99 protein-coding genes, 1 tRNA gene and 2 pseudogenes (1 of these 102 running past the window's edge) are annotated in these 114467 nt (G+C 72.3%); 59 read left to right on the forward strand and 43 right to left on the reverse strand.

Translation table 11 applies throughout. The features are described 5' to 3' along the window. The 4 genes from ACH5AO_RS16020 to ACH5AO_RS16035 form a co-directional block, all read left to right on the forward strand. Window positions 1-83, forward strand: partial view of an RluA family pseudouridine synthase gene (locus tag ACH5AO_RS16020; protein ID WP_398924901.1) — the end only. 862 nt of this gene lie to the left of the window's left edge; 83 of the gene's 945 nt are visible here — the last part of the coding sequence; the start codon falls outside the window, past its left edge; the stop codon is at window positions 81-83. Next, window positions 80-547: a GNAT family N-acetyltransferase gene (locus ACH5AO_RS16025; RefSeq protein ID WP_398924903.1), complete on the forward strand. Its 468-nt coding sequence runs from the start codon at window positions 80-82 to the stop codon at window positions 545-547. The genes ACH5AO_RS16020 and ACH5AO_RS16025 overlap by 4 nt, the downstream gene beginning before the upstream one ends. Before the next feature lie 87 nt (window positions 548-634). Then, the gene (locus ACH5AO_RS16030; protein WP_398924905.1) at window positions 635-2221 is read left to right on the forward strand and encodes a Na+/H+ antiporter; all 1587 of its coding nucleotides are present in this window, start codon (window positions 635-637) and stop codon (window positions 2219-2221) included. A gap of 110 nt (window positions 2222-2331) precedes the next feature. Beyond that, window positions 2332-3072, forward strand: a complete 741-nt coding sequence (locus tag ACH5AO_RS16035) for an SDR family NAD(P)-dependent oxidoreductase (protein WP_398924907.1) — start codon at window positions 2332-2334, stop codon at window positions 3070-3072. A 7-nt stretch (window positions 3073-3079) separates the two neighbouring features. Here ACH5AO_RS16035 and ACH5AO_RS16040 read toward each other — a convergent pair whose 3' ends face one another. Then, window positions 3080-4195 (reverse strand): mechanosensitive ion channel family protein, encoded by a 1116-nt coding sequence (locus ACH5AO_RS16040; RefSeq protein ID WP_398924909.1) that lies wholly within the window; start codon window positions 4193-4195, stop codon window positions 3080-3082. Window positions 4196-4302: 107 nt separating this feature from the next. Here ACH5AO_RS16040 and ACH5AO_RS16045 point away from each other — a divergent pair, with 107 nt between their 5' ends. Beyond that, window positions 4303-4878 (forward strand): dienelactone hydrolase family protein, encoded by a 576-nt coding sequence (locus tag ACH5AO_RS16045; protein WP_398924911.1) that lies wholly within the window; start codon window positions 4303-4305, stop codon window positions 4876-4878. A 13-nt stretch (window positions 4879-4891) separates the two neighbouring features. On the opposite strand, the gene ACH5AO_RS16050 is transcribed toward ACH5AO_RS16045, so the two are convergent. The 4 genes from ACH5AO_RS16050 to ACH5AO_RS16065 all read right to left on the reverse strand — a co-directional run bounded on the left by ACH5AO_RS16050 (window position 4892) and on the right by ACH5AO_RS16065 (window position 9669). Next, the gene (locus ACH5AO_RS16050) at window positions 4892-6577 is read right to left on the reverse strand and encodes an alkaline phosphatase D family protein (protein ID WP_398924913.1); all 1686 of its coding nucleotides are present in this window, start codon (window positions 6575-6577) and stop codon (window positions 4892-4894) included. Between the two features lie 90 nt (window positions 6578-6667). Then, complete coding sequence (locus tag ACH5AO_RS16055) at window positions 6668-7480, reverse strand: DsbA family protein (RefSeq protein ID WP_398924915.1); 813 nt, start codon at window positions 7478-7480, stop codon at window positions 6668-6670. A 93-nt stretch (window positions 7481-7573) separates the two neighbouring features. After that, window positions 7574-8275, reverse strand: a complete 702-nt coding sequence (locus ACH5AO_RS16060; protein ID WP_398924917.1) for a hypothetical protein — start codon at window positions 8273-8275, stop codon at window positions 7574-7576. Window positions 8276-8343: 68 nt separating this feature from the next. Beyond that, complete coding sequence (locus ACH5AO_RS16065) at window positions 8344-9669, reverse strand: DUF2252 domain-containing protein (RefSeq protein ID WP_398924919.1); 1326 nt, start codon at window positions 9667-9669, stop codon at window positions 8344-8346. A gap of 205 nt (window positions 9670-9874) precedes the next feature. On the opposite strand from ACH5AO_RS16065, the gene dnaE reads away from it, so the two are divergent. Beyond that, entirely contained in the window at window positions 9875-13414 is a 3540-nt protein-coding gene (gene dnaE / locus ACH5AO_RS16070; protein ID WP_398924921.1) for a DNA polymerase III subunit alpha, read from the forward strand. Between the two features lie 91 nt (window positions 13415-13505). Here the strand turns inward: dnaE and ACH5AO_RS16075 are convergent, their stop codons facing one another. After that, window positions 13506-13673, reverse strand: a complete 168-nt coding sequence (locus tag ACH5AO_RS16075) for a hypothetical protein (protein ID WP_398924924.1) — start codon at window positions 13671-13673, stop codon at window positions 13506-13508. Between the two features lie 220 nt (window positions 13674-13893). Between ACH5AO_RS16075 and ACH5AO_RS16080 the strand changes: the two genes are divergently transcribed. The 4 genes from ACH5AO_RS16080 (at window position 13894) to ACH5AO_RS16095 (ending at window position 18306) form a co-directional block, all read left to right on the forward strand. After that, entirely contained in the window at window positions 13894-15102 is a 1209-nt protein-coding gene (locus tag ACH5AO_RS16080) for an NYN domain-containing protein (protein ID WP_398924926.1), read from the forward strand. A gap of 582 nt (window positions 15103-15684) precedes the next feature. Continuing rightward, entirely contained in the window at window positions 15685-16659 is a 975-nt protein-coding gene (locus ACH5AO_RS16085; RefSeq protein ID WP_398925243.1) for an ABC transporter ATP-binding protein, read from the forward strand. Between the two features lie 80 nt (window positions 16660-16739). Then, the gene (locus tag ACH5AO_RS16090) at window positions 16740-17561 is read left to right on the forward strand and encodes an ABC transporter permease (RefSeq protein WP_398924928.1); all 822 of its coding nucleotides are present in this window, start codon (window positions 16740-16742) and stop codon (window positions 17559-17561) included. A gap of 34 nt (window positions 17562-17595) precedes the next feature. Further along, window positions 17596-18306, forward strand: a complete 711-nt coding sequence (locus ACH5AO_RS16095; RefSeq protein WP_398924930.1) for an AAA family ATPase — start codon at window positions 17596-17598, stop codon at window positions 18304-18306. 225 nt (window positions 18307-18531) lie between these two features. Here ACH5AO_RS16095 and ybaK read toward each other — a convergent pair whose 3' ends face one another. The 4 genes from ybaK to ACH5AO_RS16115 form a co-directional block, all read right to left on the reverse strand. After that, entirely contained in the window at window positions 18532-19032 is a 501-nt protein-coding gene (gene ybaK / locus ACH5AO_RS16100) for a Cys-tRNA(Pro) deacylase (RefSeq protein ID WP_398924932.1), read from the reverse strand. A gap of 30 nt (window positions 19033-19062) precedes the next feature. Next, window positions 19063-19803, reverse strand: a complete 741-nt coding sequence (locus ACH5AO_RS16105; protein WP_398924934.1) for an LON peptidase substrate-binding domain-containing protein — start codon at window positions 19801-19803, stop codon at window positions 19063-19065. A 92-nt stretch (window positions 19804-19895) separates the two neighbouring features. Then, complete coding sequence (locus ACH5AO_RS16110; protein WP_398924936.1) at window positions 19896-20879, reverse strand: hypothetical protein; 984 nt, start codon at window positions 20877-20879, stop codon at window positions 19896-19898. A gap of 203 nt (window positions 20880-21082) precedes the next feature. After that, on the reverse strand, window positions 21083-22660 hold the full coding sequence (locus ACH5AO_RS16115; protein WP_398924938.1) for an oxidoreductase: 1578 nt from the start codon (window positions 22658-22660) through the stop codon (window positions 21083-21085). Between the two features lie 194 nt (window positions 22661-22854). Here ACH5AO_RS16115 and hisD point away from each other — a divergent pair, with 194 nt between their 5' ends. Genes hisD through hisF form a run of 8 tightly spaced genes read left to right on the forward strand, consistent with a single transcriptional unit; the run spans window position 22855 to window position 28570 of the window. After that, a complete protein-coding gene (gene hisD, locus ACH5AO_RS16120; RefSeq protein ID WP_398924940.1) occupies window positions 22855-24180 on the forward strand; it encodes a histidinol dehydrogenase in 1326 nt (441 codons plus the stop codon). Continuing rightward, the gene (locus tag ACH5AO_RS16125; RefSeq protein WP_398924942.1) at window positions 24177-25289 is read left to right on the forward strand and encodes a histidinol-phosphate transaminase; all 1113 of its coding nucleotides are present in this window, start codon (window positions 24177-24179) and stop codon (window positions 25287-25289) included. Before hisD ends, ACH5AO_RS16125 begins: the two co-directional genes overlap by 4 nt. After that, window positions 25286-25879, forward strand: coding sequence for an imidazoleglycerol-phosphate dehydratase HisB (hisB, locus tag ACH5AO_RS16130; RefSeq protein ID WP_030858895.1), 594 nt, complete (start codon window positions 25286-25288; stop codon window positions 25877-25879). Before ACH5AO_RS16125 ends, hisB begins: the two co-directional genes overlap by 4 nt. A 3-nt stretch (window positions 25880-25882) precedes the next feature. Next, window positions 25883-26041: a hypothetical protein gene (locus tag ACH5AO_RS16135; protein ID WP_398924944.1), complete on the forward strand. Its 159-nt coding sequence runs from the start codon at window positions 25883-25885 to the stop codon at window positions 26039-26041. A 4-nt stretch (window positions 26042-26045) separates the two neighbouring features. Beyond that, complete coding sequence (hisH, locus tag ACH5AO_RS16140) at window positions 26046-26687, forward strand: imidazole glycerol phosphate synthase subunit HisH (RefSeq protein ID WP_398924946.1); 642 nt, start codon at window positions 26046-26048, stop codon at window positions 26685-26687. Between the two features lie 4 nt (window positions 26688-26691). After that, a complete protein-coding gene (gene priA / locus ACH5AO_RS16145) occupies window positions 26692-27417 on the forward strand; it encodes a bifunctional 1-(5-phosphoribosyl)-5-((5-phosphoribosylamino)methylideneamino)imidazole-4-carboxamide isomerase/phosphoribosylanthranilate isomerase PriA (RefSeq protein ID WP_398924948.1) in 726 nt (241 codons plus the stop codon). Further along, entirely contained in the window at window positions 27414-27818 is a 405-nt protein-coding gene (locus ACH5AO_RS16150) for a Rid family hydrolase (RefSeq protein ID WP_398924950.1), read from the forward strand. The genes priA and ACH5AO_RS16150 overlap by 4 nt, the downstream gene beginning before the upstream one ends. Beyond that, window positions 27815-28570 carry an imidazole glycerol phosphate synthase subunit HisF gene (gene hisF, locus ACH5AO_RS16155; protein WP_398924953.1) on the forward strand — a complete coding sequence of 252 codons (756 nt, stop codon included), beginning with the start codon at window positions 27815-27817 and terminating at the stop codon, window positions 28568-28570. Before ACH5AO_RS16150 ends, hisF begins: the two co-directional genes overlap by 4 nt. Window positions 28571-28572: 2 nt before the next feature. Here the strand turns inward: hisF and ACH5AO_RS16160 are convergent, their stop codons facing one another. After that, window positions 28573-28971, reverse strand: coding sequence for a VOC family protein (locus ACH5AO_RS16160; protein WP_398924954.1), 399 nt, complete (start codon window positions 28969-28971; stop codon window positions 28573-28575). A gap of 23 nt (window positions 28972-28994) precedes the next feature. Continuing rightward, window positions 28995-29630 (reverse strand): TIGR03085 family metal-binding protein, encoded by a 636-nt coding sequence (locus ACH5AO_RS16165; RefSeq protein ID WP_398924956.1) that lies wholly within the window; start codon window positions 29628-29630, stop codon window positions 28995-28997. 120 nt (window positions 29631-29750) lie between these two features. Here ACH5AO_RS16165 and hisI point away from each other — a divergent pair, with 120 nt between their 5' ends. From hisI to lgt, 11 genes are all read left to right on the forward strand, one after another. Further along, the gene (gene hisI, locus ACH5AO_RS16170; RefSeq protein WP_398925245.1) at window positions 29751-30146 is read left to right on the forward strand and encodes a phosphoribosyl-AMP cyclohydrolase; all 396 of its coding nucleotides are present in this window, start codon (window positions 29751-29753) and stop codon (window positions 30144-30146) included. 11 nt (window positions 30147-30157) lie between these two features. Next, on the forward strand, window positions 30158-31651 hold the full coding sequence (locus tag ACH5AO_RS16175; RefSeq protein ID WP_398924958.1) for an anthranilate synthase component I: 1494 nt from the start codon (window positions 30158-30160) through the stop codon (window positions 31649-31651). A gap of 52 nt (window positions 31652-31703) precedes the next feature. Next, window positions 31704-32345, forward strand: coding sequence for a TIGR02234 family membrane protein (locus tag ACH5AO_RS16180; RefSeq protein ID WP_398924960.1), 642 nt, complete (start codon window positions 31704-31706; stop codon window positions 32343-32345). Between the two features lie 353 nt (window positions 32346-32698). Then, window positions 32699-32950 carry an HGxxPAAW family protein gene (locus tag ACH5AO_RS16185; protein WP_398924962.1) on the forward strand — a complete coding sequence of 84 codons (252 nt, stop codon included), beginning with the start codon at window positions 32699-32701 and terminating at the stop codon, window positions 32948-32950. Window positions 32951-33025: 75 nt separating this feature from the next. Beyond that, window positions 33026-33463 (forward strand): DUF2752 domain-containing protein, encoded by a 438-nt coding sequence (locus ACH5AO_RS16190; RefSeq protein ID WP_398924964.1) that lies wholly within the window; start codon window positions 33026-33028, stop codon window positions 33461-33463. Between the two features lie 206 nt (window positions 33464-33669). Next, window positions 33670-34479, forward strand: a complete 810-nt coding sequence (trpC, locus tag ACH5AO_RS16195; protein WP_366812750.1) for an indole-3-glycerol phosphate synthase TrpC — start codon at window positions 33670-33672, stop codon at window positions 34477-34479. A gap of 21 nt (window positions 34480-34500) precedes the next feature. Then, window positions 34501-34671, forward strand: coding sequence for a tryptophan biosynthesis modulator TrpM (trpM, locus tag ACH5AO_RS16200; protein ID WP_398924966.1), 171 nt, complete (start codon window positions 34501-34503; stop codon window positions 34669-34671). A gap of 106 nt (window positions 34672-34777) precedes the next feature. After that, window positions 34778-36061, forward strand: a complete 1284-nt coding sequence (gene trpB / locus ACH5AO_RS16205) for a tryptophan synthase subunit beta (RefSeq protein ID WP_398924968.1) — start codon at window positions 34778-34780, stop codon at window positions 36059-36061. Next, window positions 36058-36873: a tryptophan synthase subunit alpha gene (trpA, locus tag ACH5AO_RS16210; protein ID WP_398924970.1), complete on the forward strand. Its 816-nt coding sequence runs from the start codon at window positions 36058-36060 to the stop codon at window positions 36871-36873. The genes trpB and trpA overlap by 4 nt, the downstream gene beginning before the upstream one ends. 98 nt (window positions 36874-36971) lie before the next feature. Further along, window positions 36972-37751: a DsbA family protein gene (locus ACH5AO_RS16215; RefSeq protein WP_398924972.1), complete on the forward strand. Its 780-nt coding sequence runs from the start codon at window positions 36972-36974 to the stop codon at window positions 37749-37751. Between the two features lie 93 nt (window positions 37752-37844). Beyond that, window positions 37845-38852, forward strand: coding sequence for a prolipoprotein diacylglyceryl transferase (lgt, locus tag ACH5AO_RS16220; RefSeq protein ID WP_398924974.1), 1008 nt, complete (start codon window positions 37845-37847; stop codon window positions 38850-38852). Window positions 38853-39082: 230 nt separating this feature from the next. On the opposite strand, the gene ACH5AO_RS16225 is transcribed toward lgt, so the two are convergent. From ACH5AO_RS16225 to ACH5AO_RS16250, 6 genes are read right to left on the reverse strand one after another with little or no spacing between them, the layout of a single operon-like run. After that, on the reverse strand, window positions 39083-39913 hold the full coding sequence (locus ACH5AO_RS16225) for an HpcH/HpaI aldolase/citrate lyase family protein (protein ID WP_398924976.1): 831 nt from the start codon (window positions 39911-39913) through the stop codon (window positions 39083-39085). Further along, window positions 39910-41115, reverse strand: a complete 1206-nt coding sequence (locus ACH5AO_RS16230) for a CaiB/BaiF CoA transferase family protein (RefSeq protein ID WP_398924978.1) — start codon at window positions 41113-41115, stop codon at window positions 39910-39912. The genes ACH5AO_RS16225 and ACH5AO_RS16230 overlap by 4 nt, the downstream gene beginning before the upstream one ends. Next, window positions 41112-42611 (reverse strand): ADP-ribosylglycohydrolase family protein, encoded by a 1500-nt coding sequence (locus ACH5AO_RS16235; protein WP_398924981.1) that lies wholly within the window; start codon window positions 42609-42611, stop codon window positions 41112-41114. The genes ACH5AO_RS16230 and ACH5AO_RS16235 overlap by 4 nt, the downstream gene beginning before the upstream one ends. Then, a complete protein-coding gene (locus ACH5AO_RS16240; RefSeq protein WP_398924983.1) occupies window positions 42599-43786 on the reverse strand; it encodes an ADP-ribosylglycohydrolase family protein in 1188 nt (395 codons plus the stop codon). The genes ACH5AO_RS16235 and ACH5AO_RS16240 overlap by 13 nt, the downstream gene beginning before the upstream one ends. A gap of 7 nt (window positions 43787-43793) precedes the next feature. After that, window positions 43794-45212, reverse strand: coding sequence for an ADP-ribosylglycohydrolase family protein (locus tag ACH5AO_RS16245; RefSeq protein ID WP_398924985.1), 1419 nt, complete (start codon window positions 45210-45212; stop codon window positions 43794-43796). Next, entirely contained in the window at window positions 45209-46213 is a 1005-nt protein-coding gene (locus ACH5AO_RS16250; RefSeq protein ID WP_398924987.1) for an ADP-ribosylglycohydrolase family protein, read from the reverse strand. Before ACH5AO_RS16250 ends, ACH5AO_RS16245 begins: the two co-directional genes overlap by 4 nt. A gap of 259 nt (window positions 46214-46472) precedes the next feature. On the opposite strand from ACH5AO_RS16250, the gene ACH5AO_RS16255 reads away from it, so the two are divergent. From ACH5AO_RS16255 to ACH5AO_RS16265, 3 genes are all read left to right on the forward strand, one after another. After that, window positions 46473-47204 carry a VIT1/CCC1 transporter family protein gene (locus ACH5AO_RS16255; RefSeq protein ID WP_398924989.1) on the forward strand — a complete coding sequence of 244 codons (732 nt, stop codon included), beginning with the start codon at window positions 46473-46475 and terminating at the stop codon, window positions 47202-47204. Window positions 47205-47575: 371 nt separating this feature from the next. Beyond that, on the forward strand, window positions 47576-52177 hold the full coding sequence (gene gltB, locus ACH5AO_RS16260) for a glutamate synthase large subunit (RefSeq protein ID WP_398924991.1): 4602 nt from the start codon (window positions 47576-47578) through the stop codon (window positions 52175-52177). Next, on the forward strand, window positions 52170-53633 hold the full coding sequence (locus ACH5AO_RS16265; protein ID WP_398924993.1) for a glutamate synthase subunit beta: 1464 nt from the start codon (window positions 52170-52172) through the stop codon (window positions 53631-53633). The genes gltB and ACH5AO_RS16265 overlap by 8 nt, the downstream gene beginning before the upstream one ends. A gap of 124 nt (window positions 53634-53757) precedes the next feature. Here the strand turns inward: ACH5AO_RS16265 and ACH5AO_RS16270 are convergent, their stop codons facing one another. Both ACH5AO_RS16270 and ACH5AO_RS16275 read right to left on the reverse strand, forming a co-directional pair. Next, window positions 53758-54678: a chitosanase gene (locus tag ACH5AO_RS16270; protein ID WP_398924995.1), complete on the reverse strand. Its 921-nt coding sequence runs from the start codon at window positions 54676-54678 to the stop codon at window positions 53758-53760. Continuing rightward, the gene (locus ACH5AO_RS16275) at window positions 54675-55601 is read right to left on the reverse strand and encodes a rhomboid family intramembrane serine protease (RefSeq protein ID WP_398924997.1); all 927 of its coding nucleotides are present in this window, start codon (window positions 55599-55601) and stop codon (window positions 54675-54677) included. Before ACH5AO_RS16275 ends, ACH5AO_RS16270 begins: the two co-directional genes overlap by 4 nt. A 144-nt stretch (window positions 55602-55745) precedes the next feature. Here ACH5AO_RS16275 and ACH5AO_RS16280 point away from each other — a divergent pair, with 144 nt between their 5' ends. After that, complete coding sequence (locus ACH5AO_RS16280) at window positions 55746-56465, forward strand: vWA domain-containing protein (protein ID WP_398924999.1); 720 nt, start codon at window positions 55746-55748, stop codon at window positions 56463-56465. Between the two features lie 100 nt (window positions 56466-56565). Here the strand turns inward: ACH5AO_RS16280 and ACH5AO_RS16285 are convergent, their stop codons facing one another. Continuing rightward, window positions 56566-57462 (reverse strand): hypothetical protein, encoded by an 897-nt coding sequence (locus tag ACH5AO_RS16285; protein WP_398925001.1) that lies wholly within the window; start codon window positions 57460-57462, stop codon window positions 56566-56568. 81 nt (window positions 57463-57543) lie between these two features. Between ACH5AO_RS16285 and ACH5AO_RS16290 the strand changes: the two genes are divergently transcribed. Both ACH5AO_RS16290 and pepN read left to right on the forward strand, forming a co-directional pair. Next, window positions 57544-57921 carry a chorismate mutase gene (locus ACH5AO_RS16290; RefSeq protein WP_398925004.1) on the forward strand — a complete coding sequence of 126 codons (378 nt, stop codon included), beginning with the start codon at window positions 57544-57546 and terminating at the stop codon, window positions 57919-57921. Window positions 57922-58544: 623 nt separating this feature from the next. Continuing rightward, window positions 58545-61139: an aminopeptidase N gene (pepN, locus tag ACH5AO_RS16295; protein ID WP_398925006.1), complete on the forward strand. Its 2595-nt coding sequence runs from the start codon at window positions 58545-58547 to the stop codon at window positions 61137-61139. Between the two features lie 163 nt (window positions 61140-61302). On the opposite strand, the gene ACH5AO_RS16300 is transcribed toward pepN, so the two are convergent. Further along, window positions 61303-61914 carry a TetR/AcrR family transcriptional regulator C-terminal domain-containing protein gene (locus tag ACH5AO_RS16300; RefSeq protein WP_398925008.1) on the reverse strand — a complete coding sequence of 204 codons (612 nt, stop codon included), beginning with the start codon at window positions 61912-61914 and terminating at the stop codon, window positions 61303-61305. A gap of 56 nt (window positions 61915-61970) precedes the next feature. On the opposite strand from ACH5AO_RS16300, the gene ACH5AO_RS16305 reads away from it, so the two are divergent. Further along, a complete protein-coding gene (locus tag ACH5AO_RS16305; protein WP_398925010.1) occupies window positions 61971-63494 on the forward strand; it encodes an FAD-dependent monooxygenase in 1524 nt (507 codons plus the stop codon). 46 nt (window positions 63495-63540) lie between these two features. Here the strand turns inward: ACH5AO_RS16305 and ACH5AO_RS16310 are convergent, their stop codons facing one another. Continuing rightward, window positions 63541-64857, reverse strand: a complete 1317-nt coding sequence (locus ACH5AO_RS16310; protein WP_398925012.1) for a hypothetical protein — start codon at window positions 64855-64857, stop codon at window positions 63541-63543. Between the two features lie 334 nt (window positions 64858-65191). On the opposite strand from ACH5AO_RS16310, the gene ACH5AO_RS16315 reads away from it, so the two are divergent. Then, on the forward strand, window positions 65192-66583 hold the full coding sequence (locus ACH5AO_RS16315) for a lysine N(6)-hydroxylase/L-ornithine N(5)-oxygenase family protein (protein ID WP_398925014.1): 1392 nt from the start codon (window positions 65192-65194) through the stop codon (window positions 66581-66583). A gap of 26 nt (window positions 66584-66609) precedes the next feature. Here ACH5AO_RS16315 and ACH5AO_RS16320 read toward each other — a convergent pair whose 3' ends face one another. Then, on the reverse strand, window positions 66610-68424 hold the full coding sequence (locus ACH5AO_RS16320; RefSeq protein ID WP_398925016.1) for a bifunctional metallophosphatase/5'-nucleotidase: 1815 nt from the start codon (window positions 68422-68424) through the stop codon (window positions 66610-66612). 153 nt (window positions 68425-68577) lie between these two features. Between ACH5AO_RS16320 and ACH5AO_RS16325 the strand changes: the two genes are divergently transcribed. Further along, window positions 68578-69255 carry an SIMPL domain-containing protein gene (locus tag ACH5AO_RS16325; protein WP_398925018.1) on the forward strand — a complete coding sequence of 226 codons (678 nt, stop codon included), beginning with the start codon at window positions 68578-68580 and terminating at the stop codon, window positions 69253-69255. Window positions 69256-69406: 151 nt separating this feature from the next. After that, window positions 69407-70843, forward strand: a complete 1437-nt coding sequence (pyk, locus tag ACH5AO_RS16330) for a pyruvate kinase (protein ID WP_398925020.1) — start codon at window positions 69407-69409, stop codon at window positions 70841-70843. 21 nt (window positions 70844-70864) lie between these two features. Here the strand turns inward: pyk and ACH5AO_RS16335 are convergent, their stop codons facing one another. Together ACH5AO_RS16335 and ACH5AO_RS16340 are read right to left on the reverse strand one after the other, a co-directional pair. Then, complete coding sequence (locus tag ACH5AO_RS16335) at window positions 70865-71638, reverse strand: transcriptional regulator (RefSeq protein WP_398925022.1); 774 nt, start codon at window positions 71636-71638, stop codon at window positions 70865-70867. A 105-nt stretch (window positions 71639-71743) separates the two neighbouring features. Then, window positions 71744-71817 (reverse strand) — tRNA-Leu (locus tag ACH5AO_RS16340). Between the two features lie 104 nt (window positions 71818-71921). Here ACH5AO_RS16340 and ACH5AO_RS16345 point away from each other — a divergent pair. Next, the gene (locus ACH5AO_RS16345; protein ID WP_030858815.1) at window positions 71922-72578 is read left to right on the forward strand and encodes an ANTAR domain-containing response regulator; all 657 of its coding nucleotides are present in this window, start codon (window positions 71922-71924) and stop codon (window positions 72576-72578) included. Window positions 72579-72646: 68 nt separating this feature from the next. Here ACH5AO_RS16345 and ACH5AO_RS16350 read toward each other — a convergent pair whose 3' ends face one another. The 7 genes from ACH5AO_RS16350 to ACH5AO_RS16380 all read right to left on the reverse strand — a co-directional run bounded on the left by ACH5AO_RS16350 (window position 72647) and on the right by ACH5AO_RS16380 (window position 82321). Continuing rightward, entirely contained in the window at window positions 72647-73363 is a 717-nt protein-coding gene (locus tag ACH5AO_RS16350) for an ABC transporter ATP-binding protein (protein WP_398925024.1), read from the reverse strand. Then, window positions 73360-74220: an ABC transporter ATP-binding protein gene (locus ACH5AO_RS16355; protein ID WP_398925026.1), complete on the reverse strand. Its 861-nt coding sequence runs from the start codon at window positions 74218-74220 to the stop codon at window positions 73360-73362. Before ACH5AO_RS16355 ends, ACH5AO_RS16350 begins: the two co-directional genes overlap by 4 nt. 5 nt (window positions 74221-74225) lie before the next feature. Then, window positions 74226-76034 carry a branched-chain amino acid ABC transporter permease gene (locus ACH5AO_RS16360; RefSeq protein ID WP_398925028.1) on the reverse strand — a complete coding sequence of 603 codons (1809 nt, stop codon included), beginning with the start codon at window positions 76032-76034 and terminating at the stop codon, window positions 74226-74228. Window positions 76035-76039: 5 nt separating this feature from the next. Next, window positions 76040-76969 carry a branched-chain amino acid ABC transporter permease gene (locus tag ACH5AO_RS16365; protein ID WP_398925030.1) on the reverse strand — a complete coding sequence of 310 codons (930 nt, stop codon included), beginning with the start codon at window positions 76967-76969 and terminating at the stop codon, window positions 76040-76042. A 226-nt stretch (window positions 76970-77195) separates the two neighbouring features. Then, window positions 77196-78431: a branched-chain amino acid ABC transporter substrate-binding protein gene (locus ACH5AO_RS16370; protein ID WP_398925032.1), complete on the reverse strand. Its 1236-nt coding sequence runs from the start codon at window positions 78429-78431 to the stop codon at window positions 77196-77198. A gap of 1074 nt (window positions 78432-79505) precedes the next feature. Continuing rightward, on the reverse strand, window positions 79506-79988 hold the full coding sequence (locus tag ACH5AO_RS16375) for a PaaI family thioesterase (RefSeq protein WP_398925034.1): 483 nt from the start codon (window positions 79986-79988) through the stop codon (window positions 79506-79508). A gap of 53 nt (window positions 79989-80041) precedes the next feature. Beyond that, a complete protein-coding gene (locus ACH5AO_RS16380; protein WP_398925036.1) occupies window positions 80042-82321 on the reverse strand; it encodes an FdhF/YdeP family oxidoreductase in 2280 nt (759 codons plus the stop codon). Window positions 82322-82613: 292 nt separating this feature from the next. Between ACH5AO_RS16380 and polA the strand changes: the two genes are divergently transcribed. Both polA and ACH5AO_RS16390 read left to right on the forward strand, forming a co-directional pair. Further along, complete coding sequence (gene polA / locus ACH5AO_RS16385) at window positions 82614-85340, forward strand: DNA polymerase I (RefSeq protein WP_398925038.1); 2727 nt, start codon at window positions 82614-82616, stop codon at window positions 85338-85340. Window positions 85341-85724: 384 nt separating this feature from the next. Continuing rightward, complete coding sequence (locus ACH5AO_RS16390) at window positions 85725-86144, forward strand: hypothetical protein (RefSeq protein ID WP_398925040.1); 420 nt, start codon at window positions 85725-85727, stop codon at window positions 86142-86144. On the opposite strand, the gene ACH5AO_RS16395 is transcribed toward ACH5AO_RS16390, so the two are convergent. Further along, entirely contained in the window at window positions 86068-86922 is an 855-nt protein-coding gene (locus ACH5AO_RS16395; protein WP_398925042.1) for a DUF4184 family protein, read from the reverse strand. The genes ACH5AO_RS16390 and ACH5AO_RS16395 overlap by 77 nt on opposite strands. A 287-nt stretch (window positions 86923-87209) precedes the next feature. Here ACH5AO_RS16395 and ACH5AO_RS16400 point away from each other — a divergent pair, with 287 nt between their 5' ends. Continuing rightward, window positions 87210-88967, forward strand: a complete 1758-nt coding sequence (locus ACH5AO_RS16400; RefSeq protein ID WP_398925044.1) for a lytic transglycosylase domain-containing protein — start codon at window positions 87210-87212, stop codon at window positions 88965-88967. 24 nt (window positions 88968-88991) lie between these two features. On the opposite strand, the gene ACH5AO_RS16405 is transcribed toward ACH5AO_RS16400, so the two are convergent. Further along, window positions 88992-91709 (reverse strand): ATP-dependent RNA helicase, encoded by a 2718-nt coding sequence (locus tag ACH5AO_RS16405; protein ID WP_398925046.1) that lies wholly within the window; start codon window positions 91707-91709, stop codon window positions 88992-88994. 4 nt (window positions 91710-91713) lie between these two features. Next, window positions 91714-92592, reverse strand: coding sequence for a class I SAM-dependent methyltransferase (locus ACH5AO_RS16410; protein WP_398925048.1), 879 nt, complete (start codon window positions 92590-92592; stop codon window positions 91714-91716). A 302-nt stretch (window positions 92593-92894) separates the two neighbouring features. On the opposite strand from ACH5AO_RS16410, the gene rpsA reads away from it, so the two are divergent. From rpsA to ACH5AO_RS16430, 4 genes are all read left to right on the forward strand, one after another. Beyond that, on the forward strand, window positions 92895-94388 hold the full coding sequence (rpsA, locus tag ACH5AO_RS16415; RefSeq protein ID WP_217136406.1) for a 30S ribosomal protein S1: 1494 nt from the start codon (window positions 92895-92897) through the stop codon (window positions 94386-94388). A 183-nt stretch (window positions 94389-94571) separates the two neighbouring features. Continuing rightward, window positions 94572-95510, forward strand: a complete 939-nt coding sequence (locus ACH5AO_RS16420; RefSeq protein WP_398925050.1) for a PAC2 family protein — start codon at window positions 94572-94574, stop codon at window positions 95508-95510. Between the two features lie 18 nt (window positions 95511-95528). Further along, complete coding sequence (coaE, locus tag ACH5AO_RS16425) at window positions 95529-96143, forward strand: dephospho-CoA kinase (protein ID WP_398925052.1); 615 nt, start codon at window positions 95529-95531, stop codon at window positions 96141-96143. A gap of 78 nt (window positions 96144-96221) precedes the next feature. Further along, window positions 96222-96602 carry a tetratricopeptide repeat protein gene (locus ACH5AO_RS16430; RefSeq protein ID WP_398925054.1) on the forward strand — a complete coding sequence of 127 codons (381 nt, stop codon included), beginning with the start codon at window positions 96222-96224 and terminating at the stop codon, window positions 96600-96602. A gap of 9 nt (window positions 96603-96611) precedes the next feature. Here ACH5AO_RS16430 and ACH5AO_RS16435 read toward each other — a convergent pair whose 3' ends face one another. After that, window positions 96612-96875, reverse strand: coding sequence for a DUF6343 family protein (locus tag ACH5AO_RS16435; RefSeq protein ID WP_398925056.1), 264 nt, complete (start codon window positions 96873-96875; stop codon window positions 96612-96614). A 146-nt stretch (window positions 96876-97021) separates the two neighbouring features. Here ACH5AO_RS16435 and ACH5AO_RS16440 point away from each other — a divergent pair. Continuing rightward, window positions 97022-97708, forward strand: a pseudogene (locus tag ACH5AO_RS16440) (class I SAM-dependent methyltransferase). 15 nt (window positions 97709-97723) lie between these two features. On the opposite strand, the gene ACH5AO_RS16445 reads toward ACH5AO_RS16440, so the two are convergent. Next, entirely contained in the window at window positions 97724-98377 is a 654-nt protein-coding gene (locus tag ACH5AO_RS16445) for an RNA-binding S4 domain-containing protein (RefSeq protein WP_398925058.1), read from the reverse strand. Between the two features lie 74 nt (window positions 98378-98451). Here ACH5AO_RS16445 and ACH5AO_RS16450 point away from each other — a divergent pair, with 74 nt between their 5' ends. The 5 genes from ACH5AO_RS16450 (at window position 98452) to ACH5AO_RS16470 (ending at window position 102697) form a co-directional block, all read left to right on the forward strand. Then, entirely contained in the window at window positions 98452-99168 is a 717-nt protein-coding gene (locus ACH5AO_RS16450) for a uracil-DNA glycosylase (protein WP_398925060.1), read from the forward strand. 36 nt (window positions 99169-99204) lie between these two features. Beyond that, entirely contained in the window at window positions 99205-100176 is a 972-nt protein-coding gene (pip, locus tag ACH5AO_RS16455; protein ID WP_398925062.1) for a prolyl aminopeptidase, read from the forward strand. Between the two features lie 173 nt (window positions 100177-100349). Next, complete coding sequence (locus ACH5AO_RS16460) at window positions 100350-101183, forward strand: MIP/aquaporin family protein (protein WP_398925247.1); 834 nt, start codon at window positions 100350-100352, stop codon at window positions 101181-101183. A gap of 121 nt (window positions 101184-101304) precedes the next feature. Then, window positions 101305-102141: an alpha/beta fold hydrolase gene (locus tag ACH5AO_RS16465; RefSeq protein ID WP_398925064.1), complete on the forward strand. Its 837-nt coding sequence runs from the start codon at window positions 101305-101307 to the stop codon at window positions 102139-102141. 22 nt (window positions 102142-102163) lie between these two features. Then, complete coding sequence (locus ACH5AO_RS16470) at window positions 102164-102697, forward strand: TetR/AcrR family transcriptional regulator (protein WP_398925249.1); 534 nt, start codon at window positions 102164-102166, stop codon at window positions 102695-102697. A 318-nt stretch (window positions 102698-103015) separates the two neighbouring features. Here ACH5AO_RS16470 and ACH5AO_RS16475 read toward each other — a convergent pair whose 3' ends face one another. Beyond that, complete coding sequence (locus ACH5AO_RS16475; protein ID WP_398925066.1) at window positions 103016-103432, reverse strand: RidA family protein; 417 nt, start codon at window positions 103430-103432, stop codon at window positions 103016-103018. A gap of 113 nt (window positions 103433-103545) precedes the next feature. Between ACH5AO_RS16475 and ACH5AO_RS16480 the strand changes: the two genes are divergently transcribed. Beyond that, on the forward strand, window positions 103546-104349 hold the full coding sequence (locus ACH5AO_RS16480; protein ID WP_398925070.1) for a nucleotidyltransferase domain-containing protein: 804 nt from the start codon (window positions 103546-103548) through the stop codon (window positions 104347-104349). A gap of 121 nt (window positions 104350-104470) precedes the next feature. Here ACH5AO_RS16480 and ACH5AO_RS16485 read toward each other — a convergent pair. Continuing rightward, a pseudogene (locus ACH5AO_RS16485) lies at window positions 104471-104718 on the reverse strand (hypothetical protein); the annotation flags it as partial. A gap of 114 nt (window positions 104719-104832) precedes the next feature. Further along, the gene (locus tag ACH5AO_RS16490) at window positions 104833-107007 is read right to left on the reverse strand and encodes an endonuclease (protein ID WP_398925072.1); all 2175 of its coding nucleotides are present in this window, start codon (window positions 107005-107007) and stop codon (window positions 104833-104835) included. 265 nt (window positions 107008-107272) lie between these two features. On the opposite strand from ACH5AO_RS16490, the gene ACH5AO_RS16495 reads away from it, so the two are divergent. Further along, the gene (locus tag ACH5AO_RS16495) at window positions 107273-108019 is read left to right on the forward strand and encodes a BTAD domain-containing putative transcriptional regulator (protein ID WP_398925074.1); all 747 of its coding nucleotides are present in this window, start codon (window positions 107273-107275) and stop codon (window positions 108017-108019) included. Window positions 108020-108071: 52 nt separating this feature from the next. Here the strand turns inward: ACH5AO_RS16495 and ACH5AO_RS16500 are convergent, their stop codons facing one another. Further along, the gene (locus ACH5AO_RS16500; RefSeq protein ID WP_398925076.1) at window positions 108072-109028 is read right to left on the reverse strand and encodes an expansin EXLX1 family cellulose-binding protein; all 957 of its coding nucleotides are present in this window, start codon (window positions 109026-109028) and stop codon (window positions 108072-108074) included. Window positions 109029-109070: 42 nt separating this feature from the next. Beyond that, entirely contained in the window at window positions 109071-109763 is a 693-nt protein-coding gene (locus ACH5AO_RS16505; RefSeq protein WP_398925078.1) for a DUF6461 domain-containing protein, read from the reverse strand. A 226-nt stretch (window positions 109764-109989) separates the two neighbouring features. Here ACH5AO_RS16505 and ACH5AO_RS16510 point away from each other — a divergent pair, with 226 nt between their 5' ends. The 4 genes from ACH5AO_RS16510 (at window position 109990) to ACH5AO_RS16525 (ending at window position 114372) form a co-directional block, all read left to right on the forward strand. Beyond that, a complete protein-coding gene (locus ACH5AO_RS16510) occupies window positions 109990-110484 on the forward strand; it encodes a MarR family winged helix-turn-helix transcriptional regulator (RefSeq protein ID WP_398925080.1) in 495 nt (164 codons plus the stop codon). Then, window positions 110481-110924 carry a MarR family transcriptional regulator gene (locus ACH5AO_RS16515; RefSeq protein ID WP_398925082.1) on the forward strand — a complete coding sequence of 148 codons (444 nt, stop codon included), beginning with the start codon at window positions 110481-110483 and terminating at the stop codon, window positions 110922-110924. Before ACH5AO_RS16510 ends, ACH5AO_RS16515 begins: the two co-directional genes overlap by 4 nt. A 231-nt stretch (window positions 110925-111155) precedes the next feature. Then, window positions 111156-113003 carry an FUSC family protein gene (locus ACH5AO_RS16520; protein ID WP_398925084.1) on the forward strand — a complete coding sequence of 616 codons (1848 nt, stop codon included), beginning with the start codon at window positions 111156-111158 and terminating at the stop codon, window positions 113001-113003. A 4-nt stretch (window positions 113004-113007) separates the two neighbouring features. Further along, a complete protein-coding gene (locus tag ACH5AO_RS16525; protein ID WP_398925086.1) occupies window positions 113008-114372 on the forward strand; it encodes an amidohydrolase in 1365 nt (454 codons plus the stop codon). Window positions 114373-114467 lie beyond the last annotated feature (95 nt).

Consider the following 114467-nt stretch of genomic DNA (forward strand, 5'->3'; position numbering starts at 1 on the left):
GGCAGTGGGTGGAGTTCTCCTGCGACTACCCGGACGACCTGCAGCAGGCACTGGACCAGGTCCGTGAGGAGACCTACGCGTGAGCGCCGCCTTCGTGGTCCGCGTGGCGGAGGAGTCCGCCGACCGCGAGGCGTGCTTCGCGGTCCGCAAGGAGGTCTTCGTCGCTGAGCAGGGCGTCCCCGAGGACATCGAGTACGACGCCTACGACGCCGGCGCCGTCCACGTGCTGGCGGTCTCCGAGGACGGCACATCGCTGGGCACCGGACGCCTGCTGCACGGCGAGGCCGCCGCGGCGAAGAACGGCGGCGACCCGGCGGTCGGCTCGCTGGGCCGGCTCGCGGTGACGCGCCGGGCGCGGGGCCTCGGCGTCGGCGCGGCGCTGGTGCGTGCCGTCGAGGAGGCGGCCCGCGCACGGGGCCTCACCGCCGTCGACCTGCACGCGCAGACCCACGCCCTCGGTTTCTACGAGCGGCTGGGCTACGAGGCGTACGGGCCCGAGTTCCCGGACGCGGGGATACCGCATCGGGCCATGCGGCGCGTTCTGTAGCCGGGGCCGCGAACGGCTCGGTGAGGGCGTCGGCGTGGCAGGGTGGAGATCCGCCCGCCGATCGTCGATCCGCCCGGAGCCGTGACCGTGGACCAGCTGACCCTGCTGTTCGCCCTGCTGCTCGGGGCCGTGGTGAGTGTCCCGGTCGGGGAGCGGCTGGGGCTGCCGGCACCGGTGCTGATGACGGTCCTCGGGGCCGTGCTGGCACTGCTGGAGTTCGTGCCGAACGTCGACGTCCCGCCCGACCTGATCCTCCCGCTGCTGCTGCCGCCCCTGCTGTACGCCGCCGTACGACGGACCTCCTGGCGCCAGTTCGCGGCGAACGTCAGACCGATCCTGCTGCTCGCGGTGGCGCTGGTCTTCGTCACCACGCTGTGCGTGGCCGTCGTCGCCCACGCGATCGTGCCCGGACTGCCGCTCGCCGCCGCCTTCGCCCTCGGCGCGCTGGTCGCGCCGCCCGACCCGGTCGCGGCGACCGCCGTCGCCGGGAAGCTGGGGCTGCCGCGCCGACTGGTGTCGATCCTGGAGGGCGAGGGGCTCTTCAACGACGTCACGGCGATCGTCCTCTACAACGTGGCGATCGCCGCCGCCGTCAGCGGAAGCTTCTCCGCCTGGGAGGCCGGGCTCGACCTGATGCTGTCGGCCGTGGTGGCGGTGGCGGTCGGGCTCGCGCTGGGCTGGGGCGCGAACAGGCTGATGGATTTCCTCGGGGACGCGACCCTGCAGATCGGGCTGAGCCTGCTCGTGCCGTACGCCTCCTACGTCCTGGCCGAGGAGCTGCACGGCTCGGGCGTGCTCGCCGTGCTCACCACCGCGCTGTTCCTCGTCGAGTACGCCACCGACGCCGACGACGTCATGACCCGGCTCGCCGGACACACCTTCTGGGACATCGTCGACACCCTTGTCACCGGGGTCGCGTTCGGGCTGGTCGGGCTCGAACTGCACAACGCGGTGCGGACCGCGGCCGGCCACTGGGGCGAACTGCTCACCTGGGCGGCGGTGATCGTGGGCGTGGTGGTCCTGGTGCGGCTGCTGTGGCTGCTGCCGGCGACCTGGCTGACGCAACGGCTGCACGCCGCGCGGAACACCGCCGAGGAGATCCCGGTGAGCTGGCGCGAGACCGTGGTGATGTGGTGGTCCGGGATGCGCGGGGTGGCCTCGGTCGCGCTGGCGCTGGCGATTCCGCTGGAGACCGACACCGGAGGTGACTTTCCCGGCCGGGGCGAGATCGTCTTCATCGCGTTCGGCGTGATCATGGCGACCCTGCTGGTGCAGGGGCTGAGCCTGCCGTGGCTGGTGGGACGGCTGGGAGTGCGGGCCGACAGCGGGCGGGAGAAGCGGTTCGAGCACGACCTGGCGGTCCGCGCGGCCAGGGCGGCGAAGCGCAGGCTGCGCGAGATCGAGGAGGCCGAGGAGCTGCCGGAGGAGCTGTCCGAGCAGATGCTGCGCAGCGCCTTCGACATCGGGGTGCGGATCAGCCCCGACCTCGCGGACGACGAGCGGCGGGAGGCGCACCGGCAGCGGGCGCGGCGGCTGAAGCGGGTGCGGGCGATCCAGCGGGAGATGCTGAGCGCGGCGCGACACGAGGTGGTCGCGGCGCGGAGCGAGCCGGGGGCGGATCCGGCGGTCGTGGACCGGGTGCTGCGGCACCTGGACGTGCGCAGCCTGCGCTGACGCCTCAAGAGGCCGCCCACCGTGCACCGCCCGTTTCGGCCGACGGGGACGCGGGCGTTTCCCGCCGGAGCTTGGCACCTTCGGCGGGTTTTCGTTCGTAAAGTGCCGCTATGAACCGGAATGTTGTGATCAGTGGGGGCGGTACCGGGATCGGGCTCGCCGCCGCACGGGTGTTCGCCGCCGACGGGGACCGGGTGCTGCTGCTCGGCCGGCGCCGGGAGGTGCTGGAGCGGGCGAAGGTGCCGGACGCGCTGACGTACGCCGCCGATCTCGCGGACCCCGGAGCGGTACGAGGGGTCGCCGGCTTCGTGAAACGGGAGTTCGGCGCGGTGGACGTGCTGATCCACGGCGCCGGGGGCAACGGGCTCCTCGAGCCCCGGGCCGACGGCGACGACCCGCTCGACGCCGTCGCCCACTCCTGGACGGTCAACTTCCGGCTCAACCTGCTGACCGCCGCCCTGCTCACCGAGGCCCTGCGGTCCCGGCTCGCCGAACCCGGCGGGCGCGTGCTGTTCATCAGCTCCATCGCCGCCTACCGGGGCCACGGACAGGTGGCGTACGCGGCGGCCAAGGCCGGGCTGCACCCGTACGCCCACGACCTGGCCCGGAGACTGGGCCCGCACGGCATCACCGTGAACGTGGTCGCCCCCGGCTACATCGAGGACACCGCCTTCTTCGGCGACGGCATCGACGAGGAACTGCGCACCCGGCTGATCGGGGAGACCCTGGACGGGCGCGCCGGAACGCCCGGGGACGTCGCCGCGACCCTGCACTGGCTCGCCTCCCCGGCCGCCGCGCACATCACCTCGCAGATCGTCCAGGTCAACGGCGGCGCTGAACGCGGCCACTGAGAACGGGTCAGCGCTCCCTCGGGTGATGGTGCGCGCGACGGGCCGCCGGTACGCCGTCGGGGGAGCGGTGGCCGCCGGTCCGGGGCGGCGGCACCGCGTCGGCCGTGTTGACCCGGGGGAGCGCGTAGGGGTGCTCGGCGGTCAGCCAGCGGATCATCTCCTCGCGGACCGTGACCCGTACCGTCCAGATGTCGTCCGCGTCCTTGGCCGTCACCAGGGCGCGCACCTCCATGGTGCTGGGGGTGCTGTCGGTCACGGTCAGGTTGAAGGCGCGGCCGTCCCAGGCCGGGCACTCCCGCAGGACGTCCCGGAGCTTGTCGCGCATCGCCTCCAGCGGCGCCGAGTGGTCGAGGTGCCAGAAGACGGTGCCCGTCATCTGCGGCGTCCCGCGCGACCAGTTCTCGAACGGCTGGGACGTGAAGTACGACACCGGCATGGTGATCCGGCGCTCGTCCCAGGTGCGCACGGTCAGGAAGGTCAGGGTGATCTCCTCGACCGTGCCCCACTCGCCGTCCACGACCACCGTGTCGCCGATGCGCACCATGTCGCCGAAGGCGATCTGCAGCCCGGCGAACATGTTGCCCAGCGTGGACTGGGCGGCCACACCGGCGACGATGCCGAGGATCCCGGCCGAGGCCAGCAGAGAGGCCCCGGCCGCCCGCATCGCGGGGAAGGTCAGCAGCATCGCGGCCACCGCCACCACACCGACGATCGCCGAGACCACCCGCCGGATCAGCGTCACCTGGGTGCGCACCCGGCGGACCCGCGCCGGGTCGCGCTCGCGGTGGGTGCTGGCGTACCGCGTGTACGTGGTCTCGACGACCGCGGCCGCGATCCGGATCGCCAGCCAGGCGGCCGACCCGATCAGCACCAGGGTCAGGGTCCGGCCGATGCCGGTCCCGTGGTCCCGCAACAGCTCCACCTGGTCGTACGACCCTCTCAGCAGGGCCGCGCACAGCAGCAGCTGGTAGGGGATCCGGCCGCGGCGCAGCAGACCCCACAGCGGAGTCTCGGGGTGGCGTTCGTCGGCCTTGCGCAGCAGCAGGTCGGTGGCCCAGCCGAGCAGCAGGGTGAGCACGACCGAGCCGCCGACCACGAGCAATGGGCGGAGCACGTCATCCATGTCCCCGAACCTAACCGGCCCGCGCGGGCATGAACATGTGACTTCCGCGCGATCGCGGGTAGTGCCGCGATCCGGCGCCGTCACACCGGGCTGGCACCATGGACGCCATGAACATCATGCTCTTTCACTCGACCTACGGTCCGCGGCCCGCGGTGCGCCGGGCCGCGGACCGGCTGCGCGCGGCCGGACACGAGGTGTGGACGCCCGACCTCTTCGAGGGCCGTACGTTCGACACGGCCGAGGAGGGCATGGCGTACAAGGAGGAGACCGGAAAGGACGAGCTGCTGAAGCGGGCCGTGCTGGCCGCCGCGCCCTACTCCGAGCGGGGGCTGGTGTACGCGGGGTTCTCCTTCGGCGCCTCCGTCGCCCAGACGCTGGCCCTCGGTGACGACAAGGCCCGCGGACTGCTGCTCCTGCACGGCACGTCGGACATCGCGGAGAACGCCTCGGTGGACGAGCTGCCGGTGCAGCTGCACGTCGCCGAGCCGGACCCGTTCGAGACCGACGACTGGCTCACCGCCTGGTACCTGCGGATGGGCCGGGCCGGGGCCGACGTCGAGGTGTACCGGTACGCGGGCGCCGGTCACCTCTACACCGACCCCGATCTCCCCGACTACGACGAGGAGGCCGCCGAGGCCACCTGGCGGGTGGCGCTCGGCTTCCTCGACTCGCTGGAGGGCTGAGCCGGGCGGGGCATCACACCGGGGCGTGGACGCGCTCGACCTTCTGCGTGCCGCTGCGGGTGCGGTAGGAGCGGGCCCACTCGGACGTGGCGTCCGCCTCCGTACGGCTCGACAGCACGTAGTAGTCCATCTGCGTCCGCTCGGCGGTGACGTCCAGTACGCCGTAGCCGTGCCGGTCGGTGTCCACCCAGTGGACGTGCCGGTTGGCGGCCCGGATCAGCGGTGCGGCGAGCGCGGTGACGGTGCCCTCGGGAACCTTGACGATGTCGTCGAGGTTGTCGGAGGTGACCGAGGTGACGACGAACTCCGTGGCGGCCGAGGCCGACAGCGGATAGGTGCCGGCGTTCACCGGCACGTCGTTGGCCCACGCCATGTGGATGTCGCCGGTGAGGAAGACCGTGTTGCGGATCGCGTTCGCGCGCAGGTGGGCGAGGAGTTCGCGGCGGTCGTCGGTGTAGCCGTCCCACTGGTCGGTGTTGAGGGCGAGCCCCTCCTGCGGCAGGCCCAGCAGCTTCGCCAGCGGCTTCAGCAGGCTCGCGGGGAGGGAACCGACCGAGAACGGCGAGATCATCACCGAGGTGCCGACCAGCCGCCAGGTGGTGTCGGACGCCGTCAGCCCCGCCTTCAGCCAGTCCAGCTGGGCGCGCCCGGTGAGCGTGCGGTCCGGGTCGTCGACCTCGCCGTCACCGAGGGAGACCTGCTGGGAACGGAAGGAGCGCAGGTCGAGGAGCGAGAGGTCGGCCAGCTTGCCGAAGCGCAACCGGCGGTAGGTGGTGCCGGCGACGGCGGGCCGCACCGGCATCCACTCGAAGTAGGCCTGCTTGGCGGCGGCCTGGCGGGCCGCCCAGGTGCCCTCCGCGCCCTCGGTGTGGTTCTCGGCGCCGCCCGACCAGGCGTCGTTGGCGATCTCGTGGTCGTCCCAGATGGCGATGGCCGGCGCCCTGTGGTGCAGGGCCTGGAGGTCGGGGTCGGTCTTGTACTGGCCGTGCCGGGCGCGGTAGTCGGCGAGGGTGAGGATCTCGTGCGCGGGCGTGTGCGGGCGGACGGCCTCGCCGCGGGTTCCGTACTCGCCGGCGGCGTACTCGTAGAGGTAGTCGCCCAGGTGCAGCCAGGCGTCCAGGTCGGACCGGGCGGCGAGGTGGCGGTACGCCGAGAAGTGGCCGGCCTCCCAGTTGGAGCAGGAGACCACGCCGAAGCGCAGGCGGGGCACGGCGGCGTCGGCGGCCGGGGCGGTGCGGGTGCGGGCGACGGGCGAGTCGGCGGTGCCGGCGGAGAAGCGGAACCAGTAGTCGGTGGCCGGCCGCAGGCCGCGGACGTCCGCCTTGACGGTGTGGTCGGAGGCGGCGGTGGCGAGCACCGTACCCTGCGCGACGACGTCGGTGAACGCCCTGTCCCGGGCGACGGTCCAGCTCACCTCGGTGTCCGGGCCGAGCCCGGAGCCGGGTATCGCCTCCGGCGCCGGCGTCACCCGGGTCCACAGCAGGATGCCGTCCGGCAGCGGGTCGCCGGAGGCCACGCCGTGCAGGAAGGCGGGCGCCTGCGCGGTCGCGGCGCGCGCGGGCAGGGCGGCGGTGAGCGGTCCGGCCAGCACCGCCGTGGCGGCGGCCGCCCTGACGACCGTACGACGGCGCGGCGCGAGGGAGTGGGGGTCCGCGGTGGCGGGAACGGCGCTCTCGGATGATCTCTGTCGACTGGTCACAGCCGATCAGGCTACTGACAGGTACACGTGAGAGCGGGCGAACCCGTGAAAGTTCGCCCGCTCTTCAGCGCGCCGTCAGCCGGCCGGGGTTCAGGCCTTGAGGGCCGCGTCGAGAGCCGTGTTGAACTCGTCCACCGTCATGGGCGCGTTCTGGCCGTCGGAGCCGGTGAGCTTCTTGCCGTCCATCATCAGCGTCGGCGTGCCCTGGGCCTCGCTGCTGTCGAACACGTCGGACATCTCCAGCGCCCACTTGTCGTAGGTGCCGTCCTTCACGGCCGACTGGAACTCCTTGTTGTTCTTCAGGGCGTCGACCGTGTTCGCGACCTTGATCAGGTACGCGTCGTCCTTGAACTTGTCGTCCGTCTCCTCGGGGTGGTACTCGGCCGAGTAGAGCGCGCTCTTGTAGGCGAGGAACGCCTCGGGGCTGACGTTCAGCGCGGCTCCCAGGGCGCTCAGGGCGTTCTTGGAGCCCTCGCCGGTCAGGTTGCGGTCGAGGAACGAGGCGCCTATGAAGCGGATCTTGTACTTGCCGTCCTCGACGTCCTTCTCGATGGTCTTGCCGACCGTCTGCTCGAAGGAGGCGCAGACCGGGCAGCGCGGGTCCTCGTACAGCTCGAGGGTCTTCTTCGCGTCGGACTCGCCGATGACGACGGTCGTGCCGTTCTTGCCGCTGGTGTTGGCCGGCTTGACGAGCTTGGCGTCCTTCGCGGACTCCCAGTGGTCGGGCTGGTTGGCCTGGACGACCGCGTAGCCGATGCCGCCGGCCGCGGCCAGCACGCCGACGACCGAGGCGGCGACGACGAGCTGCCGCCTGACCTTCGCCTTCTTGGCCTGGCGCTCGCGCTCCACGCGCAGCCGCTCCCGGGCCGCCGACTTCGCCGACTGGCTGTTCCGCTTGCTCATGGTGATGTCTCCACGGGGGACGCGCACACGGTCGTGTGCGGGATACGTAAGGGGACTGCTGGTGCTCGGGGATTCGCCGGGGCGGAGGCCGCCTCAGGCGAGGACGAGGGAGCACGGCGGTCCGCGCCGCCCCAGGGAGTGCGCGAGGAGCAGGGTCCGGGCCGTGGCGGTACGGCGGACCGGGCGGGCCGGACGGAGGACCTCCGGTGCCCGGCGCACGGCGACCGCGGCGACCGCGAGCAGCAGCGGCCGGAACGTCGTGGCCGCCACCGCGCTCAGCAGCTGGGCCAGCGCCCGCTCGCCGCGGCGCAGCCAGGCGGCGGCCAGCAGGCCGACCCCGACGTGCGCGCCGAGCAGCGCCCAGGCGGTCGCCGGGTCGGCCTGCGCCAGCAGGGCCGCCAGCCGGTCACCGCCCTCGGCGGTGTGCCCGGCGGCCCGGGCGAGCGGCGCGCCCACACCGGTGCCGTCACCGCACAGCACGTCGAAGCCGACGGACCGCAGCGGGCCCGCCACCGGTCCGCCCATCCGGCCGTAGCAGACGTGCTGGCCGGTGGTGAAGACGGTGTCGGCGGCCAGCTCCAGCGGGATCAGCAGGGCGGCGATCCGCCCGAAGGAACGCTCCCGCCCCGCCAGGGCGTACGCCGCCCCGAACACGGCGGCGGCGACCGCGGCCACCGTGTTCAGCGGCAGCGGAACCCCGGACAGCAGCACGTGCGACGCGGTGCTGAGCGTCACGACAACGGCCGTGAACAGCGCCGCGCGTACGGCTCTGAGTCGGGTTCCGGATATGTCCATGGCGGTGAAGAGTGTGTCACGTGCTCCGGTAAAGGGTCCCTAAAGGGTTCCTGTGGATGTGCGGATGGTCACAGCCCCGGGATCCGGCCGTTGCGGAACAGGTCCAGGAAGGTCTGGTGGTCGGCGCGGGCCCGGGCGCCGTAGCCGTGCGCGAAGTCGACCAGGAGGGGGACCAGGGAGTCCTCGTCGGCGGCGATCGCGGCGTCGATGGCGCGCTCGGTGGAGAACGGCACCAGGGACTCGCCGGAGGTGTCGTCCGCCGCCGCGTGCATCGTGGCCGTGGCCCGGCCGAGGTCGGCGACGACCTGGGCGATCTCCTCCGGCTCGTCGATGTCGCTCCAGTCCAGGTCCACGGCGTACGGCGAGACCTCGGCGACCAGCTGGCCCGCGCCGTCCAGCTCGGTCCAGCCCAGCCACGGGTCGGCGTGCGCCTGGAGGGCGCGCTGGGAGATCACCGTGCGGTGCCCCTCGTGCTGGAAGTAGTCCCGGATGGCCTGGTCGGGGATGTGCCGGGAGACGGCCGGGGTCTGGGCCTGCTTGATGTAGATCACCACGTCGTTCTCCAGGGCGTCGCTGTGACCCTCCAGGAGGATGTTGTACGACGGCAGCCCGGCGGAGCCGATGCCGATGCCGCGGCGGCCCACGACGTCCTTCACCCGGTAGGAGTCCGGGCGGGCCAGGGAGGAGTCCGGCAGCGTCTCCAGATAGCCGTCGAAGGCGGCGAGCACCTTGTAGCGGGTGGCGGCGTCCAGCTCGACCGCGCCGCCACCGCCCGCGAAGCGGCGCTCGAAGTCGCGGATCTCGGTCATCGAGTCCAGCAGTCCGAACCGGGTCAGCGAGCGGGCGTCGCGCAGCGCGTCGAGCAGCGGGCCCTGGGCGGTGTCCAGGGTGAACGGCGGCACCTCGTCGCTCTTCGCGCCGGTGGCCAGCGCGCGGATCCGCTCCCGGTAGGCGGTCGCGTAGACGGTGACCAGCTCGGTGATCTGCTCGTCGCTGAGCGCCTTCGCGTAGCCGATCAGCGCCACGGAGGCGGCGAAGCGCTTGAGGTCCCAGGTGAAGGGGCCGACGTAGGCCTCGTCGAAGTCGTTGACGTTGAAGACCAGGCGGCCGTTCGAATCCATGTACGTGCCGAAGTTCTCCGCGTGCAGATCGCCGTGGATCCACACCCGGGACGTCCGGTCGTCCAGGTACGGGCCGCTCCGCTTCTCCGCGTCCAGATCGTGGTAGAAGAGGCACGCGGTCCCGCGGTAGAAGGCGAACGCCGAGGCCGCCATCTTCCGGAACTTCACCCGGAACGCGGCCGGGTCGGCGGCCAGGAGCTCGCCGAAGGCGGTGTCGAGGACGGCGAGGATCTCCTCACCGCGGTGCTCGTCGTTGAGCTGCGGGACCGACATCGCTTTGTGCCTCCTGGTACGGGATCCTTCGGGACGGCTGGTCCGTCCCCTGCCTAACGCGCGACGGGTCACGGGAGTGCCCGCGCCACCGCCCGAAGGTACGCCGGGATGCGCTCCGCGTGTCAGTGCCGGGGCATAGACTTCGACGCTGTCCCCCGGACTGTCCGCCCGCCCGTCGCCGAGTGTTCTCCTTGGAGGCCGCACCGTGTCAAAGACGCCGTTCACGCACCTGCACGTCCACACCCAGTACTCGCTGCTGGACGGTGCCGCGCGGCTCAAGGACATGTTCAACGCCTGCAATGAGATGGGCATGACGCACATCGCCATGTCCGACCACGGCAACCTGCACGGGGCGTACGACTTCTTCCACTCCGCGCAGAAGGCCGGGGTCACCCCGATCATCGGGATCGAGGCGTACGTCGCGCCCGAGTCCCGGCGCAACAAGCGCAAGATCCAGTGGGGCCAGCCGCACCAGAAGCGGGACGACGTCTCCGGTTCCGGCGGTTACACCCACAAGACGATGTGGGCCGTGAACAGCACCGGTCTGCACAACCTCTTCCGGCTCTCCTCCGACGCGTACGCCGAGGGCTGGCTGCAGAAGTGGCCCCGGATGGACAAGGAGACCATCGCCAAGTGGTCCGAGGGCATCGTCGCCTCCACCGGCTGCCCCTCCGGCGAGGTGCAGACCCGGCTGCGCCTCGGCCACTTCGACGAGGCCCTCAAGGCCGCCGCCGACTACCAGGACATCTTCGGCAAGGACCGCTACTTCCTGGAGCTGATGGACCACGGCATCGAGATCGAGCACCGGGTCCGCGACGGCCTCCTCGAGATCGGCAAGAAGCTCGGCATCCCCCCGCTGGTCACCAACGACTCGCACTACACGTACGCGCACGAGGCGACCGCCCACGACGCGCTGCTGTGCATCCAGACCGGCAAGAACCTCTCCGACCCCGACCGCTTCAAGTTCGACGGCACCGGCTACTACCTCAAGTCCACCGACGAGATGTACGCCATCGACTCCTCGGACGCCTGGCAGCAGGGCTGCGCCAACACCCGGCTGATCGCCGAGATGGTCGACACCACGGGCATGTTCGTCAAGCGCGACCTGATGCCGAAGTTCGACATCCCGGAGGGGTACACCGAGGTCAGCTGGTTCCGCGAGGAGACCATGCGCGGCATGCACCGCCGCTTCCCGGACGGCATCCCGGACGACCGCATGAAGCAGGTCGAGTACGAGATGGACACCATCATCTCGATGGGCTTCCCCGGCTACTTCCTCGTCGTCGCCGACTTCATCATGTGGGCGAAGGAGCAGGGCATCGCCGTCGGCCCCGGCCGTGGCTCCGCGGCCGGCTCGATCGTCGCCTACGCCCTCGGCATCACCGACCTCGACCCCATCCCGCACGGCCTGATCTTCGAGCGGTTCCTCAACCCCGAGCGCATCTCGATGCCCGATGTCGACATCGACTTCGACGAGCGCCGGCGCGTCGAGGTGATCCGGTACGTGACGGAGAAGTACGGAGCCGACAAGGTCGCCATGATCGGCACCTACGGCACCATCAAGGCCAAGAACGCCATCAAGGACTCCGCGCGCGTGCTGGGCTACCCGTACGCGATGGGTGACCGGCTCACCAAGGCGATGCCGGCCGACGTCCTGGGCAAGGGCATCCCGCTCTCCGGCATCACGGACCCGAACCACCCCCGGTACTCCGAGGCCGGCGAGATCCGCGGGATGTACGAGAACGAGCCGGACGTGAAGAAGGTCATCGACACCGCCAAGGGCGTCGAGGGCCTGGTCCGGCAGATGGGCGTGCACGCCGCCGGCGTGATCATGTCCAGCGAGACCATCACCGACCACGTGCCCGTCTGGGTCAGGCACACCGACGGCGTGACCATCACGCAGTGGGACTACCCGAGCTGCGAGTCGCTCGGCCTGCTGAAGATGGACTTCCTGGGCCTGCGCAACCTGACCATCATGGACGACGCCGTCAAGATGGTGAAGGCCAACAAGGGCGTCGACATCGACCTGCTGTCGCTGCCCCTGGACGACCCCACGACCTTCGAACTGCTCCAGCGCGGCGACACGCTCGGCGTGTTCCAGTTCGACGGCGGCCCGATGCGCTCCCTGCTCCGGCTGATGAAGCCGGACAACTTCGAGGACATCTCCGCCGTGTCGGCCCTGTACCGGCCGGGCCCGATGGGCATGAACTCGCACACCAACTACGCCCTGCGCAAGAACGGCCAGCAGGACATCACACCCATCCACCCCGAGCTGGAGGAGCCGCTCAAGGAGGTCCTGGACGTCACCTACGGCCTGATCGTCTACCAGGAGCAGGTGCAGAAGGCCGCCCAGATCATCGCCGGCTACTCGCTCGGCGAGGCCGACATCCTCCGCCGCGTGATGGGCAAGAAGAAGCCCGAGGAGCTGGCGAAGAACTTCACCATCTTCCAGGCCGGCGCCCGCAAGAACGGCTACAGCGACGAGGCCATCCAGGCCCTCTGGGACGTGCTGGTGCCGTTCGCCGGCTACGCCTTCAACAAGGCGCACTCCGCCGCGTACGGATTGGTGTCGTACTGGACCGCCTACCTCAAGGCGAACCACCCCGCCGAGTACATGGCCGCGCTGCTCACCTCGGTGAAGGACGACAAGGACAAGTCGGCGATCTACCTCAACGAGTGCCGCCGCATGGGTATCAAGGTGCTCCCGCCGAACGTCAACGAGTCGGTGCACAACTTCGCCGCCCAGGGCGACGACGTGATTCTCTTCGGCCTGGAGGCCGTGCGGAACGTCGGCACGAACGTGGTCGAGTCGATCATCAAGAGCCGCAAGGCCAAGGGGAAGTACGCCTCCTTCCCCGACTACCTCGACAAGGTCGACGCGGTCGCCTGCAACAAGCGCACCACGGAGTCGCTGATCAAGGCCGGCGCCTTCGACACCCTGGGGCACACCCGCAAGGGCCTCACCGCGCAGTACGAGCCGATGATCGACAACGTGGTCGCGGTCAAGCGCAAGGAGGCCGAGGGACAGTTCGACCTCTTCGGCGGCATGGGCGAGGAGGAGACCAGCGAGCCCGGCTTCGGCCTCGACGTCACCTTCACCGACGACGAGTGGGACAAGACGTACCTGCTCGCCCAGGAGCGCGAGATGCTCGGGCTCTACGTCTCCGACCACCCGCTGTTCGGCCTGGAGCACGTGCTGTCCGACAAGGCCGACGCGGGCATCTCCCAGCTCACCGGCGGTGACTTCGGCGACGGCGCGGTGGTCACCATCGGCGGCATCATCTCGGGCCTGCAGCGCAAGATGACCAAGCAGGGCAACGCCTGGGCGATCGCCACCGTGGAGGACCTCGCGGGCTCCATCGAGTGCATGTTCTTCCCGGCGACGTACCAGCTCGTCTCGACGCAACTCGTCGAGGACGCCGTGGTGTTCGTCAAGGGCCGGCTCGACAAGCGGGAGGACGTGCCGCGGCTGGTCGCGATGGAGCTGATGGTCCCCGACCTGTCCAACGCCGGCACCAACGCGCCCGTGGTGCTCACCATCCCGGCCACCCGCGTGACCCCGCCGATGGTCAGCCGGCTCGGTGAGATCCTCACCCACCACAAGGGCGACAGCGAGGTGCGGATCAAGCTCCAGGGGCCGACGAAGACGACGGTGCTGCGCCTGGACCGGCACCGGGTGAAGCCGGACCCGGCCCTCTTCGGCGACCTGAAGGTCCTCCTCGGGCCGTCCTGCCTGGCGGGTTAGCGCCGTCCGGCACACGCGCGTGAGGGGCGCACCCCGCGGTGGGTGCGCCCCTCTTCATGTGCCCGGGCCGCGACGGCCCGCCGTGCGGACGTCAGTTGTGGCCGAAGCGCTTCTGCTGGCCCCTGCCCTGGCCTACCTCGCCGGGCACGACCTGCGTGGTGCGCTGCTCGTCCGGGGTCTCCATCGTGGACGGCTGTGCCGCCCGCCGGGCGCTCTGGGACTGCGGCTGCTTACGGTCACGGTTCTTGTTCTTGGCCATGGTGGTGCCTCCTGTGGGGGACTAGGGGCCAGGGCCGGGACCAGATTCACACGACCCGACAACAGGCGCATGTTGGACAATTACCGTGTGTGACCGGGGTGATCGGGGAGGATGTGTGGAAACGCCACGCCGAAGATCGAGTTCGGGACGTTAACCCCGGCGTGGTCGGGCAGACTCGAAGCAAGCCCGAAGCAAACCTCCCGGAAAGAGGGTGGACCGCGTGGACCGCTGCATCGTCCTGGTGGACGCCGGGTATCTGCTGGGGGCCGCCGCCAGTCTCCTCGCCGGGGAGCCCTCGCGGTCCCGCATCACCGTCGACCACGCGGCCCTCATCCAAGGGCTGCGGGAGCGCGCCGAGTCCGAGACGCGTCAGCCGCTGCTGCGCATCTACTGGTTCGACGGCGCCCCCGACCGCGTCCCGCAGCCCGAGCACCGCAGGCTGCGCGTGATGCCCCGGGTCACCGTCCGGCTGGGGGCGCTGACCCGCAGCGACGGCCGCTGGGCGCAGAAGGGCGTCGACGCCGCGATGCACGCCGAGCTGACCGAACTGGCCCGCAACCGCGCCTGTTCCGACATCGTCCTGGTCACCGGGGACGGCGACCTGCTGCCCGGCATGATGGCCGCCAAGGAACACGGCGTCGCCGTCCACCTGTGGGCCGTGCAGGCCGCCGACGGCGACTACAACCAGTCCGAGGACCTGGTCGCCGAGGCCGACGAGCGCCGGGTGCTGGACCGGGCGTGGATCACCCGGGCCGTACGGGCCAAGGAGCACACCGGGGTGTGCGCCCCGCCGCCCGTGCCGCGGCCCGAGATCGCCGCGATCCTCTCCGCCCCGCTGCCGGAGTCCGCGCTCGGCGCGACGGCCGAGCGGACCGTCGAGGAGCCGCGGCACCCGGCCGCCGCCGAGCACAACGGCACCGCCGAGCGGGCGTCCACGGGCAAGGGCGTACCCACCCCCAAGGACCTGGCCGCCCTGCGCGGCCCCGGACCGCACCAGCCCCAGCAGCCCGCCTCCGCCACCCTGCGCTGGTCCTCCGACAAGGGCTGGATCGACCGGCCGGTCGCCGAACCGCCGGACGCGGCCTCCCTGCCGACGCTCGCCCAGCTGACCACGGCGGAGCAGCGGTGGGCCGACCGCGAGGAGGACATCACCACCGTCGGCGGGGACCCCTTCGAGGTGGGGCAGGTCTTCGCCCGGCGCTGGGTGGAACGGCTCGGCGACCAGGGCCACATCCAGAAGCTGTCCGGCATGTACCCCCGCATCCCGCACCGCGTCGACGGCGAGCTGCTCCGCTACGCGGCCCGCTTCGGGCTGCTCGCCCACAAGGACGACCAGATCGACGAACGTGACCGTTACGCCATCCGGGCGGGCTTCTGGCGGGAGCTGGACCTGCGCACCGGTACGGAACGGGCTCCCGCCGGGGAGTGAGCGGGCGGTGCCTGCCGCTGCCACCGGGGGCGCCGCCCCCGCGCCCCCGCCAAGGGACTCCCGCCCCTCGGACCCCCGCCTGTGCCCACCCACCACCCGACTCGGTGGGCCGGGAAGCGGGCCGTGATCCCGGCGTGTGCGGTGCTGTTTCAGCTCGGTGGCCGGGGGCGGGGCGCGGCCTTGGTGTGTGTGGTGCTGTCTCGGCTCGGTGGGGCGGGAGGCGGGCTGCGGTCCGGGCATGTGGGGGTGCTGTCTCGGGGTGGTGGCCGGGGCGGATCGCGGCCTTGGTGTGTGTGGTGCTGTCCCGGCTTGGTGGGGGGAAAGCGGGCTACGACCCCGGTGTGTGCGGGTGCTGGCCCGGCTCGGTGGCTGGGGGCGGGGCGCGGCCCTGGCGTGTGTGGTGTTGTCCCGGCTCGGTGGGGCGGGGGCGGGCCAAGGCCCGGGCGTGTAGGGGCGGTGGGTGGTTGGGGCGGGTTTGCGGGCACCGGGGTGACCCGAGGGCGGATCGGGGGCGTGGACCCCGTAGGCTCGTCCCTTGTGAGTACGCGCGCGGCACAGGGATTCCGGCACGGTGGTGACGTCGTGTGCGCGGTGCGCGGGCTGACCAAGACCTATCCGGCGGTGCGCGGCCGGCGCGGGGTCCCCGCGACGCCCGAGGTCCGGGCCACCGACGACGTGGGGCTCGACATCCGGCGCGGTGAGATCTTCGGGCTGCTCGGGCCGAACGGCGCCGGCAAGTCCACCCTCGTACGCCAGCTGACCGGCCTGATGCGGCCCGACAGCGGCAGCGTGAACATCCTCGGCCACGACATCGTGCGCCACCCCGAGCGGGCCGCACGCATCCTCGCCTACCTCGGCCAGGAGTCCAGCGCCCTCGACGAACTGACCGTGTCCCTCGCCGCCGAGACCACCGGCCGGCTGCGCGGGCTCGACGCGCGCCGGGCGCGGGCGGAGCGGGACGACGTCCTGGACGAACTGGGGCTGGCCCCGCTCTCCGGGCGCCCGCTGAAGAAGCTCTCCGGCGGCCAGCGCCGGCTGGCCTGCTTCGCCGCCGCGCTGGTCGGGGCCCGCCCCCTGCTCGTCCTGGACGAGCCCACCACCGGCATGGACCCGGTGGCCCGGCGCGCGGTGTGGTCCGCCGTGGACCGGCGCCGCGCCGAGCACGGCACCACCGTGCTGCTGGTCACCCACAACGTCATCGAGGCCGAGACCGTGCTCGACCGGGTCGCCGTGCTCGACCGGGGCCGGGTCATCGCCTGCGACAGCCCGGCCGGCCTCAAGGAGCGGGTCGCCGGCGAGGTCCGGGTCGACCTGGTGTGGCGCGAGGCGGCCCCCCTGCACGTGCCCGAGGTCGCCGCGCTGCGGGACCGGGTCGTCGAGTCGGGCCGCCGCTGGACCCTGCGGCTCGCGCCCGAGGAGGCCCGTACGGTCGTCGCCACCGTCACCGGCGGGGCCGCCTTCGCCGCACTGGACGACTTCACGCTGGCCACACCCAGCCTGGAGGACGTCTACCTGGCCCTGGGCGGCGCCGTACGACAGGGACTGGTGAAGGCGTGAGCACACGGGCCGCGGCATCCGTACGGAACAGGGCCGCACCGGTTCCGGGCGAACCTCCGAGCGAAGGGGAGCAGCACGACGTGAGTGTCGTACCCGCCGATGTCCTGCCGGGCGGCGCCCTGGCCGCGGAGGAGGCCGCGCCGGAAGCAGCCGAACTCGGCCCCCGGGCGCGGCTGTGGCCGTCGCTGGCGGCCGTGTACCGGGCGCAGCTGTCCCGGGCCCGGGTCGCGCGGATACCGCTGCTGTTCGTGGCGACCTTCCAGTCGGTCGGGATCATGATCCTGATGCGCGGGGTCGTGGACGGCGGCGGCGAGGCGCAGGCGGTGGTCGCCGGCTCGGCGGTCCTGGTCGTCGCCTTCGTCGCGCTGAACCTGCTCGCCCAGTACTTCGGGCAGCTGCGGGCCAGCGGCGGGCTCGACCACTACGCGACGCTGCCGGTACCGCCGGCGGCGGTGGTGCTGGGCGCGGCGGGCGCGTACGCCTCGTTCACCGTGCCGGGGACCGTGGTGACCGCCGTCTTCGGGTGCGTGCTGTTCGGGCTGCCGCTGGCGAACCTGTGGGTGCTGGCCGCCGTGATCCCGCTCGCCGGGGCCGCGCTCGCCGGACTCGGCGCGGCGCTCGGCCTGCTCGCGCCCCGCGCGGAGCTGGCCACGCTGCTGGGCCAGCTCGGCATGTCGGCCGCGCTGCTGCTCGGTGTGCTGCCGGCGGAGCGGATGCCGGAGGCGGTGCGCCTCGCCCGGGACCTGCTGCCGTCGACGTACGGCGTCGAGGCCTTCGCGCGGACCTTCGGACCGCATCCCGACTGGGCGCGCGTACTCGGTGACCTCGCCGTGTGCGGGGGTGTCGGAGTGATCTCGCTGGCCGTCGCGACCTGGGCGTACCGCAGGGCGGCCGTCCGGTGACGCGCCGCACAGCCGGGCCTGGCACGATGGCAGGGTGAGCGCACCTCTGACACCACCACCGCCTCCGCACGAGCGTTCCGCGCGGGACGTGTGGCAGCCACCGTCCGACGGGCGGACGGCTGCCACGACTCCGCCCGAGGACGAGACCGGGCACGCCGAGGACCCGCGGCACGGCTGGGGGTACGGACAGGACGGCCCCGGGATGAAGACGGAGATACGCGAGGCCGCCGTGACCGCGGTCGCGGTGACGCTCGGCGGGGTGCTGCTCGGGGTGCTGTGGTGGTGGCTGGCGCCGCGCGTGCCGTACGTGGGTGACGTGGTCGGCGACAACTGGGTCGTGTACCTCAAGGACTCCGAGGGCGAGCAGAGCATCGGGGTGGACGGGACGTTCTCGCTGCTCGCGCTGGGGTTCGGTGCGGTGAGCGCGCTCGCCGTGTTCCTGCTGCGGCGGCGCGGGGGCGTGCCGCTGGTGGTGGCGCTGGCGGTCGGCGGACTGCTGGGATCGGTGCTGGCCTGGCGGCTCGGGGTGTGGCTGGGGCCGGCCTCGGACGCGATCACCCGGGCGAGGAGCGTGGGCGAGGGGGTCCCGTTCGACGCGCCGTTGACGCTGAGTGCGAAGGGGGCGCTGCTGGCGTGGCCGTTCGCGGCGCTGGTCGTGCACCTGGGGCTGACGGGGCTGTTCGGGCCGCGGGATCCGGAGCAGCCGCCGTCGGTGAAGCCATACGGGTCGGGGCCGGGGGCGTAGGTTTCCGGGTCCCGGCCGCGTCTCCGGGCGGGGGGTGTTCGCGCAGCCCGGCGTGTACGGGGTGCCTCCCCCACCCTCGGCTGCGCTCGGGCGGGGGGACCCCCATCGCCCCGGGGGTACCTCCCAGGCCTTCAAGGCACTGGGGGAGGCACGACTGCCCGCGGGTACGGCCGAGGAGCGGCTGCGTTTGCCGCGGGTGCGGTTGTGTCCGCCCGCGGGGGCGGGCTAGCCGCGGCCGATCGGGGCCAGGGTCGCGGAGGTGAGCCCGGCCAGGTCGGCGGGGGAGAGTTCCACCTCCAGGCCTCGGCGGCCCGCCGAGACGCAGATCGTCGTGTGCGTGGTGGCCGACTCGTCCAGGACCGTGGGGAGTTTCCTGCGCTGCCCCAGCGGGGAGATGCCGCCGCGGACGTAGCCCGTGGTGCGTTCCGCCAGCGCCGGGTCGGCCATCGCGGCCCGCTTGCCGCCCACCGCCGCCGCGAGGGCCTTCAGGTCCAGCTGCCCCGCCACCGGCACCACCGCCACCGTCAGCGCGCCGTCGACGTCCGCCACCAGCGTCTTGAAGACCCGGTCCGGTGAGACCCCCATCGCCTCGGCCGCCTCCTCGCCGTACGACGGGTGGGAGGGGTCGTGGTCGTAGGAGTGCACCGTGAACGGCACCCCGGCCGCGGTGAGCGCCACCGTCGCGGGCGTGCCCGCCGACTGCTGTTTCTTGGACTTCTTCGCCATCCCCGCCTGTACCCCGGTTGATTTCGTACGTCAGTTGAGACTCGTCGGACCGCGTGTCAGATCCGCGGCCGGCAGCGACGGCAGATGACGGATGACGGCCGTCTCCGCGCGCAGCAGTCTCAGCTCGTCACGGAGCCGGGACGCGGTGTCCGGCGCCTGGAGCAGCCGCTGCTTCGTCGGCGTGTCCAGCATCATCGCGGCGGCGACCAGATAGGAGACGACACCCGGCTCGTCCGGCAGGTCCACACCGGTCGTCAGAGACCGTTCCCGCGCCCCCGCCAGCCGCTTCTGGTACTGGCGGAAGGAGCGCAGCACCCCCTCGGCCAGTGCCCCCGCCCCGTCGCCGGGATCCTCGGCCAGCGGCTCCGCCTCGGCCGTCAGATACGGCCCCGAGGCGTCGACGGACAGCAGCCGCACCCGGGTCGTACCGGTCGCCAGCACCTCGAAGGTGCCGTCGGCCCGCTCCCGGACCGTCGCCGCGTCGGCGACACAGGCCACCTTGTGGAAGGCGCGCAGCGGATCGGTGCCGAAGCCCGCCGCCGGGCCGCGTACGGGAACGGCCGTCGGATCGGGCATGCCGGGCGCGCTCGGCGCCACCTCGTACCCGTCGCGGATCGCCACGACGGCGAACCGGCGCGGCTCGTCCTCCGGAGTCTTCAGCAACTCGCGCATCATGGCGCGATAGCGCTCCTCGAAGACGTTGAGCGGAAGCACGAGCCCCGGGAACAGCACCGTGTTCAGGGGGAAGAGCGGGAGCCGGACGGTGGTCACGGGTCAAGAGCCTAATGGTCGCCGAAGCGGAGCCGGTCGCCCTGTTCACTCCTCGGCCGGTCGAAGACCGGTTCCGGGGAGCCGGATCCCGGTCAGGGACAGCCGGACGTGACCGCCGCGCACACGCTCTGACGGACCTCCAGGAACCGGCCGAGCGGATCGTCCGCGTCCCGGTCCCAGGGGAAGGACGTCGCGTACGGGCCGGTCAGCCGCAGTTGCTCCAGGGCGTCCCGCCGGCGGTCCAGCCGGACCAGGACGTACGTCAGCAGATTGCGCAGCTCGGCGGGCCAGGGCTGGCCCGCCGGCAGCCGGGCGGACAGGGCCACGGCGCGGTCGGCCGCCGCCTCGAGCCGTTCGCGCGGCACTTCGGGGCCGCAGCGGTCGGTCAGGTAGCCGAACGCCGCCCGCAGCGGCAGCGACTGGGTGAGCGAGTCCTCCGGCGCGTCCTGCGCGGCCAGGTCCGCGAAGGTGAAGCACTCGTGGTGCGAACCGTGCCACGAGGACGCCAGGTAGCGCAGGGCCGCCACATGACAGCCGTGGTGGTGCGAGGCCCGCCGGACCGCCGCCGCCCACAGCTCCTCGAAGTACGTGTGCCCGGCGCGCGCGCCACGGGCGTGGTCCAGGGCGAGCCGCCAGGGCACCGGATCGCGGTTGTCCGCCCGGGCGGCGGCCGTGATCAGCGGGCTCACCTCGCGCAGCAGCTCGGCCCGGGCCGGTGAGTCCCAGGCGCGGTCCACCGCCCGCTGGGCGTCCACCAGCAGCCCGTCGGGGTCGCGCGGGTCGCGGGCGCGCCAGGCGTCCAGCCACTCGGGGCGCGAGCGCGCGAAGGCGGCCAGCCGCCGCACGTACCGGTCGCGGTGCTCCCAGGCGCCGGTGCGCCGGGTGACGGCGAGCAGTCCGGCGGCGGGCGTGTGGTCACCGCCCGCCGCCCCGACCAGTGCCGGGCCCAGCAGATCGTCGGGTGCGTCGAGCAGCACCTCGTCGTCGGCGGGCAGCACGACGGGGACGGGGGGCGTGGCGCCCGTCGTCCTTCCTCGAACCCGGGATGTACGGGTGAACCCGTGCAGCAGAGCCATGGTGTCGACCATTGAAAGACCGCAGGTCACAGCGGCGCCAGAGGCGACACGGAAGTCATGGAAGGTTGTACGGGGATCGGTCAAGGCCCGGCAAAAAGCGGAGCGCTTCCCGCCTCGTGCGGGCCCCTCACGCCCCCTGTGACCACTGGTCCCAGTGGTCACGGAGGCCGTCACGCGGGTCCCCCGCCGCGTGCGTCCCTCGCCTACGTACGTCTCAGGGTCCGCGTCGCCCCCGCCGCCACCGTCGTCGCCAGGATCCAGCCCAGCAGGACGAACGCGGCCGACAGCCACTGCCAGCCGCCGCGCAGCTGCCAGAAGCCGACCTGGCCGAGGTCGATCACCGGCAGCAGCAGGTCCAGGGTGAACAGGGGCGGGTTCCACGCGGGATGCTCACCGCCCTTGAAGGGCGGGGGATCGGCGCGCGCGAAGGCCAGCGAACCGCCCGCCCACAGGACCGCCATCCACACCGCGGCCCGGCCCGGCCGGTATCCGTAGGCGACCGTCCAGTCCTGTACGTACCCCCACAGCTTGGCCGCCATCGGCAGGCTCTCGCGGCGCCGGCGCTGCTTGGCGAGCAGCACCTCGCGGGCGTCCTCGTCCTCCCCGCCCTCCCGCAGCACGGCGGCCAGCCGCTCGTACGGTTCCGGGTTGTACTCGGCGCTCGCCGCGTCCACCCAGCGCAGCCGCAGCGCCAGCGGGAACGGCCCGCGCGGCACCAGGTTCTCGTAGGTGAAGCCGCCCATGTGCAGCCGGCCCGGGCCGGGCCAGCTGTCCGCCCGGTCCATCAGGTTGACCACCTTCGCCCCCGACAGCACGACCCTGCCGCGCACCGGCCGCTCCCCGAGGAAGCGCAGCTCCGGCGTCTGCACCCGGCGCAGCGACAGCTCCTGCTCGTCGGTGAAGGTGAACCGGGCCCCCTCGAAGTCGACCGCGTCCCCGAACCGCCCGTCGTCCAGCCGCACCCCGCCCCGGCACTCGAAGCGCTGGATCCGCGTCCCGCGCGCCGGTGTCATCCCGCTGCGCGCCTGGGCGCCCACCCCGGCCGGGGTCAGGTACAGCGAGCGCTCCACGGTCAGCTGCGGCGCGTTCAGCGCGAGCCGGGTGTACGGGTTGTCCAGCCGGGCCCCGCGCAGGCTCAGCGACACGCCGATCGTCGCGCTGCGCAGGCTCAGCTCGCCGTGCGACTCCAGCATCTCCGCCTGTAGGTCCTGGCCCACGTTCATCCCGTCGGCGGCCATCGAGCGGCCGCTGCGGTCCCGGTGCACGACCGCCTGGTTGAGCAGCAGGTCCGTACCGATCCGCGCGTCGGTGAGCCGTATGCCGCCCAGGAACCGGCAGCGCGGCAGGTGCAGATCGCCTTCGGTGTGCAGCCGGGCCGCCTCCAGACGCGGTATCGAGCAGTCCACCATGCGCACGGTCGTGAAGCGGGCCTCCGGCAGCAGCACGTCCCGCTCGAAGCGGCAGGCGCGCATCTCCAGGTACGGCACCACCGTGCCGCCCGCCAGGTCCAGCACGCCGCTGATCCGCACCCCGACCAGCTTCAGCGACGAGACCCGGCCGGCCAGGGCGGGGGGTCCGTCCAGCAGCAGCCAGCACACGACACGCGCCCTGACCGTCCGCTCGGGGCCCCATGGATGCCCTCCGTGCGGATCGTCGGCGACCGTGTCCCCGCTGCTCAGGTCGTACACGCTGCCGTTGCGGAAGGCCTGCCACATTCCGGCCTCCGTGGCGGTCAGGTCCTCCGGCGGCTCACCGCCGCCCGGTCCCACCCCCTCGGTCACGGAACTCCCCCTCCTCCCCGTCTACTCGCCGGTTCGTCCCTTCGTACAACCGTTCATGCCCGGTGAGGTGACCGCTTGAACACGGAAAGTGAAGAGGATCTCGGGAACGTGCGCGGACCGTCACCGAGGGCGTGACGTATCAGCCATTGGAACGGGCGGACGGCCCACCGTGCGGGTCTGAGAGAATTGTGCATGTGATCTCCCGAATCGATCTGCGCGGCGACGCCCTCCCCGAGGGCCCCGCCCTGCGCGACCTGCTGCCCCGAGCCGACTTCGACGTCGCGGCCGCCCTGGAGAAGGTGCGGCCCATCTGCGAGGACGTGCATCATCGGGGCGACGCGGCGCTGATCGACTTCGCCGAGCGGTTCGACGGCGTGAAGCTGGAGCAGGTGCGGGTGCCGGCCGACGCCATCGAGCGCGCGCTGCAGGAGCTGGACCCGGCCGTGCGCGCGGCCCTGGAGGAGTCCATCCGCCGCGCCCGGCTCGTCCACCGCGCCCAGCGCCGCACCACGCACACCACCCAGGTCGTGCCCGGCGGCACGGTCACCGAGAAATGGGTCCCGGTCGACCGCGTGGGCCTGTACGCGCCCGGCGGCCGGTCCGTCTACCCGTCCTCCGTGATCATGAACGCCGTGCCCGCCCAGGAGGCCGGCGTCCCCTCCCTCGCGCTCGCCTCCCCGGCCCAGGCCGAGTTCGGCGGCCTGCCGCACCCGACCATCCTGGCCGCCTGCGCCCTGCTCGGCGTCGACGAGGTCTACGCGGCCGGCGGCGCCACCGCCGTCGCGATGTTCGCGTACGGCACCGAGTCCTGCCCGCCCGCGAACATGGTCACCGGCCCCGGCAACATCTGGGTCGCCGCCGCCAAGCGCTACTTCACCGGCATGATCGGCATCGACGCCGAGGCCGGCCCGACCGAGATCGCGATCCTCGCGGACTCCACCGCCGACCCGGTGCACGTGGCCTCCGACCTGATCAGTCAGGCCGAGCACGACCCGCTGGCCGCCGCTGTCCTCGTCACCGACTCCGCGGAGCTCGCGGACGCCGTGGAGAAGGAGCTGGAGCCGCAGGTCAAGGCCAGCAAGCACACCGACGAGCGGATCGTCCCGGCCCTGTCCGGCCGCCAGTCCGCGATCGTCCTGGTCGACGGCGTCGAGGAGGGCCTGCGGGTCGTCGACGCCTATGGCGCCGAGCACCTGGAGATCCAGACCGCCGACGCCGCCGCGGTCGCCGACCGGGTGCGCAACGCGGGCGCGGTCTTCGTCGGCCCCTGGTCCCCGGTCTCCCTCGGCGACTACGCGGCCGGCTCCAACCACGTCCTGCCCACCGGCGGCTGCGCCTGCCACTCCTCGGGCCTGTCCGTCCAGTCCTTCCTGCGCGGCATCCACATCGTCGACTACACCGAGGACGCGCTGGCCGAGGTCGCGCACCACGTGGTCACGCTGGCGGAGGCGGAGGACCTGCCCGCGCACGGCGCGGCGATCAAGGCCAGGTTCGGCTGGAAGGTGCCCGAGAACAAGTGAGCGACGTGAGCATCGACGATCTCCCCGTACGGGACGAGCTGCGCGGCAAGTCCCCCTACGGCGCCCCTCAGCTGGACGTCCCCGTACGGCTGAACACCAACGAGAACCCCTACCCGCTGCCCGAGCCGCTGGTCGAGCGGATCACCGAGCGGGTCCGCGAGGCCGCCCGGCACCTCAACCGCTACCCCGACCGGGACGCGGTCGAACTGCGCACCAGGCTGGCCGAGTACCTGACGAAGACGTCCGGACACCCGCTCGGCGTCGAGAACGTGTGGGCCGCCAACGGCTCCAACGAGGTCATCCAGCAACTGCTGCAGACCTTCGGCGGCCCCGGCCGCACCGCGATCGGCTTCGAACCCTCGTACTCGATGCACGGCCTGATCTCGCGCGGCACCGGCACCGGCTGGATCTCCGGCCCCCGCGACGAGGACTTCACCATCGACCTCGCCGCCGCCGAGAAGGCCATCGCCGAGCACCGGCCCGACGTCGTCTTCGTCACCACCCCCAACAACCCCACCGGCAACGCGGTCCCCCCGGAGACGGTCCTCGCGCTGTACGAGGCCGCCCAGGCGGCCAAGCCGTCGATGGTGGTCGTCGACGAGGCGTACATCGAGTTCAGCCACGGCGACTCGCTGCTGCGGCTGCTCGACGGACGCCCGAACCTCGTCGTCTCCCGCACCATGTCGAAGGCGTTCGGCGCGGCCGGCCTGCGCCTGGGCTACCTCGCCGCGCACCCGGCGGTCGTCGACGCCGTCCAGCTGGTCCGGCTGCCGTACCACCTCTCCGCGGTCACCCAGGCGACCGCGCTGGCCGCCCTCGAACACACCGACACGCTGCTGAAGTACGTCGAGCAGCTGAAGGCCGAACGCGACCGCCTGGTCGTCGAACTGCGCGCCCTCGGCTACGAGGTGACCGAGTCCGACGCCAACTTCGTCCAGTTCGGGCGTTTCGAGGACTCCCACGCCACCTGGCGGAGGATCCTCGACCGGGGCGTCCTGGTCCGGGACAACGGCGTACCGGGATGGCTGCGGGTCACCGCGGGCACCCCCGCCGAGAACGACGCGTTCCTCGACGCGGTCCGTGACATCAAGAAGGAGCAGAGCGCATGAGCCGCGTTGGACGCGTGGAACGCACCACCAAGGAGACGTCCGTCCTCGTCGAGATCGACCTCGACGGCACCGGCAAGACCGAGATCTCCACCGGGGTCGGCTTCTACGACCACATGCTCGACCAGCTCGGCCGGCACGGCCTGTTCGACCTGACCGTGAAGACCGACGGCGACCTGCACATCGACTCCCACCACACCATCGAGGACACCGCCCTCGCGCTCGGCGCCGCCTTCAAGCAGGCACTCGGCGACAAGGTGGGCATCTACCGCTTCGGCAACTGCACGGTCCCGCTGGACGAGTCCCTCGCCCAGGTCACCGTCGACCTCTCCGGCCGCCCCTACCTCGTGCACACCGAGCCCGAGAACATGGCGCCGATGATCGGCGCGTACGACGTGACGATGACCCGGCACATCCTGGAGTCCTTCGTCGCCCAGGCCCAGATCGCGCTGCACGTGCACGTGCCCTACGGGCGCAACGCGCACCACATCGTGGAGTGCCAGTTCAAGGCCCTCGCCCGCGCCCTGCGCTACGCCTCCGAGCGCGACCCCCGCGCGGCCGGCATCCTGCCCTCCACGAAGGGCGCGCTGTAAGCCATGAACGGACTGTCCACCGTCCTGATCGTCGTCGGCCTGTTCTTCGTCGGCGGGATCATCTCCTTCGTCAAGCAGAAGATGCCCACGAGCCTCATCGTGCTGCTTTCCGTCGGCGCCGTGATGTGCCTCGGCACGGGGCTCCTGAGACTGGAGGTGTGAACCCTTGAGCACCACCAAGAAGGTCGTGGTCTTCGACTACGGCTTCGGCAACGTCCGCTCCGCCGAGCGCGCCCTCGCCCGCGCGGGAGCCGACGTCGAGATCACCCGCGACTTCGACGCGGCCATGAACGCCGACGGGCTACTGGTGCCCGGCGTCGGCGCCTTCGCCGCCTGCATGAAGGGCCTCAAGGAGGCGCGCGGCGACTGGATCGTCGACCGCAGGCTCTCCGGCGGCCGCCCGGTGATGGGCATCTGCGTCGGCATGCAGATCCTCTTCGCGCGGGGCATCGAACACGGCGTGGAGTCCGAGGGCCTCGACGAGTGGCCCGGCTCCGTCGAACCGCTCCAGGCCGACGTCGTGCCCCACATGGGCTGGAACACCGTGGACGCCCCGGCCGGCTCCGAACTGTTCGCCGGCCTCGACGCGGACGCCCGCTTCTACTTCGTGCACTCCTACGCCGTCCACGACTGGAGTCTGGAGACCGCCAACCCGGCGATGCGCGCCCCGCTGGTCACCTGGTCCACCCACGGCAAGCCCTTCGTGGCGGCCGTGGAGAACGGCGCCCTGTGGGCCACCCAGTTCCACCCCGAGAAGTCCGGCGACGCCGGTGCCCAGCTCCTCACCAACTGGATCGGAACCCTGTAGAGACATGGCCAAGCTCGAACTCCTCCCCGCCGTCGACGTCCGCGACGGCCAGGCCGTCCGCCTCGTGCACGGCGAGTCCGGCACCGAGACGTCCTACGGCTCCCCCCTGGAGGCCGCCCTCGCCTGGCAGCGCTCGGGTGCCGAGTGGCTGCACCTGGTCGACCTGGACGCCGCGTTCGGCACCGGTGACAACCGCGCGCTGATCGCCGAGGTCGCCGGCGCCATGGACATCAAGGTGGAGCTGTCCGGCGGCATCCGCGACGACGACACCCTCGCCGCCGCCCTCGCCACCGGCTGCACCCGCGTCAACCTCGGCACCGCCGCCCTGGAGACCCCCGAATGGGTCGCCCGGATCATCGCCGAGCACGGCGACCGGATCGCCGTCGGCCTCGACGTCCGCGGCACCACCCTGCGCGGCCGCGGCTGGACCCGCGACGGCGGCGACCTCTACGAGACGCTGGAGCGCCTCGACAAGGAGGGCTGCGCCCGCTACGTCGTCACCGACATCGCCAAGGACGGCACCCTCCAGGGCCCCAACCTGGAGCTGCTGAAGAACGTCTGCGCCGCCACCGACCGCCCCGTGGTCGCCTCCGGAGGCGTCTCCTCCCTGGACGACCTGCGCGCCCTCGCCGGCCTCGTCCCGCTCGGTGTCGAGGGCGCCATCGTCGGGAAGGCCTTGTACGCCAAGGCGTTCACCCTGGAAGAGGCCCTGGAGGCTGTGTCCCGATGACGATCGATGCCGTACGGCGCGTGCAGAGCGGAAACCCCTGGGAGGAGTCCTTCGGCTTCGCACGTGCCGTGGCGGCGGGCGACCGCGTCCTGGTGGCGGGCACGACCGCGTTCCGGGGCGAGGTGCTGTACGGCGAGGGCGACCCGTACGAGCAGGCCAAGGTGGCCTTCGCCGGCGCGCTGGAGGCGATCGCCGAGTTCGGGCTCGGCATCGAGTCCGTGATCCGCACGCGCCTCCACCTCGCCCACGCGCGGGACGTCGACGCGGCCGGACGCGCCCACAAGGAGCTGTTCGACGCGGTGCGCCCGGTCACCACCCTGCTGGTGGTCGAGGGCTTCGTCGACTCGCGCGTCCTGGTCTCAGTGGAACTCGAAGCATTCAGAGGAGCCGTGGATTCATGACCCTGGCGGTCCGAGTCATCCCCTGCCTGGACGTGGACAACGGCCGGGTCGTCAAGGGCGTCAACTTCCAGAACCTGCGCGACGCGGGCGACCCCGTCGAGATGGCCAAGGTGTACGACGCCGAGGGCGCCGACGAGCTGACGTTCCTGGACATCACCGCCTCGTCCGGCAACCGCGAGACGACCTACGACGTGGTGCGCCGCACCGCCGAGCAGGTGTTCATCCCGCTCACCGTGGGCGGCGGCGTCCGCACCACCGAGGACGTGGACAAGCTGCTCCGCGCGGGCGCCGACAAGGTGGGCGTCAACACGGCGGCCATCGCCCGGCCCGACCTCATCCGCGAGATCGCGGAACGCTTCGGACGCCAGGTCCTGGTGCTGTCGGTGGACGCTCGCCGCACCGACTCCGGCTCCTTCGAGGTCACCACGCACGGCGGCCGCCGCGGCACCGGCATCGACGCCGTGGAGTGGGCGCACCGGGCCGCCGAGCTGGGCGCCGGCGAGATCCTGCTCAACTCCATGGACGCCGACGGCACCAAGGACGGCTACGACCTGGAGATGATCACCGCCGTCCGCAAGCACGTCACCGTCCCCGTGATCGCCTCCGGCGGCGCCGGCAAGCTCGCCGACTTCCCGCCGGCGGTCGCGGCGGGCGCGGACGCGGTGCTGGCCGCCTCCGTCTTCCACTTCGGCGACCTGCGCATCGGCCAGGTCAAGGAGACACTGCGGGACGCCGGTCACCCGGTGCGCTGAGCTCAGCCGGTCGGCTGGACCAACTGGACGAGGTTGCCGACCGTGTCGTCCAGGACCGCGGAGATCACCGGACCCTGCTCCCGCGGCTCCTGGACGAAGTGGACACCCTCCCCGCGCAGCCGCTCGTACTCCGCGCGGAGGTCGTCCACGGAGAACACGATCGCGGGCAGGCCGGCCTCCCGCACCGACCGGCGGTACGGCTCGGCGATGGACCCCTGCCCCGGCTCCAGCAGGAGCTCCAGATCCCGCTGGGCGCCCCCGCGCGCCCCCACGGTGACGAACAGCATGCCGTCCCCCATGTCCATGTGGGTACGGGTCTCGAAGCCGAGGACATCGGTGTAGAAGGCGTGGGCCTTCGCCACGTCGTCGACGTACACGCTGGTCATGGCCACTTTGATCACGGGCTGCGCCTTTCGGGTGCGGATCAGATGCCGAGCTGCTTGCTCTCGCGCAGTTTCGCGATCGCGTTCTCGTCGCCGTCCAGAGCGACCTTGGCGGCACTCTGCCGACCGTAGGCGAACAGCACCAGCTCGGACGGCTCCCCGGTCACCGTGACCACCGGGGTGCCGCGGTGCGCCACCACCGTCCGGCCGTCCGGACGGCGCATCACCAGGCCCGTCGGCGCCCCGCGGCCCATCAACCGCGCGGAGCGCTCCAGACGCGACCACAGGACGTCCTGGAACACCGGGTCGAGCTCGCGCGGCGTCCAGTCCGGCCGGGCGCGGCGCACGTCCTCCGTGTGGACGTAGAACTCGACGATGTTCGACAACTCGTCGACCTGCTTGAGGGAGAAGGGCGAGAAGCGCGGCGGCCCCGTCCGGATCAGCTGGATCAGCTCCTCGTACGGCTTGGCGGCGAACTCCGCCATCACCCGCTCCAGACGCGCCGCCAGCGGCTTGACCAGCATGCCGCCCGCCGCGTCGGGGCGGCGCTCGCGCACCACCACGTGGGCGGCGAGGTCCCGGGCCGTCCAGCCCTCGCACAGGGTCGGGGCCTCGGGACCCGCGGTCTCCAGCAGATCGGCCAGGAGAAGTCGTTCACGCTTGGCATGGGTCGACATGCCTGCCAGCCTACGGCCGGGCAGGCGGTCCGCCCACCCGTCTCCTCCCAACGAGGCGCCGTACACCGCCGTTTCCACACCGTGGACATCCGCACGGACACGACCGCCCCGCGCGGCACAATGGTCGGCATGACCAGCAGCACACCCCGGCCCAGCCGCCTCGACCCGGAGATCGCCGCGCGGCTCAAGCGCAGCTCCGACGGCCTCCTGCCCGCCATCGCCCAGCAATACGACACCGGAGAGGTGCTGATGCTGGGCTGGATGGACGACGAGGCGCTGCACCGCACGCTGACCACCGGCCGCTGCACCTACTGGTCGCGCAGCCGCCGGGAGTACTGGGTCAAGGGCGACACCTCCGGCCACTTCCAGTGGGTCAAGTCGGTCGCCCTCGACTGCGACGCGGACACCGTGCTGGTCAAGGTCGACCAGGTGGGCGCCGCCTGCCACACCGGCGCCCGCACCTGCTTCGACGCCGACGTCCTGGCGGTGGCGGACTCCCCCGCCTCGGATCAGTAGGGTCTGCCGCCATGGACCTCGAGACGTTCCGCAAGCTCGCCACCGACCGCCGGGTCATCCCGGTCACCCGCAAGCTCCTCGCCGACGGCGACACCCCGGTGGCGCTCTACCGCAAACTCGCCGCCGAACGCCCCGGCACCTTCCTGCTGGAGTCCGCCGAGAACGGCAGGTCCTGGTCCCGGTACTCCTTCATCGGGGTCCGCAGCGCCGCCGCCCTCACCGAACGCGACGGCCGGGCGCACTGGGAGGGCACCCCGCCCGTCGGCGTCCCCGTGGACGGCGACCCGCTCGCCGCGCTGCGCGCCACCCTGCAGACCCTGCACACCCCGCGCGACCTCGCCCACGACCTGGGTCTGCCGCCCTTCACCGGCGGCCTGGTCGGCTACCTCGGCTACGACATCGTGCGCCGCCTGGAGAAGGTCGGCCCCGGCGGGCGGGACGACCTGAGGCTCCCCGAGCTGACCATGCTGCTCACCAGCGACCTCGCCGTCATGGACCACTGGGAGGGCGCCGTCTGGCTGATCGCCAACGCGATCAACCACAACGACCTGGAGACCGGAGTTGACGAGGCGTACGCCGACGCCGTGGCCCGGCTCGACGCCATGGAGGCCGACCTCACCCGCGCGGTGGCCCAGCCGCCCGCCGTGCTGCCGCCCTCCGAACTGCCCGAGTACACCGAGCTGTGGGGCGGCCCCGACTTCCGGCGGGCCGTGGAGGACATCAAGGAACGCATCCGCGCGGGGGAGGCCTTCCAGGTCGTCCCCTCCCAGCGGTTCGAGACGCCGTGCACGGCGAGCGCCCTCGACGTCTACCGGGTGCTGCGGACCACCAATCCGTCCCCGTACATGTACCTGTTCCGCTTCGACGGCTTCGACGTCGTCGGCTCGTCCCCCGAGGCGCTGGTGAAGGTCGAGGACGGGCGGGCCATGGTCCACCCCATCGCCGGCACCCGGCACCGCGGCGCCACCCCGCGGGAGGACCAGGCCCTCGGCGACGAACTGCTCGCCGATCCCAAGGAGCGCGCGGAGCACCTGATGCTCGTCGACCTCGGGCGCAACGACCTCGGACGGGTCTGCGAACCAGGCTCCGTCGAGGTCGTCGACTTCATGTCCGTCGAGCGGTACTCGCACGTCATGCACATCGTCTCGACGGTCACCGGCCGCGTCGCCGCCGGCCGCACCGCGTTCGACGTGCTCACCGCCTGCTTCCCGGCCGGCACGCTCTCCGGCGCGCCCAAGCCCCGCGCGCTGCAGATCATCGACGAACTCGAACCGTCCCGGCGCGGGCTGTACGGCGGCTGCGTCGGCTACCTCGACTTCGCCGGCGACTCCGACACCGCGATCGCGATCCGTACCGCCCTGCTGCGGGACGGCACCGCGTACGTGCAGGCCGGAGCGGGGATCGTGGCCGACTCCGACCCGGCCGCGGAGGACACCGAGTGCCGCAACAAGGCGGCGGCGGTACTGCGCGCGGTGCACACCGCGAACCGGCTGGGAACTCCCTGAGCGGCGTCCGAGGCGAACCCCGGGTGCCGGTTCGCCCGGGGTTCAGGCGATAGTGGATGACGTGACTGCTGTACCTACCCCCCGTTCCGAGGCCGTCGGCTCCGCCCGCAGCGGCCGCCTCAGCCTCGCCGTCGCCCTGCTGAGCGGCGCCCTGGGCGCGGCCGTGGCCCTGCTCGCCACCCGGCAGCAGTGGTCGGAGGGCACCGCCACGGTGGCCGGCGGCGCGTTCCCCCTGACCGCGAAGGGCAGCGACGTGACGGGCGTGCCCGCCGCCCTGGCCGTCGTGGGGCTGGCGGCGCTGGTCGCGGTGTTCGCCGTGCGCCGGGCCGGCCGCCTCGCCGTCGCGGCGCTGCTGGCGCTGTCGGGGGCGGGCACGGTGGCGGCGGCGCTGTTCGGGGCGTCGGACAGCGGGGCGCTCGACGAGAAGGCGGCCCAGGCGTCGGGCGACACGTCGGCGACCGTGGGGGCCCTGAGCCACACCGCGTGGCCGTACGTGGCCGCCGTGGGCGGTGTCCTGCTGCTGCTGGCCGGCCTGCTCGCCCTGCGCTACGGCCGCCTCTGGCCGGCCATGTCCGGCCGCTACGAACGGGGCGGCACGCCGCGCCCGCGCCACAGGCCCGCCTCCGTCGACCCCGACCGCCCGGAGGACCTCTGGAAGGCCCTGGACCGGGGCGAGGACCCGACGGGCGCCTGACACGCCCCTGACCTGACCACGGACAACCGCACCGCCGGGCCGACGCCCCCGTAGCTGCGGGCAGTCGTGCCTCCCCCAGTGCCTTAAGGGCCTGGGAGGTACCCCCAGGGCGGCACGGGTGGGCGCAGCGGCACCCCGTGGTCGCCGGGCTGCACCCCCCACCCCCGGCCCACCGATGCAGGCGCACACCTGTTCGGCGCCTCGGCGTAAACGGGGTGCCTCCCCAGAGGGAGATCCCCACCCCACCCGTGCCGCCCTGCGGCGCGGTACCCCCGCTCACCCTCGGCGCGCGGGTGCGGGACAATGAGACCGAGCGTCTGCTCAGACACGTACACAGCAACGAGGAGCAAGCAATGGCGGGCAGCAGCCACGGTCACACCCCGGCCGCCTGGACCGGTGTCATCATCGCCTTCATCGGCTTCTGCGCCGGCGGCGCCTTCATGGTGATGGACCAGCCCGTGGGCTTCTGGGCGAGCATGGGCGTCGTCCTCCTCGGCGGTGTCGTCGGCGCCGTCATGCGCGCGATGGGCATGGGCCAGCCGAAGAGCAACCACCCCGTGCACCAGGTCACCGGCGACCGCACGCCGGCCCGCGCCGAGGGCTGAACACCGCGGAGCACTCCGCACGGGGGCGGGCCCGGCACGGTGCCGGAGCCGCCCCCGAGCCGCGTCCGGGGCACAATGCACGGCGTGAACACTCCCACCCCCGGCGCGCCCCCCGGCCGGGCCGCCCGGCTGGCCGTCCCCGCCGGGCTGCTCGCCGCCGCCACCGGGGCCTTCGCCTACGTCGGGACCGTGGACCCCAACGAGCCCGGCCACTACCCCGCCTGCCCGCTGCTGCGCCTCACCGGCCTGTACTGCCCCGGCTGCGGCGGACTGCGCAGCGCGCACGCCGTCGTCCACGGCGACCTCCCGGCCGCCCTCCAGGCCAACGCGCCCGCCGTCCTCGGCTACGCCGTCTGCGCCGTGCTGTGGACCGTCTGGGTGGTCCGCGCGGTGCGCGGCGGGCCGCCGCCGCGGATCGACCCGCCGCCGGTGCTCCTGTGGTCCCTGGGAGCGCTGCTGCTGGCTTTCACGGTGGTCCGGAACCTGCCGTTCGGTGGCTGGCTGCATCCTTGACCGGACCGGCCGCCTCCTCGACCGGCGGGCGGAGGCCCGGGACGCAGGCGTCTCCCGCCCGAACCGCCCGACCGCCCGAACCGCGCGAAGCAGGTCCGGGGGCCGGGGGAGGGGCCGGACCCGGCCTGGATGCGAGGCATGCGTCCCACTGCGGATACCATCGCAGTGACCAGTGAGGACCGACCGTCAGGAAGGGGGCCGCTCGCGTGAGTGTGCTCGACGAGATCATCGAGGGAGTCCGTGCCGACCTCGCGGAGCGGCAGGCGCGCGTCAGCCTCGACGAGCTCAAGGAGCGTGCGGCGAAGGCCCCCGCGGCCAAGGACGGCGCGGCCGCCCTGCGCGGCGACGGCGTCAAGGTGATCTGCGAGGTCAAGCGCTCCAGCCCGTCCAAGGGCGCGCTGGCCGCGATCGCGGACCCGGCGGGACTCGCCGCCGACTACGAGGCGGGCGGCGCGGCCGTCATCTCCGTCCTCACCGAACAGCGCCGCTTCGGCGGCTCGCTGGCCGACCTGGAGGCCGTCCGCGCGCGCGTGGACATCCCCGTGCTGCGCAAGGACTTCATCGTCACGTCGTACCAGCTCTGGGAGGCCCGCGCGTACGGCGCCGACCTCGCGCTGCTGATCGTCGCGGCCCTCGACCAGCCGGCCCTGGAGTCGCTGATCGAGCGCGCCCAGTCCATCGGTCTCACCCCGCTCGTCGAGGTGCACGACGAGGACGAGGTCGAGCGCGCGGTCGACGCCGGCGCCAAGGTCATCGGCGTCAACGCCCGCAACCTCAAGACCCTCGAGGTCGACCGCGGCACCTTCGAGCGGGTCGCCCCCGAGATCCCCGACACCCTGGTCAAGGTCGCCGAGTCCGGCGTCCGCGGGCCGCACGACCTCATCGCCTACGCCAACGCCGGTGCCGACGCCGTCCTGGTCGGCGAGTCCCTGGTCACCGGCAAGGACCCGAAGACGGCCGTCTCCGACCTGGTGGCGGCGGGCGAACACCCGGCCCTCCGCCACGGCCGCGGCTGATCCACCGGTAGGCTGGCCCCGATGGCCCTTTCGCTGACCCCGGCCCGGGACCCGTACGCCCGCCTCGCGCGCGGCTGCCGGCCCCGCGGCTGCCGTGCCCCCGCCCGCCGGGTCCACGGCCGCAGGGTCCGCTACGTCATCGGCGACGAGCCGGGACAAGTGAACGGGCGGCGATGGCAGCGCGCCCCCTAGGGGCGCGGGGAACTGCGCGACAAGCCACCGACGGCCCGCAGCGGCCGGACGGACCCCCGCCCCACGGCGAAACGTGCCCGACACACACTCACCGTGAGGTACACGCATGCCCAGCACCTTCTTCATCCCCGACCCGGAGGGACGCACCCCGAGCCCCGAGGGCTACTTCGGCGCCTTCGGCGGCAAGTTCATCCCCGAGGCCCTCGTCGCCGCCGTCGACGAGGTCGCCGTCGAGTACGACAAGGCCAAGTCCGACCCCGAGTTCGCCCGGGAACTCGACGACCTCCTGGCCCACTACACCGGCCGCCCCAGCGCGCTCACCGAGGTCCCCCGCTTCGCCGAACACGCAGGCGGAGCAAGGATCTTCCTCAAGCGCGAGGACCTGAACCACACCGGCTCCCACAAGATCAACAACGTGCTCGGCCAGGCCCTGCTCACCAAGCGCATGGGCAAGACCCGCGTCATCGCCGAGACCGGCGCCGGCCAGCACGGCGTGGCCACCGCCACCGCCTGCGCCCTCTTCGGCCTCGAGTGCACGATCTACATGGGCGAGATCGACACGCGGCGCCAGGCGCTCAACGTGGCCCGGATGCGGATGCTCGGCGCCGAGGTCATCGCCGTGAAGTCCGGCAGCCGCACCCTGAAGGACGCCATCAACGAGGCGTTCCGCGACTGGGTCGCCAACGTCGACCGCACCCATTACCTCTTCGGCACCGTCGCCGGACCGCACCCCTTCCCGGCGATGGTGCGCGACTTCCACCGCGTCATCGGCGTCGAGGCCCGCCGCCAGCTCCTGGAGCGCGCCGGACGCCTGCCCGACGCCGCGATCGCCTGCGTCGGCGGCGGCTCCAACGCCATCGGCCTCTTCCACGCCTTCATCCCGGACACCGGCGTACGCCTCATCGGCTGCGAGCCCGCCGGACACGGCATCGACAGCGGCGAGCACGCGGCCACCCTCACCGCGGGCGAGCCCGGCATCCTGCACGGCTCCCGGTCGTACGTCCTCCAGGACGACGAGGGCCAGATCACCGAGCCGTACTCGATCTCGGCCGGCCTGGACTACCCGGGCATCGGGCCCGAGCACTCCTACCTCAAGGACAGCGGCCGCGGCGAGTACCGCGCGGTCACCGACGACGCCGCCATGCAGGCCCTGCGCCTGCTGTCGCGCACCGAGGGCATCATCCCGGCCATCGAGAGCGCCCACGCCCTCGCCGGCGCCCTGGAGGTCGGCAGGGAGCTGGGCGAGGACGGGCTGATCGTGGTCAACCTGTCCGGCCGCGGCGACAAGGACATGGACACCGCCGCCCGCTACTTCGGGCTGTACGACACCGACGCCGAGGTCGCCGCCGACGAGGCCGGCACCGCCGAGATCGAGGGGGACGCCAAGTGAGCGGGAACGTACGGCTGCTGGACGACACCCTCGCCGCGGCGAAGGCCGAGGGACGCTCCGCCCTCATCGCCTACCTCCCGGCCGGGTTCCCCACCGTGGACGGCGGCATCCAGGCCGTCAAGGCCGCCCTGGACGGCGGCGCCGACGTCGTGGAGGTGGGTCTGCCGCACAGCGACCCGGTCCTGGACGGCCCGGTCATCCAGACCGCCGACGACATCGCCCTGCGCGGCGGCGTGAGGATCGCCGACGTGATGCGCACGGTCCGCGAGGCGCACGCCGCCACCGGCAAGCCGATCCTCGTCATGACCTACTGGAACCCCATCGACCGCTACGGCGTGGAGCGGTTCACCGCCGAGCTCGCCGAGGCGGGCGGCGCCGGGTGCATCCTGCCCGACCTGCCCGTGCAGGAGTCGGCGCTGTGGCGGGAGCACGCGGAGAAGCACGGGCTCGCCACGGTCTTCGTGGTCGCGCCCAGCAGCAAGGACGAGCGGCTCGCCGAGATCACCGCGGCCGGCAGCGGCTTCGTCTACGCCGCCTCCCTGATGGGCGTCACCGGCACCCGCGAGTCGGTCGGCGCGCAGGCCGAGGACCTGGTGCGGCGCACCCGCGCCACCACCGACCTCCCGGTCTGCGTCGGCCTCGGCGTCTCCAACGCCGCCCAGGCCGCCGAGGTCGCCGGCTTCGCCGACGGCGTGATCGTCGGTTCCGCCTTCGTCAAGCGGATGCTGGACGCCCCCGACGACGCGGCCGGCGTCGAGGCCGTGCGCTCCCTCGCCGGTGACCTGGCCAAGGGGGTACGCCGGCAGGCGTGACCGACCGGGGTGTCCGCGGGTAGTCATACGGGTCCCTCGTACGGGTGGACCTGGGACCGGGGAGGCGCTGTGCGCCTCCCCGGTTCGTTCTGCGGGGTGTGAGCGAGAAGAACCGTGAGGGAAAGCGCACCGCCCGGGAGCGGATGGCGGTCGAGCGTGAGAAGCAGAGGACGGCGGAGAAGCGGCGCCGCGCCCTGATCGTGGGCGCGAGCGTGCTCTGCGTCCTGGGACTCGCGGCGGTGATCGGCGTCGTCGCCGCCAACTCGGGCGGGGACGACGGGAGCGAGGCGGCCGGCCCCGTCGTGGCGCCCTCCGGGGCCCTGGGCAAGGACGGCCTCGCCATCCCGGTCGGCAAGGAGAGCGCCAAGGCCACCCTCGAGGTGTGGGAGGACTTCCGCTGCCCGGCCTGCAAGGTCTTCGAGAAGAACTACAGCCCCGTCATCAACGAGCTGACCGACTCCGGCCGGCTGAAGGTGGAGTACCACCTGGTCACGCTGATCGACAACGGCATGGGCGGCACGGGCTCCCGCAACGCGGCCAACGCCGCCGCCTGTGCCCAGGACGCCGGGAAGTTCGCCGCCTACCACGACGTCCTGTTCGAGAACCAGCCGATGGAGAGCGACGACGCCTTCGCCGACGACGACAGGCTGATCGAACTGGCCGGCAAGGTCGACGGACTCGACACCCCCGCCTTCCGCACCTGCGTCGAGGACGGCACGCACAACAGCTGGGTCGGCAAGTCCCACGAGGCGTTCCAGAAGGGCTCCTTCACCGGCACGCCGACGGTGATGTACGAGGGCAAGAACATCAACCAGGACCGCTCGATGACCCCCGAGAAGTTCAAGCGGATGGTCGAGGAGGCCACCGAGGGACAGTGACGCCCCGGACCGGCCGGCCGGCGGCCCTGTTATGGAGCCGTAGCCGGACCGCCTGCCGTGCGGCCGGTCGGGCACGGTAGCGTCGGCCCTGCCATGAAACTTGCCTACATTCCCAGCCCGTCGAGCGGAGTGCTGTACCTCGGCCCCGTTCCGCTGCGCGGCTACGCGTTCTGCATCATCATCGGCGTCTTCGTTGCCGTCTGGCTCGGCAACAAGCGCTGGATCGCCCGGGGCGGGCGGGCCGGCACGGTGGCCGACATCGCTGTCTGGGCCGTGCCCTTCGGTCTGATCGGCGGTCGGCTCTACCACGTGATCACGGACTACCAGCTGTACTTCAGCGAGGGCCGTGACTGGGTGGACGCCTTCAAGATCTGGGAGGGCGGCCTCGGCATCTGGGGTGCGATCGCCCTCGGCGCGCTGGGTGCCTGGATCGGCTGCCGGCGCCGTGGCATCCCGCTGCCCGCCTACGCCGACGCCATCGCGCCGGGCATCGCCTTCGCCCAGGCGATCGGACGCTGGGGCAACTGGTTCAACCAGGAGCTGTACGGGCGGCCCACCGAGGTGCCGTGGGCCGTGGAGATCACGTCCTCCGCCGCCGGGCGGGAGCCGGGCACGTACCACCCGACGTTCCTGTACGAGTCGCTGTGGTGCGTCGGTGTGGCGGTGCTGGTGATCTGGGCGGACCGGCGGTTCAAGCTCGGGCACGGGCGGGCGTTCGCGCTGTACGTCGCCGGGTACTGCGCGGGGCGGTTCTGGATCGAGTACATGCGGGTCGACGAGGCGCACCACATCCTCGGGCTGCGGCTGAACAACTGGACGGCGCTCCTGGTGTTCCTGCTGGCGGTGCTGTACATCGTGCTGTCGGTGCGGAAGCGGCCGGGGCGGGAGGACGTGGTGGAGCCGGGGGCCTCCGGCGGTGAGGGTGCCTCCGGCGGTGAGGCGGATGGGGCCGAGGGCGACTCCGTCGAGGGCGTGGAGAAGAAGGACGAGGGCGAGTCGTCGGACGCGGGCGAGGACGCCAAGTCGGACGCGGGCGAGGACGCCAAGTCGGACGCGGGCGAGGACGCCAAGGACGGGGCCGGGTCGGCGAAGAAGAGCTGACGGTTCGCTGTACGGCACCGAGGGCGTCCGGGTTTTCCGGGCGCCCTCGGTCTGTGCTGCTCGGGGGGTGTTGCGCAGCCCGGCGTTTGCGGGGTGCCGTCGCGCCCACCCGTGCCGCCCTGCGGCACGACTGCCCGCGGATTGCGGGGGTGGGGCGGCACGACTGCCCGTGGATTGCGCGGCACGCGGCTGCCCGCGGGTTGCGGGGGCGTCCGCCGTTTATGAGCGGGTCAGGGTCTGGTGGTCAGGGAGAGGGTTCTCTGGGCTGCTTTTACCACTGCCGTGTCGATGAAGGTGCCGTCGGGGAGGGCCTGGGCGCCCTGGGTTATCGCCGCTGCCTTCACGACCGTCTCCGCCTGTTCGATCTCCTCCTCCGTGGGGAGGTAGGCGCGTTCGATGACCGGGAGCTGGCGGGGGTGGATCGCGGCGCGGCCCAGGAAGCCCAGGGCGCGGCCGTGGGCGCAGGAGGCCGCCAGGCCGTCCAGGTCGCGGATGTCGGGGTGGACGGACTGGGCGGGCGGGGCGAGGCCCGCCGCCCGCGCGGCGACGACCACCCGGGAGCGGGACCAGTCGAGGCCCGCGTCGTCGCGTACGCCCAGGTCGGCCCGTAGGTCCGCCTCCCCGATGGCGATCCCGCGCAGGGACGGGTGGGCGGTGGCCACGGCGTGGGCGCGTTCGATGCCGAGGGCCGTCTCCAGCAGGGCGTACAGGGGCGGTGAGCCGCCGTGGGCGGACACGGCGCGCCGGGCGACGCGCACCACGTCGGACGGGGACGACACCTTGGGCAGGCGCAGGCCGGACAGACCGGGGGCGGTCGCGACGGCCGCGAGGTCGGCGCGGGCCCACGGGCCGGACAGGGCGTTGACGCGGACGTGGACCGGGACCGGCTGGGGGTCGCGCAGCAGCTCGGCGGTGGCGGAGCGGGCGTAGGCCTTGCGGCCGGGGGCGACCGCGTCCTCCAGGTCGATCACCACCACGTCGGCGCCGGAGGCGAGCGCCTTCGCCACCACGGGAGGACGGTCGCCGGGGGCGTACAGCCAGGTCAGCGGGAACCCCCTCACAGGGCGCCCTCCGCGCGGAGCTTCGCGAGGTCGTCGGGGGTGAGGCCCAGCCCGGTCAGGACCTCCTCGGTGTCCGCGCCGTGCGGGCGGCCCGCCCAGCGGATCGCACCCGGGGTGCCGGAGAGCCGGAAGAGCACGTTCTGCATGCGCAGCGGGCCCAGCTCGGGGTCGTCGACCGTGGTGATCGTGCCCAGGGCCTGGTACTGCGGGTCCGTCATCACGTCCCGTACGTCCTGGACGGGGGCGACCGCCGCCTCCGCCTTCTCGAAGGCGGCCAGCACGTCGGTGCGGGTGTGCCGGGCGATCCAGCCGCCGACCGCCTCGTCCAGCACGTCCGCGTGCCGGGCCCGGCCCGCGCCGGTGGCGAACCAGGGCTCGTCGATCAGGTCGGGACGGCCCACCAGCACCATCACGCGCTCGGCGATCGACTGGGCCGAGGTGGAGACCGCGACCCAGGTGCCGTCGGCGGTGAGGTACGTGCCGCGCGGCGCGTTGTTCTGGGAGCGGTTGCCGGTGCGGGGCTGGACGTGGCCCAGCTGGTCGTACCAGGTCGGCTGGGGGCCGAGCACGGTGAGGATCGGCTCGATCAGCGCCATGTCGACGACCTGGCCCTCTCCCGTGCGGTCCCGGCCGGCGAGCGCGGTCATGACCGCGTACGCCGTGGCCAGGCCCGCGATGGAATCCGCCAGGCCGAACGGCGGAAGGGTGGGCGGGGCGTCCGGTTCGCCGGTGATCGCGGCGAAGCCGCTCATCGCCTCGGCGAGGGTGCCGAAGCCCGGCCGGTGCGCGTACGGGCCGAACTGGCCGAAGCCGGTGACCCGGGCCAGGATCAGCCGGGGGTTGACGGCGGACAGCTCGGGCCAGCCCAGGTCCCACTTCTCCAGGGTGCCGGGCCGGAAGTTCTCGATGACGACGTCGGCGGTCCCGGCGAGGCGCAGGAGGGTGGTCCGGCCGCCGGGGGTGGACAGGTCGAGGGTGATGGTGCGCTTGTTGCGGCCGAGCACCTTCCACCACAGGCCGATGCCGTCCTTCGACGGGCCGTGGCCACGGGAGGGGTCGGGTTTCCTCGGATGCTCCACCTTGACGACCTCCGCGCCGAAGTCGCCGAGCAGGGTCGCGGCGAGGGGTCCGGCGAAGAGGGTGGCGAGGTCCAGGACGCGCAGGCCGGTCAGCGGGGGATCGGCGGGGGTGGGACTGGTCATGGGCGGGTGGCCTCCAGGTGGGTCAGTCGGGCCAGGGTGTCGAAGCCGGTGCCGTGGAAGTCGCCGACGGAGGTGGCCAGGCGGTTCTTCAGCGGGACCGTCCAGCGTTCGGGGAGCGCGCGGGGCGAACCGGCGAGGAGGGCGGCGATGCCGCCGGCCGTGGCGCCGTTGGAATCGGTGTCCCAGCCGCCGGACACCGCGCGGCGGATCGAGCCGCTGAAGTCGCCGTCGGCGTGGGTGAGGGCGGCGGCGATCAGGGCGGTGTTGGGGACGGCGTGCACCCAGTGGTGGGTGGCGGCGTAGGTGTCGTGCAGGACGTCGACGACGGTGTCGAAGTCGGTGTGCTCGTGCGCGAGCCGCACGGCCCGGCGGACGGCCCGGGCGAGCCGGGAACGGGGCGGGACGACGGTGAGGCCGGTGCGCAGACAGGCGTGGACGTCGTGGTCGCCGGTGGCGGCGGTGGCGATGACGGCCGCCGTGAACATCGCTGCGTAGACGCCGTTGGCGGTGTGGGTGAGGGTGGCGTCGCGGTGGGCCTGCTCGGCGGCGGCGGCCGGGTCGCCGGGGTTGGTCCAGCCGTGCACGTCGGCGCGGATCAGGGCGCCGATCCACTCGCGGAAGGGGTTGTGGTGGCGGGCGGTCAGCGGGGGTTCCAGGCCGCTGAGGAGGTTGCGGTAGGCGACGCGTTCGGCGGTGAAGGTACGCCCTGCGGGGAGTTCGTCGAGCCAGACGCGGGCCACGTCGGTGGGGGTGAAGGCGCGGCCGTGGCGTTGGAGGACGAGGAGGTTCAGGAGGGGGTAGTTGAGGTCGTCGTCCTCGGGCATGCCGTCGATGTTCTCGGCGAGGGAGGTCGTCGCGGAGCGGCGGTTCCAGGGGTACCTGGCCAGGAGGTCCTCGGGGACGCCGTGGGCGGTGAAGTAGGAGGTCAGGGGCCAGTTGCCGGCGGCTCGGGCGAGTTGTCGGATGCCGGTGAGGGGGAGTTTCTCCACCGGTTTGCCCAGGAGGCAGCCGACTGCTCTGCCGAGCCAGGCGGCTTCCAGGGCGGCCGGGTGCGCCGCTCGGGGGTTCGTCGCACGGCCCGGCGCCTGCGGGGTGCCTTCCCTGGTGCCTGAACGGCCCGGGAGGTGCTCCCGTCGCCCGCCCTCCCCCGCTCCCGGCTCCGCTCGAGCGGGGGGACCCTCCTCGCCCCGGGCGGCACGGCTGCCCGCGGCGGGCGGCCAGTCGGGGCACAGGGACTTGATCCTGGCCAGGTCGGTGGGTTCGTCGTCCGCCAAGGCGCTGGGGAGGTCGGCGAGTTCGTCGAGGAGATCGGTGGCCAGGAGGCGGAGGTAGGGCGAGGCGGGGGTGGGGGAGGCGCCCGCGGCCAGGGGGGCCTCGGGGCCGCCCGCGGCACGCCAGCGGGCGGCGACGGCGGAGGGCTCGCGCCCGTCCTGGGACGCCTGGCGCAGTTCGTGGCCGATCAGGTCCTCCGGCTGGACCCAGGTCAGTCGGAGCATTCCGCGGCTCCCCCCGCCAACTCGGCGAACGCCCGCTCGTGGGCGCGGCGGCGGTCCACGTCGCGCGCGAAGATCTCGCGGGTCACGGCGGTGAGGGCGGCCGCCGGTTCCCACAGGTCGAGGCGGCTGGCCTCCGCCACCGTCTTGGCCCAGTCCTCGGGGACCGGCGAGCCGAGCGCGCCGGCCACCGCGCCGGCCATCGTGGCGATGGAGTCGCAGTCGCGGCCGTAGTTCACCGCGCCCAGGACCGCGTGCCGGAAGTCGCCGCCGGCCACCACCAGCATGCCCAGCGCGACCGGGAGTTCCTCGACGGCGTGCAGCCGGGACGGGCGGCGGGCGCCCAGGGAGGGGGAGCGGTAGTCGGGGCCGACCGTGTCGTACGGCGCCACCGCCTCCCGCAGCGGACCCAGCGCCGACTCGAAGTCCGTGTACCGCGAGGCGACGTCGCAGACCTTCTCGATCGCCTCCCGCGTGCCGTCCTTCGCCGACGACAGACACGCGGCGACGACCGAGTCCGCCGTCGCGCCCGGCGCGCACGCCGCCGCCACGGCCGCCGCGAGGACACCGGCCGCCTCCCTGCCGTACGACGACTGGTGCGCGCCCGCGACGTCCAGCGCCTCGGCGTAGGCGGCGGCCGGGTGGGCGGCGTTGACCAGGCCGACCGGGGCCATGTACATCGCGGCACCGCAGTTGACGATGTTGCCGGTGCCGGCCTCGCGCGGGTCGACGTGGCCGTAGTGCAGGCGGGCCACGAGCCACTTCTCGGCGAGGAAGATCCGCTGCAACGGGAGCGCCTCCGCCTCCAGCTCCGGGATCCAGCGCGGGTTCGTCATCAGGTCCGGGACCAGGTGGTCGGCGACGGCGTAGGCGTCCAGGTGGTCGCGGACCGTCGCGTACACCCGGACCAGTGCGTGGGTCATCAGGGTGTCGTCGGTGACGTGGCCGTCGCCCTTGTGGTACGGCGCGATGGGGCGGGCGGTGCGCCACGCGTCGCCGTTCCACGGGCCGACGACGCCGTGCACGCGGCCGCCGTGGCGTTCGGCGATCTGCTCGGGGGAGTACCCCTCGACCGGCCCGCCGAGGGCGTCGCCGACGGCCGCTCCGACGAGGGCGCCGGTGATCCGTTCGTCCAGGGGCAGACCTCGGTCGCTGTTTTCTGTGCCTTCGCGCGTCATGCCCGAATCATCCCCCTGTGGGGGCCGGTTGTGCGGCTTCCAGGAGTCCGGCGAGTTCCACCAGGTCCGTGCCGGTGAGCCGGGGGAGTACGCAGCCGGAGAGGGTGCGGCAGCTCTCCCTCCAGGACGCCGGGATCGCCGCGCCGCCGCCCAGCGCGCCGGTGAGGGCGCCGACGAGCGCCGGGGCGGAGTCCGCGACCCGGGACAGGCAGGCCGCCGCGGGGACCGCTTCCGCGATCCGGCCGTGGGCGGCGGTGGTGAGGGCGAGGGCGACGGGGACGGTCTCGGCGGCGGCCACACCGTAGCTGTAGACGTGGTCGACGATCTGGTGCTCCAGCGGTGGTACGAGGGTGAAGGCGCTGTCGGCGTCCGCCGCGAGCTTCAGGGCGTGCCGGGCGTTGCGGCCGATCTCCGTGTCCTCGGGCAGCTCGGCGCAGGCCGCCGCCACGCAGGCGTGCGGGGCCGCGCCGGTCAGCGCGAGGGAGACGGCGGCGGCCATGGCGCGGGCACCGTGCACGCCGTCGCCGTCCTGGGTGTAGCGGGCGTCGAACTCGGCGAGGTCGGCGGCGGCCCGTGGGTCGCCGGGGTGGGCCACGGCCAGGACGCAGGCGCGGACGCAGGCGGCGTCGTCGAAGTAGTGCGGGTTGTCGTGGCCGGTGGCGGGCGGGCGCAGGCCGGCGGCGAGGTTGCCGAGGCCGGCGCGGACGGAGATGCGGGCGCGCAGGGGAAGTACGGCGGACTCCGTCTCGGGGGCGCGGTCCGCGGCCGCGGCGATCTCACCGGCGACCGTGTTCCAGGTCAGGTCGATCGCCGCGCGGGTGCGGCGTTCCCGGCTCAGGTCGCCGAAGGCGGCGTCGTCCCCGGCGCGCAGGACGGCCTCCGCGGCGAAGGCCGCCCATTCCGCGTCGTCGGAGGGGCCCAGGCGGAGGGGTTCGGAGGGCTGGTTGAGGGCGATGGGGACGGGGAGGGTGGTCGTCGCGTTCTGTTCGGCGAAGGTGTCCAGTTCGCGGGTGAGGCGTCTGGTCCACTCGGGCATCCGTGCCGCCCGGTGGCGGGCGGCCGGCCAGCCGGCGGCGTCGCCCGCGGCGAGGCCGAGGAGGAGGCCCTCGATTCTCGCCCGCGGCGCGGTCTCGACGACCTCGGTCTGTGCCCGCGGCGGTCGGGTGGGGCTTTCGGCCTCGGCCGCGCCTTCGGCCGCGCCTTCGGCCCGGATGTTCCCGCCCGTACCACCCGTGCGGCGTTCGTCGTCGTCGGGTGCGGGTGGCCCTTGTGGGGTCGTCTCGTCGTCGGCGGTCGCGGGTGGCCCTTGTGGGGTGCTCTTCGCGTCGGTGGCCGCGGGTGGGGCCGGTGGGGTGCTCCTCGCGTCGGCCGGTGCGGGTGGGGTGCTCTCCGTGCCGGCGGGTTGTGTCTCGGTCAGAGGGATCATCTGGGCGCCTCCGGCGTCAGCAGGTCCGCGATCTCCAGGACGTGGTGGCCCGCCATGGTCGGGAGGCAGGTGCCGCGGGCCGGGGTGATGGCGGACGACCAGGCCCGTGGGATCGCCGCGGCGCCCCGGGTCGCGCCCGCCAGGGCGCCGGCCACCGCCGCCGTGGTGTCCGCGTCGCGGCCCATGTTGACGGCCGTCAGCACCGCCTGTGCGAAGTCGCCGTCGGCCGCCGCGTACGCGCCGAAGGCGAGGGCGACCGCCTCCGGGGCGAGGTCGGTCCACGGGTAGCCGCCGATCACCACCGCCGCACGGACCGCGCGTTCGCCCAGGTGGGCGGCGGTGACGGCGCGGCGCAGCGAGCGGGCGGTCCAGGAGTCGTCCGGGACGACCGCCAGGGCCGAGGCCACCACCGCGACCACCGGCGCCCCGGCCATCGCCGCCGCGACGCCCGCCGCGACCGCCTGGCCGCCGTAGATGCCCTCGCCGTCGTGGCTGACCGAGCCGTCGATCGCCGCCAGCCGGGCCGCCTCGTCGGGACGGCCGGCCGCGAACACCCCGTGGGGCGCCGCCCGCATCGCCAGCCCGTCGCTCCAGGCGTGCCGGTGCTGGGCGGAGATCGGCGCCGCCAGTCCCCGGCGCAGGTTCTCCAGCGTGCCGCGCTCGCTGAAGCCGGCGCCCCGGAAGGGGCCCTCCGCGCGGTCGGCGATCTGTTCGTGCCAGGCCGCCTCGACGTGCGCCGGGGTGAGGGCGGAGCCGTGCCGGGCCAGCAGCAGGCCCGAGAAGATCGCGTACTCGGTGTCGTCCGTGCCCGCCGGGTGCTCCGTCACGTATCCCGTGACGCGGCCCCACCGCGCGCGGATCTCGGAGGGCTTCATGTTCTCGGCCGGGGCGCCCAGCGCGTCACCGACGGCCAGGCCGAGCAGCGCGCCGCGCGCCCGCTCGCGGCGCCCGAGGGTGTCCCCGGGCGCTGGGACGGAGGGGATGCGGGTGGTCGACACCATGCGCGGCTCTCCTCTCAGGTGCGCCCCGAGAGGCGCGGAGCCCTTTGCGGATCTGTCCCCGGTGCGGTGCCCGGCACAGCATCACGGGGCTCAGCATCACCCGGTCGACATCTGCGCGCCCTTCTACACAAACGAGCGAAATCCGCAAAACCGCAGGTTAGCCCAGCCTTTCCTTGCTGGCGGGAGGGAATGGGAAGGCATACATTGGGTGTTGTCAAAGAATAGAACTTGTCCAAAGAGGATTATGGGGGACACCGGCATGGCCATCATCGAGACCGAGGCGACGCTGCACGAGGCGCACCGCGACAACCACACGCACCGGGACGTGAACGGCGGCTGGCTGCGCCCCGCGGTGTTCGGCGCGATGGACGGACTGGTCTCCAACCTCGCCCTGATGACCGGCGTCGCCGGCGGCACGGCCGGTCAGCAGACCATCGTGCTCACCGGCCTCGCGGGCCTCGCCGCCGGCGCCTTCTCCATGGCGGCCGGCGAGTACACCTCCGTCGCCTCCCAGCGCGAGCTGGTCGAGGCCGAGCTCGACGTCGAGCGGCGCGAGCTGCGCAAGCACCCCCAGGACGAGGAGGCCGAGCTCGCCGCGCTCTACCAGGCCCGTGGCGTCGAGCCCCGGCTGGCCCGCGAGGTCGCCCGGCAGCTGTCCAGGGACCCCGAGCAGGCGCTGGAGATCCACGCCCGCGAGGAACTCGGCATCGACCCCTCCGACCTGCCCTCACCCACCGTCGCCGCCGTCTCCAGCTTCGGCTCCTTCGCACTGGGCGCCCTGCTGCCCGTACTGCCCTATCTGCTCGGCGCGAGCAGCCTGTGGCCCGCCGTGCTGCTGGCGCTGCTCGGGCTCTTCCTGTGCGGCGCGGTGGTGGCCAAGGTGACGGCGCGGAGCTGGTGGTACAGCGGCCTGCGGCAGCTCGCCCTCGGTGGCGCGGCGGCCGGTGTGACGTACGCCCTGGGCACGCTGTTCGGAACGGCCGTAGGATGATGCGACTCGCACTTATGCGTTGGGCCGCATAAGTAGTCGTTACTTGTTGGTTTCGGCCGCATGACCACTGGGCATGAGCCGTAAGCGCTGCGGCAAAGAGGCCGACGGCGCGCCCCCGCGGGGCGGGCGAAGAAGCCCTTTCCCGCCATCGGACCGACGGACACCGATCTGTCCGCCCCGGTCCCCATAGCCTCCACCGCCAGGCGCGGAATCCCGCCGCGACCCATGTGGTGTCCGCATGCTGGAACGGAATATCCCGGTTCACGAGAACCGCTCCATCATGTAACCTGCACGAAATTTCGCACCACGCAGAGGGCCAGCGTCGTCCCTCGGCACCTTGCACATGCCACATGACGACGACGGGAGAGCCGATGCGTACGCCGCGCCAGCCGTCCCAGCACTCCACGAACGACCGCCTGAACTGGTCGTTCATGGATGCTCGCCCTGCTGCGCAGGGTATGTACGACCCCCGCAACGAGCACGACGCCTGCGGCGTCGGCTTCGTCGCCACCCTCACCGGCGAGGCGTCCCACGCTCTGGTCGAGCAGGCCCTGACGGTCCTGCGCAACCTCGAACACCGTGGTGCCACCGGCTCCGAGCCGGACTCCGGCGACGGCGCCGGAATCCTCTCCCAGGTGCCCGACGCCTTCTTCCGCGAGGTGGCCGGATTCGACCTGCCCGAGGCCGGCGGTTACGCCGTCGGTATCGCCTTCCTGCCGGAGGACGGCACCGACGCCGCCGTCGCCCGCATCGAGGAGATCGCCGCCGCCGAGGACCTGACCGTCCTCGGCTGGCGCGAGGTGCCGGTCGCGCCCGAACTGCTCGGCGCCACCGCCCGCTCGACGATGCCGCTCTTCCGGCAGATCTTCGTCACCGCCGGCGAGCTCAAGGGCATCGACCTCGACCGCAAGGCGTTCGTCCTGCGCAAGCGCGCCGAGCGCGAGGTGGGCGTCTATTTCCCCTCGCTGTCCGCGCGGACCATCGTCTACAAGGGCATGCTGACCACCGGCCAGCTCGAGCCCTTCTTCCCGGACCTGTCCGACCGCCGCTTCGGCTCCGCGATCGCGCTCGTGCACTCCCGGTTCTCCACGAACACCTTCCCCTCGTGGCCGCTCGCACACCCCTACCGCTTCGTCGCGCACAACGGTGAGATCAACACCGTCAAGGGCAACCGCAACTGGATGCGCGCCCGCGAGTCCCAGCTCGTCTCCGACCTGTTCGGTGGCGAGAACGAGAACCTCGAGCGGATCTTCCCGGTCTGCACCCCCGACGCCTCCGACTCCGCCTCCTTCGACGAGGTCCTGGAGCTCCTGCACCTGGGCGGCCGCTCGCTGCCGCACTCCGTGCTGATGATGATCCCGGAGGCGTGGGAGAACCACGACTCCATGGACCCGGCCCGGCGCGCCTTCTACCAGTACCACTCCACGATGATGGAGCCCTGGGACGGCCCCGCCTGCGTCACCTTCACCGACGGCACCCAGGTCGGCGCCGTGCTCGACCGCAACGGCCTGCGCCCCGGCCGCTACTGGGTCACCGACGACGGCCTGGTCGTCCTCGGCTCCGAGGTCGGCGTCCTCGACATCGACCCGGCGAAGGTCGTCCGCAAGGGCCGCCTCCAGCCCGGCCGCATGTTCCTGGTGGACACCGCCGAGCACCGCATCATCGAGGACGACGAGATCAAGGCCGCCCTCGCCGCCGAGCACCCCTACGCGGAGTGGCTCGAGGCCGGCGAGATCGAGCTGCACGACCTGCCCGAGCGCGAGCACATCGTGCACACCCACGCCTCGGTCACCCGCCGCCAGCAGACCTTCGGCTACACCGAGGAGGAACTGCGCGTCCTGATCGCGCCGATGGCCAAGGCCGGCGCCGAGCCGATCGGCTCGATGGGCACCGACTCGCCCATCGCCGCGCTGAGCGAGCGCCCGCGGCTGCTCTTCGACTACTTCACCCAGCTGTTCGCGCAGGTCACCAACCCGCCGCTGGACGCGATCCGCGAGGAACTGGTCACCTCCCTGCGCTCCTCGCTGGGCCCGCAGGGCAACCTGCTGGAGCCGACCGCCGCGACGTGCCGCAGCGTCACCCTGCCCTTCCCGGTGATCGACAACGACGAGCTGGCCAAGCTCATCCACATCAACGCCGACGGCGACATGCCCGGTTTCAAGGCCGCGACCCTCTCCGGCCTGTACCGGGTCTCCGGCGGCGGTGACGCGCTCGCCACACGCATCGAGGACATCTGCGCCGAGGCCGACGCCGCCATAGAGAACGGCGCCCGCCTGATCGTCCTGTCCGACCGGCACTCCGACGCCGAGCACGCGCCGATCCCGTCGCTGCTGCTCACCGCGGCCGTCCACCACCACCTCATCCGCACCAAGCAGCGCACCCAGGTGGGCCTGCTGGTCGAGGCCGGCGACGTCCGCGAGGTCCACCACGTCGCCCTGCTCATCGGCTACGGCGCCGCCGCCGTCAACCCGTACCTGGCGATGGAGTCCGTCGAGGACCTGGTCCGCGCGGGCACGTTCCTGCCGGACATCGAGCCCGAGAAGGCCATCCGCAACCTCATCCACGCCCTCGGCAAGGGCGTCCTGAAGGTCATGTCCAAGATGGGCATCTCCACGGTCGCCTCCTACCGTGGCGCCCAGGTCTTCGAGGCCGTCGGCCTCGAGGACGCCTTCGTGGAGAAGTACTTCAACGGCACCGCCACCAAGATCGGCGGCGTCGGCATCGACGTCGTCGCCCAGGAGGTCGCCGCCCGCCACGCCAAGGCCTACCCCGCCTCCGGCATCGCCCCCGCGCACCGCGCGCTGGAGATCGGCGGCGAGTACCAGTGGCGCCGCGAGGGCGAGCCGCACCTGTTCGACCCGGAGACGGTCTTCCGCCTCCAGCACTCCACGCGCTCCGGCCGCTACGACATCTTCAAGAAGTACACCGAGCGGGTGAACGAGCAGTCCGAGCGCCTGATGACGCTCCGCGGCCTGTTCGGCTTCACGTCCGACCGGCAGCCGATCCCGGTCGACGAGGTCGAGCCGGTCTCCGAGATCGTCAAGCGGTTCTCGACGGGCGCCATGTCGTACGGCTCCATCTCCCGCGAGGCGCACGAGACCCTCGCCATCGCCATGAACCAGCTGGGCGGCAAGTCCAACACCGGTGAGGGCGGCGAGGACCCGGAGCGGCTGTACGACCCGGCCCGCCGCTCCTCCATCAAGCAGGTCGCCTCCGGCCGCTTCGGCGTGACCTCCGAGTACCTGGTCAACTCCGACGACATCCAGATCAAGATGGCCCAGGGCGCCAAGCCCGGCGAGGGCGGCCAGCTGCCCGGCCACAAGGTCTACCCGTGGGTGGCGAAGACCCGGCACTCGACGCCGGGCGTGGGCCTCATCTCCCCGCCGCCGCACCACGACATCTACTCCATCGAGGACCTCGCCCAGCTCATCCACGACCTGAAGAACGCCAACCCCCAGGCGCGCATCCACGTCAAGCTGGTCTCCGAGGTCGGCGTCGGCACCGTCGCCGCGGGCGTCTCCAAGGCACACGCGGACGTCGTCCTGATCTCCGGTCACGACGGTGGCACGGGCGCCTCCCCGCTCACCTCGCTGAAGCACGCCGGCGGCCCCTGGGAGCTCGGCCTCGCCGAGACCCAGCAGACCCTGCTGCTCAACGGCCTGCGCGACCGGATCGTCGTCCAGACCGACGGGCAGCTCAAGACCGGCCGTGACGTGGTCATCGCCGCGCTGCTCGGCGCCGAGGAGTTCGGCTTCGCCACCGCCCCGCTGGTCGTCTCCGGCTGCGTCATGATGCGCGTCTGCCACCTGGACACCTGCCCGGTCGGCATCGCCACCCAGAACCCCGTCCTGCGGGACCGGTTCTCCGGCAAGGCCGAGTACATCGTGAACTTCTTCAAGTTCATCGCCGAAGAGGTCCGCGAGCTCCTCGCCGAGCTGGGCTTCCGCTCCATCGAGGAGGCCGTCGGCCACGCCGAGGTGCTCGACGTGACCCGCGCGGTGAACCACTGGAAGGCCCAGGGCCTGGAACTGGCCCCGCTGTTCCACGTGCCCGAGCTGCCCGAGGGCGCCGCCCGCCACCAGGTCGTCGCCCAGGACCACGGCCTGGAGAAGGCGCTCGACAACGAGCTGATCAAGCTCGCCGCCGACGCCCTCGCCGCGTCCGGCGCCGAGGACGCCCAGCCGGTGCGCGCCCAGGTCGCCATCCGCAACATCAACCGCACGGTCGGCACCATGCTCGGCCACGAGGTGACGAAGAAGTTCGGCGGCGCGGGCCTGCCCGACGACACCATCGACATCACCTTCACCGGCTCCGCGGGCCAGTCCTTCGGCGCCTTCGTCCCGCGCGGTGTCACACTGCGCCTGGAGGGCGACGCCAACGACTACGTCGGCAAGGGCCTGTCCGGCGGCCGGATCGTGGTCCGCCCGGACCGCGCGGCCGACCACCTCGCCGAGTACTCCACCATCGCGGGCAACACGATCGCGTACGGCGCGACCGGCGGCGAACTGTTCCTGCGCGGCCGGACCGGCGAGCGGTTCTGCGTCCGCAACTCCGGCGCGCTGGTCGTCTCCGAGGGCGTGGGCGACCACGGCTGCGAGTACATGACCGGCGGTCACGCGGTCGTCCTCGGCGAGACGGGGCGCAACTTCGCGGCCGGCATGTCCGGCGGCATCGCCTACGTCATCGACCTCGACCGCGACAACGTCAACGCCGGCAACCTGGACGCCGTCCAGGAGCTGGACGAGGCCGACGCGCAGTGGCTGCACGACGTGGTCCGCCGCCACCAGGAGGAGACGGGCTCCACCGTCGCCGGGAAGCTGCTCGCCGACTGGGACACCGCCGTGCGGCGCTTCAGCAAGATCATCCCCCGTACGTACAAGGCAGTGCTCGCCGCCAAGGACGCCGCCGAGCGAGCCGGTCTGACCGAGACCGAGATCACCGAGAAGATGATGGAGGCGGCGATCAATGGCTGACCCGAAGGGCTTTTTGAACCACGGCCGCGAGGTCGCCAGGTCCCGCCCGGTCGAGGAGCGCAAGAAGGACTGGAACGAGGTCTACGTCCCCGGCTCCCTGCTGCCGATCATCAGCAAGCAGGCCAGCCGCTGCATGGACTGCGGCATCCCCTTCTGCCACAACGGCTGTCCGCTGGGCAACCTCATCCCCGAGTGGAACGACTACGCCTACCGCGAGGACTGGGGCGCCGCCTCCGAGCGGCTGCACGCCACCAACAACTTCCCGGAGTTCACCGGCCGCCTGTGCCCGGCTCCGTGCGAGTCGGCGTGCGTGCTCGGCATCAACCAGCCGCCGGTCACCATCAAGAACGTCGAGGTCTCGATCATCGACAAGGCGTGGGAGACCGGTGACGTCGCCCCGCAGATCCCCGAGCGCCTCTCCGGCAAGACCGTCGCCGTCGTCGGCTCCGGTCCCGCGGGCCTGGCCGCCGCCCAGCAGCTCACCCGGGCCGGCCACACGGTCGCGGTGTACGAGCGCGCCGACCGCATCGGCGGCCTGCTGCGCTACGGCATCCCCGAGTTCAAGATGGAGAAGCGGCACATCAACCGCCGCATCGAGCAGATGCGCGCGGAGGGCACCAAGTTCCGCACCGGCGTGGAGATCGGCCGCGACATGCCGGCCACCGCGCTGCGCAAGCGGTACGACGCCGTGGTCCTCGCCGTCGGCGCGACGACCGCCCGCGACCTGCCGGTGCCGGGCCGCGAGCTCAAGGGCATCCACCAGGCCATGGAGTACCTGCCGCTGGCCAACAAGGTGCAGGAGGGCGACTACGTCGCCCCGCCGATCTCGGCCGAGGGCAAGCACGTCGTGGTGATCGGCGGCGGTGACACCGGCGCCGACTGCGTGGGCACCGCCCACCGCCAGGGCGCGGCCTCCGTCACCCAGCTGGAGATCATGCCCCGCCCCAACGAGGAGCGGGACCCGGCCTCCCAGCCGTGGCCGACCTTCCCCATGCTCTACAAGGTCACCTCCGCGCACGAGGAGGGCGGTGAGCGGGTCTACTCCGTCTCCACCACCCACTTCGAGGGCGACGAGGACGGCAACGTCCAGTGGCTGCACCTGAGCGAGGTCGAGTTCGTCGACGGCAGGCTCACCCCGAAGCCGGGCACCGAGCGCAAGATCCCGGCCCAGCTGGTCACCCTCGCCATGGGCTTCACCGGCACCGACCGGGACAACGGCCTGGTCGAGCAGTTCGGCCTGGACCTCGACGAGCGCGGTAACATCGCCCGCGACGCCGACTTCCAGACCAACGTGCCCGGCGTGTTCGTCGCCGGTGACGCCGGCCGCGGCCAGTCGCTCATCGTGTGGGCGATCGCGGAGGGCCGCTCGGCCGCCCGCGGCTGCGACCGCTTCCTCACCGGGGCGAGCGAACTGCCGGCCCCGATCCGCCCGACGGACCGCTCGCTGACGGTCTGACGAGCGGTGCACAAGGTGACCTGACGGTCCCCCACATGCGTCCCGTACAACGGCGTACGGAACACGCAGGCGGCGCCTGCCCGCCAGTCCCCGACCGGACGACTGGGCAGGCGCCTCCGCATGCTCAGGGAAGCCTGTGCCGCTCCCCGTACATCTCCCACACCAGCGGGGTCTCCAGCCCCAGGTTCCCCGCCTCCAGGAACCGGCGCTGGGCCGTGTCGACGCGGGAGGTGTCGCCGTCCGGGTACCGGGTGAGCATGGCCTCGCGGCGGACGTCGAGGAAGGCGTTCAGGTACTTCTCCTCGGAACCGCCCGCGGCGGGCGTCCCGGCCTGCTCCAGGGTGCGCTCGCGCAGGGCGTAGAAACCGTCCGCGTCCGTGTCGGGGCCGTGGAAGACCATCGCGTCGAAGTAGACGAACTGGCCCAGCGTGCCGAGGCCGTCCAGCTTGGCGAGCCGGACCGCCGGCTCGAAGTAGAGGCGGTCGCGCGCCTCCTCCTGCGCCTTCCGGAAGGCGGGCACCTCCGCCTCCGCCTCCCAGGCGGCCGGGAAACCGGGGTCCAGGCCCTCGTGGGAGTCCGAGCCGTCGACCGCGCGCAGGGCGGGCAGATAGGACGCCAGCCCGTTGTCCGGGTGGTCCTCGGTGTAGCTCTCGACCAGCATGAGCAGGTCGTGGGTGCCGGTGCAGAAGCCGATGATGCCCGCCGTGTAGCCGCAGCCGTCGCCCTCGTCCTCGACGGCGCCGTAGGTGGCGCGCCAGTCGGTGGTCGAGTGCTCGGCGCTCGCCACCAGCCGCTGGGCCAGCTCCTTCTTCGCGGGGGCGGCCAGCCCCGCCGGCAGGCCGGCGACGACCGCGTCGTCCTCGGCCCGTTCCTCCGCGTCCCGCTTCTCCTCGGCCCGCTCCTTGGCGTCCTCACGGGCCGACGCTCCGGCGGTGGCCGCGGACGGCGCCGCCGGAGCGTCGGCCGCGCTCGTCGGCAGGACGAAGTACACCCCCGTGGCGATCAGGGGAACGGCCGCGAGGAACAGCACACCGGCACGTCTCACAGGGGGACACCTCCACCCGTCAGTTCGGACACCTTGACCACCGCGGCCATCCCCAGCACCACCACCAGCGCCACGCACACTCCCACCTGCACCACCGTCCGCCGCCCGTCCCTGGGGGCATATGCGAACGCCACCGCCACCGCGCCGCCCGCCAGCAGCCCCCCGAGGTGCCCCTCCCAGGACGTGACGAACGCGGAGAGCACCAGCCACAGCAGCAGCCCCGCCATGAACCGGTTGACCTGGCTCATGTCGGCCCCGACGCGCCGGGCCATCACGTAGTACGCGGCCCCCACCCCGAAGATCGCGCCGGACGCACCGACCACGGAGTCCTCGGGCGCGACCAGCAGCACCAGCACCGAACCGCCCAGCGCCGACAGCAGGTACAGCGCGAGGTAGTGCACCCGGCCCAGCATCGGCTCGACCAGCCGGCCCAGGTTCCACAGCGCCAGCATGTTCATCACGACGTGGGCGATCCCGAACGTGCCCTCGGTGGGCGGCAGATGCAGGAACGCACCGGTCAGCAGCCGGTACCACTCCCCGCCCACCAGCCCCTCCGGAGCGAAGCCCGCGGGATACGGGTCCATCCACAGGTAGTGCCCGCCGTCCGGCCCGGCCAGCCCCGCGCCCACCATCGCGAACCGGTCCACGATCTCCGGCCGTACCAGCTCCGCCAGGTACACCAGCACATTGAGGACGATCAGTACGTACGTCACGACGGGCACCGCCGAGACCCGGCCGCCCACCAGGGTGCGGGCCTGCCGCATCGACCGCGCGCCCTCCTTCACGCACTCGGGGCACTGGTGGCCCACGGCCGCCTCGCGCATGCAGTCCGGGCAGATGTACCGCTCGCAGCGGACGCAGCGGACGTAGCACTCCACCTCGGGATGGCGGTAGCAGGTGGTGACGGCGGACTCGGAATCCACGGGCCGGCTCCTCGGGAGGGACGGGACGGACGTGAGCCGGTGGGGACGGCGGCGAACAAAGTATCGAACACCTGTGGACGGAGGGAGAGGCGGGGTGAACGTGCCGTACGCTCGGGGCCAGTTCCACGACCGAGGGGGAGCCACATGGCCGCGATCAGCCTGCGCAAGATCGAGGAGACGGCGCCCGCGCTGGTCAGCCTCTACAAGACCGCCGGGGCATCCCTCGCCGAGCACGGACTGGACGGACTGCGCGCCGCGGTCTACCTCGTGGTCGACTACTCCGGCTCGATGAAGCCCTACTACAAGGACGGCAGCGTACAGGCGCTCGCCGACCGGGTGCTGAGCCTGTCGGCTCACCTCGACGACGACGGCACCGTGCCGGTCGTCTTCTTCTCCACCGACGTCGACGCCGTCACCGACATCGCCCTCGCCGACCACCGGGGCCGGATCGAACGGATCGTCTCCGGCCTCGGCCACATGGGCAGGACCAGCTACCACCTGGCGATGGACGCGGTCATCGACCACTACCTGGACAGCGGCTCCACGGCCCCCGCCCTGGTGGTCTTCCAGACCGACGGCGGCCCCGTCAACAAACTCGCCGCCGAGAAATACCTCTGCAAGGCCGCCCGCCTGCCCCTGTTCTGGCAGTTCATCGGTTTCGGCGACCCGCACAGCAAACAATTCGACTACCTGCGCAAACTGGACGACCTTGCGGTCCCGGCCAGGCGGGCCGTCGACAACGCGGGCTTCTTCCACGCGGGCGAGAACCCGGGCGAGGTCCCGGACGCGGACCTCTACGACCACCTGGTGGGCGAGTTCCCCCAGTGGCTGGCGGCAGCACGAGCACAGGGAATCGTGGGGTAGACGCACCCCTCCAGGGCCACGGAGCCGTATCGCGCGTCCGCGGCCCCGCCGCGCGGGCACGACAAACCACGACGCACCCGCACCCGCGCACCCGGCGACGCTAGGTGTCACACTCCAGCACCGTCCGGCACAGCCCGCACCGCGCCCGCACGCGCCCCCGCACCGGCACCCGGATCCGCTGATGACACGTGGGACAGGGAAACGACACCCGCAGCGAACCGTGCTCGGCCGCGGTGAAGCTGTACGCAACCCCCGGCCGCCCCACGGACGCGCGGTGGACCTCCGCATGACGCCGCTCCCGCGCGTACCGCCGCCGCCCGGCCCAGCCCGCCCCCGTCAACGGCGGCTGCTCCGCGTCCCGGCGGGCCACCGCCAGACCCTTCGTGTACGCCGTGTACGCCTGCGCGCTGGTGAACCACACCGACGGATCCTCCCCGAACACCAGCGACCGCTTCGCCAGCACGTACCCGAACTCCTCCGGGGTGAGGTACCCCAGTTTCTGCGACGACGCCCCGTCCTGACGGAACGCGTCCAGCAGCAGCCACCCCGCACCCAGGTACGTCGCCGTCGTGTCCGTCAGGATCTCGTTCTCCCGCGTCCCCGGGAACGACAGGTCCAGCCGGTGCAGGTACACGTGCGCCACCTCGTGCGCCAGGGCCGCCCCGATGTCCCGCCGATGCGTCCGGAACCGGTCGTTCAGCTCGACGAAGTACTCCGGCCCGGACGCCAGCTCCACGTTCGCCGCATGCGTCATCTCACGGAACCCGACGATCAGCCGCGCGTCCGGCAGCCGGTAGTGCCGCACCAGCTCGCGCGCCACCCGCTGCGCCCCCAGATGAAGATCGTCCGTATCACAGAACGCCACGTCGACCGGCGCCACGCTCACCGAGAACGTACGGACCGTGTCGTACGACAGACGCCGGTACAGCGCGGTGACCGCCGCCCGCACCGTCTCCAGATGCGGGTAACCGTGCTCGACCGGCCCGCCGTTCGCCACGTCTCACCCCCGGACGCCCTGAACCCCGTTCCACTGTACGGGCCCGCCCCGGCCCATGCCCGCCCCGTAAGGTGACCCACCATGACCACCAGCAACACCACCACCGGTGACGCCGACCCCGCCGTCCGCGAGGAGCTCGCCCGGCTGCGCGACAGCATCGACAACATCGACGCGGCCGTCGTCCACATGCTCGCCGAGCGCTTCAAGGCGACCCAGCAGGTCGGCCGGCTCAAGGCCGCGCACCGGCTGCCGCCCGCCGACCCGGGCCGGGAGGCCCGCCAGATCGCCCGGCTGCGCGCCCTCGCCGAGAACGCCAAACTCGACCCGGCCTTCGCGGAGAAGTTCCTGAACTTCATCATCGCGGAGGTGATCCGCCACCACGAGCGCATCGCCGAGGACACCCTGAACGGCACCACGCCCCCCGCGAACCAGGCCACGGCGTCCTCCCCGGGGGAGTGACACGGCCGCCCGCGCGGAGCACGCCGCGCCGCGCGCTCCTCGGCGGCCGACGGGCACCCCGGGCAGCCGTCCGGTCCCCTGCGAGCAGGGACGCGCCGCACGCCGCCGAAGGCCCGCGCCCTCGCCCGCCGACGACCACGAGGACACCCCGTACGCCCCGGAGAGCACCCCGGCCCCACCGAGCCCCTGCCGGGCCGGGCCGCCGGCGACGGGGCCCCGAACAGCCGCCGCGCGGGAACGCCGGCCCGCGGCTCCTCGGCGCCCGGCCGTCCGGCACCGGCGGACCCGACGTCGTACGCCCCGCGCGGCGCCGGGAACGGACCCGGCTCGTCCCGTCGTCCCGCACACCGGCCCCGCCCGCGCCCCGCGGCCCGGCGCTGCCGCGTACGCCCCCGGCACGGCCGCCCTCGTCACCGGACCGGCCGGCCCGCGGGCACCACGCACCAGGACCCGTCACCGCCACGACACGCACCGGCACCCCCGGACATCCCGCCCCGCCCCACCCGCACGCGCACACGCCGCCCGGAGGGCCCGCCGGGGCGCACACCGGGGAGCTCGAACGAGACCGGACATAGGGCGCGTACCCGATCCGCCCCTGTGGTTCGGCGAACGCATCAGGCAGCATGGCCTGCATGTCCGTACTGACGCGCGACGAAGCGCAGAACCGAGCACAGCTCCTCGACGTCCACCGCTACACGATCGAACTCGATCTGACCACCGGTGACGAGACCTTCGACTCCCGCACCCTGATCAGGTTCAGCGCCCGTACGGACGCGGACACCTTCGTCGAGGTCAAGCCCGCCGAGCTGCGCTCCGTCACCCTCGACGGACAGCCCCTGGACACCGGGACCCTCGACGGCAACCGGCTGCCGCTGAAGAACCTCACCGCCGGCGAACACGAACTGCGCGTCGACGCGAGCATGCGCTACTCCCGCACCGGCGAGGGCATGCACCGCTTCACCGACCCCACCGACGGCGAGACCTACGTCTACACCCAGCTCTTCCTCGACGACGTGCAGCGCGTCTTCGCCGCCTTCGACCAGCCCGACCTCAAGGCCGTCTTCGAGCTGACCGTCACCGCCCCCGAGGGCTGGACCGTCCTCGCCAACGGCATCACCGAGCACACCGGCGAGGGCGTGTGGCGGGCCGCGCCCACCCCGCTGATCTCCACCTACCTCGTCGCCGTCGCCGCCGGACCCTGGCACTCCGTGCGCACCGAGCACCGCGGACTGCCCTTCGGCATCCACTGCCGCCGCTCGCTCGCCCCGTACCTCGACACGGACGCCGACGAACTCCTCGACATCACCCGCGCCTGCTTCGACCGCTACCACGAGAAGTTCGAGGAGCCCTACCCCTTCGACTCCTACGACCAGGCGTTCGTACCCGAGTTCAACGCGGGCGCCATGGAGAACCCCGGCCTGGTCACCTTCCGCGACGAGTTCGTCTACCGCTCCGCCGTCACCGACACCGAGCGCCAGACCCGCGCCATGGTCGTCGCCCACGAGATGGCCCACATGTGGTTCGGCGACCTCGTCACCCTCACGTGGTGGGACGACATCTGGCTCAACGAGTCCTTCGCCGAGTACATGGGCTACCAGACCCTCACCGAGGCGACCCGCTTCACCGACACCTGGACCGACTTCGGCGTCACCCGCAAGCCCTGGGGCTACGACGCCGACCAGCGGCCCTCCACCCACCCCGTGGCGCCCGAGAACGTCCAGGACACCGCCTCGGCCCTGCTCAACTTCGACGGCATCTCCTACGCCAAGGGCGCCTCCGCCCTGCGCCAGCTCGTCGCCTGGCTCGGCGAGAAGGACTTCCTCGCCGGCATCAACATCCACTTCCGGCGGCACCGCTTCGGCAACGCCGGCCTCGCCGACTTCATCGACTCCCTCGCCGCCGCCACCGAACGCGACGTCCACGCCTGGGCCGACGCCTGGCTGCGCACCACCGGCGTCGACACCCTCGTCCCCGAGCCGAGCAACGGCGACAACGTCTACTGGCACCTCGACATCACGCACCACGCGGACCCCGGGATCCGGCGGGCACCCGACCCCGACAAGGACCGCCCCGGGATGAAGCACGCCGGCACCATGGTCTCCGCCGGAGGCAAGCGCCCGCACCGCATCGCCATCGGCGTCTACGACCACGACCTCCACGACGCGGGCCGGCTCATCCTGCGCAACCGCTTCGAGGCGGACATCCCCGCCGACAGGAACGTCTCCTTCAGCCCCGGCGGCACCCGCCCCGCCCTCGTCGTCCTCAACGACGGCGACCTCACCTACGCCAAGATCCGCTTCGACGCCGAGTCCCTGGAGACCCTGCGCACCCGGCTCTCCGGGCTGCCCGACCCCCTCACCCGCGCGGTGGTGTGGAACGCCCTGCGGGACGCCGTCCGCGACGGCGACCTGCCCGCCGCGGACTTCCTGGACATCGCCCGCGCCCACCTCCCGCACGAGACCGACCTCGCCCTCGTCCAGGGCGTCCTCGCCTTCGCCTCCACCCACATCGCCGACCGCTACCTCACCCCCGACCGGCGGCCGGCCGCACTGGCCACCCTCACCGAGCTGTGCCGCGACCTCATCCGGCGCACCGAGGACGGCGACCACCCCGGTCTGCGGCTGATCGCCGTGCGGCACCGCATCGACACCGCCGCCCACCCCGACACCATCGCCGCCTGGCTCGCCGACGGCACCGTCCCCGGCGGCCCCGAACTCGACCCCGAACTGCGCTGGCGGGTCCTCGCCCGGCTCGCCGCGCTCGGCGCCGTCGACGAGGCCGCCATCGCCGAGGAGTCGCGGCGCGACCCCAGCGCCACCGGCCAGGAGGGCGCCGCCCGCTGCCTCGCCGCCCTGCCCGACGAGGACGCCAAGGCCCGCGCCTGGGACGCCATGTTCGGCTCCGACGACCGGACCGACCTGTCGAACTACCTGTTCACCGCCACCGCCCAGGGCTTCTGGCAGCCCGAACAGGCCGACCTGGTACGGCCCTACGTGTCCCGCTACTTCAAGGACGCCGTCGCCGTCGCCGCCCGCCGCGGCCCCGCCATCGCCGAGGCCGCCGGCCGCTGGGCCTTCCCCGCCCACGCCGTCGACGCCGAGACCCTGGGGCTCGGCCAGAAGTGCCTGCGCAAGGCCGACCCGATCCCCGCCCTGCGCCGCAAGCTCGTCGACCAGCTCGACGACCTGGCCCGCGCCCTGCGCGTGCGGGAGGCGTAACCGGGCACGCGGGGCCCCCGCCCGTTGGGCACGGACGGGGCGGGGCCCGCGTCTGCTCCGCGGCCGGTACCGGCCGGGTGGAGGATGGGCACGGACGGGGCCCGCCCCGCCCGGAGCCCGTCCCGCCCGGCCGCCGGGCCCCGACGCGCGCCGGTCACCGCGCTCACCGTCGGGCGAGGACCGCGGTCAGGCCGTGTTCGAAGCGCTCGTCGAAGGCCTCCGGGGCGAGATGGCCGAGCACGCGGTGGAGGGTGGGATGGGCCGTCTCCGAGACCGCGTCCGCCAGGGCGGCGCCCGGCACCAGGTGCCCGGCCGCCTGTTCCTCCTGGGCGAGACCGAGGGCGAAGTAGACGGCCGTCCACGAGGTCCAGGCGGCCTCGCGCTCGTCCCGGCCGCCCTCCAGGAGCGCGCCGACCAGGGCGTCGGCGAAACGCAGGGTGTGCGGTTCGGCGGCATGGGTGCCGACGACGAGCGCGGCGCCGTCGCGGTGGGCCAGCAGGGCGCGGCGGTAGCGGCGCAGCAGTTCGCGGGCGCGCTCGTCCGGCGCGGCCGGCAGCCCGTCCAGCGGGATCTCGCCGAGCACGGCGTCCGCCATCAGCTCCAGCAGCCGGGCCTTGGTCTTCACGTGCCACAGCACGGTGTTCATCCGCACGCCGAGCCGGTCGGCGACCGCACGCGTGGACAGCGCGTCGAGGCCCTTCTCGTCCATGAGATCCAGCGCGGCACGGGTCACGGTGCCCGGATCAAGCCGGCCACCCGCTTGCCTATTGGTCATTGACCTAGTTTACTGCGTCATTCAAGAGTTGGTCACTGACCAAGGAGGGTGGGTTCATGGAACAACAGCAAGTGATCATCGCCGGAGGAGGCCCCGTCGGACTCTGGCTCGCCGCCGAACTACGACTCGGCGGCATCTCCGTGACCGTCGTCGAGGAACGCACCCGGATCGACGGACGCTCCAAGGCACTCACCATCCACCCGCGCACCATCGAGGTACTGGCCTCACGCGGAGCACACCGGCCGTTCCTCACCGAAGGCCTGCCCATCCCCAGCGGCCACTTCGCGATGCTCGACGACCGGCTCGACTTCCAGGCACTGGACACCCCCTTCCCCTACACCCTCGCCCTGCCCCAGGCCCGTACCGAGGAACTGCTCCAGGAGCGCGCCCTGACCCTGGGCGCGCGCATCGCACGAGGCCACCGCCTCACCGGATTCACCGAGCACCCGGACGCGGTGACCGTACGAGTGACGGGCCCCGAGGGACCGTACGAGATCCGGGCCTCGTACCTCGTCGGCTGCGACGGCACCCGCAGCACCGTGCGCACCACCGCCGGCATCGACTTCCCCGGCACGCCGTCCACCGTCCTCGGCTGGCTCGGCGACGTCACCCTGGACCGCCCGCCACGACCCGGCTTCAGCGCCTTCACACTCCGCGGCGGAGTGATGGTCGCACCACTGCCCGGCAACCGGTTCCGCGTCGTCGGCGTCAGCCCCGACAGCCTCACCACCCAGCGCCCCGACGACCTCACCCTGGACGAACTGCGGCAGAAGACCCTCGCCGTCACCGGGGACGACTTCGGCATGCGCGACCCCTCGTGGCTCTCCCGCTTCGGCAACGCCACCCGCCTGGCCGCCACATACCGGCGCGGACGCGTCCTGCTCGCCGGCGACGCCGCCCACCAGCACTTCCCCGCCGGAGGAGTCGGCATGAACGTCGGCATCCAGGACGCGCACAACCTCGGCTGGAAACTGGCCGCGACACTCAACGGCCGGGCCCCGGACGGCCTCCTGGACACCTACCACAGCGAACGCCACCCGGTCGGAGCACAACTGACGGAACACAGCCGCGCCCAGACCGCCCTCATGACCACCTTCACCCCCGAAGGCCTCGACCTGCGAGCCGTACTGAGCCGACTGATCGCCACACTCCCCGAACTCAACCGCACACTGGCCGAGCGACTCACCGCCCTCACGGTCACCTCCCCCCACCCCGACCCGACGGCCCACCCGCTCACCGGCACCCGCGCCCCCGACCTCGCCTTCACCGGCACGGACGACACCCTGTTCACCCTGCTGCCCCCGGACACCCCCCTCCTGCTCGACCTCACGGCCGACCACACCCTCGACGACCGCACCCCGCGAGGACTCACCGTCCGCACCGGCACACTGGAAGAACCCCCGGACACCTGGACCGGGGTACGCGCCGCCCTGATCCGCCCCGACGGACACATCGCCTGGGCCGGCACCGACCGGGACGACACCACACTGTCCGCGGCCGCGGACAGGGCCATCGCCACCGTGCACCGAGCCACACCCCGTCAGCGGACGACGGACAGCCCCGCACCGGGCGGCCGGTAGACACGACGGCCACAGAAGACGCGCCCACTCCCGCCCGACGCCCGGCCTACCCGCCGCACACCGACCGGACCTCCGCCAGCAACACCACATAGTGCTCGCCGTACGTACCCACCGCATGCCACACCGCGTCCAGAGCCGCCTCGAGCGGATCGGACCCGGCGGCGGCGAGCACGGCGGGAAGCGCGAAGTGCGGCTGCGAGATCCGCGAGGGCTCACACGGGCGGCCGGAGACCGGGCCCACCACGACGACACCGTGCCCCGTCTCCACCGCCGCGCTCCCGCCGGCGGGCACCGCCGGCACGGACGCGCCCGGAACCCGGCCGGGACCCGGCCGCCTCGCCCTGCCGGCCCCCGCCTTCGCCGCCGGGACCCGCTCCCACCCGGCCTCCTCCGACGACGTGGGCGGCCGGTACGGCGGCCGCTCAGGAGGTATCGCCTCGAGCACCGACCGGTCCGGCACACGCGGATCGGAACGCAAGGCCTCCCACATCCGGGCCACGTCGTCGAACGGCGGCGGCAACGGACGTCCCCACGCCAACGCGGTGAGCGCCTCGGCGACCCACGGCACACCGTCCAGGCCCGCCGTCTCACAGGCCCGCCGGGCGGCCAGCAACGCCACCGCACGCTGCACCCCGGGCCCCGCGGCGTCGAGGGCGTGCACCAGGTCGCTGTCGAAGCGGAGCAGGCCACGCACATTGCCGCCGACACGCCGCAGACTCTCACTCGGCAGCCGCCCGCCCCACTCCCACCGCTCGCGGTGCGACCGCCTCTCCTCCGCGGCCCGCTCCTCCGCCCGCCGCGCCAGCCGTTCGGCCTCGGCGCGCTCCTCGGGAGTGGGCGCCGGCGGGAGCCCGCGCGCATAACCGTGCCGGTGCGCGGCACACACCGAGGTCTCGCGGATCACCCGGTCCGGACAGGGCGGCGCGGGCCAGAACTGCAGGAGGTAACTGTCCACCCGCGGCTCCCCGTCCACCCGGGTGTCGAGCTCCCGTCCCGCGTCCATCCCCCGGGCGCAGTACCGCACCCGGTAATCGGCCCGGGCGAGCCCCAGGTCCCACACGGCCTCACCCGCCCACTGCACCAAACGGGTCCGCCCCGACACGGGACGGAAGGACACCTCCACCACGTCCTCCCAGACCGGATCCAGGGGAGGAGCCCCGTCGTGGACCTCCACGGTGAAGCCGACACCGCCCGTGTGCAGCCCCGTGACCAGCCAGAGCACACCCGGAACCGCAGCCCCGCACAACCCCCCGCGCTGACCGGTGAACGCCTCCGAAAGACCCGGAATCACACCATCCGGATCGCTCTCCACATAGACCTGGCTGTAATGAACATGCACCTCACCCGACACCGGCCTGCGCACAACACCCTCCCCCTCCGACACCCACGGCCCGAAACCCGCCACCGGACGGACCGTCACCTCCCCGCATCATGCCGCGCCCCACTGACAACAAGCCGGTGACCACAACCACCGAACCCACCCCGCACCCCTGGCAAACCGCCCCCGGCAGAAGAGAAGACAGGGAACACCCCGCACACACCCCACCAATACGGACTTACCCCCTTTCGGGTCTGATTCCCCACCCTTCCGGGCGCGTCGCCCTCCCACACCCACAAGCTGGAACCCCGCCACCCACCCCCGGCGACCACGCAGGCCCCCTCACCCCCGCCCACCGGGCCCACGCGGAAGGACCCCGATGACCCCCACACCCCACGACCTCGTCGGCATCGGCATCGGCCCCTTCAACCTCTCCCTCGCCGCCCTCGCCCACCCCCTCACCACACTGCACACCGCCTTCTACGACCAACACCCCCACTTCACCTGGCACCCCGGCCTCCTCCTCGACGACGCCACCATCCAAGTCCCCTTCCTCGCCGACCTCGTCACCCTCGCCGACCCCACCAGCCCCTGGACCTTCCTCAACCACCTCAAAGACCGCGAACGCCTCTACCCCTTCTACTTCACCGAGCACTTCCACATCCGCCGCACCGAATACGACACCTACTGCCGCTGGGTCGCCGACCACCTCCCCACACTCCACTTCGGCCACCGCGCCGACACCGTCCACTGGAACCCCCGACACGCCCTGTTCCAGATCGACCTCACCCGCCTCGACCCGAACGGACAGCCCACCACAGCAGACCGCGTCCACACCCGCCACCTCGTCCTCGGCATCGGCACCGAACCCCAGGTGCCCGAACCGCTACGACCCCTCACCGACGACCCCGACCTCCCCGTCGTCCACTCCGACGACTACCTCACCCACCGCGACACCCTCCTCGCCGCCGGCCACATCACCGTCGTCGGCACCGGACAATCCGGCGCCGAGGTCTTCCTCGACCTACTCCGCCACCGGCCCCCCGGACGAGAACGCCTCCACTGGATCGGCCGCACCGGCGCCTTCGCCCCCATGGAGTACTCCAAACTCGGCCTCGAACACTTCACCCCCGACCACACCCGCTACTTCCACGCCCTGCCCGAACCCGCCCGCGACCGCCTCGTCCCCACCCAATGGCAACTCCACAAAGCCATCGACGCCGACACCATCGCCGCCATCCACGACGAGCTCTACCGACGCACCCTCCACGGCGACTGGCCCGACACCGTCCTCACCCCCGCCGTCCACGTCCGCACCGCCGGCCGCCTCGGACCCGACCGCATCGAACTCCACCTCGAACACACCGTTCAGCACACCCGCACCCGCCTCACCACCGACGCCGTCGTCCTCGCCACCGGCCACCGCCCACGCCCCCTCGACCACCTCCTCGCCCCCCTCGACCCCCACCTGCGCCGCGACCACGCCGGCCGACCCCGCGTCGACGCACACTTCCGCCTCGACCTGGCCCCCACCGTCACCGGCAACATCTACGTCCAGAACGCCGAACTCCACACCCACGGCGTCGGCACCCCCGACCTCGGACTCGCCGCCTGGCGCAGCGCCACCATCCTCAACCACCTCACCGGCCGCCAGACCTACCCCCAGCCCACCCGCACCGCCTTCACCACCTTCGGCCTCCACCCCCACACACCACAGATCCCGCCCGCCCGGCGAACCACACGGCTCACCCCACTGGCGGACGGGACCTGACGATCACCCGTACGGAGGAACGAAGATCAGAACACCGGCGTACCGTCCCGCGTCAGCCTCCAGTCCACGGACGCGAAGTCCCTCGGGTCCAGCACACCCTTCGCCGTCACCCACTCCGCGATCCGCGTCCGGATCTCCGTCGACTCCGACCACAGCTCCTTCGCCGACGCCACATGCGGGAACGCGCCACCACCGTTCGCCCGATAGTTGTTCACCGCGAACACGAACCACGCCGCGTCGTCCAGCGGGGCGCCGCCGAACGTGACATTCCTGATCCGCGAACCCGCCGGCTGCGCGATGTCGATGTCATAGGAGAGCCCCGACACGTAGTCGTAGTTGTAGTCCGGGCGGCCGCCCGCGTTCGTCAGCTTCTCCACATCCACCACCGCACCGGCAGCCGTCCGCACGAAATACTCCGCCGAGTACTCCAGGTACGCCCGCACCTGCGCACCCGTCATCAACTTCGCCACCAGCGTGTTGTCGTACACGTACAGGCTCGACAGGTCCCGGATCGTCACCTCGCCCGCCGGAATCTCCGAAGTCCGCGAGAACGGCGACGCCTGCGACAACACCGGCAGCGACGCGTACTCGGTACCCGCCAGAGCCGCCCGCACCACGTCCTCCTGCACCTTGCCGATCAGGTCGATGATCGGCGCGTCCTTGTACCGCGCCTCCACCGTCGTCAGCGTCTCCGTCGCCGACCCCACCACCTGATTGACGTACTCCACGACCCGCGCGTGCTCGTCACGCAGCAACCGGGTGATCCTCGGATCGTCCTCCACCGCCGCCGCGTCCCGCAACGACGCCCTCACCGACTCCACCCGCCACCGGCCCCGCTCGAAAGCCAGCTCGAAATCGAACAGCGTCAACCGCTCCGCATAGCACAACGGCTCCGACAGCACGACCTCCCTGCCGGTCTCCTCGTTGACCACCCGCAGCTCCGCGATCTCCTGATGCGCGTGCCCCACCAGGATCGCGTCGATCCCCGGCACCTGCCGCGCCACGTTCGCCGCCGCGTTCTCCACATACGGCAACTGGTCACCGTACGACGACGTGCCCGAGGAACCCGAGTGCGCCGACACCACCACCACGTCCGCACCCATCGACCGCAGCCTCGGCACCCACTTCGCCGCCTGCTCCTCCAGACCCGGGAACGTCAGCTTCCCCTGCACGTACGCCTTGTCCCAGATCGCGATACCGGGATTGGTCAGCCCGAGAACCGCCACCTTCACCGGGGGAGCGCCCTTCACGCGGAACTTCTTGATGAAGTACGGCGGGAAAGCCGGCTTCAGCGTCTTCGCGTCCAGCGCGTTGGCACCCAGCAGCGGGAAGTCGCACTGCTCCTCGAACTTCCGCAGCGTCTCGATGCCGTAGTTGAACTCGTGATTGCCGAGCGCCACCGCGTCGTACCCGATCGCGTTCATCGCCTGCGCCATCGGATGCACCGGACCGCCCTCGGCGGTGATCGGATCCACCTTCGCGAAGTAGTACGTCAACGGGGTGCCCTGGATGGTGTCACCCGCGTCCAGCAGCAGCGTGTTGCGCCGGCCCTTCTCCTCACGCACCTGGTCCACCAGCGTCGACACCCGCGCCAGCCCCTGCGCGTTACCGGCCGCGTCCGTGTACTCGGCGTCCTTGAAGTAGTCCCAGTTGAAGACGTGGCCGTGCAGGTCGGTCGTGCCCATCACGGTCAGCGCGTACCGCTTCACCGGCTTCCTCCCCCGCCCTGCCTCAGTGGCCCCGGCCGCCTCGGCCGCGGGAACCGCCGCCGTACCCGCCAGCGCCACCCCCGCCCCCGTCACGGCGGACCTCTTCAAGAACTTCCGACGGTTCAACGGCATAGCAGGCTCTCCTCGGACAACAACGGAACAACGCGCGTAGATTCGCCCGATGATTCTGACCTGAACACGCCCACGCACAACAGACCCCCCAGGTTGCGATCCGGTGTCCCACACCCTCCCCCCACCCGTACGACCGATGACACAGTGAGACACATGACCACCCCCCACCCCCACGGCACGCCCGACGCACCCCACCTCACCGTCCGCGGCGAAGCCCACCTCGAAACCACCCCCGACCTCGCCCGCATCACCATCACACTCACCGCACGCGGCCGCGACCGACGCACCACCCTCGACGACCTCACCCGCCGCAACACGGAAGCCCTCGACCTGCTCAAGTCCTACGGCGACACCGTCGAACACCTCGAAACCGGCACCCTCACCATCACCCCCGAACTCAGCCCCCACGGCCGCGGCGAACGCATCCGCACCCACCACGGCACCGCCCACCTCACCGCCGACCTGAACGACTTCACCACCCTCGGCGCACTCATCACCTGCCTGGCCGACCTCGACCTCACCCGCATCGACGGCCCCTGGTGGACCCTCCGCCCGGAATCCCCCACCCACCGCGAAGCACGACGACTCGCGGTACACGACGCCGTCCGCCGCGCCCACGAATACGCCGAAGCACTCGGCACCACCCTCGCCGCCCTCATCGAACTCACCGACACCTCGGCAGGACCCGAACCCTTCCCCCGAGCCCGCTCCATGGCATTCACCACGACCACCGACAACACCCCGCCCCCACCCCTCGACCTCGAACCCCAGCGACAGCACATCCACGCCGAAGTCAACGCCCGCTTCACCCTCCACCCACCCCGCCTGTAGAACCGGCATCCGAGAACAAAGAGCGCACACGCTCATCAGAGCGACCCGGCGCACAAACCAACACTTCTTGTCAACAACCCTTCATCCACTGGCCGTTGAGTCGTCACACGCCACCAAGTCGCTACCGGCCGGTAAGCCCTAGGCTCAAAACATGCGCCGAGCGAAAATCGTCTGCACCCTGGGCCCCGCCACCGACAGCTACGACCAGATCAAAGCCCTGGTCGACGCCGGAATGGACGTCGCCCGCCTCAACCTCAGCCACGGCGAACACGCCGAACACGAGGAGCGCTACCGACGAGTCCGCAAAGCAGCCGACGAGACCGGCCGCAGCGTCGGCCTCCTCGCCGACCTCCAAGGCCCGAAAATCCGCCTCGGCCGCTTCACCGAAGGCCCCGTACTCCTCGAACGCGGAGACACCTTCACCATCACCGTCGAAGAAGGCACCGAAGGCGACCGCGACACCTGCGGCACCACCTACGCCGGCCTCGCCACCGACGTCACCACCGGCGAACGCATCCTCGTCGACGACGGCAAAGTCACCCTCGAAGTCACCGCCGTCGACGGCCCCCGCGTCCACACCACCGTCCTCGAAGGCGGCATGGTCTCCGACCACAAAGGCCTCAACCTCCCCGGCGTCGCCCTCTCCGTCCCCGCCCTCTCCAAAAAGGACGAAGACGACCTCCGCTGGGCACTGCGCACCGGCTTCGACGTCATCGCCCTCTCCTTCGTCCGCAGCGGACGCGACATCAAGGACGTCCACCGCATCATGGACGAGGAAGGCCGCCGCCTCCCCGTCATCGCCAAGATCGAAAAACCCCAGGCCGTCGAGAACATCGACGACATCGTCGCCGCCTTCGACGGCATCATGGTCGCCCGCGGCGACCTCGGCGTCGAAATGCCCCTCGAACAGGTACCCATCGTCCAGAAGCGCGCCATCAAACTCGCCAAGCGCAACGCCAAACCGGTCATCGTCGCCACCCAGATGCTCGACTCCATGATCGACAACGCCCGCCCCACCCGCGCGGAAGCCTCCGACGTCGCCAACGCCGTCATCGACGGCACCGACGCCGTCATGCTCTCCGGCGAAACCAGCGTCGGCAAACACGCCATCGAGACCGCACGCACCATGGCCCGCATCGTCGAAGCCGCCGAAGAGGACATCCTCGCCAAGGGCCTCCCACCCCTCACCGAACGCAACAAACCCCGCACCCAGGGCGGCGCCGTCGCCCGCGCGGCCGCGGAAATGGGCGACTTCCTCGGCGCCAAGTTCCTCGTCGCCTTCACCCAGTCAGGCGACACCGCCCGCCGCCTCTCCCGCTACCGCAGCCCCATCCCCCTCCTCGCCTTCACCCCCGACCCCGCCACCCGCTCCCAGCTCAGCCTCACCTGGGGCGTCGAAACCTTCCTCGGCCCCCACGTCGACACCACGGACGCCATGGTCGCCCAGGTCGACGAACTGCTCCTGAAATACGCCCGCTGCGCGAAGGGCGACACGGTCGTCATCACGGCCGGCTCCCCGCCGGGCGTCTCCGGCTCGACGAACATGGTCCGCGTTCACCACATCGGCGAGGACGACAGCCCCAAGTAGCAGGGCCGGGCCCCGGGGCGGTCAGTACTTGGGGCCCACGTGGAGATCCATGAGGGCTACGGAGGCCTTGCGGGCGATGGAGATGTTGAAGGGGTCGCTGCCGCGGGCCAGCGTCGTCCACTCGACGCCGACACGATCGAGGGCGTCCGTGAAGAGGCGGATGATGTCGGCCGAGGTGTTGGTGAAGAAGTACCGGGGGTATTCGTAGCGCTTGCGCTCCCCGGCGACCATGCGGGTCGTCCAGTTGGTGATCCGGCAGCCGTCCGAGTGGATCAGCCCGCGGATGAACCCCCAGGGGTGCTCGTCGACGATGACCTGCTGCCAGGGCTCGAGGGCGATCTTGCGGGTGTGCTTCATGCCGGGGCCGTGCTGGGGGAAGAGACAAGGCCAGTGCTTGCTGCTGCTGGTGACTGTCGCGCACCCCTGCCTCCGCGCGCGACAGACGCTGTTGTCCGGACGAGCGGCACGCAGTGCCGCCTCGCACTCGTCGATGATGCCGGGCCAGGCGTTGTCCAGGGTGATGCGCATGACGTACACGCCTCTGCGATGGGTACTGATGCAGCCGTCGCCGAGGTAGAGGCCGAGGAGATAGGCGTAGGCGGCAGGGTCCTCCGGTGAGCTGGGGACGTCCTGGCAGCGAGGACAGGACATGCCCGCGGGCTTGAGTGGCTCGATGCGGGTCTGCCAGGAGCGGATGGCGTATCTGGATACGCCGGTCTCCTTGCTGACGGAGTTCAGACTGCGGCCCTGTGCTACCAGCGTCAGTGCTCGCTTACGCGTGCCCATGTCGTACATGCGGCCACTCTGGGGCGCCGGGCGGGATTGCGCTCAGCAAAAAGCGGATGTTCACGAGAACGTGGACATCCGCTTTTCGTGTCGACCTTGCAATCGAAGGAAAAGTGCCCCGGGTGGGATTCGAACCCACACTGAATACCTTTTGAGGGTATCGTCTCTACCGATTGGACTACCGGAGCTCCTGCGAATCGAAGATCTACCCCGACCCGCTGCCTGTCCACCTTACCGCAGCTAGGTACGCTCTTGTCAGCAGTACCGGCCTGCCCCGCACCAAGGAGCCCACGTGAGCGCCCCCGAGTCGCCCCAGCCCGCAGACGTGCCCGACGACGACAAGTCGCACGTGCCTCCGATGACGACCCGTGTCGTGATCGCCGAGGACGAGGCCCTGATCCGGCTCGACCTCAAAGAGATGCTGGAGGAGGAGGGCTACTCCGTCGTCGGTGAGGCCGGTGACGGTGAGCAGGCCGTGGAGCTGGCGCGTGAGCACCGGCCCGATCTGGTGATCCTCGATGTGAAGATGCCGAAGCTGGACGGCATCTCGGCGGCGGAGAAGATCGCCGAGGAGAGCATCGCCCCGGTGCTGATGCTGACCGCGTTCTCGCAGCGTGACCTGGTGGAGCGGGCGCGGGACGCGGGTGCGATGGCGTACCTGGTGAAGCCGTTCAGCAAGAGCGACGTGGTGCCGGCGATCGAGATGGCGGTGTCGCGGTTCACGGAGCTGAAGGAGCTGGAGCGTGAGGTCGCGGACCTGAGTCTGCGGCTGGAGACGCGGAAGCTGGTGGACCGGGCGAAGTCGGTGCTGCAGACGCAGTACGGGCTGACGGAGCCGGCGGCGTTCCGGTGGATCCAGAAGACGTCGATGGACCGGCGGATGTCGATGCAGCAGGTGGCGCAGGCGGTCATCGACGACGCGGAGGAGAAGAAGGCGTCGAAGGGCTGAGTGCCCGTATGTGACTGGAGGCCCGCGCCCCCCCGCTGAGCGGGGGGGCGCGGGCCTCGTCGTGTGGTTCAGTCCTCGCCGAGGTAGGCCTTGCGGACGGATTCGTCGTGGAGGAGGTCCTGTCCGGTGCCGGAGAGGACGATCTTGCCGACTTCCATGACGTGGGCGTGGTCCGCGAGGGAGAGTGCGGCTTGGGCGTTCTGCTCGATGAGCAGGATGGTGGTGCCCTGGGACTTGAGTTCGGCGATGGTCGCCATGATCTTCTGCATCATGATCGGTGAGAGGCCCATGGAGGGTTCGTCGAGCATGAGCAGTTTGGGCTGGGACATGAGTGCCCTGCCCATGGCGAGCATCTGCTGTTCGCCGCCGGAGAGGGTGCCCGCGGCCTGCTTGCTGCGTTCTCCGAGGATGGGGAAGAGGTCGTAGGCGCGTTTGATGTCCTTCTCGATGCCTTCCTTGTCGTTGCGGAGGTAGGCGCCGAGGCGGAGGTTGTCCTCGATGGTCATGCGGGGGAAGATGTGGCGGCCTTCGGGGGAGTGGGCGAGCCCGAGGGACACGATCTTGTGTGCCGGGATCTTCTTCAGCGACTGGCCGTCGAACTTGATCTGGCCGGAGACCGGCTGGAGCAGTCCGGAGAGGGTGCGGAGGGTGGTGGTCTTGCCGGCGCCGTTGGTGCCGATGAGGGTGACGACTTCGCCCGCGTCGACCTTGAAGGAGATGCCTTTGACGGCCTCGATCTTGCCGTAGGCGACCCTGAGGTCCTCGACCTCCAGCAGTGCGGTCACTTGTCGTCCCCTTCTGTGGTGCTGTGCGCCTCGGCGGCTTCGACCTCGGCGGCTTCCTCCTGGCCGGGGGCGCCTTCGAAGGGGGTGCCGAGGTAGGCGGCGATGACGCGTTCGTCGGCCTGGACGACTTCGGCGGGTCCTTCGACGATTTTTTCGCCTTGGACGAGGACGGCGACCCGGTCGCAGAGGTTCATGATGAACCGGATGTCGTGCTCGATGACGAGGATGGCGATGCCCTTGTCGCGGATGGCGAAGATGAGTTCTTCGGCGGCGCGGGTCTCCTGCGGGTTCATGCCCGCGGTGGGTTCGTCGAGGAGGAGCAGGCCGGGTTCGCTGGCGAGGGCGCGGGCGATCTCGAGCTTGCGCTGTTCGCCGTAGGGCAGGTTGCGGGCGAGGTGGTCGGCTTTGGCGGCGAGGCCGGTGAACTCGAGGAGTTCCATGGCTCGTTCGCGGGAGGCTTCTTCGGCCTTCTTGAAGCTGGGCAGTCGCAGGAGGGCGGACCAGAGGCCTTCCCTGGTGCGGGTGTGCCGGCCGACGAGCACGTTTTCCAGGACGGTCATGTTGGCGAAGAGCCGGATGTTCTGGAAGGTGCGTGCGATGCCGGCCTGGGTGACCAGGTGCGGCTTGGGCGGCAGGACGGTGCCCTTGTAGGAGACCTTGCCTTCGGTGGGGACGTACAGGCCGGTGAGGCAGTTGAAGAAGGTGGTCTTGCCGGCGCCGTTGGGTCCGATGAGGCCGACGATCTCGCCGGTGTTGACGGTGAGGTCGACGGAGCGTACGGCGGTGAGGCCGCCGAAGCGCATGGTGACGTCGGTGGCGTCGAGGACGGTCGTGGTGGTGGGTGTGGTGGTGGTCATGGTGGTCACGCCCCTGCCTTCGCGACGCCGGTCGCGCCGTCGGGGAGCGGCTTGTCGTCGGGTACGTCGAGCTGTCCGGTGTCGTGGAATTCGAGCTGCTTCCTGCGGTCGGCGACGAGTCCTTCGGGGCGGAAGCGCATGAGGAGCATGAGCGCGACGCCGAAGAGGAGCAGCTGGTACTCCGCCATGAACTGGAGTTTGGCGGGGATCAGGTAGAGGAGTGCGGCGCCGATGAGGGGGCCGCTGATGGTGCCCATGCCGCCGAGGATGACGGCGGCGAGCAGGAAGGCCGAGTTCGGGGGTACGGAGCCGGCGAACTGGTACTGCTCGGGGGTGACGCTGTAGGAGACGTGGGCCTGTACGGTGCCGGCGAGGCCGGCGAGGCAGGCGCCGAGGGCGAAGGCGAGGAGTTTGAGGCGGAAGCCGTTGATGCCCATGGCGGTGGCGGCGGTCTCGTCCTCGCGGATGGCGACCCAGGCGCGGCCGATGCGGGATTCCGCGGAGCGGCGGAAGACCATGACGACGATGGCGGTGAAGAGCAGCATCAGCAGGTAGTAGTTGCCGGAGCGGGTGAGCTCGTGGCCGAGGACGTCGTGGGGGAGGCCCAGGTTGAAGCCGAAGATCTCCAGGTCGGGGATGTTCGGGATGCCGTTGGAGCCGTTGGTGACGTCGGGTCCGCTGTTGCCGTTGAGGTTGTTCATGGTGATGCGGAAGATCTCGCCGAAGCCGAGTGTCACGATGGCGAGGTAGTCGCCGCGCAGTCGCAGGGTGGGTGCGCCGATGACCACGCCGAAGATGAGTGAGGCGAGGGCGCCGGTGAGGACTGCTGCCCAGAAGGGGAAGTGGACGCCGATGCTCGACTGGGGGGAGCCGGAGACCAGGGCGGCGGCGTAGGCGCCGACGCCGAGGAAGGCGACGTATCCGAGGTCGAGGAGGCCGGCGAGGCCGACGACGACGTTGAGGCCCAGGGCGACGGTGGCGAAGATGAGGATGTTCGCGCCGATGAGGGCGAACTGGTCGTTGCTCTGGGTGAAGGGGAAGCAGATCGCGGCGACGAACGCGGCGGCGAGGGTGACGTTGCGGTGTTTGGCGGTGAGTGTCGAGAGCCGCTTGAGGAGTCCCGTGCGGGTGACCGCGGTGAAGCCGAACGCGGCGACGATCAGGAAGCCGATGAACAGTTCGGAGTACTCGGTGCCGATGCCGTACGCGAAGACGTAGAGGCCGGTGCCGAAGCCGGCGGCGATGATGAGGATCTCGGCCCAGGAGGGGAGGTCCTTGGCGCGTGTGGGTTCGGGGGCGGTGAGGGAGTGGCGGATGCGGCCCCACAGGCCCGGGTGGGGTTCGTCGGCGTCGTAGGGCTGGTCGGCGGGGAGGCCGAGGGCGCCGATGACGGCGATGAGGGCGCCGGTGCCGGAGACCCAGGCGCCGGGTTCGAGGTTGACGAGGCCGCCGAGTTCCTGGCTGACGGCGCCCATGGTGTAGCCGGTGGTGCCGAGGACGCCGAGGGCGCTGAGTCGGACGGGGCTGTTGGTGCCGCCGGGGGTGAGCCAGCCCAGTCCGCGGATGCTGTAGCCGGAGAGGGTGAACAGCAGGGTGAGGAGGGCGCCGACGAGGGTGAGGACCTGGAGGCCGCCGGGGTAGCCGGTGACGGTGAGGTCGCCGGGGAATTCGTCGGTCCAGGTCCAGGCGAGGAAGGTGCCGGCGAGGGCGATGGCGGAGCCGGTGGCGGTGATCGCGCGGGCCGTGGTGGGCGGCAGCGGGATGATGGGGCCGGCCGGGGTGGTGGTGTCGGTGGTGGGAGTTTTCGTGGTCATGGGTATCACGCCCGATCCGCGACGCGTTCGCCGAGCAGGCCTTGTGGTCGGAAGAGCAGGACGAGGATGAGCAGGGCGAAGGCCCATACGTCCTTCCAGGCGCCGCCGCCGAAGAGGTCCATGCCGGGGACGTTGGCGATGTAGCCGGTGGCGAGGGCTTCGGCGACGCCGAGGACGATGCCGCCGAGCATGGCGCCGTAGATGTTGCCGATGCCGCCGAGGACGGCGGCGGTGAAGGCCTTGAGGCCCATCAGGAAGCCCATGCGGAAGCCGACTTGGCCGTTCTTGAGGCCGTAGGCGACGGCGGCGATGGCGGCGAAGGCGGCGCCGATGGCGAAGGCCATGACGATGATGCGGTCGGTGTTGACGCCCATCAGTTTGGCGGTGTCGGGGTCCTGGGCGGTGGCCTGCATGCCGCGGCCGGAGCGGGTCTTCGACACGAAGAGGCCGAGGGCGATCATGCAGAGGGGTGCGGCGACGATGACGAAGAGGTCGCCGCGTTGGATGGTGGCGCCGAGGATGTCGATGGGTTCGCCGTCGAACTGGGGGAAGGAGCGGTCCTTCTTGGCCTCGGGGTACCACATCCACACGATCTGCTGGAGGACGATGGACAGGCCGATGGCGGTGATCAGTGGTGCGAGTCGTGGTGCGGTGCGCAGGGGCCGGTAGGCGAAGCGTTCGGCGGCGGTGGCGAAGGCGACGGAGACGATGACGCCGCCGAGGATCATGAGGGGGATGGCGGCGCCGAGGGCGAAGCCGTCGGGGAGTATGAGGAACACGGTGAGGGCCCCGAAGCCCCCGACCATGAAGATCTCGCCGTGGGCGAAGTTGATGAGCTGGACGATGCCGTAGACCATCGTGTAGCCGATCGCGATGAGTCCGTACATCGCGCCGAGGATGAGTCCATTGGCCAGCTGTTGCGGCAGTTCGTTCACCGCAGGGCCTCCGTGGAGTGGTTCGGATACGGCGCCGGGGGGGGGGGGGGGGGGGGGGGGGCCCGCGGGGGGGGGGGGGGGGGGGGGGGGGGGGGGGGGGGGGCCGGCGGGGGGGGGGGGGGGGGGGGGGGGGGGGGCGCGGCGGGGGGGGGGGGGGGGGGCCCCCCCCCCCCCCGGCCTGGGGTCAATGTGGGAGGGGAGATGTCCTCCGGTGCGGTTTCCTTGTTCAGTCGACCTTGGGGGAGGCGCTGTACTCGGGGGCCCACGCGTTGCTCTTGACCTTGTAGGCGGTCATCAGCGTGTTGGTGGTGTCGCCGAATTCGTCGAAGGAGACGGTGCCGGTGACGCCGTCGAACTTGACCTTGCTCATGGCGTCCAGGACGGCCTTGCGGGCGTCGGTGGGGACTTCGCCGTCGTTGCCGTCGACGGCCAGCTTGACGGCTTCGATGATGGACCAGGCGGCGTCGTAGGTGAGGCCGCCGTAGGCCTCGTAGGCGTCTTCGAAGCCTTCGGCCTCGTAGTTGGCGATGAATTCCTTGGCGGAGGGGAGCTGCTCGACGGGCTTGCCGACGGAGGTGGCGAGGTCGCCTTCGGCCTTCTTGTTGAGCTTGGGGAACTCGCCGGAGTAGATGCCGTCGCCGCCCATGAGCGGGATGTTCTGGCCGCTGTCCTTGAGCTGCTGGCTCAGGGGGGCGGCGGCGGGGTATTCGCCGCCGTAGTAGAGGGCTTCGGCGCCGGTCTTCTTGATCTTGGCGACGACGGCGTTGAAGTCGCGGTCGTCGGGGTTGATGTGGTCGTTGCCGACGATCTTGCCGCCGAGTTTGGTGAAGTTCGTCTTGAAGGAGGCGGCCAGGCCCGCGCCGTAGGTCTTCTGGTCGTCGATCAGGTAGACCTTCTTCTTGCCGGCCTTGTTGTAGAGGTACTCGGCGGCGAAGGCGCCCTGGATCTCGTCCGTGGTGGCGGTGCGGAAGAAGGTCTTGAACTGGCGGACGGAGTTGCCGGTCTTCCAGCCGTCGCCCTGGGTCAGTTCGGTGCCGGTGTTGGCCGGGGAGACCTGGACGAGGCCGGCGTCGTTGAACGGCTTCTGCATCTGCTGGGAGACGCTGGAGTTCAGTGGGCCGACGACGCCGAGGACGTCCTTGTTGCTGATGAACTTCTGGGCGTTCTGCTGGCCGACGGAGGGCTGTGCCTGGTCGTCGAGGGGTTCGAGTTCGAACTCGATTCCCTTGACGTACTCCTCCTTGTTGGCGGTCTTCACGGCGAGTTCGGCGGAGTTGCGCATGCCGAGGCCGAGGGCCGAGAGGTCGCCGGTGAGCGGGGCGTCGATGCCGATCACGACAGTGGTCTTGTCGCCGCCGCCACTGCTGTTGTTGCCGTCGTCGCCGCGCGACCCGCATGCGGTGAGGGTGAGTGATCCTGCCGCGAGTGCTGCGGTGAGGGCGATGAGCGAACGTTGACGCACGATCCAGTCCTTTCCCCTGACGGCCGTTCCCCGATGGGAATGGCCGAGTCGAGCGCTGGGCCGACGTGACAATCGGGTGGCGCGGTGACTGGCGGTGACTCTAAGCGGGTGGAGGGAACGTGGAGGAGGGTCTGGCCAAGGCTGTGACTCTCTTGTTATGACACGACGTATTGCAGAGCGGTACTGCCTGGGGGGAACGGCGGAATTCTCGCCGTTTTGCCCTGTCCGGATGGTGAGAAACCGCAGGACCCGGCGCGGTGTGTTCAGGTGTGTCGAGGGTTTTGGTGATGACTTGGAATTGCCGTCGGGGGCGGCCGGCGGGGCCCGGGCGGAGGGGGTGCGCGCCCTGTGGCCGACGGGGTGGGGCGGGTGGTTTTATTGCGCGCGTATTACACAGAGTTACGTCCGGGAAAGGGGGTCCGGCGTTTCCGGCGCTTTCTCTCATTCCGTCGCCGATGGGGTGACGGGAGGCTCCGTGTGAGGTATGGGGGCGGAGGGAGAATTCCGTGTAATGGGCACTGAAATCTTGGACCCCCTGCCGCGCCGGATGCTGAATCCAATGTTCCGGATTATCGCCGCATAGGCTTTGGCCTGCGGTTTTTCCTCAACCGCCGAGGGGGTTCGGGCTCATTGCCGAGGTCCGTCGGCCGACCACCGTCGCGGTGCCGGCCGACGCACTCCTCGCACACCTCACGAGCCGTCACATCCCGTTCTCCTCGGGCGGTCCGGCCCTTCCCGAGGGGGCGTGGCGTCCGGGACCGCGCGCTGAGGGTCGTACTGTCCGTCGGGCAACCCCCTGGAGCGGCGGCCGTCGTCGAGGGCCCTACGGGCCGGTCCCCGACGGGCCGTGCGCACGGGTCCCCGCCGGGGCGGCGCGGGGCGACGGCGGCGCGGCGCCGGTCCACCTGCCGGACGCGGTGTCCGCCCGCCCCTCGGACGCGTGGCCGGAACCGGATGTGCGCGGCCGGTCGCCGCGAGGCCCGTCGCGGGCGTTGCCGGCGGGCGCGTCCGCGTGGCTCCCGGCCGTGCGGCGGCGGGGTGCGGGGCGGACACCGTCCCGCACCCCGGCGGCCGTCAGCCCGCCGCCTGCTCCTTGTCGCCGGGCCGGACGTCCCGCAGCATGCAGGTCAGGCGCGCGGTGCACACCCGCTTGTCCGCCTCGTCGGTGATGACGATCTCGTACGTCGCGGTGGACCGCCCCCGGTGCACCGGTGTGGCGACCCCGGTGACCAGGCCGGAGCGGACGCCGCGGTGGTGCGTGCAGTTGAGGTCGACGCCCACGGCGATCTTGGAGCTGCCGCCGTGCAGCATCGACCCCACCGACCCCAGCGTCTCGGCCAGCACGGCCGAGGCGCCGCCGTGCAGCAGCCCGTACGGCTGGGTGTTGCCCTCCACCGGCATCGTCCCGACGACCCGCTCCGCCGACGCCTCCACGATCTGCACGCCCATCCGCGTGCCCAGGTGGCCCGCCGAGAACAGCGCCGGCAGGTCCACGCCGAGCGCGGCGTACTCGTCTATGACCTCTTGCGGGAACTTCACCTGCTGCTGCTCTCCCATGGGGCCCGGCTCCATTCGTGCTGCGTCGGTACGGCTGTCTGCTGAGCGAACGCTCAGTCGGTCGCCGATTGTTCCAGACGCACCACGACGGACTTGCTGGCCGGAGTGTTGCTGGTGTCCGCGGTGGCGTCCAGCGGCACCAGGACGTTCGTCTCCGGGTAGTACGCCGCCGCGCAGCCCCGCGCCGTCGGATAGTGCACGACGCGGAACCCGGGCGCCCTGCGCTCCACCCCGTCCCTCCACTCGCCGACCAGGTCGACGTGACAGCCGTCCGCGAGCCGCAGCTCCCGCGCGTCCTCGGGGTTGACCAGCACCACGCGGCGGCCGTTGCGGATGCCCCGGTAGCGGTCGTCCAGGCCGTAGATCGTGGTGTTGTACTGGTCGTGCGAGCGCAGCGTCTGCAGCAGCAGCCGGCCCTTCGGCAGCTCGGGGTACTCCACCGGCGCGGCGGTGAAGTTGGCCTTGCCGGTGGCGGTGGGGAAGCGGCGCTCGTCGCGCGGGGCGTGGGGGAGCGCGAAGCCCCCGGGACGCGCCACGCGCGCGTTGAAGTCCTCGAAGCCGGGGATCACCCGCGCGATGCGGTCGCGGATCGTCGCGTAGTCCTTCTCGAACTCCTCCCACGGCACCGTGTCGTCCTCGCCGAGGACGCGGCGGGCCAGCCGGCACACGATGGCCGGCTCGGACAGCAGGTGCGTGCTTGCCGGTTCCAGGCGTCCGCGCGAGGCGTGCACCATGCCCATGGAGTCCTCGACCGTCACGAACTGTTCGCCGCCGCCCTGCAGATCGCGCTCGGTGCGGCCGAGCGTCGGCAGGATCAGGGCGCGCGCGCCCGTGACGGTGTGCGAGCGGTTCAGCTTCGTCGACACGTGCACCGTCAGCCGGGCCCGGCGCATCGCCGCCTCGGTGACCTCCGTGTCGGGGGAGGCGGAGACGAAGTTGCCGCCCATGGCGAAGAAGACTTTCGCGCGGCCGTCGCGCAGGGCGCGGATGGCCCGTACGACGTCGAAGCCGTGCTCGCGCGGCGGTGCGAAGCCGAACTCCTTCTCCAGGGCGTCCAGGAACGCCGGTGCGGGCCGCTCGAAGATGCCCATGGTGCGGTCGCCCTGCACGTTGGAGTGGCCGCGCACCGGGCACACGCCCGCCCCCGGGCGGCCGATGTTGCCGCGCAGCAGGAGGAAGTTGACGACCTCGCGGATCATGGGCACGGAGTGCTTGTGCTGGGTCAGCCCCATCGCCCAGCACACGATGGTGCGCTTCGACTCGAGCACCATCCGCAGGCACCGCTCGATGTCCTCGCGCGTGAGGCCGGTCGCGGTGAGGGTCTCGTCCCAGTCGGCGGCGCGCGCGGCCTCGGCGAACTCCTCGTAGCCGTGCGTGTGTTCGCGCACGAACTCCTCGTCGACCGCGCCGGGCGTGTCCAGGATCAGCTTGTTGAGGAGGCGGAACAGGGCCTGGTCGCCACCGATGCGGATCTGCAGGAACAGGTCGGTCAGGGCGGTGCCGGTGGTGAGCCCCTTGGGGGTCTGCGGGTTCTTGAAGCGCTCCAGGCCCGCCTCCGGGAGCGGGTTGACACTGATGATCCGCGCGCCGTTCTCCTTGGCCTTCTCCAGGGCGGACAGCATGCGCGGGTGGTTGGTGCCGGGGTTCTGGCCGGCGACGATGATCAGGTCGGCCTTGTACAGGTCCTCCAGCAGGACGCTGCCCTTGCCGACGCCGATCGTCTCCGACAGGGCCGAGCCGGACGACTCGTGGCACATGTTGGAGCAGTCGGGCAGGTTGTTGGTGCCGAGCCGGCGGGCGAAGAGCTGGTAGAGGAAGGCGGCCTCGTTGCTGGTGCGTCCGGAGGTGTAGAAGACGGCCTCGTCCGGGGAGGAGAGGGCGGCGATCTCCTCGGCGACGATGTCGAAGGCGCGTTCCCAGGTGACCGGCTCGTAGTGCTCGCCGCCCTCGGGCAGGTACATCGGGTGCGTCAGACGGCCCTGCTGGCCCAGCCAGTAGCCGCTGCGGCCGGACAGGTCGGCGACGGGGTGGGCGGCGAAGAACTCCGGGGTGACCCGGCGCAGGGTGGCCTCCTCGGCCACGGCCTTCGCCCCGTTCTCGCAGAACTCCGCGCGGTGCCGGTGTTCCGGCTCCGGCCAGGCGCACCCCGGGCAGTCGAAGCCGTTCTTCTGGTTCACACCGAGCAGCGTCAGCGCGGTCCGCTTCACGCCCATCTGCCGCTGGGCCATCCGCAGGGTGTGCCCGATCGCCGGCAGCCCAGCTGCCGCGTGCTGTGGCCCGGCGACCTGCGGCGCGTCCTGAACCGGATCACTCTTGGGCGGCTTCGCTGCCATCGCGCACTCCTGTTCCACATACACGTATGAGGTGGACCCCCGATCCTGCCACGCCCTTCCGGCCCGTCCAGCGCTCGAGGACGAGGCGGTCACCCCCAGCCCGCCCGGCGTTCGAGCACGAGGTCCGCGCTTCCAGCCCGTCCGGCGCTTGAGGACGAGGCCCGTTCAGGGCCGAAAGGGGATCCGGGGGCACAGCCCCCGGGGACGGGACGGGAAGGGGCGGAGGGGGCGAATCAACCCCACGACACACGCTCGCCCCCCACTGTCAGTGCCACGTGGCAGGATCGGACACGTGGCAGACACAGCATCGAAGAAGACCGACCAGCCCCCCACCGGCCCCCGTCCCCGCCTGATGCTCATGGACGGGCACTCCCTCGCGTACCGCGCGTACTTCGCGCTGCCCGCGGAGAACTTCACCACCGCGACGGGCCAGCCGACCAACGCGATCTACGGCTTCGCGTCGATGCTGGCCAACACGCTCCGTGACGAGGCCCCCACCCACTTCGCCGTCGCCTTCGACGTCTCCCGCAAGACGTGGCGCTCGGAGGAGTTCGCCGAGTACAAGGCGAACCGCTCCAAGACCCCGGACGAGTTCAAGGGCCAGGTCGAGCTCATCGGCGAGCTCCTCGACGCGATGCACGCCGACCGCTTCGCCGTCGAGGGCTTCGAGGCGGACGACATCATCGCCACCCTCGCCACCCAGGCCGAGGCCGAGGGCTTCGAGGTGCTGATCGTCACCGGCGACCGTGACTCCTTCCAGCTCGTCTCCGAGCACACCACGGTGCTGTACCCGACGAAGGGCGTCTCCGAGCTGACCCGGTTCACCCCGGAGAAGGTCGTCGAGAAGTACGGCCTGACCCCCGCCCAGTACCCCGACTTCGCGGCGCTGCGCGGCGACCCGTCGGACAACCTGCCCGGCATCCCCGGCGTAGGCGAGAAGACGGCCGCGAAGTGGATCAACCAGTTCGGTTCCTTCGCCGAGCTGGTCGAGCGCGTCGACGAGGTCAAGGGCAAGGCCGGGCAGAACCTGCGCGACCACCTGGAGGCGGTCAAGCTCAACCGCCGCCTCACCGAGCTGGAGCGCGCCGTCGAGCTGCCCAAGGGCGTCCTCGACCTGGCGCGGACCGCCTACGACCGCAAGGCCGTGGCGATGATCCTGGACACCCTGGAGATCAGGAATCCGTCGCTGCGGGAGCGGCTGTTCGCCGTCGACCCGGGCGCGGAGGAGGCCGAGGCCACCCCGGTCGTCGCGGAGGGCGTGGAGCTGGACGGCGCGGTGCTGGGCACCGGCGAGCTGACCGGCTGGCTCACCGAGCACGGCACCGGCCCGCTCGGCGTCGCCACGGTCGACACCTGGGCCCTCGGCACCGGCTCGGTCGCCGAGGTCGCGCTGGCCACGGCCGCCGGACCGGCCGCCTGGTTCGACCCGTCCGAGCTGGACGAGGCCGACGAGCGGGCGCTCGCGGCCTGGCTCACCGACGCCGACCGGCCCAAGGTGTTCCACAACGCCAAGGGCGCGATGCGGGTCTTCGCCGAGCACGGCTGGACCATCGAGGGCGTCACCATGGACACCGCGCTCGCCGCGTACCTGGTGAAGCCGGGCCGCCGCTCCTTCGACCTGGACGCGCTGTCCCTGGAGTACCTGCACCGCGAGCTGGCGCCCGCCGCCGCGCCCGACGGCCAGCTCGCCTTCGGCGCGGACGACGGAGCGGAGGCCGAGGCGCTGATGGTGCAGGCCCGCGCCATCCTCGACCTGGGCGAGGCCTTCGAGAGCCGCCTGGCGGAAGTGGGTGCGGCGGACCTGCTCCGCGACATGGAGCTGCCCACGTCCGCGCTGCTCGCCCGCATGGAGCGGCACGGCATCGCGGCCGACCGGGAGCACCTCCAGGCGATGGAGCAGATGTTCGCGGGCGCCGTGCAGCAGGCGGTGAAGGAGGCGCACGCGGCGGCGGGGCACGAGTTCAACCTGGGCTCGCCCAAGCAGCTCCAGGAGGTCCTCTTCGGCGAGCTGGCCCTGCCGAAGACGAAGCGGACGAAGACCGGCTACACCACGGACGCCGACGCCCTGGCCTGGCTCGCCACGCAGACCGAGAACGAACTGCCGGTGATCATGCTCCGTCACCGTGAGCAGGCGAAGCTGCGCGTCACCGTCGAGGGCCTGATCAAGACGATCGCCGCGGACGGCCGGATCCACACCACGTTCAACCAGACCGTCGCCGCGACGGGCCGGCTCTCCTCGACGGACCCCAACCTCCAGAACATCCCGGTCCGCACGGACGAGGGCCGCGCGATCCGCCGCGGGTTCGTGGTCGGCGAGGGCTTCGAGGCACTCCTGACCGCCGACTACAGCCAGATCGAGCTGCGCGTGATGGCGCACCTCTCCGAGGACGCCGGCCTGATCGAGGCGTTCACCTCGGGCGAGGACCTGCACACCACGGCGGCGGCCCAGGTGTTCTCGGTCGAGCGGTCCGCGGTCGACGCGGAGATGCGCCGCAAGATCAAGGCGATGTCGTACGGGCTGGCGTACGGGCTGTCGGCCTTCGGTCTCTCCCAGCAGTTGAACATCGAGGCGGCGGAGGCGCGCGCCCTGATGGACGCGTACTTCGAGCGCTTCGGCGGTGTACGGGACTATCTGCACCGGGTCGTCGACGAGGCGAGGGCGACCGGCTACACGGCGACGCTCTTCGGCCGCCGCCGCTACCTGCCCGACCTCAACAGCGACAACCGCCAGCGCCGCGAGGCCGCGGAGCGCATGGCGTTGAACGCGCCGATCCAGGGCACGGCGGCGGACATCGTCAAGATCGCCATGCTGAACGTGGACCGGGCGCTGCGCGAGGCCGGCCTGCGCTCCCGCATGCTCCTCCAGGTCCACGACGAAATCGTCCTGGAACTGGCCCCCGGTGAACGCGCCGCGGTGGAGGACCTGGTCCGCCGGGAGATGTCCACGGCGGTCCAGCTCCGGGTTCCCCTGGGCGTCTCGGTGGGCGCGGGCCCCGACTGGGAGTCGGCAGCCCACTGACCCGCTGGAGCGAGGACCGGGCCGGGGCGTCCCGCAGGGCGCGCCGGCCCCGCCCGCACCGGAGGGAGACCCGGTACCCCCGGCTCCCGCCGTGACGACGAGCACCACAGGTCGTTCCCGCCGTGGTGGCGGAGGCCGTGGTGGCGGAGGCCGTGGTGGCGCGGTCCGGTGGTGTCGGGCCGGCCGGACCTCGGCGGGCCACCACGATGCTGCCTGACGTGCCTGACGTGCCTGACGTGCCCGGCGGTGCCCGGCGTGTCCGTACCCCGAAGGGTGTCGCGCACGCCCGCCGTGTCACCCCGCCGCACCCCCCCGGAGGGAACCTTCACCCGCGTGGCCCCCGCGGAAAAGCCACCGCCGGGGCGGGCGGACACCATGCCATGCATGGGTATACGCATGCTTCCCCGCGGAGCGGCACCCCCGCGCCCCGGCGGACACACGGTGTTCCCGCCGGTTCTGGCCTTCGAGGCCGCCGCAAGTACCGCCCGCATCCCCGCCACCCTCGCGACCACGCTGCGGAAGGCCGCGGCGGACCTCGGCCGCCGTGTCGCCGACGGCCGCCGGAGAACGGCCCGTACCCCCACCGCCGTACGCCTCGCGGGCGAGCAGCCGCCCTGGCGGCTGTGGGCCGAACTGGCCCGCGCCCACCTCACCCTCGTGCTCACCCTGCTGCCCCGCCCCCGGCCGGTCCGCACCGTCACCGTGTTCGTCGCGGCGGGCGACATCCTCAGCGTGCGCCCGTACGGCTCGACCGCCGCGCACCGGCGCTCGCAGGGACCCTCGTGGCCGGACGCCGCACCCTGACGGCCACCGCGTACAGCGGCAGCGCGAGGACCAGTCCCGCGCCCGCACCGAAGCACACCGTCGGAATCAGTTCCCAGGGCTTCGCGGTCGAGCCCCAGTAGGCCCACCACCGCGAGGCCCGCTGCACCGCTCCCGCCACCGCGCACCCGCCGAGCAGCGCGACGGCCCACCACCGGTCCCCGGCGGACAGCGGGGGAACCCCCGCCGGCTCGGCCAGGGGGTCCGTCCGGCGCAGCGCCCGCGCCACGAACAGCGCGATGACGACCGCGGCCACCGCCGAACCGCCGTACTGCAGGTACCAGTAGAGCGGTGCCCCGGCCACCTCCTCGCCCAGCACGGGGAACATCCGCGTCCCCCACCGGTCGAGGTGCGTGAACGCGTCCCAGACCACGTGCGTCGACGCCCCCACCACGGCCGAGACGTACCAGCGCGCCACCAGCGACGGCCGCGTCCGCGCACGCGGAGCCCCGCAGCGCAGCAGCGCCGCCACCCGCCCCTGCCGGGCCCGCGGCAACAGCGCCACCAGCGGTTCGCGTACCAGCAGCCACAGTCCCACCAGCGCCCAGGCGATGAGCACGTCGACCGTGAACACACCCCAGAACGCGTGGGTGACGTCCCCGAACTCCATCGCCCCGGACAGGACACTCGCCGCGTAATAGGTCATGTCGGGAGCGAAGCTGCCCGCGACGAGCACGGAGGGGACCAGGGGGCCCCGTCCGCTCCCGTCCGTGCGCACGGCGGGCAGCACCGCCGCCGCGTGGCTCAGCGTGAACGGCAACTCGGCTCCTCGGGACAGTGGTTGACCGGGCCGGCGGGCCCTGATGATCGGCAGGCCCCAGTATGCGGGACGTCCCCGCGGCGACCCCCGTCACGCAGGAACGTGGCCAACCGGTGAATATCGGACAGGAACGGGTGTCCGAGCAAAGGAAGTTGTCATAGGGTCGCGAGGGTCGCCGCGCCGGATGCACGCAGGAGGGCAACCAGCGGGGCGGGCAGATCGTCACAACCAAGCGAACACGACACAGGCTGACGGACGCCACGGCGTCCATGGGAGGGGTCCACTCTATGGCGGCGCAATTCGGCAGGAGGCTCCGCAAGGGAGTGACGACCACCGCCGTGGCCGCGGCGGCGGTGGCGGCTCTGGCCGCGTCCCAGGCTCCGGGCGTGACGACCGACGGCCAGGGCAGAGAGACCACGTCGGACACCACGCCCTCGCCCGACGAGACCGCCGACGGCGCCGGCGCGACCGGCAACTCCCCCTACTACACGGACCTGCCGCCGCTCAACAGCCCCAACCCCGCCCCGTCCGCGAGCACCGGAACGGGCCCGTCCGGCGTGACCGAGGCCGGCATCCCCGCGACCGTCCTCGACGCCTACAAGAAGGCCGAGGCCGCGCTGCGCGAATCGAAGCCCGGCTGCAACCTGCCCTGGCAACTGCTCGCCGCCATCGGCAAGGTGGAGTCCGGGCAGGCCCGCGGCGGACGCGTCGACGCCGACGGCACCACCCTCTCGCCCATCCTCGGCCCCCAGCTCGACGGCAACGGCTTCGCCCTCATCAAGGACACCGACGACGGCGCCTACGACGGCAACAGCTCCTACGACCAGGCCGTCGGCCCCATGCAGTTCATCCCCTCCACCTGGGAGTGGGCGGGCCGCGACGGCAACGGCGACGGCCGTGAGGACCCCAACAACATCTACGACGCCGCGCTCGCCGCCGGCCACTACCTGTGCCGCTTCGACTGGGACCTGTCCGACCAGGACGACCTCGACAAGGCGATCCTCAGCTACAACAACTCGACGGACTATCTGAACACCGTCATGTCGTGGCTGGAGTACTACCGCAAGGGCACCCACGAGATCCCGGACGGCTCCGGCACGCTGCCCGCGGACCGCAGCGACGACGTCACGGTGCGGCCCTCCCCGGTGACGCCGAGCGTGTCGGCGCCGCCGAAGCCGAGCACGAGACCGAGCACGAAGCCGACCGAGCCGTCCGGCTCCGGCTCGAGCAAGCCGCCGGCCGACTCCGGCAGCCCGAGCACGCCGCCCGGCACCACCCCGCCCACCCCGACCGACACGGTGGACCACCTGGAGGACGCCGGCACCGCGACGCTCACCGCGATGGCGGGCGACGCGTTCACCGAGCGGATCAGCGCCCGCGCGGAGACGAAGGCCGGCAAGGCGGTGGCCAAGGTGCGGATCCGGTTCACCGTCGTCGGCGACACCGACACCACCTTCACCGGCGGCGAGAGTGTGGCCACCGTCGTCACCAACGGCTCGGGCGTCGCCGTGGCACCCGCGCTCCTGGCGGGTGAGAAGACCGGCCCCGTCGTCGTCCGGGCCACCGTGGTCGGCCGCACGGTCAAGGGCGTCGCCTACAGGGCGACCGTCACCGAGCGCGCCGCCGACACCCTCGTCCGCACCGGCACGAAGGAGCTGACCTGCACGCCGGGCGGCGAGTTCGCGGACGCGGTCGAGCTGAAGGCCACCTACAAGGGCGCGGTCGCGGACAAGGTCACCGCCACCGCGACGCTCGTCACGTCGGCCGAGGACGACACCGAGAACGACAAGGGCCCCTACTTCAAGGACACCGACGGCAAGGCCGTACGCACCCTGAGCGGCCTGACGACGGACGCGGACGGGCTGCTGAAGCTGCCTCAGCTCTACGCGGACGACACCGAGGGCACGTTCCTGCTACGCGTCACCACCGCGGGCGGGGCGACCCTCACGGTCAAGCTGACCGTGGCGGAGCCCCCGGCCGAGACGGAGACCCCGGCCTCGTCGGAGACCCCGGCCACCAGCCCGTCGGCGAGCCCCGCCACCTGACGGAACCGGAACAGGACGGACGGATCACCGCCGGAGCCGGGCGTTGGTGTGCCGGGTCGGCTCGGCGGTGGCCGGATCCTCCGGCCAGGGGTGCTTGGGGTAGCGCCCGCGCAGTTCGGCCCGCACGCCCCTGTAGCCGTCCCGCCAGAACGAGGCGAGGTCGGCGGTCACGGCGGCGGGCCGCCCGGCCGGGGACAGCAGGTGCACCAGCAGCGGCACCCCGGCCACCCGCGGCGACTCCTGGAGCCCGAACATCTCCTGGAGCTTCACGGCGAGCACCGGCCGCTCCGGGTCGGAGTAGTCGATCCGGATTCCGGACCCACTGGGTACGGTGATCCGCTCGGGGGCTAGCTCGTCGAGCCGCACGGCCTCGCCGGAGGCCCAGGGCAGCAGCCGCGCGAGCGCCTGCCCGGCGTCGATCCGCGCGAGATCGGCCCGCCGCCGGGCACGGCTCAGCTCCGGCTCCAGCCACTCCTCCACGCGCGCGTGCAGCGCCTCGTCGGAGACGTCGGGCCACGGTTCGCCGAGCCGGGCGTGCAGGAAGGCCAGCCGCTGCCGCAGTACGGCTGCCCCGGCCGGCCACCGCAGCAGCCCGAACCCCTCCCGCCGCAGCCCGTCCAGCAGCGCGCCCCGTACGAGCGAGGGCTCGGCACCGGCATGCGCCCGTACGGCCACTTCCACCGCCCCGAGCCGCTCGACCCGCCGCGCGACGACGTCCCCGTCGCCCCAGCCCACTTCCTCCCGGTGCTCCAGCAACGCCCCCGCCGCGACCCGCGCGACCCCCTCGTCGACGACGCCCGCGAGCCGCACGCGCGCGTGCCCCCGCCCCACGGGCCGATCGGCCACGGCCACGGCGATCCACTCGGCACCCCGCAGCCGCGACCCGGCCCCCACCTCGGCCCGCGTCCCGCCCACCATCAGGTACGACCCGCCCTCCACCCGGGCGACCCGCTCGGGAAAAGCCAGCGCGACGACGAACCCGACCCGCCCGTCCTCGTCGCCCCCGGCCACAGGCGGGAAACCGGCTCCGTCCGTCCACGGGGGCTGGGAGCCCTCAGCCGCCCGCGACGCCACCGGTCCGGCGCTCCCGTCCCCAGGCCCCCGCGGGGTGCCCGGAGCGGACGTTTCCGCGCCGCCGGCGGCCCGGGCGTCGCCCCCTGCCGCCCGCCCCGGAGACCGGCCGGGGACGGTACGGGTGTCGCCCCGGTCCGCCGGTGCCGGCGGGGAGGTCCGTGCGGGCTCCGGGAGGAGAGCGCGGAGGCGGGCGGCCTCCTTGCGCCACCGCGCGGCGTACGCGTCGCCGCCGCGTCGGGCGGCGTGCAGCGCGGCGGTGAGGTCGTCGCCGTACTCACGCGGTGGTTCCTCGCCGATCAGAGCGACCACCTCGGCCGCGAGGTCCGGGCCCACCACCGGCGCCGCGTCCAGCAGGGCGCGGCCCAGACGCGGGTGCAGGCCCAGACGGGCCAGCCGCGCCCCGCGCTCACCGGCCCGTCCGTCGGGACCCACCGCCCCGATCGCCGTCAGGACGGAGCGGGCCGCCGCCATCGCCCCGGCCGGCGGGGGATCGAGCAGCGCCAGCCCCGAGGCGTCGGGATCGCCCCAGCAGGCCGCCTGGAGCGCGAACGCGGTCAGGTCGGCCACCTTGATCTCGGAGGAGGGGAACCGCGGCAGACGGGCGTCCTCCGCCTCCGCCCAGCACCGGTACACCGTCCCCGGCGCCTCACGCCCGGCCCGCCCCGCCCGCTGCCGCCCCGCCGCGCGGGAGGCCCGTACCGTCGTCAGCGCGCTCAGCCCCCGCGCGTGGTCCACGCGCGGCTCCCGCGCCAGCCCGCAGTCCACGACCACCCGCACTCCCGGAACCGTCAGCGACGACTCCGCGACCGAGGTCGCCAGCACCACCCGGCGCCGCTCCCCGGCGGACAGCACCGCGTCCTGCACGGCGGCCGGCGCCCGCCCGTGCACCTGGAGCACGTCGACACCGGCGAGGTCCCCGAGCTGCCCGGCCACCCGGGCGATCTCGCCGACCCCCGGCAGGAACACCAGCACGTCCCCGTCCCGCTCCGCCAGCGCCCGCCGCACCACCGACGCCACGTGCGTCAGCAGCGCCGGATCGACCCACGTCCCGTGCGGCGGCCGTACCGCACGCGCGGGAGGCGCCCACACCACGTCCACCGGGAACGCGGCACCACGCGCCTCGACCACCGGCGCGTCCCCCAGCAGCCGGGCCCAGCCCTCCGCGTCCGTCGTCGCCGACGCGGCCACCAGCCGCAGCTCCGGGCGCAGCGCCTGGCGCACGTCCCACAGGAACGCCGCCGCCGTGTCCGCGTCCAGGTGCCGCTCGTGGCACTCGTCGAGCACCACCACGTCCACCCCGGACAGCTCCTGGTCACGTTGCAGGCGCTGGAGGAGCACACCGGTCGTGACGACCTCCACGCGCGTGTGCCGCCCCACCGCCCGCTCCCCGCGCACGGTGAAACCGGCCGACTCCCCGACCCGCTCGCCCAGCAGCCACGCCATCCGCCGCGCCGCCGCGCGGGCCGCGATCCGCCGCGGCTCGGCGACCACCACCCGCCGCGCGGGCCCGTCCCCGAGCAGTCCCGCCAGCACCAGGGGCACCAGCGTCGTCTTGCCGGTGCCGGGCGGCGCCACCAGCACGGCGGTGCCGTGCGCGTCGAGCGCGCCGGTCAGCCCCGGCAGGGCCTCGCGCACGGGAAGGGCGTCCAGGGCGTCGTAACGGATCACGCACTCAGTCCCGTACGCACACGAAGATCGCCGTCCCCGGGATCAGGTTCCCGCGCAGCGGTGACCAGCCGCCCCACTCGGAGGTGTTCCAGGCCGGCCACTCCGGCTCCACCAGGTCCACCAGCCGGAACCCCGAGGCGACGACGTCACGGACGCGGTCCCCGAGCGTCCTGTGGTGCTCCACGTACACCGCGCGGCCCTCCTCGTCCTGCTCGACGTAGGGCGTGCGGTCGAAGTACGACGCGGACACGCTCAGCCCTTCCGGACCGGGCTCGTCGGGGAACGCCCAGCGGATCGGGTGCGTGACCGAGAAGACCAGCCGGCCGCCGGGCCGCAGCACCCGCCGCACCTCACGCAGCACCAGCCGCGGATCGGCGACGAAGGGCAGCGCCCCGTACGCCGAGCAGGCCAGGTCGAAGGAGCCGTCCGCGAACGGCAGCGCGCCCGCGTCGGCGCACACCAGCGGGACCGGGCCGCCGATCCGCAGCGCGTGCTGCAACTGCCGGTGCGAGATGTCCAGCGCCACCGGCCGCGCGCCCTGCGCGGCCAGCCAGCGCGAGCACTGCGCCGCTCCGGCGCCCAGCTCCAGGACGTCCCGCCCCTTCAGCCCCTCCGGCGGGCCGAGCAGCTCCGCCTCCACCTCGTCCAGGCCCTCGGGCCCCCACACGAAGCGGTCGTCGCCGAGGAACGTGCCGTGCTCGATCTGGTACTCGTCCGCGTTGCGGTCCCACCATCCCCGGTTGGCTCGGGAGCTCTCCGTGACACCGGCCTGCCGCCGGGTCGCCTCCGGTTCGGGCGCTTCGGGCTCTTGGATGATCGGCTCCCTCGTCGTACTCTTCCGTCCAGTCAGCCGGTCCCCGGCGTGTCGCCACAGGGGTCTCATCACCCCTGCGTGGCCTCGGGAGACCGCAGTTGTGCCGGTTATGCGGCGATCCGCCCCGGGTGGGCGGCTTCGCGATTGACCATGCCCGGCAGCCCCCGTATGCTACAAGTTGCGCTGCGAGCTTGCGCACCTCAGACGTAGCAGGCTGCGCTCGCATCTGTTGTATGTCCCCTCGGTTCTCGAGGTGTCATCACTGGTCAACGGTGAGGCGCTTCCTTGGCTGTCCGGCTTCTGCAGAGCGAAACGGGCTCCGGCGTAGCAGTACCTACGACTTCAATGTCCGTACCGGAGCCCTTTCCCACATGACGAGCAGCACCGAGACCACCGCCACCACCCCGCAGGTTGCGGTCAACGACATCGGTAACGAGGAAGCGTTCCTCGCCGCGATCGACGAGACGATCAAGTACTTCAACGACGGCGACATCGTCGACGGCGTCATCGTGAAGGTCGACCGGGACGAGGTCCTGCTCGACATCGGTTACAAGACCGAAGGTGTCATCCCGAGCCGCGAGCTCTCGATCAAGCACGACGTCGACCCCAACGAGGTCGTCGCCGTCGGCGACGAGATCGAGGCCCTCGTCCTCCAGAAGGAGGACAAGGAAGGCCGCCTGATCCTCTCGAAGAAGCGCGCCCAGTACGAGCGGGCCTGGGGCACCATCGAGAAGATCAAGGAAGAGGACGGCATCGTCACCGGTACCGTCATCGAGGTCGTCAAGGGTGGTCTCATCCTCGACATCGGCCTCCGTGGCTTCCTGCCGGCCTCCCTCGTCGAGATGCGTCGTGTCCGCGACCTCCAGCCCTACGTGGGCAAGGAGCTCGAGGCCAAGATCATCGAGCTGGACAAGAACCGCAACAACGTGGTCCTGTCCCGCCGTGCCTGGCTGGAGCAGACCCAGTCCGAGGTCCGCCAGACGTTCCTCACGACCCTCCAGAAGGGTCAGGTCCGTTCCGGCGTCGTCTCCTCGATCGTCAACTTCGGTGCCTTCGTGGACCTGGGCGGCGTCGACGGTCTGGTGCACGTCTCCGAGCTGTCCTGGAAGCACATCGACCACCCCTCCGAGGTCGTCGAGGTCGGCCAGGAGGTCACGGTCGAGGTCCTCGACGTCGACATGGACCGCGAGCGCGTCTCCCTGTCGCTGAAGGCGACCCAGGAAGACCCGTGGCAGCAGTTCGCCCGCACCCACCAGATCGGCCAGGTCGTGCCCGGCAAGGTCACGAAGCTGGTTCCGTTCGGTGCGTTCGTCCGCGTGGACGAGGGCATCGAGGGTCTGGTCCACATCTCCGAGCTGGCCGAGCGCCACGTGGAGATCCCGGAGCAGGTCGTCCAGGTCAACGACGAGATCTTCGTCAAGGTCATCGACATCGACCTCGAGCGCCGTCGCATCAGCCTCTCGCTGAAGCAGGCCAACGAGGCCTTCGGTGCCGACCCGTCGGCGGTCGAGTTCGACCCGACCCTGTACGGCATGGCCGCGTCCTACGACGACCAGGGCAACTACATCTACCCCGAGGGCTTCGACCCCGAGACCAACGACTGGCTCGAGGGCTACGAGACCCAGCGCGAGGCGTGGGAGACCCAGTACGCCGAGGCGCAGCAGCGCTTCGAGCAGCACCAGGCGCAGGTCATCAAGTCCCGCGAGGCGGACGAGAAGGCCGCTGCCGAGGGTGGCGAGGACGTCGCCCCGGCCGCGTCCGGTGGCGGTTCGTACTCCTCCGAGGGTGGCGACCAGTCCGGTGCGCTGGCTTCGGACGAGGCGCTGGCCGCGCTGCGCGAGAAGCTGGCGGGCGGGCAGAGCTGACGCTCCGCACCGACGCTGAGCCGTTGACCGAGGGGTCGCACCTTTTCGAGGTGCGGCCCCTCGGTGCTGCCCCCTGGGGAAGCCGCCGGCGCCCTCGTCGAACGTCGAAGGGCTGCCGGCGCCCGGGAATGTCGGTGCCGTGTGTCACGTTGTGCAGTACGGACACGAGGAGGAGCGGTCACTGTGCTTGATCCGCAGGGTTTGTACGCATGGGAGCCGAAGGGGCTCGGCGTCGTCGACATGGCGCTGGCCCAGGAGTCGGCCGGACTTGTCATGCTCTACCACTTCGACGGATACATCGACGCGGGGGAGACCGGGGACCAGATCGTCGACCGGCTGCTCGACTCGCTGCCCCACCAGGTCGTCGCCCGGTTCGACCACGACCGGCTCGTCGACTACCGCGCCCGGCGCCCGCTGCTGACCTTCACCCGTGACCGGTGGAGCGACTACGAGGTGCCCGCCCTCGAGGTACGCCTCGTCCAGGACGCCACGGGAGCGCCCTTCCTGTTGCTCTCCGGGCCCGAGCCGGACGTGGAGTGGGAGCGCTTCGCCGCCGCCGTCCAGCAGATCGTGGAGCGGCTCGGCGTACGCCTGTCGGTGAACTTCCACGGCATCCCCATGGGCGTCCCGCACACCCGGCCCGTCGGCCTCACCCCGCACGGCAACCGCGCCGACCTCGTCCCGGTGGCCGGCAGCGCCTTCGACGAGGCGCAGGTCCCCGGCAGCGCCGAGGCGCTCGTCGAGTACCGGCTCATGCAGGCCGGGCACGACGTCCTGGGCGTCGCCGCGCACGTGCCGCACTACATCGCCCGTTCCCCGTACCCGGACGCGGCACTGACCGCCCTGGAGGCCATCACGGCCGCGACGGGACTGGTCCTGCCCGGCGTCGCGCACGCGCTGCGCAACGACGCCCACCGCACCCAGACGGAGATCGACCGCCAGATCCGGGAGGGCGACGACGAACTCACCGCCCTCGTCCAGGGTCTCGAGCACCAGTACGACGCGGCGGCGGGCGCGGAGACCCGGGGCAACATGCTCGCCGAGCCGGTGGAGATCCCGTCGGCGGACGAGATCGGCCGCGAGTTCGAACGTTTCCTGGCGGAGCGGGAGGGCGACGGCTGACGCCTTAGGCTTCCTCTCATGCTGAAGGTGGGCCTGACCGGCGGTATCGGCGCCGGCAAGAGCGAGGTGTCGCGGCTGCTCGTCGAGTGCGGGGCCGTGCTGATCGACGCGGACCGGATCGCGCGCGAGGTCGTCGAACCGGGGACGCCCGGTCTCGCGGCGGTCGTGGACGTCTTCGGCCCGGAGGTCCTCACCGCGGACGGCAGGCTCGACCGGCCCAAGCTGGGCTCCGTCGTCTTCGCCGACCCCGAGCGGCTGGCCGTCCTCAACTCGATCGTCCACCCCCTGGTGGGCGCCCGCTCCCGCGAGCTGGAGGGGGCCGCCGCCGAGGACGCCGTCGTGGTCCACGACGTCCCCCTCCTCACGGAGAACGGCCTGGCCCCCCTCTACGACCTCGTGATCGTCGTCGACGCGAGCCCCGAGACCCAGCTCGACCGGCTGGTGGGCCGGCGCGGCATGACGGCGGAGGACGCGCGCGCCCGGATGGCCGTCCAGGCGACCCGCGAGCAGCGCAGGGAGATCGCCGACATCGTCATCGACAACGACGTCCCCCTCGACGAGCTGGAACAGCGCGTCAAGGACGTGTGGTCCGGGCTCGTCCGCCGGGCGCGGACCTCCCGCCCGGAACAGTGATCCCGGGCGCGGCCCCCGCCCGGAATAGCGGGTGCCGGGCGGGGCGTTGAACCCGTCCAGTGAGGGAAGGATCCCGCCGTGCCCGAGACCAGCGGTTCGACCGGACGTACGCCGGAAACGCATGTCATCGACTTCCGTGCCGCCGAGCGCCTGCTCGCCTCCCGTGACCCGAGGGGCGCGGTGAAGCTGCTCGACGGTGTCATAGACGTCCATCCGGAGAACACCGCGGCGCGGCTGCTGCGCGCCCGCGCCTTCTTCGCGGCGGCCCAGCTGCGCCCCGCCGAGCTGGAGTTCTCCCTGGTCCTGGAGCGCGAGCCGGACAACGCCTTCGCCCACTTCGCGCTCGCCCGCACCTACCAGCGGCAGGGCCGCCCGCACCCGGCCAAGCGGCACTTCCGGCTGGCGGCCGCGCTGGACCCGAACCCGGAGTACCTGGAGGCGGCCCGCTTCGACGCGTGACGGCCCGCGCTACGGACGGCTCCTCGGCGGCTGGTACGGGGGCACGTCGCGCCCCGGCTGGTAGTGCGGGCCCTGGCGGATGTGCCGCAGGACGACGACCAGGTCGACCGTGACGACCAGCCACAGCAGCCCGCAGACGAGGGCCCAGCCCGGATGCCCGGCGAGCGCGAACACCGTCGTCCCGGACACCGTCCAGACCACGCCCCACACGCTCAGACAGAACCGCATCCGCAGAGCACTGCGCGCGGTCGTCGGCTCACTGCCCGTGCGCATCGCGATCACCGTCCCGTCCGCGCGGATCCTCCGGTCCCGGGTTCCCGGAACCGCCTCCATGACCACGTGTCACTCGGTCGGGTGAACCGGCGGGAGAGGGGAACGGCTGTGCGGGCGCGGGCCGTTTGACGGGCATGGAACCGAAAATGCGTGAGGGGTACGAGGGGACGGGTCCCGGGGCGATCACCCCGGACGGCTGCGCGGTGGAGCTGTACGCGCGGCTGCCCGTCGGGGACGAGCCGGACGTCATCGCCGCCGCGGTGCCGGAGCGGGCGCGGATCCTGGAGCTGGGCAGCGGAGTGGGGCGGGTGACCCACGCGCTGCTGGAGCGCGGCTTCGAGGTCACGGCGGTGGACGAGTCCGCCGAGATGCTGGAGCGGGTGCGCGGGGCGCGGACGATATGAGGCCCCATAGAGCGGCTCGACCTCGGCGAGACGTTCGACGTGGTGCTGCTCGCGTCGTTCCTGGTGCACGCGGGGGACGTCGAGGTGCGGCGGGGCATGCTGCGCGCCTGCGCGCGGCATCTGGCGAAGGGCGGGTGCGTGCTGATCCAGCGGGAGGGCGAGGACTACCACACCGATGTGCCGCGCGAGCGGGTGGACCCGGCCGGCTTCACCGTGCGGATCGTGTCGGCGGAGCCGGTCGGCGACGGCGTGGACTCGGTGCGCGCGGAGTACGTGTTCCCGGACGCGACCTGGACCCAGACGTTCCGCGCCCGCCCCCTGACGAGGGAGCGGTTCGAGGAGGCGCTGGCCGAAGCGGGCCTGAAGGTGGACCGGTACCTGACGGAGGACAGGACGTGGGTGCGGGCGGTGCCGATGTCCGGCACCTGAGCGCGCGGCCCGCGGTCACGGCCGGGCCGCACCACCGGCCCCCCTGCCACGGCTCTTGCGCCCACCACCGCCCGATCCGTGCCCGGCCGACCTGCCGCGCCCACCACCCGTCCCGCGTCCGGTGGTTCCGCCGCGCCCGCCGGACACGGCCCCCGGGTCACCGCTGCCGCCCGGTCCACCCGGCCCACCCGGTCCGCCGGGCCCCGCGTACCCGCCGAACGGGCCGGGCCCGCCCAGCCCCCGCAGCCGCTCCATCTCCCGGCGGTCGCGCTTGGTCGGGCGGCCCGCGCCGCGGTCGCGGATGCCGGCCGGGGCGACGGCCTCGCGGGGCGGGGGCGGCGGGGAGTTGTCGACGTAGCACTGGACGGCCACGGGGGCGCCGACCCGCTTGCGGATCAGCCGCTTGACGACGACGATCCGCTCCCGGGTCTCGGCCCGCAGCCGCACCTCGTCGCCGACGCGGAGGGAGTGCGAGGGCTTCACGCGCTCGCCGTTCACCCGGACGTGCCCGCCCTTGCAGGCGGCGGCGCCGAGCGACCGCGTCTTGACCAGCCGCACCGACCAGATCCAGCTGTCGATCCGCACGGACTCACCACTGCCCGGACCGGCCGCCTCGGCGGCCGCCACGGCGGCGGCGACCTTGGGGTCCTCGGCACTCTCAGAAGCCATGGTCCCGACCTTAACTCCCGGGCCCGGCCGGTGGTGCGGGGTTTTCGCCCGCCCCGAACACCTACGGTGGAACCATGGACGTCCGTGGCCTCGACCGGCTCGACCGGCGCATCACCGGCTGCCGTGCCTGCCCCCGCCTGGTCGGCTGGCGTGAGGAGGTCGCCCGTACCAAGCGGGCCGCGTTCGCGGACTGGACGTACTGGGGGAGGCCGGTGCCCGGGTTCGGGCCGTCGGACGCCCGGCTGCTGATCGTCGGCCTGGCACCCGCCGCCCACGGCGGCAACCGCACCGGCCGGATGTTCACCGGGGACCGTTCCGGGGACGTGCTGTACCAGGCGCTGTACGACGTGGGGCTCGCCTCGCAGCCGGGCTCCACCCACGCCGGGGACGGTCTGGAGCTGTACGGCGTGCGCGTCACCTCGCCCGTGCACTGCGCCCCGCCCGCCAACAAGCCCACCCCCGAGGAGCGGGACGCCTGCCGGCCCTGGCTGGTGCAGGAGTTGCGCCTGCTGCGGCCGACGGTGCGGGCCGCGCTCGTGCTGGGGGCCTTCGGCTGGCAGGCCGTGCTGCCCGCGTTCGCCGAGGCCGGCTGGACCGTGCCCCGGCCCCGGCCCGCCTTCTCGCACGGCGCCCACGTCACCCTGGACGCCCCCGACGGGCCCGGCCTCCACCTCTTCGGCTGCTTCCACGTCAGCCAGCGCAACACCTTCACCGGCCGGCTCACCCCCGAGATGCTCCGCGAGGTGCTGCGCACGGCGGCCGGGGCGGCGGGACTGCCCGCGCGGAAATGAGATGTGCCGCCCCGCCCCCGGCGTTATGTTGCCCCGATGGCCAGGTATCCGGAGATCGAACCGTACGACCACGGCATGCTCGATGTCGGTGACGGCAACCACCTCTACTGGGAGACCAGCGGCAACCCGCGGGGCAGACCCGCGGTGGTGCTGCACGGCGGACCGGGCTCCGGCGTCGGCCCGAACCTCCGGCGCTACTTCGACCCGGCCGCCTACCGCATCGTGCTGCTCGACCAGCGCGGCGCCGGCCGTTCGACACCGCCCGCGAGCGACCACGCCACCGACATGAGCGTCAACACGACCGCCCACCTCATGGCGGACCTGGAGCGCCTGCGCACGTACCTCGGCATCGAGCGGTGGCTGGTGTGGGGCATGTCGTGGGGATCGGTGCTCGGCCTGCGGTACGCGCAGACGCACCCCGGTGTGGTCTCCGAACTGGTGCTGACCGGCGTGGCGACCGGCTCCGACGCCGAAGTCGGGCTCCTCACCCGCGGGCTGGGCAACATCTTCCCCGAGGCCCACGAACGCTTCCTCGCCGCGCTGCCCGCCGACGAGCGCGACGGAAACCTGGCCGCCGCCTACAACAGGCTGCTGGAGTCGCCCGACCCGCAGGTCCGGGAACGGGCCGCGAAGGCCTGGACCGACTGGGAGACGGTGATGATCCCCGCGCCCCCGGGCTCGGTCGCACGCTTCCAGGACCCGGTGTTCCGCATGGGCTTCGCCCGTACCGTCACCCACTACTGGGGCAACGGCCACTTCCTCGGCGACGGCGGGGACGACGGCCAGGAGGTCGTCCTGCGCGACGCCCACCTCCTCAAGGGCATCCCCGGCACCCTCGTCCAGGGCAGCCTCGACTTCGGCAACCTCCTCGGCACCGTCTGGCGCCTGCACCACGCCTGGCCGGACAGCGAGTTGACGATCGTGGACGAGGCCGGTCACGACGCGGGCGACGTCGGCGACGACGTACTGGTGGCGGCGACGGACCGGTACGCGCGCCGCGGCGGGTGAACGCCGTCCCCCTTTGCTCCAGGGGAGGGAAATCCCGCTCCCCACAGGCATGATCCGCGCGCCGGACATACGCTTCCGGCGAGGGAGGGGAGACGCGGAATTCCAGCCGAGGAGGCCCGGTGGCCGAACGCACCGCGAAACGACGGGGCTATCGAGAAGGCGTCCTCGGCGACATGCTCGCCGAATTCCTGGGCACGTTCGTCCTGCTCCTGCTGGGTATCGGATCCGTGGCCGTGGCCGTCGTGGGACTGCCCGGTTCGGGCCGGCAGGCGGTGGACTTCGGGCCCGCCAACTGGCTCATCATCGCGTGGGCGTGGGGATTCGCCGTCGCGTTCGGTGTTCATGTGGCCGGCGGTGTCAGCGGCGCCCACCTCAATCCCGCGGTGACCCTGGCCTTCGCCGTCCGGCGGGACCTCCCCTGGCGGAAGGTCCTGCCCTACTGGTTCGCGCAGGTCCTGGGCGCCTTCGTCGCCGCCGCGCTCGTCTACGCCTGCTACCGGTGGGCGATCGACGCGGCCAACGCGAAGGAGGGGATCATCCGGGAGGAATCGCTGGGCACCTATTCCATCTTCGCCACGTTCCCCGCCGAATACTTCGGGGATTCCTGGTGGGGCCCCCTGCTCGACCAGATCGTCGGAACGGGAATCCTGCTCCTGCTGATCTGCGCGCTCATCGACACCCGCAACACGGCTCCGGCGGCGAACCTCCATCCGTTCCTCATCGGTCTGGTGGTCGTCGTCATCGGCATGGCCTTCGGCACCAACGCCGGATACGCGATCAACCCGGCGCGCGATTTCGGACCCCGGCTGTTCACCTTCTTCGAGGGCTGGGGGGCGATCGCGCTGCCCGGGTCGTTCGAATGGTTCAGCGGCTACTGGTGGATCCCGATCGTCGGCCCGCTCATCGGCGCGGTCCTCGGGACCCTCGTGTACGACCTGCTCATCGGCCCGGTGCTCAGGGCGAGGGCGGGGCAGGCCGAGAAGGGCCCGGCCACCGAGGAACCCTAGGCACACCCACCGCCCGGCCGCCGCTCCGGCTCCCGCCACTGTTGACAGCACTGGCTAACGCCACTAGCTTTTAGCTAACACGCTTAGCCGAATGTCGGGTCGGCCGATCCTGGGAGATGTCATGACCGAGTACCTCGCTGTCGACGGTGGCACGATCGCTTACGAGGTGGCGGGGTCCGGCCCGTTGGTCGTGCTCGCGCACGGCATGGGCGACCACCGCGCCGCCTACCGCGCCGTGGTCCCGCGGCTGGCGGCGGCGGGCTACCGGGTCGCCGCGGTCGACCTGCGCGGCTGCGGCGAGTCCAGCACCGACTGGCCGGACTGGAGCCGCACCGCCATCGCCGGCGACCTGCTCGCCGTGATCCGCCACCTGGGCGGTCCGGCCGTGCTCGTCGGTCACTCGATCTCCGGCGGCGCCGCCACGATCGCCGCGGCGCGGGAGCCCTCGCTGGTCACCGCGGTGATAGAGCTGGCCCCCTTCACCCGCAAGCAGTCCGTCGGCCTGGGCGACCTGCGCAGCAAGCGCCTGCGGCGGGGCATGACGCGGCTGCTCGGCGCGACCGTACTGGGCAGCGTGCCGCTGTGGCGCTCCTACCTGGACGTGGCCTACCCGGGCGTGAGGCCGGCCGACTTCGCCGAGCGGCTCGACCGCGTCGAGGCGGTGCTGCGCGAGCCGGGCCGGATGAAGGCCCTGCGGGGCATGGGCCGCACCACCCCGGCCGACGCCGGCGCGCAGCTCGCGGCCGTGCGCTGCCCGGTCCTGGTCGTGATGGGCACGGACGATCCCGACTGGGCCGACCCGCACGCCGAGGGATCGGCGATCGTCGAGGAGCTGCCCGCCGGCCTCGGCCGCCTCGAAATGATCGAGGGCGCCGGTCACTACCCGCACGACCAGTACCCTGACCAGGTGGTTTCGCTGACACTCTCCTTCCTCCGAACGGACGCCGCCCGTGCCTAGGGCCGGCCTCGACCCCGCGACCGTGGTCGCGGCCGGTGCCGACCTCGCCGACGAAGTCGGTCTGGCCCGCCTCACGATGGGGCTGCTGGCCGAGCGCCTCGGCGTGCGCACCCCGTCCCTGTACAAGCACGTGGGCGGCCAGGAGGACCTCGTACGGCGCATCGCGGCGCTCGCCACGGCCCAGGCCGCCGACGTCGTCGGCGCCGCCGTCCAGGGGCTGTCGGGCAGCGACGCCCTGGCCGCCGCGCTGCGCGCCTTCCGCACCTTCGTGATCGCCCATCCGGGCCGCTACGCCGCGACGACCGGCATGGAACCCATCGGCCCCGACGATCCGATGGCCCTCGCCGGCCGGCGGCTGTTCGACGTGTTCCGGGCCGTTCTGCGCGGCTACGAGATCGAGGAGTGCGACGTGAACCATGCCCTGCGCATGTTCCGCAGCCTCTGCCACGGTTTTGCCACGCTGGAAGCGGCGGGCGGCTTCAAGTGGAGCACCGACATCGACGAGAGCTTCGAATGGCTGATCGCCTTCACCGACCGAGGTCTGCGCGCCGTGTGAAAGCGCCCACGCCGCCGTCCGTCCACGGGAGCGGCTCAGGCTGGACGGACGGCGTGTCCGACAGGCGTACGGTGCGCCGGCACCGGTGCTGAGACACCGGACGCGACCTCGGACCACCTGTGTGGTGTCCGGGCCGGGAACGGCGGTCGCCGCCCGCACCGGCCGAGGCGGACACGGCTCCGGGACCCGGACGATCGCCGACGCCCACGGGCGACCGCGCACCGGGCGCGCCGAAGCCGGCCCGGTCGTCCAGGACCTGCCCTCGACCTCCGCCCGATCGGCGGCAAGGCGGTCCGGCGGCGGGCACCGAGGGACCTCTTAGGAGCCCGCGCCCTCCTCCGGTACGACCGCCGTCGCCGTGATCTCCACGAGCTGCCCGGTGTACCCGAGGCAGGCCACACCGATCAGGGTCGACGAGTGGGGCCCCGTGCTCAGTCCGGACACCTCGACCACGTCCCACACGGAGGTCAGCACCGAGGACTCACCGCTCACGACGTACACATCCGTCGCGACGACGTGCCCCAGGTCGGAGCCCACCGCCCGCAACTGCTCCTCGAGATTGGCGATCACCTGCCGGGCCTGCCGCACCGGATCGCCCTCGCCGACCAGCTTCCCCTCGGCGTCCAGCGGAACCGATCCGGCGAGGAACGCCAGCCTGGTCCCCGCCTCGACGACGGAGGCGTGGGAGTAGGTGGGCGGCGGGAAGAGGGTGGGGACGGTGACACGGCGGATCATGCGGACTCCTGTAGCCGAGGGGAGGACGGACGGCCCTCGATCCTGCATGGCACACCGAGCCACCGCACCCGTATTTCGCTCGCCCCCTCGACCACGTCCCCGTACCCTGCCCGATGCCTCCCGCACGCCGTCGATCACCAGGAGCCCCCGTGCCGTCCGCCCTCCCGGACCAAGCCTTCCTCGACCGTACGGCCGACCGCCTCGCCGGCCTCCCCGGTGTCCGGGCCGTCGCCCTCGGCGGCTCGCGCGCCCAGGGCACCGAACGGCCCGGGAGCGACTGGGACATGGCGCTCTACTACCGGGGTTCCTTCGATCCGGACGGCCTGCGCGCGGTCGGCTGGGAGGGCGAGGTCTTCGGCATCGGCGACTGGGGCGGCGGCGTCTTCAACGGCGGTGCCTGGCTGACCGTCGACGGGCGCCGGGTCGACGTCCACTACCGCGACCTGGACAGCGTCGAGCACGAACTGGCGGAGGCGGAAGCGGGCCGCTTCCGCGTCGAACCGCTGATGTTTCACCTGGTCGGCATCCCGACCTACCTGATCGTCGCCGAACTCGCCGTCAACCGGGTGCTCCGGGGAGAAGTGCCCCGCCCGGACACCTATCCGCAGGCGCTCCGCGACAGCGCCCCGCCCCGCTGGGCCGGCGTGGCCACCGCCACCCTGGCCTACGCGAAGGCGGGCCACGCCCCCAAGGGCGCCCTCACCCAGGTCGTTGGCGCCATCGCCGTGGCCGCGACCTGCACCGCGCACGCGGTGATGGCGGCACGCGGGGAGTGGGTCACCAACGAGAAGGGGCTGCTCCACCGTGCGGGCCTTGAGCGCGTGGACGACATCATCGCCGGAATGCGAGCCACGCCGGAATCACTCGTCACAGCCGTCACCGACACCGAGGCGCTGCTGGAAGCCGCACCACGTTGACTCCCACGGCCGTCGGAACACCGGAACCCGTCATGGACCGGGGAGAAGCGCCGGGCGGCCACCAGGACCGGAGGAACGCACCCCGGACCGGGCCGGGACCACCCGAACCGGACGGTGCCCACGGCCGCCACACGTACCGGACGTCCGGCTCCCGCTCCTCGTTCCCGGACCCGCCCGTCCACTCCACGGGCGCGAAACCGTGCCGTTCGTAGAAGCGGTGTGACGGAAGCAGCCGTGCACCTCGTCGTCGGGCCGGGGCCGGACCACGCCCGGCAGGGCGGCGGCGAAGGAGCGCGGCCAGACGTCGGCCGCGGTACCGGCGTCGGCGGGCAGGGCCCGCCGCACACGCACCGCTCGGTCACCGGTCATCACGCGGACTCCGATCCATGGGCCGCGGGCAACCCACCGGTCATGCGGGTCCCGCCGCCCGGGCGCACCCGTATCTCCGCCGGACCGGCCGAACGACGCGAGGCGTCGGGGAGTTCAGGGCCAGACGCCGGTGAAGTCGATCGCGCGGGCCCACTCGGGATGGTCTATCAGCGGATTCCGGTTGCCCTGGACCTCCGCGATGGCCGCGTTGCGGTGCAGTTCGTACTCGCTGACCGCCTCGCCCTCGTGCCACTTCAGCAGGACGGGCAGCCGTTCCGCGGGGAACTCGCGCGCCGCGTCGCCGACCTGGCCCGGATAACGGAGCAGGAAGTACAGCGTGGCACGGGCGACCGCGCCCCTGCCCTCCTCGGGCTCGAACCCCACGTCCTCGCGCATCCCGCAGTCCTCCCGGACCGCTTCGTCGAAGTCGGGGAAGTCGAAGTACGGGAAGTTGCCGCGGAAGCTGTTGCAGCCGACCTCGCACGCGAACAGGTGGTGCAGGTCGCCCCGCATCGGCTCCTTCCTCGCGAACCACGACTGCGGCACCACGTGCTCGCAGTTGAACGGCATGGACGCCTCCAGGGCGTCGAACTCCGCCTCGAACTCGGCCGGTCCCGCCGTGCTCTCCCGCAACAGCAGTTCCTGCACGCGGGCCAGCCGGGCCTCCGCCACGGCCGCGTCGGCCCGTATGAGCTCCTCGGCGGAGAAGTCCTTGCCCGAGTAGATGCTGCGCAGCCGGCCGTCCTTGTGCAGGTCGACCCACGGATAGACCATGCTCATCGGCTTGTACCGGGGCCGGGGCCCATGGGTCTCGGTCAGCAGCCCGGTCAGCGCGTCGCGCAGCGCGCCGCCGCCGCTGCCGGGGTCGACGTCCGCGTAGTACGCGTCGCGTGCGGCGAGGTCCGCGGTCCGGTCGTAGTAGGGCCCCTCCCGTGCGAGCCGGTGGCTGGTCAGGGCCGCCTCGACGTCCTTCTCGACCGCGGACACGATGTCCGGCCGCCCGGCCGGGGACGGCTGGGGCGCCACTGTCGGCGCCGGCGCGGCCGACGAGGACAAGGGCGTGTCGAGACCGAGGCCGAGACCGAGGGTGATCCGCAGGGGGATGGTGAGCTGGGCGGCGCCGTCGGCCGCCCGGGCCTGCGAGCCGTCGGTCCCCGGCAGGGTGACCGTGCCGAGGGGGGAGGGCGCCGGCGGCGCGCTCTCCTCGGGGGACGGGACGAGACCGGTGGTGAACACCTCGTCCCGCAGCCGGGCCGCCTCACCGGTCAGGGGTATCGCACGCAGGGCCTCCAGCACGCGGCTGATGCGCACCCCCTCGTTGGCCCGCCACGCCAGTTGCTGTTCGCCCGTCTCCGGCCGCCACACCGTGCCGTCGACGCTCAACGGCCGGCCCTCGGCGTCCGTCTTCGGAACGGCCGAGTGGTGCAGCGCGACGACCTCCCACTGGTCGTTGAAGACCGCGGAACCCGAGGAACCCTCACGGGTGTCGGACTCGTAGTGCAGGAACCGGTCCAGCAGGTCGACGACCCGGTTGTCGCGCAGCGCGATCTGCTTGGGTTCGCCCCTGGGATGCTGGACGATGTTGACGTACTCCCCGATGACGACCTTTCCCTGCGCCTCGCTGAGGACCAGCCGGCCGAACGACGCCAGCGCCTCGCCCTGCGCGCCGCGCGGGGCCACCGCGACGAGGCTGAAGTCCAGCGCCCGGTCGGTGACGAAGAACCGGAGCGGCTCCAGCGGGAAGACGGCCGGTACGAGGGGGCCGCCGTCGACGCCGTCCTGGAACGCGAACGCGACCCTGCCGCGGTCCGCCTCCTGAACGCCGGGCAGCACGTGGTTGTTGGTGAGCAGCAGGGAGGGGGACACCATGAAGCCGGTGCCGTGCCCGCCGCCCGGTCCGCTGACGGTGATCCGGCCGACCGAGCGGGAGACCTGTACGCCCTCCTCCAGGAACGCGATGGGGGTGAGGTTGTTGCGCCCGATGAGGCGCTCCAGCCCCAGCATCTCGCTGGTGACGTTCTCCGGCGGCAACCGCAGGGTGCTTCCCGCGCTGCTGGCGGGTTCCGTCGGCGTCCGCTCGATCGCCCGGGCCATGGCCCAGTCGGTGCCGAGGCGTGCCAGCCGCTTCTCGACCCGCTCGGGAGTGTCCGCGTACAGCGGTCCGCGTGTCTCGAGGACCGCCCGGTTCCGTTCCCGCCGTTCGGTCCGGTTCTCGTAGCGTGTCGCGGCCATCGTCAGTTGTGACAGATAGTCCGACTCTCGTCGGGAAGCGAGTTCCGCCGTGGCCATGATCCGCCTCCTGGCCTGTTGGTGGTGCCGGCGATGGGGGACAGGACTCTTCCGAGCCGTGTCCGAAGTTACGGAACCGCCGTCAGCGCGGCGTCATCGATCCGGTTGCGCGGCACGGGCGGGGGGCCAAGACTGGTGACGACACCTCCTCCTCGAAGGACGCGGCGCCCCGGAGCCGCACCAGGCAGACCACGAGCAGCGATGCGCCGGTGGCGAGGCCGGACGGCCCCCGGAGGCGCTCGCGCGGGACACGGTGAGCGAGGCGATGAGGCCGGTTCCCCCGCCTCCCCGGCTGCGGTTGCTCGGCCAGTTCCGGCTGGAACTGGGTACCGAGACCGTCGAACTGTGCCGCAACGGCCAGCGGCTCCTGGCCTTCATGGGACTGCGGGGACGGGTGTCCCGCACGGTCCTCGCCGGCACGCTGTGGCCCGAGGCCACCGAGGAGCACGCCCGGGGCAGTCTGCGCACCACCCTGTGGAAGCTGCCGCGCGGGGAGCCGCCCCTGATCCGGTGCCACGGGGACACCCTGCTGATCACCCCGGTCCTGCGCGTGGACGTCCACGCCCTCACACGGACGGCGCTCGGCGTCGTGCGGGACCACGGTCCACCGCTCTACGCCACGCCGCCCCTGGAAGCCCTCACCGGCGAGGACCTGCTGCTCGGCTGGGACGAGGACTGGGTCCTGGTGGAGCGCGAACACCTGCGGCAACTGCGGCTGCACGCGCTCGACGCGCTGGCCGCGACCCTGATCCGGCAGGGCAGACCCGCCCTGGCGATGGAGGCCGCGTGGGCGAGCGTCCGCGCGGAGCCCTTACGGGAGAGCGCCCACCGGGCCGTCGTGTCGGCACACCTGGCGGAGGGCAACGTCAGCGAGGCCGTGCGCCATTACCACGCCTTCTGCCGGATGCTGAACGAGGAACTGGGCGTCGCGCCCTCACCGCAGTTCACCCGGCTGCTCCCCGGACGGACCGGGTGGACCGGGTGGACCGGGCAGGCCGGGCGGACCGGCTGAGCCTCGGCCCCTGACCCGGCGGCGGCACCGCCCCCGGGACGAGGGCACCGTGTCAGTGCCGTGCGAACTGGACGCGGGTCGGCTGTACGACGTCCGGCCGTACGGCGATGCCGTCGACGGTCAGCCGCTCCCCGTAGACGTCGGTGAGCCTCAGGGCGCCGCCGCACCCGGTGCCGTCGGGGGAGAGGAAGTAGTTGTACTCGGTACGGGTCAGCCGCTGCCACCCGGAGCCGGTGGCGACCTCCAGCCGGGCCAGCGGATTGCGGTGGCCGATCGCCTGGATGCCGCACCAGTGGCTGCTGGATCCGGTCTTGTAGCGGATCGAGACGGTGTCGGACGTGCCGGGGCTGAGCAGGCTCCACGTGACCGGGATCCTCCCGGCGGAGAGTCCGGCGAGCTTCGCGAAGGCCTCCCTGCTCAGGTCGAGCTGCCCGGGAGCGCAGGGCGCGGGGCACTCGTTGGTGATCCGGACCGTCACGGAGGCGCCGCCGGCCGCGCGGACCAGGACGTACGCCCCGCACGCCCTGGACGTCTCGTAGTCCGCGGTGTTCATCGCCGCGATCATGAGGTCGGGGCTCGGACCGTACAGGCAGGCGCCGTCGCCGTCCCCGGCGTCGTAGTGGGTGGCGACTCCGCTGTAGGCGGTCCCGGGCTCGATCCGTCCCGCCAGCGGTGCCCCGCCGGAGGCCGGGCGCGGGGCGGTCGCGGGGGTGCTGCCGCGCGACGGCCGGGCCGACGGGGTCGTCGCGGAGGGCTTCGGGGCGGCCGGGGACGCGGTGGACGGCCTGGCTTTCGGTGTCCGCCCGGTCGCCGTGGGCGAGGCGCTCGGCCGGGCGGTGGTGTCGGCACCGGCGGCGGACGTGGCCGTGGCCCTCACGGTGTCGGATCCGCCGTCGTGGGTGAGGGCGACGACCAGCGATATGAGGAGGCCGACGGCGGCCACGGCGACGGCCGGGGCCAGGAGGCCGCGCCGCTTGCCACGCGGACGGCGGTGGGAGGGGGATGCCACGGATGAGTCCTTACGTGGTGCCGGAGAACGCACACTTCCGACTCATCGGTCGTCACAGCCGCCGAAAAGGTTGCCGGACTCTCGGGCGCGACCGGTCACGGGCAGCAGGTGGCCCAGGGGCCGACCCAGGGGCCGGGGGCTGCTCGGAGGTACGTCGTCCGGATACAGCAGCGGTGGGTCCGGGTGTGCGAGAGCGGCCTGGTCGACCTCGTCGATGACCGCGGTGAGCAGTGGCCCGTGGAGGATGTCCGTGGTGAGCTCGTGGCCGGTGTGCTGAGCCATGACCTCCAGGCACGCCGTCGTCCGGCTCGTGCCGGTGGAGATGAGGGCCTCCGTCCTGCGGGCGAACGCGTGTGCGCTCCGGCCGCGGGCGCTGGGCGGACAACCGGGCTCGAACTTCTCGACGACACGCCCGTCGACCACGTAGGAGAACACGGTCAGGCCCTTCTCCGTCTGAAACAGGAGCAGTGCCTCCGTCCCCGCCGACAGGTCACGCATGATCGTTTTCGTGCAACCGATGTAGTTCTCGAACTCCACGCAGAAAGACCATTCCCCCAACAACCCCACGCGCAGTGTCGTGCCCCGGAGAAGGGCGCTGGGCGCGCTTTTCGCGGGCAACGGGCGAGCACTGTCCGCGTCGGCCCCGTAGCGGGCGAGCACTTCTTCCGGGCTTCTGTTCCGGCAAAAGGTCAGGCAGAAGTGCTGGGAGTCCGCCAGGCGCCAGGAGCCGGGCATAGTTTCCCCTTCAGCGCGATGACGGTCGTGGACGCTGACGACGTTACCGGCAGCGGAAGCCGGCCACGGCGGGGACGTCGTCGCGGACGTTCGAGGAATGTGATCGACCCCTGTCCGCTCACACCGGCCGTCACGGCCGGAACATCCCCGTGTGGACTGCTCGCCGCCGAGGGGGAACCACTGTAAACAGTAGCCATGTACATAGTAGCCATGTAATCTATTCGGTATGAGCAAGGGTTCACCGGGCCCCACGCCCGGCTTCCTGGTATGGCGGCTCGCCAACAAGTGGCGCGTCGCGGTCGATCGCGCGGTCGCTCCGCTCGGCCTCACCCACGCGCAGTACTCGCTGGTCGCGTCGCTGTACGGCATGCAGCGCACCGGCGAGCGGCCCAGCCAGCGCCGGCTCGCCGACCACACCGGCCTGGAGGCGTTGTACGTCTCGAAGCTGGCGCGCGCCCTGGAGACGGCCGGCCTGATCGAGCGCACCCGCGATCCCCGCGACCCGCGCGCCGTGCAGCTCGCCCTCACCGAACGGGGACAGGCCGTCACGAGGCAGGCCATCGAGGTGGTCCAGGACCTGCTCCAGCAACTGCTGGAGCCACTCGGCGGCCTCGACGCCCCGCGGACCCGCGCGTTCACCGACGAGCTGACCACCCTGCTCGACGCACCTCTCGCTCCCTCCGTACCGAACGACGAGAGAACCAAGGGGACACCACCATGACCACCACCGCACCCGCCGCCGACACCCGCGCCCTCGGCCTGGCCCACTACGCCGCCCGGGGCGTCCTGGAACACTTCCTCGCCCGGCACGGCCTCACCTTCCAGCAGCAGATCACCCTGCGCGCCGCCGTCACCGCCGACGCCCCCTGGACGCCGGACGACCTGGTCGCCCGGGTCCGTGACGACCTCAAGGCCGACCCGGCCGACATCCGTGCCGCCCTCGGCGTACTGCTGGAGCGGCGACTGCTCGTCGCGGACGGCGCGCACCTGCGCCCCACGGAGGCAGGGCGCGGGCTGATCGCCGCCGTCCGCGCGGAGAGCGCCCCCGTCACCGCCCGCATCTGGGGCGGGATACCCGCCGAGGACCTGGCCGCCGCGGGCCGCGTCCTCGCCCTGGTCACCGAGCGCGCCGACGCGGAACTGGCGGCGCTGACCGCGTGACCGCCCGAGCGCGGGACCGCCGGCCGGCGAACCGGCGGCCGCGCTCGTCGTTCACGGAGCACGCGCCTTGTCCATGGAGCACGTGCCTTCCGTCCGCATCGTCACCTCCCGGAAACACGGCCGTTCGCCTCCCTCCAAGAACGCCGACTACCGTGGAGGGCACGCTTCCTCCCGCCCGGTCACCGTCGCCCGCGAGCCCGTCCCGTTTCCGATGCGACCGACTGGAGCCCCGTGACCCGTGCCGTACCCCCGTGGCTGGCCCACGCCCTGCGCGCCCAGCGCGGACCGGTCCCGTGGAGCGCCGTCGCGCGCGGCGCGCTGGGCGGCGGGCCGCTGCTGCTCACCGCCGTCCTCGCCGGGCGGCCCACGCTCGGGGTCGTCGCCGCCATCGGCGCCATGTTCGCCGGCATCAACGACCGGCCGGGCAGCCGTCGCGCCTCCGTCGGACGCATCGGCGGGCCCGCGCTCGCGGGGGCGACCGGGCTGGCCGCGGGGACGTACGCCGGGGACCACGTCTCCGCCGTCCTGCTGACCCTGCTGCTGACCGGGCTCGGTCTCGTCGCCGGCGCGGTCAGCGCGCTGGGGCCCGTCGGGTCCTCCGTCGGTACGCAACTGCTGGTCGGCGCCGCCGTCGGCGCCGGGATGCCACTGCCCGAACCGGGCTGGCAGCGGGCGCTCGCCTTCCTCGCCGGCGCGGGGTGGCTGCTCCTGCTGCGGCTCGCGCTGCCCACGCCCGGCTCCCTCGCCGGGGGCTTCCGGTTCGACGGGGAACGGAACGCCGTCGCCGGGGTCTACGCCGCCGTCGCCGACCTGCTCGACGCCACCGGGACGGACACCGCCACCGCGCGGCGGGCCGCGCTCACCGCCGCGCTCGACCACGCGCAGGACGCGCTCGCCGGCCCCCGGCTGCGGCGCTACGCCTCCTCCGCCGCCGAACGCCGGCTGCACGCCCAGTACGCCGCCGCCCTCCCGCTCGCCGAGGCCGCCACCGCGCTGGCCTGGGCCGGGGAGCCCGTACCACCCCGCGCCTCCGAAGGACCCCGGCGCCTCGCCGCCGCCGTACGGGACAGCACTCCCACCGGCCCGCTGCCCGCCCCCTCCCGCACCGTCCCCGCCCTGCGCGCCCTCGACGACGCCCTGCTGCGCGCCGCCGAGGCCTTCGACCGGGGCGACGGCGGCGACCTGCACAGCCGCAGGCGCTCCCGGACCGCCGGGGTGCGGACCGTCCTCGGCGTCCGGGGCCGGGAGTACGGGCTGCGGGTCGCCCTCTGTTTCGGGGTGAGCGCCGCCCTCGCCCAGGCCCTCCACCACACCCGCTGGTACGGGCCGCACGAACACTGGTACTGGCTGCCCGCCACCGCCGTCTTCCTCGTCAAACCCGACCTGGGGCCGCTCGCCTCCCGCGTCCTGTCCCGGGCCGCCGGAACCCTCCTCGGGGCGCTCCTGTTCGCCGGGTTCGCGGCCGTCCTGCCCCGCCCGGAGGGACTCGTCGCGCTGGTCGCGGCCAGCGGCGCGCTGATCCCCGTCGCCGCCCGGCACTTCGCCGCGCAGACCACCGTCGTCACCGTGCTCGTCCTCGCCCTGGTGATGGCCGGCGGCGAACCCCAGGCCTCCCTCGGCCGCATCGCCGAGACCCTGCTGGCCTGCGCCGTCGTACTCCTCGTGGGACACCTCCCGACGCCGGGACGGCGCGGCGACGCCATCCGCTCCCGGCTCACCGAAGCGGCCGGCGCCGCCCAGGCGTACCTCGACCACGTGCTCGGCGAGTCCGACGACCGCGCCGGCCGCTGGGCGCTGCGCCGCGAGGCCTACCGCACCCTTGCCGAGGCCCGCGCCGCCATCGCCCTCGCCTCCGCCGAACTCCCCCCGCTCGCCCGGCACGCCGACGGCACCGACGAGACCGCCGCCACCCTCGAACTCCTCGTCGACACCGTCACCGCCGGCGCCGTCCACCTCGACGACACCGGCCGCCTCGACCCCCTGCACGTCCGGCGGCTGACCGAGCTCGCGGACCGCCTGGGAAGTCGGGGCGATGTGGCGGTTCGGCTCACGCCGGGCCACGACCGCGTCGTACGTTGACGGGATGACGCCCGCTGCCACGGAGAGCCCGGCCGACCTCGTCATCACCGGGTGCACCGTCCTCACGCACGACGACCGGGAACGGATCGGATTCACGCAGGACGCGGCCGTCGTCGTGCGCGACGGGACCGTGGAGGAGGTGACGAGCGCGCAGGCGGCGCAGGGGCGGACGGCCCGCGAGCGGATCGACGCGCGGGGGCAGGTCGCCCTGCCCGGACTGATCAACTGCCACACCCACGCCCCGATGGCCGCCCTGCGTGGTCTCGCCGAGGACCTGCCGACCGGGGAGTGGTTCAACGACGTCATCTGGCCGGTCGAGTCCAACCTCACCGGGCGGGACGTCGAACTGGGCGCGCTGCTCGCCTGCGCCGAGATGATCCGCGGCGGCGTCACCTGCTTCGCCGACCACTACTTCGCCATGGACGCGGTCGCCGCCGTGGTCGCCGGGTGCGGGATGCGGGCGCTGCTGGGGGAGACGTACTTCTCCTCGCAGGGGGCCGAGGGGCGGGAGCGGTCGCTGGCGTTCGCGCTGCGGCACCGGGGGGCCGCCGACGGCCGCATCACCACCGCCCTCGCCCCGCACGCCCCCTACACCGTCGACGACACCGACCTCGCCGCCACCGCGCGGCTGGCGCACGAGCACGGGCTGCCCGTGCACCTGCACGCCGCCGAGAACCGCGACCAGACCGAGGCCAGCCTCGCCCGGCACGGCGTCACCCCCGTCGAGGTCCTGCACCGCACCGGCATCCTCGACATCGACGTGCTCATCGCCCACGGCACCGGCATCGTCGACGGCGACCTGCCCCTGCTGGAGCGCGCGGACGGCCGTACGGCCGTGGCCACCGCGCCCCGCGGCTACCTCAAGTTCGCCTGGCCCCGCACCACACCCGTGCGCGCCCTGCGCGACATCGGCGTCCCGGTCGGACTCGCCACCGACGGCGCCGCCTCCAACAACTCGCTCGACGTGTGGGAGTCGATGGCGCTCACCTCCCTGATCCAGAAGTCCACCGAGGGCGACCCCCGGTGGCTGACCTCACGGCAGGCCCTCCACCACGCCACCCTGCAGAGCGCCCGCGCGGTCGGCCTCGGCGAGAGCGTCGGGAGCATCGCGCCGGGCCGCCGCGCCGACCTCGTCCTCGTCGACCTCACCGGCCCGCACACCCAGCCCGTGCACGACCTCGCCGCGACCCTGGTGCACAGCGCCCGCGCCGCCGACGTCCGTACGACGATCGTCGACGGCCGGGTGCTGATGCGTGACCGGGAGCTGCTCACCATCGACGTGCCCGAAGTGGTGCGGGAGCTGGGGGAGCGGCTGCCCGCGCTGGTCGACCGCAGCCACGGGCGGCGGATCCAGGAGTACGACACCTGACACGGCGGGCACGGCGACGACACCTGGCACGATCGGTACGGCGGCCGGCACGGAAAGTAGCCGTTTGGTGCGATCGGCTGAGAGTCCGGTCACAC

The sequence above is a fragment of the Streptomyces sp. NPDC018964 genome (assembly GCF_044390325.1).
In the GTDB taxonomy this organism is placed as follows: Bacteria; Actinomycetota; Actinomycetes; order Streptomycetales; family Streptomycetaceae; genus Streptomyces.

Coding starts and splice junctions, on each gene's coding strand:
- ACH5AO_RS16035 (WP_398924907.1), top strand. CDS start 2,332: ATGAACCGGAATGTTGTGATCAGTGGGGGCGGTACCGGGATCGGGCTC.
- ACH5AO_RS16040 (WP_398924909.1), bottom strand. CDS start 4,195: ATGGATGACGTGCTCCGCCCATTGCTCGTGGTCGGCGGCTCGGTCGTG.
- ACH5AO_RS16045 (WP_398924911.1), top strand. CDS start 4,303: ATGAACATCATGCTCTTTCACTCGACCTACGGTCCGCGGCCCGCGGTG.
- ACH5AO_RS16055 (WP_398924915.1), bottom strand. CDS start 7,480: ATGAGCAAGCGGAACAGCCAGTCGGCGAAGTCGGCGGCCCGGGAGCGG.
- ACH5AO_RS16060 (WP_398924917.1), bottom strand. CDS start 8,275: ATGGACATATCCGGAACCCGACTCAGAGCCGTACGCGCGGCGCTGTTC.
- ACH5AO_RS16065 (WP_398924919.1), bottom strand. CDS start 9,669: ATGTCGGTCCCGCAGCTCAACGACGAGCACCGCGGTGAGGAGATCCTC.
- ACH5AO_RS16075 (WP_398924924.1), bottom strand. CDS start 13,673: ATGGCCAAGAACAAGAACCGTGACCGTAAGCAGCCGCAGTCCCAGAGC.
- ybaK (WP_398924932.1), bottom strand. CDS start 19,032: ATGGCGAAGAAGTCCAAGAAACAGCAGTCGGCGGGCACGCCCGCGACG.
- ACH5AO_RS16110 (WP_398924936.1), bottom strand. CDS start 20,879: ATGGCTCTGCTGCACGGGTTCACCCGTACATCCCGGGTTCGAGGAAGG.
- hisB (WP_030858895.1), top strand. CDS start 25,286: ATGAGCCGCGTTGGACGCGTGGAACGCACCACCAAGGAGACGTCCGTC.
- ACH5AO_RS16135 (WP_398924944.1), top strand. CDS start 25,883: ATGAACGGACTGTCCACCGTCCTGATCGTCGTCGGCCTGTTCTTCGTC.
- priA (WP_398924948.1), top strand. CDS start 26,692: ATGGCCAAGCTCGAACTCCTCCCCGCCGTCGACGTCCGCGACGGCCAG.
- ACH5AO_RS16150 (WP_398924950.1), top strand. CDS start 27,414: ATGACGATCGATGCCGTACGGCGCGTGCAGAGCGGAAACCCCTGGGAG.
- hisF (WP_398924953.1), top strand. CDS start 27,815: ATGACCCTGGCGGTCCGAGTCATCCCCTGCCTGGACGTGGACAACGGC.
- ACH5AO_RS16165 (WP_398924956.1), bottom strand. CDS start 29,630: ATGTCGACCCATGCCAAGCGTGAACGACTTCTCCTGGCCGATCTGCTG.
- hisI (WP_398925245.1), top strand. CDS start 29,751: ATGGTCGGCATGACCAGCAGCACACCCCGGCCCAGCCGCCTCGACCCG.
- ACH5AO_RS16175 (WP_398924958.1), top strand. CDS start 30,158: ATGGACCTCGAGACGTTCCGCAAGCTCGCCACCGACCGCCGGGTCATC.
- ACH5AO_RS16185 (WP_398924962.1), top strand. CDS start 32,699: ATGGCGGGCAGCAGCCACGGTCACACCCCGGCCGCCTGGACCGGTGTC.
- ACH5AO_RS16190 (WP_398924964.1), top strand. CDS start 33,026: ATGCACGGCGTGAACACTCCCACCCCCGGCGCGCCCCCCGGCCGGGCC.
- trpM (WP_398924966.1), top strand. CDS start 34,501: ATGGCCCTTTCGCTGACCCCGGCCCGGGACCCGTACGCCCGCCTCGCG.
- trpB (WP_398924968.1), top strand. CDS start 34,778: ATGCCCAGCACCTTCTTCATCCCCGACCCGGAGGGACGCACCCCGAGC.
- lgt (WP_398924974.1), top strand. CDS start 37,845: ATGAAACTTGCCTACATTCCCAGCCCGTCGAGCGGAGTGCTGTACCTC.
- ACH5AO_RS16230 (WP_398924978.1), bottom strand. CDS start 41,115: ATGACCAGTCCCACCCCCGCCGATCCCCCGCTGACCGGCCTGCGCGTC.
- ACH5AO_RS16235 (WP_398924981.1), bottom strand. CDS start 42,611: ATGCTCCGACTGACCTGGGTCCAGCCGGAGGACCTGATCGGCCACGAA.
- ACH5AO_RS16240 (WP_398924983.1), bottom strand. CDS start 43,786: ATGACGCGCGAAGGCACAGAAAACAGCGACCGAGGTCTGCCCCTGGAC.
- ACH5AO_RS16245 (WP_398924985.1), bottom strand. CDS start 45,212: ATGATCCCTCTGACCGAGACACAACCCGCCGGCACGGAGAGCACCCCA.
- ACH5AO_RS16250 (WP_398924987.1), bottom strand. CDS start 46,213: ATGGTGTCGACCACCCGCATCCCCTCCGTCCCAGCGCCCGGGGACACC.
- ACH5AO_RS16255 (WP_398924989.1), top strand. CDS start 46,473: ATGGCCATCATCGAGACCGAGGCGACGCTGCACGAGGCGCACCGCGAC.
- gltB (WP_398924991.1), top strand. CDS start 47,576: ATGCGTACGCCGCGCCAGCCGTCCCAGCACTCCACGAACGACCGCCTG.
- ACH5AO_RS16265 (WP_398924993.1), top strand. CDS start 52,170: ATGGCTGACCCGAAGGGCTTTTTGAACCACGGCCGCGAGGTCGCCAGG.
- ACH5AO_RS16280 (WP_398924999.1), top strand. CDS start 55,746: ATGGCCGCGATCAGCCTGCGCAAGATCGAGGAGACGGCGCCCGCGCTG.
- ACH5AO_RS16290 (WP_398925004.1), top strand. CDS start 57,544: ATGACCACCAGCAACACCACCACCGGTGACGCCGACCCCGCCGTCCGC.
- pepN (WP_398925006.1), top strand. CDS start 58,545: ATGGCCTGCATGTCCGTACTGACGCGCGACGAAGCGCAGAACCGAGCA.
- ACH5AO_RS16300 (WP_398925008.1), bottom strand. CDS start 61,914: ATGACCAATAGGCAAGCGGGTGGCCGGCTTGATCCGGGCACCGTGACC.
- ACH5AO_RS16305 (WP_398925010.1), top strand. CDS start 61,971: ATGGAACAACAGCAAGTGATCATCGCCGGAGGAGGCCCCGTCGGACTC.
- ACH5AO_RS16315 (WP_398925014.1), top strand. CDS start 65,192: ATGACCCCCACACCCCACGACCTCGTCGGCATCGGCATCGGCCCCTTC.
- ACH5AO_RS16320 (WP_398925016.1), bottom strand. CDS start 68,424: ATGCCGTTGAACCGTCGGAAGTTCTTGAAGAGGTCCGCCGTGACGGGG.
- ACH5AO_RS16325 (WP_398925018.1), top strand. CDS start 68,578: ATGACCACCCCCCACCCCCACGGCACGCCCGACGCACCCCACCTCACC.
- pyk (WP_398925020.1), top strand. CDS start 69,407: ATGCGCCGAGCGAAAATCGTCTGCACCCTGGGCCCCGCCACCGACAGC.
- ACH5AO_RS16335 (WP_398925022.1), bottom strand. CDS start 71,638: ATGTACGACATGGGCACGCGTAAGCGAGCACTGACGCTGGTAGCACAG.
- ACH5AO_RS16355 (WP_398925026.1), bottom strand. CDS start 74,220: ATGACCACCACCACACCCACCACCACGACCGTCCTCGACGCCACCGAC.
- ACH5AO_RS16360 (WP_398925028.1), bottom strand. CDS start 76,034: ATGACCACGAAAACTCCCACCACCGACACCACCACCCCGGCCGGCCCC.
- ACH5AO_RS16375 (WP_398925034.1), bottom strand. CDS start 79,988: ATGGGAGAGCAGCAGCAGGTGAAGTTCCCGCAAGAGGTCATAGACGAG.
- ACH5AO_RS16380 (WP_398925036.1), bottom strand. CDS start 82,321: ATGGCAGCGAAGCCGCCCAAGAGTGATCCGGTTCAGGACGCGCCGCAG.
- ACH5AO_RS16390 (WP_398925040.1), top strand. CDS start 85,725: ATGGGTATACGCATGCTTCCCCGCGGAGCGGCACCCCCGCGCCCCGGC.
- ACH5AO_RS16400 (WP_398925044.1), top strand. CDS start 87,210: ATGGCGGCGCAATTCGGCAGGAGGCTCCGCAAGGGAGTGACGACCACC.
- ACH5AO_RS16410 (WP_398925048.1), bottom strand. CDS start 92,592: ATGAGACCCCTGTGGCGACACGCCGGGGACCGGCTGACTGGACGGAAG.
- rpsA (WP_217136406.1), top strand. CDS start 92,895: ATGACGAGCAGCACCGAGACCACCGCCACCACCCCGCAGGTTGCGGTC.
- coaE (WP_398925052.1), top strand. CDS start 95,529: ATGCTGAAGGTGGGCCTGACCGGCGGTATCGGCGCCGGCAAGAGCGAG.
- ACH5AO_RS16435 (WP_398925056.1), bottom strand. CDS start 96,875: ATGCGCACGGGCAGTGAGCCGACGACCGCGCGCAGTGCTCTGCGGATG.
- ACH5AO_RS16445 (WP_398925058.1), bottom strand. CDS start 98,377: ATGGCTTCTGAGAGTGCCGAGGACCCCAAGGTCGCCGCCGCCGTGGCG.
- ACH5AO_RS16450 (WP_398925060.1), top strand. CDS start 98,452: ATGGACGTCCGTGGCCTCGACCGGCTCGACCGGCGCATCACCGGCTGC.
- pip (WP_398925062.1), top strand. CDS start 99,205: ATGGCCAGGTATCCGGAGATCGAACCGTACGACCACGGCATGCTCGAT.
- ACH5AO_RS16460 (WP_398925247.1), top strand. CDS start 100,350: ATGCTCGCCGAATTCCTGGGCACGTTCGTCCTGCTCCTGCTGGGTATC.
- ACH5AO_RS16465 (WP_398925064.1), top strand. CDS start 101,305: ATGACCGAGTACCTCGCTGTCGACGGTGGCACGATCGCTTACGAGGTG.
- ACH5AO_RS16475 (WP_398925066.1), bottom strand. CDS start 103,432: ATGATCCGCCGTGTCACCGTCCCCACCCTCTTCCCGCCGCCCACCTAC.
- ACH5AO_RS16480 (WP_398925070.1), top strand. CDS start 103,546: ATGCCTCCCGCACGCCGTCGATCACCAGGAGCCCCCGTGCCGTCCGCC.
- ACH5AO_RS16490 (WP_398925072.1), bottom strand. CDS start 107,007: ATGGCCACGGCGGAACTCGCTTCCCGACGAGAGTCGGACTATCTGTCA.
- ACH5AO_RS16495 (WP_398925074.1), top strand. CDS start 107,273: ATGAGGCCGGTTCCCCCGCCTCCCCGGCTGCGGTTGCTCGGCCAGTTC.
- ACH5AO_RS16505 (WP_398925078.1), bottom strand. CDS start 109,763: ATGCCCGGCTCCTGGCGCCTGGCGGACTCCCAGCACTTCTGCCTGACC.
- ACH5AO_RS16510 (WP_398925080.1), top strand. CDS start 109,990: ATGAGCAAGGGTTCACCGGGCCCCACGCCCGGCTTCCTGGTATGGCGG.
- ACH5AO_RS16515 (WP_398925082.1), top strand. CDS start 110,481: ATGACCACCACCGCACCCGCCGCCGACACCCGCGCCCTCGGCCTGGCC.
- ACH5AO_RS16525 (WP_398925086.1), top strand. CDS start 113,008: ATGACGCCCGCTGCCACGGAGAGCCCGGCCGACCTCGTCATCACCGGG.